A 115,343-nucleotide genomic window follows, 5' to 3' on the forward strand; every position below is an offset into this window, starting at 1 on the left:
GATCACACGAATGCAAAAGAGCCATTATGGGGGTTCATGATGCGATGTACATTTTAGGCGGAAAATGGAAGATATCGATAATGGCCTGCCTGTTTTTTGGCCCCAAGCGTTATTCCGATATACTACGGAATGTAAAGGGTATTTCTGGAAAGATGCTCAGCAGAGAGCTAAAGGAAATGGAGGTTAACCAGCTTATTAAGCGAACGGTAACCAGTAATCAACCCATTACGGTGATCTACGAAATGACGGAGTGCGGAGCGTCCACAAAACCGATCGTTAGCGTTCTTGCCGAATGGGGGGAAACGTACCGGAAACAGATGATAGAAAAAACACCTGCCGACATTTAATTTTTTTTGCCGGATCACAAAGTAACTGTCAGGCTTCCCGGCCGCATAACTCATAAGTATGAACACAACCGATTTGCTACAACAGGTAGCATTTATCAAAGAGATTGATAAATTAAAATACATTCAGCGAAGAACTAAATTATTCAATAGCGACCGGCACGAAAATGATGCTGAACACAGCTGGCATCTGGCTATGATGACGTTGGTGCTGGCAGGACATGCAGATAAGCCGATTGATGTATTGAAGGTTATTAAGATGGTATTAATTCATGACCTGGTGGAGATAGATGCCGGCGATACTTTTCTTTATGATACCTCAAAGAACCATATCAATACAGAAGAAGAACGTTTAGCGGCAAAGCGGATTTTTGGACTATTGCCGGAAGAACAGGCAAAGGAATTTATGGCTATCTGGGAAGAATTTGAAGAAGGAGTTACCGATAATGCCCAATTTGCCAAAGCGATGGATCGATTTGAACCCCTGCTACAAAATACCTCGAATAATGGTGGTACCTGGGCCGAATTTGATGTGCCCTATCAGACCGTGTATAACAAGAAGAAAGCCATTAAAAATGGTTCTGCCACTATTTGGAACTATGCAGAAGTGTTGTTGAATGAAAGTGTTGAAAAAGGCATTCTTCGAAAAGAAACACCAACAGGAACGGCAGAATAATCATTAGATGCTGCTCATTGTTTGTTGTGTTGCGTGGCCCTGTAATTGGTAGGTGTAACATGGTATTTATCATGAAAGCTCTTCGTGAAATTCGCGAGATCGTTAAACCCGCAATCAAAGGCAATATCGGTGATACGATTGTCAGAAACCAAAAGCAGTTCAGCTGCTTTTTCCAGTCTTTGATTTTTTATGTAACTGGCAGGAGAGTCATTGTACAATTTTGTAAACTCTCTTTTGAAAGAAGAAACGCTTAGATTGGTTTTACGTGCCAGCTCTTCTATACCCATCTGCGAAAACAGATTCGCTTCTATGATTTGTTTGAAAGTGTAGGTTGCCGGTGAAAAAAGCTGTGATAGTATTACCTGTATCGCTCCGGCATTCTGCGTTTGCGACAGCAACAGTATGATCTCCTTTATTTTCAGAATCAAAATATCATCGTTGGCCAAAGAAGGGTTTTCCACATAGAAGAGGAGCCCTTCCATATACTTCTGGATCAGAAAATCAGTATTTATTTTTTCGCTGGACTGATTAGATACTATATGCTGTGGCCGTTGAAGTAATGGAGGAAGTTCCCTGTCATATATCTTCTTTAGTATTTCCAGATGAAAAGTAACGATTACAATTTCGCCGTTGCCGCTTGCATTGGAGTGGTGTATTTGTCTTCCTGAGTTGATGCAATTCAGAAACAATGAATAATTTGTAGGAATATTTATCTGCTCATCATCAAACTGATATTGCATCTCCCCCTGATGCATGTATAAAAAACAGGCCTGTTCGGATATGGGAAAAGCAAATTCGAAAGGAGGTTTTAGCACTACTTTCTGAATAAGAGATTTCCCGAACAGATCAATTTTCTTATAGTCGATGATCATAAGTTTCTTTTGGGTGCAAGCATGTATCCCGCCGTGTGAACCAAATTACCAAATAATTGAACCAATCCGCCAAATTCGTTTTCCCTTGCTTTTGCAATTTTGTGAAAGAAAAACAAACGCAGGGTGATACCTGATAAATGCCCCTCAGGCACCATTTATTTATTCCAAATTAAACAAATTGACATTATGGGACTATCAAATTTAGGAATCTTCCACACTATTATTGGCGTAACGGCCATTGTTGCCGCAATTGTATCGTATATAAGATACGGTAAGATTGCTTTATCCGCATTGTCCGGTAAAATATACTTTTATGGTACTATCATCACATCATTAACATCGTTGGGCCTTTCTAAGGCGGGTGGCTTTAACCCGGGACATGTTTTCTCCATCATCATCATTATTTTGGTAGCGGTAGCCTACTTTCTTCATTCGAAAAAGCCGGGGCAGAACCGTAGCCGGTATTTTGAAAACTTTTTGCTGTCATTCAGCTTTTTTCTGTCCTGGCTTCCAACTATCAATGAAACCTTTACCCGTGTTCCTATTGGTCATCCTTTAGCGAAGTCTCCGGGTGATCCGATAATAGGGAAAACGCTGCTTATTATTTTTATATTATTCATTGCAGGTACTGTATATCAATTCAGAAAGCAAAAGAGAATGAATGCAATTGGAATGAGTTGATCAGCGGCTTTGGTTGTTTCCGGCATTTTTTACAAAAATTTCCCCTGAATACCGTTATTTTTAGATGCTAAATGATGCCGCATGGACAGATATGACAGACAGACGAGACTGGATGGTTTTGGTCAGGAGAAACAGGCTTTATTACGACAGGCCAAAGTGCTGGTGATTGGCGCCGGCGGCCTGGGAGTACCCGTACTGCAATACCTGACCGCTATGGGGGTAGGCCGGATCGGTATCGTAGAGCATGATACCGTATCAGTTACCAACCTGCAAAGGCAGGTATTGTATACCACCGCTGATCAGGGGAAATCCAAAGTGGCACAGGCTGTAAGCAGGTTGCAACAACTGAATCCGGAAGTGACACACGTGATACATGATACCTGGCTGACACCTGATAATGCGCTGACGCTTTTCCGTGAATATGATGTAATTGTAGATGGTTCGGATAACTTCGGTACGCGCTATCTTGTAAATGATGCCTGTGTAATGACCGGTAAACCGCTGGTATATGGGGCTATTTATAAGTTTGAAGGACAGCTCAGTGTATTCAACTACCAGGGTGGCGCCACTTACCGCTGCATCTTCCCGGAGCCACCGGAAAGCGGAGAAATGCTCAATTGCAACGACATAGGTGTGCTGGGTGTATTGCCTGGTATTATTGGTTGTTATATGGCCAATGAAACGGTGAAAGTGATTACCGGTATTGGTACACCACTTCGCAATCAATTAATGACAATAGACACTCTTCATAATACCCACCTGACCTTTCAGATAACCCCGGTGCCGGAAAACCTTGCTATTAGTGCCTTGCAGGATAACTACGCGCAATCGGTATGTGAAGTAACCGGTGTGCAGTCACTTTCTGTGCAGCAGTTGCAGCAGTGGCTGCAAGACGATACCCGTTTTATGTTGCTGGATGTACGGGAAGAAGATGAATGGGAGATCTGTCATATTCCGCAATCAGTGCACATCCCAATGGGGCGTGTATTGCAACAGGTGTCTGCTATCCCGGATGATGTGCCTTTGGCGGTGCTTTGTCATCATGGAATGCGTAGCCGCGCGGTAGCACAGCGTTTATCAGAGCTGGGCTTTAACCGGGTGTATAATGTAGAAGGCGGTATTCACGCCTGGGCCAGTGCTATTGATCACCAGATGCAAACTTACTAGCTGTGATTACTGAACTCTGTATCCTCTTTTTTATTGTTGCACTGGCTTATTCTGCTGCTGGTTTCGGTGGTGGTTCCAGCTACCTGGCTATTTTATCTTTACCGCTGTGGGCAGTGGATTTTCAGCTGATGAAATCTACGGCCTTATTGTGTAATGTGGCGGTAGTGACTGGTGGCGTGTATCATTTTTACAAAAGCGGGCATCTGCCCATGAAGAAAGCCTGGCAGTTGTCGCTGGTGAGTGTACCGCTGGCTTTTATAGGCAGTTATCTGCCGATGAAGCAGGCTACTTTTTTCCTGTTGCTCGGTATTGCGCTGACGTTGGCAGCGTTGCTGATGTGTTACCGTTTATTTTTTGAGAAAGATGAACCGGTGATTCCTGCCAGTAAGAGCAATGGTATTGCCTATGGCATAATTGGCGGCGCTATCGGTTTGTTATCCGGTATGACGGGTATTGGCGGAGGTATTTATTTGTCGCCCGTATTGCGTTTGGGCAAGTACGATACGGCTAAGAATATTGCGGGTTTGAGTAGTTTTTTTATCCTGGTAAATTCTATTGCCGGACTGGCCGGACAGGCAGCCAAACATGCGATTGTGTTTGATGTGAAATTTGCGGGGCCTTTGCTGTTGGCGGTTATTGCCGGCGGACAACTGGGTTCGCGGGTGAGTGCGAAGGTATTAAAACCTAAGTGGGTGGCGGGTGCTACGGCAGTGTTGATTTTATATGCGGGAATACAGATGTTGTTGAAATAACTACTATTAATAAAGGGTGTCTTTGAGCTTCCGGCTCATTAATACCTCTACCCTCCTATCACGGACATACTTTCCATGGTTTTTTCTGTGTGATGCGCTTCTGCTTCAAAGCCATTGGCAAAGCGGGCGTGAATGGCTGATTGAATGGCAGGGAGTAACTGCTGTGGTGATCCATCTCTCAGTATCTCCTTTACATTCAACACATCATTGCCGTACAGGCATGTTTTCATGCTACCGGTAGCGGATATACGAAGACGATTGCAGGTGCCACAAAATGTTCTGCTATAGGCCGGAATTACACCTATGTTGCCTTTGTGACCGGGGATATGATAATTGAGCGATGTAGAATGCGGCGGGTCTGCTATTTTTTCCAGCGGATAAGTTTCGGCAATGGAGGCTAATATTTTATGATAGTTCCATTCAATGCCGGAGAACGTATGTCCCTGACCGTTAAAAGGCATTTCTTCTATAAATCTTACGGAGAGTGCGTTGTCGCGGGTGAGTGCGGTGAATGCGGCGAGTTCGTCGGTATTTACCTGGTCCATGACCACGGCGTTTATTTTCACCTGCATGTTGTGTTGCAGCAGGCTTTGCAGGGTATCCATGACGGCGGAAAACCGGTTGCGGCGGGTGATTTGCAGGAAGCGGCCGGCCTGCAGGGTATCAAGACTCAGGTTGATATGTGTGATGCCGAGTTGCCGGAGTGCCGGGATGTAGGATTGTGTTAATACACCGTTGGTAGTGATAGCGATTTCCTTAATGCCTGGAATCGCTTTTATATTTTCCAGCAGCGTCATTAAGCCCGGGCGGAGAAAGGGTTCTCCCCCGGTGATCCTTATTTTGGAAATGCCGGCGGCGGCGAGTGTTTGTAGTAATTGCAGTATTTCGTTGTCGGTGAGTAATGTGTCGCGTTGCACAAAATGCATATTCTCCGGCATACAGTAGGTACAGCGCAGGTTACAGCGATCTGTTACCGACAGGCGGACGTAATCTATTATACGGTGATGTGCATCAGTGAGCATTGCTATCAGCAGTTTTGGCCGGCATTCGGGTTATCAAATGCGTGACTTTCATCTTCATTTCTTTCTGCCAGGCATTTAAAATCTTTTTCTACCAGTATGGTGAGTTCTGTACCGTCTGCATTGGGCAGGATCAGTTCAAAACCTACCTGGTCGGGTGCATACCAGGCTGCCAGTCGCGGCAATGGCAGCAGGAGATGAACGCCATCGTGTTCCATTTTTATCACCGGGTCCGTGATATCTTTTCCCCTGACGCAGAAATGAAGGGTGCCGGTGCCTATATGCGTGATAGATTCCACTTTGCCGGTATTTTCCAGCAGCTCTACATCTGTCTTATCCAGGCGGTACCGGATGCTGTTGCCTCTTATTCTTATTTTCATAAAAAATGATTTTCTGCCGTATTAAAATTACTACATTCCCGGGCTATATTGTAGTTTTAACTAACAATTTAAGGCGTATGGGCATATTATTGTTTGGAGCGGCGAAAGATATTGCAGGTGTGCCGGTGCTGGAGAAGCCGGAACATATCAGGGATGTGGCCACACTCAGGGACTGGCTTTACGAAGCATATCCTTCTTTACGGCAGCTCCGGTCGGTGATGATAGCAGTGAACCGGGCTTATGCAGCCGATTCCCAGGTCATCAGTGCAACTGATGAAATTGCGGTGATACCACCCGTGAGTGGTGGTTGATAATCCTTTTAGTTTTTTAGAATGATGGAGATATTAATAGACATTAAGGATACGATCACAGTGCAGGAAGCACTTGACTTCATACAGGCGCCGGAGTGCGGTGGAGAGGTGATTTTTGCAGGTACGGTGCGTAATCATACCAAACAACGTCCGGTGTTGAAGTTGTTTTATGAATGTTATGAAGCGATGGCGATTTCAGAAATGCAGAAGATTGCTGCGCAGGTAGCAGAGAAATGGGCGGTACAGCGGATTGCCATGCTGCATGCAGTGGGCGATAAGTATCCTGGCGATATCGCCGTGGTGATTGCAGTAGCGTCTACCCACCGGGGAGTGGCTTTTGACGCCTGTGAATTTGCCATCGATATGCTGAAAGAAACGGTGCCTATCTGGAAAAAGGAGTTTTTTGCAGATGGGGAAATTGTTTGATGCGTGTTAAGATGTCAAATCCTTTAATGCCGCCGCTTTTTCTTCCGGTGTATTGGCATTGAACTGTTCTATCTCATAAGGATTATTGAAAGTGGCTATGTCGCTGTTTAGCATCGTTTTACGCGGACAATTCCGTCCGGCTTTTACATTTTCTTCCAGGGCATTTAGCCCGGTAGGCTCCCAGATGGCGATGAGCGGTTCCGGTAAATGATTGACCGGGCTGATAAATGCGCTCGCAGCTTTGCTTACATCGCGTGACTGGATAAGCAGTTCCAGGCTCTGGACGCTCAGCAGGGGTAAATCGCATGCGATAACGAGCCACGCGGTTTCCGGTTGCAGGGCATGTGCGCTCAGCAAGCCCGCCGATGGGCCGCCATAAGGAACGCTGTCGGGTATCAGTAGCGGATAACCAGAGAAATGAGCGGCTTGCTCTGTTCTGCAGGAGATATATACTTCCGGCAGCAATGATTGTAGCAAAGTAACCAGGTATTGCCATTGAGGCATGCCATGGTATTGGATATTGCTTTTGTCTTCCTGCATCCGGGTACTGAACCCACCGCAGAGTACCAGTCCTTTCAGGGGAGCGTTATGGTCGGTTATAGTCATTTTTACCACCTGTTTTGCTGATCAGTTTTGTTTCCCGGATAATCATTTCCTGGGAAAATGCTTTACACATATCGTAAATGGTGAGTGCTGCTACGCTGGCGCCGGTGAGGGCTTCCATCTCCACGCCTGTTTTACCGGTAGTTTTAACCGTGCAGCGGATCACGGCCTCCTCTCCTTCCAGGTGTATTTCCACATCACAGCCATCCAACAGTAAGGTATGACAAAGCGGGATGAGTTCCGGTGTTTTCTTTGCTGCCATGATCCCTGCGATGATAGCGGTTTGAAACACGCCGCCTTTGCGGGTTTGGATATCTTGTCCGTGGAACTGGTCGCGTATGATCTGCGGCAGGTAAACACGACTCCCGGCAACGGCTATACGATAAGTATCCGGTTTGCCGCTTACGTCTACCATGGCTGGCTGGCCGCTTTCATTCAGATGTGAAAAAGCATTACTTGATTCATTGGACATAAAAGCATAAATTTAAACAAGTTCACCTTACACAAAAGTAATTCAAAATGATGTTGACTGTTGCTGCTGCATTTAAGGCTGTAATGCAAACGGTGCGGGATCTGGGCACCGAAACCGTGCCTTTTGAATCCGCTGCCGGCCGCATTTTGCGGGAGCCGGTGCTGGCCGACAGGCCTTTCCCGCCATTTGATCGTATTACGATGGATGGTATTGCTGTTAATTACGACAGCTTTGCCCGGGGGCAGCATATTTTTGGTGTGGAAGATGTGCAGGCTGCAGGTACACCGCAGCTGCAGTTGTCGAATACGGCGAATTGTATTGAAGTGATGACCGGCGCCATTTTGCCGGAAATGACAGATACGGTGATTCCTTATGAACACCTTACACCTTCCGAGCATGAGGGCTTTCGCCGGTTTACTATTCATGGTACAGTGAAGAAAGGGCAAAATATTCACAGAATAGGTTCTGATACCGCCACTGGTGCGGTGCTCATAAAGCCGGGCACACTCATAGGCCCTGCTGAGGCGGGTGTACTGGCCACTGTAGGAAAAACTACTGTAGAGGTTAGCAAACAACCGCGCGTGGTTGTGATTGCTACGGGCAATGAACTGGTACCTGTGCATACCACTCCGGAAACGCACCAGGTGCGTATTTCCAATGTATATAGTTTACTGGCATCTCTCCAGCAACTAGGTATTAATGCCAATTACATACACCTGCTGGATGAAGAGGATGCCATGAAAGACCAGCTGTTACCGCTGATAGCTGATACTGATATCTGGATCAGCTCCGGTGCGGTAAGTGCGGGTAAGTTTGATTATCTGCCCGCAGTATTACAGCAGTTGGGGATGCAACAGATATTCCATAAAGTACAGCAAAGGCCCGGAAAGCCTTTCCTGTTCGGTACTTTCAAGGATGGTCCGGTAGTTTTTGCCTTACCTGGTAACCCGGTATCGGGGTTTATGTGTTTTTACCGGTATATCAAATCCTGGGTGGAAGCCGCTATGGGTAAAGCTTTACCGGATCCTGTGTATGCACAGTTATCGGAGAAAGTTATTTTTGATGCGGCACTGGAATACTATTTGCCGGTGAAACTGCAATCGCAGCAGGATGGTGTACTGGTGGCGATACCGCAACCCTACCAGGGTTCCGGCGATTTGGGCAGCTTATTGAAAGCGGATGCTTTCCTGACGTTGCCATTGGAACACACTGTATTTGAAAAAGGAAGTTGTTACCAGGTGTGGCGGTTCCGCTAAGAAGCCCGACAGAGCCCGTTTTTATAAGCAAACACCTGCCATAGATTAAACCCGGTCCTTATTTGACAGTCTTATCATAAATCAATTGCTTATGGCTGAAGTTGCCCGTAAATTACAGATGCAACATCTTGCCTGGCGCGCTGGCTTTGGAGAAACCCTTCCCATTATCTCCCAGTGGGAAAACAAAAGACGAAAAGAAATTGTGAACAAAGTCCTGATTGGCCCGGCAAAAGCATCGCTTGTATCAGTAAACGTAGTAGCCGAAAGTGACCTTCCTGATTACCGGAAGCAGAAAAGCATGACTCCGGAAGAAAAGAAAAATGTGCAGCAGATGAACAACCAGGGCATTAAAGACCTGAATGTTTCCTGGGTCAATGCCATGGTAAAAAGTGAGCATCCACTTCGGGAGAAAATGAGCCTGTTCTGGCATGGCCATTTTGCCTGTCGCACGCAGAATGTATTATTTAATCAGCAACTACTATCGGTTATACGTGAAAACGCTTTGGGCGATTTTGGCGACCTGTTGAGTGCAGTGTCCAAAAGCCCGGCTATGCTGCAGTTTCTGAATAATCAGCAGAACCGCAAGCAACATCCCAATGAAAATTTCGCCCGCGAAGTGATGGAGTTATTCACTATGGGCAGGGGTAATTATTCAGAACAGGATGTGAAAGAAGCTGCGAGATCCTTTACCGGTTGGGGTTTTGATGAGGCAGGTGTATTTGTGTTCCGCGATAAGCAGCACGATGATGGCATTAAATCATTCCTGGGTAAAGAGGGGAATTTTAATGGAGATGATGTACTGAAAATGCTGCTGGAGCAGCGGCATACGGCCAGGTTTATCACGGCGAAAATCTACCAGTACTTTGTGTCGGACACACCAGACGAAGAACGTATTACGCAGTTGTCCGAAAAGTTTTACCACAGCGGCTATAATATCAAATCGCTGATGCGTGAAATCTTTATGGCCGACTGGTTCTACCGCCCGGATATTATCGGGAATAAAATCAAATCGCCGGTGGAGTTGCTGGCGGGGATCCGGAGAACTATCCCCATGACGTTTGAAAAAGAAGAAGTGATGTTATTGTTTCAGCGGGTACTGGGGCAATTGCTTTTTTATCCGCCGAATGTGGCCGGCTGGCCCGGCGGGCGAAACTGGATAGACAGTTCCAGCCTGATGTTCCGCCTTCGCGTGCCACAAGTGATCCTGTATTCACAGGCATTTAATGTGATGCCGAAGGAGTTGACACCCGAAATGGGAGAAGGCGCCAATTATAAAATGACATTGCAGATCAATGATTTTCTGAAGCGGCAGTTTGCAAAGAAAGTGAATGCCCAGATCGACTGGCTGCCTTATATGGAAGGTTTCAGCGGGGTGCCGAGGGAACAACTGGCAGATGAAATTGCAGGGATCCTGTTGCAGCAGCCGGGCGCAGTAAACCGAACGTTACTGGAGAAATACGCGGATAGCAGCAGCCGGGAAAACTATATCAAAACAGTAACGATTGATGTGATGAGCACACCGGAATATCAATTGTGTTAACCACTTAAAGCTAGTTTGTATGCTGATACTTAACAGGCGCCGTTTTTTACAGGTAGGTTCGCTGGCTTCTGCGGCGGTAATGATGCCCAAATTTCTGAAAGCACTGGAAAGGGGGACGCTCGTTCCCCCCGGCAATAAAATACTGGTGATCATTCAATTGTCCGGCGGCAACGACGGGTTGAATACCATTATCCCTTACCGGAACGATATTTATTATAAAGCGCGGCCGGCATTGGGAATCAAGCGGGAAGCGGCTTTATCGCTGACCGACGACCTGGGTATTCACCCGGCACTGAAGGGGTTAAAGTCGTTGTACGATGATGGATCATTGGGCATATTGAATAATGTAGGGTATCCAAACCCGGATCGTTCGCATTTCCGGTCTATGGATATCTGGCATTCTGCGAGCAAGTCAGATGAATACTGGTCTGATGGCTGGATAGGCCGTTACCTGGATGCACAATGCAAGGGATGCGATAAGCCTACACAGGCGCTTGAGATTGATGATACTTTGAGCCTCGCCTTAAAAGGTGATAGTGATAAAGGACTGGCGCTTACAGATCCGACGCGGCTTTACGGCACCAGCAATGATAAATATTTCAAGGAATTGCTGGACCAGCATGGTAACGGGGATCATTCGCATAGTAATGTAGATTACCTGTACAAGACCATGGGTGAAACGATTTCTTCTGCTTCGTATATCCAGCAGCAGTTTAAAACGTATAAATCTTCTGCGCCGTATCCCAATACGGAGTTAGGGAAGAACCTGCGGACCATTGCGAACCTGGTGATGTCGGATATTAATACCAAGGTATATTATGTATCGCATGGCAGTTTTGATACGCATGTAAACCAGCAGGATCAGCAGGCGAAGTTATTCGGGCAGCTGAGTGATGCGTTGACGGTGTTTACAGACGACCTGAAATCCAATCACCGTTTTGAGGATGTGGTGGTGATGACTTTTTCTGAATTTGGGAGAAGGGTAAGTCAGAATGCCAGCGGTGGTACAGACCATGGGACGGCCAATAATATGTTCCTGGTGGGGGGCGGATTAAAGCAGCCGGGGTTGATCAATGAAGGACCGGATCTGTTTAATCTGCAGGATGGGGACCTGCAATATAAAATTGACTTTAAAAGCGTGTATGCCACCCTGTTATCCGGCTGGTTGGGAGCGGATGATAAAGCGGTGCTGAAGAATACTTATCCGCACCTGTCTTTTATATGATGGGATGATGTGTTGAACGGGGATGTAAAATACCCGCATCTATCGTTTGTTGGAGGTAAAGGGGAAGGTGAAAGCCTTCCCCTTTACTATTTATTTCTGGGTAGTGATGATCGCCCTGAACGCTCCGTCTTTCACGACGCGTGGACCGCCAACGCCGGTTGCATCAGTGAGGGTACCGGAAAAGGTTCCTTCCACATAAGTATTATCCAGGCTGGTGATGGTGATGGCAAAATCAGTGCTTCCTACGGAAGTGAGCGTGGAATAATAGCTGCTGCTCAGCAGTACCACCATGCCATTTCCCTTTTTTGTAGCAGGGTAAACACCAGGTGTAAATGCCAATGGTGCTGCGAGGGTAAAAGTAAGCGCATCCCCGTTGTAGGTGGTAGCAGTGATTTTCATCGTAGGATAATCATTATCCGGATTTTCATCGCTGAGGTTAGGGAGTGTCAGCACGCCCTGGGGATTTTCTGCGAGATACACCCGGTTATCCAGTTTCATTGATACAAATCTGCGGTTACGGCTATCGTTGTTATCCTTATCCTTTCCACAGGATATGCCCAGAAAAACAATGGCGCTGAGCATAGCGGTGACTAATATGCGCATAGGTTATATTATAATCAGTTTTAATTAATCCGCGACTAAATTAAACATTTAAAAATAAAAACGGATGCCGGTAATGGATTGTTACATCCAGCTTACCGGCATCGATATGATCTTTAATAGTTTATGATCTATGCTTTTCGAGCGGTGCGGTAAAGGTACCAGCCCATAAACGCAAAAAAGGCGCATCCTATTATATAATACCCGCTTTGGCCCAGGAGATTTGTGAGCATTGCCTGGTTATTGAGTTTGGCGAGTATTTCGGCGGACCAGTCGAAACCGGCCAGGATAGCGATGATAACGCCAGCTACTGCTCCACCTGCCACGAGGCCTGTGGCAAACAGGTTGCCTTTACCCAGTTCTTCTTCCTCCGGTGTTACTTTTTTATTGCTCTTCTTCTGTTTGTAATCTACTATACCACGGATAGCACCACCGGCGAAGATCGGGAGTGTAGTGGATAAAGGAAGATAAGCTCCTACTGCGAAAGAGAGGGAGTTTACACCACAGAGTTCCATCGTAACAGAGAGGAAAACACCTACCAGCACAAATTGCCAGTCGAGGTTAAACGACAGGATACCTTTGGCCAGTGTAGCCATGAGCGTGCCTTGCGGGGCAGGGTAATACGCGCTTCCGATGGCGTGTTCGGTGACACCGTGCGCAATCATATCTGCCGTAGGCTTATCCAGGAACTTCACTGTTAAGCCGATCACCACTGAAGATACAATGGCGCCGATGAACAATGCGATTTGCTGGTACATGGGGGTGGCGCCCACAATGTAACCCGATTTAAGATCCTGGGAAGTACCGCCTGCATTCGCTGCAGCGATACAGATCATACCACCTACTACCAGTGCCATAGGTTCATATAATTTACCGGTCCAGCCTACGGCGATGAATACCAGGCAGGTACCCATCAGGGTAGCGATGGTCATACCTGAGATCGGGTTGTTGGAAGAGCCGATCAATCCAACGATCCGACTGGAAACGGTAACGAAGAAGGCGCCGAATACGACCACCAGTAAACCTACGAGTAATTTTTTGCCGATGGAATCGCCCGGAAGCTGCGGCAGGAAAGCCATGAGCAGGATCAGTGCAATACTGCCAAAGGCTACTACTTTGAGGCTCAGGTCTTTTTCTGTTCTTGGAACGCTGCCTTTACCGGTTTTATCAGCGCCATCTTTGATAGCCCCGAGGCTTCCTTTGAAGGAGGAGATGATAGTAGGAATGGTTTTGAGCAGGGTGATGAAACCGCCTGCAGCAACGGCGCCTGCGCCTATTTGTCTTACGTAGGCATAATATACCGCAGCTGAATAGTCTGAAAATGTATGTGTCAGCGGGTTCCAGTCGCCCTGACCACCCGGGGTCTGTAAGTTAGCGAGGTAGCCGATCTTCACCAGTTGGGTGGCGATCATATCTGCCGGCAGCAGGGAGGCGAGCAAGGGAATGAGCGCCAGCCATGAGAGCACGCCGCCAGCCACAAGTACACCTGCAATGCGGGGACCTATGATATAACCCACACCCATATACTCTGGTGTGATATCGCCGCTGATTTTAGCGGAGGGAAAGAATTTGCTGGCCTGTTTCGTCATGTATTCCGGTGTTTCGGCAATGACGTGCAGGATCTTTTGCAGGATGGCATAAGCAAAAGCAAAGCCCAGTCCGTAGAAAGCAGTTTTAGCAAAGTCACCTCCTTTCTCTCCCGCTATCAGTACATCGCCACAGGCGGTACCTTCCGGGTAAGGGAGGGTGTTATGTTCTTTTACGATCAATGATTTTCTTAACGGGATCATCATCAGGGTACCGAGGATACCCCCGAAGATGGCAAGGATCAGGATGGTGAAGTAATTAAAGAACTGTGCGCCACCGCCGTCACTTAAGAATAAGAAGCCTGGCAGGGTAAACACTACACCTGCCGCAATAGATTCTCCGGCAGATCCGGTGGTTTGGATGATATTGTTTTCCAGGATGGTGGTGTTGAAGAATTTTCTTCCTAAGGTAATCGCGATAACAGCGATCGGGATAGAGGCAGAAACGGTAAGACCCGCTTTCAGCGCCAGGTATACGGTAGCAGCGCCGAAGATGATGCCGAAGAGACAGCCGAGTAAGATGGATTTGAGGGTGAACTCTTTCATCTGTACGCCGGGTGGTACAAAAGGTTTGAAATTCTTGTCAGACATAAGATTGTTTATGGATTAAACAGGTTGATGTGGTGAAAATACTTTTTAAAAAGGAAAGGAGGAAAGTTATCAGCTTTCCTCCTTTCCTTTTTATATTATGGGCGACTTACCTTACTCCGTGCATCCATTTTTTCAGGAAGCTGGTAGACAGGAACAGCAGTACGGCTGCGGAACCTGGCAGGATTACAAACACCATGAAGAATTCATAGAGGTTGTGAATCGTAAAGCCTGCAAAAGTAGGGTAATGTGTAGCCAGTTTCAGTTCGTGTAATTTATCGAGTTGCTGTGCAGTAGCGGTGATAGTACCGTCCAGTACTGCTTTCAGATCGATGCCATTATCTGTAGCGAGTTTGTATTTATCCAAAGTTGGAGGTAACAACGCGCCCAGGGTACCGGCCAGTGCATAACCGGCGGCATTGGCGAGGAACCATACGCCCATCAGCAGGGAAGAGAAACGGTGAGGCGCCAGTTTAGCCACCAGGGAAAGGCCTATCGGAGATAAGCACAGTTCGCCGAGGGTGTGTAACAGGTACATCAGGATCAGCCAGCTTACGCCCAGTTTTTCGTTGGGTCCGAGGCTTTTCATCTGGATGGCGATGATAAAGAAGCCGAGTGCCAGCAAAGCCAGTCCCAGTGATTGTTTTACCGGGGAGATCGGCTCCATGTTGCGCTGTTGTAATTTCAGCCATAAGAAGCTGAAAGGCAGTGCAAATACGATGATGAAGATAGAGTTGGCATTTTGTACGAAAGAAGGAGGCATATCCCAGCCGAAGAGGCGGCGATCTGTCTGGTAATCAGCTATGAAGGTAAGGGAGGAACCGGCCTGTTCGAAGCAAGCCCAGAAGAAGATCACGAAAAACGCTACAAAGTAGATCACCGTGATCCGCTGTTTTTCAACCTTGGTAATAGATTTATCGGTAAGGATCAGGACAGCCAGACTAATACCGGCAGCATATATAAAAGGATACACCCATGATTTGATGGGATTGGCGTCGATAGAAACGTAATGGATACCGAAGAACAGAACTACCATTAATACCAGTACGCCAACAATTGCGGTGGTGGTGAACTTGGCTTTATCTGCTTCGCCGGTTACGGCAGCAGGTTTATTGAAGTCCGGTTTGGCGCCAATGGCTTCACCGTTTGGTTTTACTACATATTTATCTTTCAGGAAGAAGAAGAGTACAGTACCGAGGAACATGGCGATACCTGCAGCGAGGAAGCCCCATTTGAAAGCGCTTACCATTCTTACGCCATCTACTTTTACATCGCCGAGGATCGGGCAGATGAGCATTCCGAGGAAGGCGCCGGTGTTGATACCCATGTAAAAGATAGTGAAAGCAGAATCCAGGCGGCCGTCGTTTTTAGGATACAGCTGGCCTACCATGGAAGAGATATTTGGTTTGAAGAAACCGTTGCCGATGATAATGACGAACAGGGCCAGCCATACGATCATTTTGGCTGTTTCAACGTTTGTGGCATAGAGAGTGGCGCTCAATACCATGAGCAGTTGTCCTATACCCATTATAAAACCACCTAATATAATACAGTTCCTGTTACCCAGATACCTGTCGGACAGGTAGCCGCCGAGCATGGGAGTAAGGTAGCAAAGGCCAAGAAAGCCGCCGTAGATGATAGAGGAGTCTGCTTCAGAAAAAGCCAGCGCATTTACCATAAAGAGCGTGAGTAACGCCCGCATGCCATAAAAGTTAAACCTTTCCCACATTTCAGTGGCAAATAATACTGAGAGGCCCTTAGGGTGGCCTTTCTCCGAGGCAATAGGGGACTCTTGTGCAACAGCAGTTTGCATCATAAATTGGTTAGTTTTAGCAATAGTTGTTTCAGATTTTGTAAACCTTTAAATGTGGCAAGTTAAATAAAATCGCTAATTCGCGTAAAAAAATGGTATAAATGCTCATTTTTTGCGGTTTTTTGATCTTTCTTTGCACTTTCTTTCGCATCCGCATTTATTAGGCAATTCATATGAACATACTATTACTTGGAAGTGGTGGCCGGGAACACGCACTGGCCCTTAAAATGTCACAAAGCACCCTTTGCGGTCAGCTGTTTATAGCGCCGGGAAATGCCGGTACCGCCCAATGCGGCACGAACGTTAATATGGGCGTGAGTGAATTTGAGAAAATAAAGACTTTTTGCCTGGAGAATGCGATCGACCTTGTATTACCTGGTTCAGAAGAAGCGCTGGTGAATGGAATCTATGATTTCTTTCAGCAGGATGCCGCGATTAAGCATATCCCGGTACTGGGACCTTCGAAAGAAGGCGCTCAGCTGGAAGGCAGTAAGGCGTATGGCAAACTGTTTATGGAAAGGCACCATATCCCGACGGCGGCTTACCGGGAATTTAGTGCGCAGAATTATGAAGAGGGCCTGGCTTATCTTCAGCAGCACTCCTTACCAATTGTATTAAAAGCGGATGGATTGGCCGCTGGTAAAGGGGTAGTGATTGCCGCGACCTATGAGGAAGCAGCGGAAGAATTTGAGCAGATGATTAAGTCGGCCAAGTTCGGTGATGCCAGCAAAACCGTGGTAGTAGAGCAATTCCTGACAGGTATTGAACTGTCGGTGTTTGCTATTACAGATGGCCATACCTATAAGATATTACCTGAAGCAAAGGATTATAAACGTATTGGAGAAGGCGATCTGGGGCTGAATACGGGTGGTATGGGGGCAGTGTCTCCGGTGCCGTTTGCGGATGCTGCTTTTATGCAGAAAGTAGAGGAAGAGGTGATCAAGCCTACGATAGCAGGGCTTTCTAAGGAAGGCATTGTGTATTATGGCTTTGTCTTTTTTGGCCTGATTAATGTAGAAGGTTCGCCTTTTGTGATTGAATATAACTGTCGTATGGGCGATCCGGAAACGGAAGTAGTGATGCCCCGTTTGAAAAATGATGTGTTAGAACTGTTCCAGGCAACGGTTAGCGGCAAGCTCAGTGAACAAACCATTTATGCTGACGAGCGTGCTGCGTCAACAGTGATGCTGGTATCCGGAGGCTATCCGGAAGCATATGAAAAGAATAAAGTAATCAAAGGAATTCCCGCTCCCACCCGCGACCAGATCGTATTTCACGCCGGTACCCGGCAGGAAGGCGACGAGGTGCTGACTAACGGAGGCCGGGTACTGGCCATTACATCACTGGCAGCAGACCTGTCTATGGCATTGGCTCATTCTGTGCAAACAGCGGAGCAGATTGCATTTGACGGCAAGGTATACCGTCGTGATATCGGATACGAATTTATTTAAGCGTCTGTTTGCTGCTGCCGGCCGGAGTGCCGGTAGCGGCAAACAGGCTGCCGGCGAATATCCACAGTAGGGAGGACTGGTACAGGACAATTGAAAAGCGGGACTTGTAAAGGCGTAATTTTAGGCAGTAGGAACAATTAAAACGGGGTTATCCCGTTCATCTGGTCGGAGCGTAAAGAGAGCAGTTACTATGCCGTTTGCACAACAAATAACTTTTTTTAATATTTAGCTGTATTATTGCAAGAATATCCATTTTTTGCATCGTATATTCGTTGGAATTATTCATTTTTGCATTCTAATTTTTGACCGTATCAACAATGGGATTTTTTAATTTTTTAACGCAGGAAATCGCGATTGATCTTGGTACAGCGAACACGCTGATAATTCATAATGACCAGGTGGTAGTGGACGAGCCTTCCATTGTAGCGATAGAACGGGCTAGTGGCAAAATTGTGGCAGTTGGAAAAAAGGCCATGATGATGCACGAAAAAACACACGAATATCTTCGTACTATACGTCCCCTGAAAGATGGCGTGATAGCGGACTTTAATGCCGCTGAAGGAATGATCAGGGAGCTCATAAAAATGATTTACCCCAAAAAGCCTTTGTTTGCTCCAAGCTGGCGGATGGTTATCTGCATTCCTTCCAGTATCACGGAAGTGGAAAAGAGAGCTGTACGTGACTCTGCAGAGCAGGCAGGTGCCAAGGAGGTATATCTGATTCACGAACCTATGGCAGCTGCACTCGGTATTGGTATCGATGTGGAAGAGCCGGTAGGTAACATGATCATTGACATAGGCGGTGGTACCACCGGTATCTCCGTAATTGCACTGGCAGGTATTGTGTGCGACCAGAGTATCCGTATCGCGGGTGATGAATTCACCGCTGATATCATGGAAGCCCTGCGTCGCTATCATAGTTTGCTGATCGGTGAAAGAACGGCAGAACAGATTAAGATCCATATCGGATCGGCCCTGAAAGAACTGGACAACCCACCAGATGATATTCCTGTTAACGGACGAGATCTGGCAACCGGTATCCCCAAACAAATCATGGTATCCTACCAGGAAATTGCGGAAGCCCTTGACAAATCTATCTTTAAGATCGAAGAAGCCATCCTGAAAGCGCTGGAAACAACGCCTCCGGAGCTGGCATCAGATATTTATCGCAGAGGTTTATACCTGACCGGCGGCGGTGCATTGCTGCGCGGACTGGATAAACGTCTTACCCAAAAAATCAAACTGCCGGTGCATGTTGCGGACGATCCGTTACGCGCGGTAGTGAGAGGTACCGGTATTGCCTTAAAGCATGTCGGTAAGTATCCGTTCCTGATGCAATAAAACTATTTGTGATCCGGATATGTTGTTACGCAGAAAGGTGCGCTCATCTTGATAAGTAGCAATATATCCGGATAACCAAATCCTAAAATAGTGCGCGCTTGTGCGAAATCTAATCATTTTCTTTAGGCGATATTTTAACTTCTTCTTATTTCTGCTGCTGGAAGTGATTTGTATGGTATTGGTGTTCCAGCATAACAACTTTCAGCGTGCCGCCTATCTCAGTTCCGCCAACGATGTCAGCGGAAAATTATATGACAAGTATAATAACGTACAGTACTACTTTCACCTGAAGTCGACCAACGACAGCCTGGTGAATGAAAATATGCGCCTGCACAACATGCTGCGTACCAGCTACGACAGCATGCTTACCACCAACGGCATCAAAGTGGATACCGTACGCCAGTACAGCGATGATACCGCACACCGGGTCATTGGTACCCAGATCCGCCGTTATGAGTACTTCTCCGCCAAAGTGATCAATAACTCTATCAATAAGCCTGTTAACTACATTACTATTCACCGTGGCGCCCTGCAGGGGATCCGTCCTAACATGGGTGTGATCAGCAGCAGTGGTGTGGTGGGCGTGGTAAGAAGCGTGAGCGATAACTATGCAGTGGTTCTGTCTATGCTGTCCAAATCCAACTCCGTATCCATCAGTGCCCGCCTGGGACAGGGTAAGGAAATGGGTTCTGTTCACTGGGATGGCGAAGATGCCGGTTTTGCCCTGCTGAAAGATGTGCCCAAAAGCGCCAAGATACATAAGGGAGATACCGTAGTTACCAGTGGTTTCTCGGCCCTGTTCCCTGAAAATATTCCCATTGGTTATGTAGAAAGCATTGCCGTTGGAGATAAAGCCAGCACCTCGTTTACTATCCGGTTGAAATTGGCCACCAATTTCTTTAACCTGCAATATGTGTACGTGATAGAAAACCTGTTGAAAGAAGAACAACAACGATTGGAAGATTCAACGTATAAGTTGATTAAATGAGTATACTGTTAAGAAATATAATCCGCTTTGTGCTCCTGCTGCTGATACAGGTGTTTGTGCTCAATGAAATATTGCTGCACCAGCTCGTGAGCCCCTATCTTTATATGCTGTTTATTCTGGCGCTGCCTTTTAATCTGCCACGCCCGGTGCTGATGCTCATGGGTTTGCTGATGGGGCTTTCACTGGATATGTTTATGAATACACCAGGTATGCACGCTGCGGCCTGCGTATTTATCGCTTATCTGCGTCCGTTTATTATCAATATCCTATCGCCACAGGGAGGTTTTGAAACTACCCAGAAAACGCCCTCGATGACCAGTATGGGTGTGTCCCAATTTCTCATCTATGCCGCTATCCTGGTATTCCTGCACCATGCGCTTTTCTTTACACTGGAAGTATTTGGAATGGGCAATCCGTTATACCTGGGGATGAAGATTATCTTTTCAACACTGGCCAGTCTTTTCCTGATTGTGCTGTATGAATTGCTGTTCTTCTCGAAGAAATAGTTTATGCTTTTTACGTAGGTTTGTAACTTAAAATAATTCCGTCCTTAATAGCATGTCAGTATTCAATCAGCCCAGGAAGAGAGTAATACAGATGATTATACTTGGGATGGTAGTACTGATCATCACCAGGTTATTCTTTCTGCAGATCGTGGAAAAGAAATACGCCAAGCTGGCGGATGCCAATGCCGTGTTACGTAAGGTGATTTACCCGAGTCGCGGGATCATTTACGACCGGCAGAACCGCAGTATTCTTGGTAATGATGTATTGTATGACCTGGTGGTAACGCCTGCCAGCGTTAAAAGTATTGATACTGCCTATCTCTGTAATATCTTAAAAATAGATAAAGAAGAATTTAGAAAACGGATCATCACCGCTATCGTAAAAAATGGACGGGTACGACAATCTGTTTTTGCTCCCCTGCTGGCGCCCGAAGTATTCGGCCAGTTGCAGGAGAGCATGTACCTGTTTCAGCCCGGGTTTGAACTGGTACCCCGGCAGATCCGGTCCTACCCTTACTCGGCAGCAGCAAACATCCTCGGTTATATCGCAGAAATTTCCCCGGCCATGTTGAAGGATACCGGCACTTACGCCTCCTACAACTCTGGCGATTATCTCGGGTTCACCGGTCTTGAAAAGACTTACGAGCCGGTGCTGATGGGGCAAAGAGGGATACAATACCTGATTAAGGATAATCTGAACCGGCCCCAGGGCGCTTACGAAAACGGTGAATTTGACAGCGCCGCAGTAGCCGGAAAAAATCTTCGTTTATCACTCGACATTGAATTACAGGTACTGGGTGAAAAGCTGATGAAAGGAAAATCGGGCAGTATTGTGGCCATTGATCCGCAAACGGGCGGTATCCTGGCGATGGTGAGTGGTCCCAGTTTCGATCCGAACCTGCTGACCGGTCCTTATCGCAGTGCGAACTTCAGTAAGCTATATACAGATACCACCAAACCGCTGTTTAATCGTGCCATCCAGGCAACGTACCCTCCGGGCTCCACATTTAAGCCGATGATTGCACTGGTTGGGCTGGATGAAGGAGTGATTACACCGAGCTTTGGTTACCCCTGCGGTGGCGCCTATTATGGTTGTACACGCCCTATCAAGTGTGAGCACCATGATGCGGGACACGCCGCTAACCTGCGACTGGCCCTATCGCATTCCTGTAACTCCTATTTCTCGCACGTATACCGCCTGAGTGTGGATGCGGGTAAATTTGGCGGTATACGGGTAGGCGGTATGCAGAAGTGGGCCGATTATATGAACAACTTTGGTTTCGGCCATAAAGTAGGGATCGATATTCCGAGCGAAGGCCGTGGGCTGGTGCCGGATAAAAAATATTATGATGCCCGTTACAAGGGTAGCTGGAATTCCTGTACATCGGTGTTTCTGGGGATCGGACAGGGAGAGTTGCTGTTAACTCCGCTGCAAATGGCGAATGCCATGTGTATTGTGGCTAACCGTGGTTCTTACTACATCCCTCACTTCGTAGCAAGCATCGATAATGATAATACCCACCTGCTGGATAAATACAAAGTGAGACACGATGTGGCACATATCTCTGATACAGCCTACAGCGCGGTAATTCACGGTATGACAGATGTGGTGGAAAGTGGTACCGGCCGCGTGGCCCAGATTGAAGGGATTACCATTGGTGGTAAAACCGGTACTGCAGAAAACTATGGTATTGTAAATGGCGTAAGAACCAAACTGAAGAACCACGCGGTGTTTGTGGCCTTTGCGCCTGCAGAAAAAGCACGTATCGCCATTGCCGTGATTGTGGAAAACTCCGGTTTCGGTGCAAAGTATGCAGCACCTATTGCCAGTTTGATGATGGAGAAATACCTGAAAGACAGTATTTCCACGAAGCGTCAGCCACTGTTGAAAACAGTGATGGAAACAGTTACAATAGACGCAGCTATGTTGGCCAAATCGCATCTGGATTCATTGAATAACAATGCGGTGATCAAAAAGAAAAAGCCTTAACCAATCATCGAATAAACCGATTAATCAATAATGAACCGTTCACAAGCCAAACTGACACAAGGGATTGACTGGCCAATAGTTGGCCTGTATATGGCGTTGGTGATCATAGGTATCATGTCTATTTTTGCTGCGGAATACCGGGGTGATGACAACGTGTGGCAGGATATTTTACACCCGAGTAAAAACTATTCAAGACAGTTAATCTGGTTTGGGGTATCCATTGTGCTGGCATCGGTCATATGGCTCACGGATAGTAAGTTCTTCACGGCTACGGCTAACCTGATGTATGCCGGAGGGTTGCTGCTGTTATTATTGGTACTGGGTATTGGTAAAGATGTAAAAGGGTCGCACTCGTGGCTGGTTGTCGGCGGTTTCCAGTTTCAGCCGGCAGAATTAACGAAACTATGCACTAACCTGGCGCTGGCCAAATACCTGTCGTCGCAGGAAACAGATTTTACAAAACTACGATCGAGACTGATTGCAGCTGCATTGGCGCTGATACCTGCGGGTATCATCATTTTGCAGGATGAAACAGGATTGGCACTGGTATATTTTTCCTTCTTCCTGGTCATGTACCGCGAGGGCTTACCCGGCGTACTGCTGGTGATTGCGTTCTCCGGTATTGTGCTGGTATTGTCGGCCCTGTTGGTGGATCGAACGATACTCTTTACGATATTTACGGTCATCACCGCGCTGGTAATTTACTTTATGCGGCGCGAAATCAAACGAAAGCGATCGAAACTCGCACTGATACTGGGGGTGTATGCCTTCTGCGGTCTGTTTGTGATGTTCGTGGTACCGTTTGTATTTACAAAGGTGTTGAAAGACTACCAGGTGCGTCGTATTGAAGTAATGCTGGGTAAGGAAAACGATCCCAAAGCCACATACAATACCCGACAGAGTATGATTGCCATCGGCTCTGGTGGCTTCTGGGGAAAAGGTTACCTGAAAGGCACCCAGACCCGTTATGATTTTGTACCGGAACAGAGTACGGACTTTATCTTTTGTACCGTGGGCGAAGACTTTGGCTTCTTCGGCAGTGTGATCTTCCTTGGCATATATGTGGCCCTGCTCTTCCGGATTATTTTTGTGGCCGAGCGACAGCGATCGACCTTTACGCGAGTCTATGCCTATGGGGTCGCGAGTATCATCTTTTTCCACCTGGCAATTAATATCTCCATGACCATCGGGTTGGCCCCGGTAATCGGGATTCCTTTGCCACTGGTGAGTTACGGCGGATCTTCCCTGATGACGTTTACCATGCTGATATTTATTCTGCTACGACTGGATGCCGACCGGCAGATGGTGTTGAGATAGCTTTCAGCGTATGAATATAACTTTTTATAAAAATGCAGCGGGTAATTCCTGCTGCATTTTTTGCTAAAAGCTAATCCTCAAAAGCAAGTATCTTTGCATAATGGCACCTATTATTCCATTATCAGAAGGGTCATTTACCGTAGACGGGACCAAGAAATTTTATCCATTTAAGCTGGGCACGGATCAGATGCAGGACCGCCCGCATGGTTCGCTGCTGGTTGAGATACAGCCGTTCCTGGTAATTACAGACCGGGACTATATTTTATTTGATACCGGTCTGGGTTTCAGAAACCCGGATGGGGTATTACAGATTCATCAGCACCTGATCGACAATGGTATCAACCCGATGGAGATCACTAAAGTACTGATGAGTCATTTGCATAAAGACCACTCTGGTGGTGTGTCTTCGGAAGATCCGATCACAGGGGTACGCACGCTGAATTTCCCAGGCGCTACCTATTATGTGAACAACGAGGAAATGCTCTATGCGATAGAACATTCCGGTAAATCCTATCTCTCGGAAGATATTATGTTATTACAACAGCGGGATAATGTGGTGTTTACTACCGGTAATGGCACTATCGACGACTATATTCACTATGAGGTAACTGGCGGCCATTGTCCGTATCACCAGGTTTTCCTGGTAGATGACGGAGCAGATAAAGTGTTTTTCGGGGGAGATGTGGCACCGCAGATATCCCAGATGAAGAGCCGGTTTGCCGCCAAGTATGACTATGATGGCAAACGGAGCATGGAGCTGCGTCAGGAATTCCTGGAGCGTGGCAAAAAAGAAGGCTGGACATTCCTCTTCTATCATGATACCAAAGAACCATTTGCGAAGTTCGAGCCATAATACCAGCGCTCATGTATACGCCGTTTAACAGCTTATCTCTTTCGGGGCAACATACCCTTAAAACCTGGGAGCAACAGGGAGCGCGCTGGGCATCGTATAGTCTTTACCGTAACCAGGCGGCGCATGAGCTGTATATCCCTCAAACGATTTTGAACCTGGTGATCCAGGGGGAGAAAAGAATGTATGACGGCAGGCAGGTGCATTGCCTGTGTGCCGGCGATGTGATGGTGATTCCGCCGGGAAGCCTGCTTTGCTCGGAAATATTACAGCCAAAGGAATTATACGGCAGTATCAACCTGGTGATCCCGGATGAGTTGCTCCTGACAGCCCTTAAGCAGCCAGGGCGGCCTGTTTCCGCAACCAGCCGGGTGTTGACCACATTAACACCGGACAAGCGCTGGCAATACTTTACAGCGCAACTCCAGCGTCGCTTTTTGGACGAAACACTTTCCTCTCCTGATTATTACGATATTATCACTGCTGCATTACAGTTAATCTCCACGGAGGAAGCCGTGAGTGCCATGCTGGCCAAAGCGGCTGCTGATCCGTTGTCCGCAGTAATGAAGCAATTGAGCACGGAAATTTCCGGTCTGCGGCTCATGGAGGAAATGGCGGCGATGGGGCATATGAGCACCGCTACGCTGAAACGTCGTTTCCGGGATGTTTATCATAGTTCGCCTATGCATTGGCTCCAGGAAAAAAGGTTGCAGACAGCGGGTTTCCTGTTGCGTACCACAACCGCGCCTATCTCTGAAATAGCTTACAGTATCGGTTTTGAAGACGTGACCCATTTTTACAGGCAGTTTCGCCGTTGTTTCAAAGTAACTCCTTTACAATGGCGCAGGATGTAAACTGATCTTTTTAGCAAATAATGGTGGGAACAGAACGCTTACATTGTAAAAAAAACAGCAATGGACCATCTCTCGCAAATTGGTGAAGCCTGGCTGCAGGCCTGGAATTCCCACAACATAGACGACATCATGTTGCACTACGATGATAATATTCTTTTTTATTCTCCCGTGATCCGGCAGTTGACGAACGATCCGGAGGGTTGTATCCGGGGGAAGGAAGCGTTAAAGGCTTATTTTCTGAAGGGGCTTGCGGCCTATCCCGATCTCCATTTTGAGTTGTATCACATCCTGGAGGGGATCAATTCTTTGGTGTTGTACTACAAGAGTATCAATAATAAGCTGAGTGCGGAGATGATGGTGATCAATGAGAAAGGGCTGGTTACTGAGGTACGTGCGCATTACAAGTGACAACAGGTTATTGCGGGGGCATGATGCTCCCGTTCTATTATTTTATTGTCTTCGTCTTGGGCCGCCTTGTCCCATTCTGTCCATTCTCCTGGTATTGAGGTGATTGATCATCATGGTCCGGAATTCTCTTTCGCTTTTGAATACCATACCGGCTTTTCTGCCGGGGAGAACGCGCTGAAATTCGGTACTGTAGCGGGATTTGATATCAAGCATTCGCTTTTCGTATTTCAGTTCCTTATCCATGTTTTTCCGGGCGGCATCGTCGGCGTTGTCGTTGGCTAATTTTTCCGGATCTTTTTTCTGATGGCGTTCTGCGATCAGTTGTTCTACTTCCTGGGTGTAGTTATTATATACGGGCCAGAATTTTTGAGCTTCATCTGCGGTAAGGTTAAGTTTCTGGGCGAGGTACTGGATCTGGATGGCTTTTATTTTATCGACCGGGTTTTCGGCAGGAGGCTGCTGTGCGCTACTCACACCGGAATGGGTAAGCAGGACAAACATTGCAATCCATATAAAGCTAAAACGTTTCATCATTTCTTTTCAGGTATCACTTCCTTTGACAAATCGGTCTGTTGCAGGTATTTTTCGATGGCATCCAGCGGAACGGCTTCGTTCAGTTGTTTTTGCACCGGGGTTGTTTCCATAGAGGTGGCAAAGAAAGCTTCATTATCAAAGGAATCCGTGTGGGTTTGCAGGTAATTCACAATATCCTGGTCGTTAAGGTCTTCCAGTTGTTTTTCTATATTACTGTGGATATTATTATTGGCGATGAACAGGATAGCGGTGCTACCGACAAAAGCAGTGAGGCAGGCGGCCACGGTCCATTTGATCCATGCTGCGGCCCGTTTGCGGTGCACTACTTTCAATGGGTTGACTGGTTGGGTGACGTTTACCTGGAGGCGTTCAAAGTAGTCGTTGGGTACGGTAAAGGGGACTTCTTTGGGTATAGCAGCCAGGAACGGGGAAATAGACGCCAGTTCTGATTGTACATTTTGTTGGGAGGCATTTTCCGCATGGATCCTTTGCAGGATGGCCAGGGGAAGTTCCTCAAAATAGCCGGGGGGAACAGATTGGGTTTGTTCCGGAGCAGTACGCAGTTGTTCCAGCTGAATCTGCAGCAGGATGGCGGCGGGCAGCTGTTCAAAATAGCCGGCTGGTACCGTTAGAGGTACATCTGCCGGCCAGTTGATGCCTGGCGCTATCTGCATTAATTCATTCGCTATGTCGGTCTGCCTGTTCATACTTGCTTGCTGTTTTTTAGACAGGTAAGGGTATTAATAGTTTAATGTGATTTTAATCTTTTGGTAAAATTCTTTAAAAATTACTTAAAATAAATATTTGTAAAATTTATGCTCAGCCATTCCGGATATACTCTTCAATTTTCTTTACTGCGTGATGGTAGGAGGCTTTGAGCGCTCCTTCTGAGGTATCCAGGACCTTGCTCATTTCTTCATAAGGCATTTCATCGTAGTAGCGCAGGTTGAAAACGATCCGTTGTTTATCGGGTAAACTGAGGATGGCGCGTTGTAGTTTCCATTCCAGTTTATTGGGATCAAACTGAGGGTCAGCCCTGAGTTTGTTGCTCAAGCCGTTTTCGACTTCAGACAGGGAAACGGATGTTTTGCGTTTCTGCTGTTCCAGGAAAGTCAGACTTTCGTTGGTGGCTATTTTATAGAGCCAGGTATATAGTTGTGCATCTTCCCGGAAGTTCTCCAGGTTTTTCCACACTTTTATGAATACATTTTGCAGCACATCATTGGCATCATCGTGATCCATTACCATCCTGCGGATATGCCAGTAAAGCCTTTCCTGATACTTCTGGATAATCAGGGTAAACCCTTTTTCCTTCGTACCAGGTACACGGTATAATGCCAAGAGTGATTTATCGTCCTGTGAAACGGCCATAGGTTAAATGGTTCTTAACAGGTTTTAGTTTATTGAATATAAATAAAAACCCGATCATGAGACGAAGAGATTGCGTTAAAGTTTAATGCCGGGAGGATATTAGCGGAGGTGATCGCCTTTGGCGATTGTCTTTCCCAGGACTATGGGTGCTTACCTGATTTGATTATTGGGGATTTTTAAAAAGATTCGGGGAGATAAAAACGGACATCCGCTTTTATCTCCCCGAAATATTTAACAGCAAAATGAAGGAAAATTATCAAACTTCCTTATGCTTGTTTTTTACGTTGCATGGCTTTTTCTGCTGCTGCTACGATATGATCTGCATCGAGACCATATTTCTTCAGCAGGTCCAGTGGTTTACCGCTTTCGCCGAAAGTATCGTTGGTACCTACATATTCAATAGGCACGGGGATATGACGGGATGCTACCTGTGCGATGCTGTCGCCCAGACCACCGAGTACGTTGTGTTCTTCGGCAGTAACAGCACAACCGGTTTTTTTCAGGGAAGCGATTACAGCAGCTTCGTCCAGTGGCTTGATAGTGTGGATATTGATAATTTCCACGCTGTAGCCTTTTTCTTCCAGTACTTTACCGGCTTCGATGGCGATCCATACGAGGTGGCCGCAGGCGAAGAGGGTAATATCGGTTCCTTCGTGGAGGATCTGTGCTTTACCTACTTCAAATTTCTGATCTTCAGCGGTGAAGTTAGGCCATTTCGGACGGCCGAAACGGAGATATACCGGTCCTTCGTAATCAGCGATAGCGATAGTAGCAGCTTTGGTTTGATTGAAATCGCAGGGAACGATAACAGTCATACCAGGCAGCATTTTCATCATGCCGATATCTTCGAGGATCTGGTGGGTAGCGCCATCTTCACCCAGGGTAAGACCTGCGTGGGAAGCACATATTTTTACATTCTTATTGGAGTAGGCAACAGACTGACGGATCTGGTCATATACCCTGCCTGTAGAAAAGTTAGCAAAAGTGGTGGTATAAGGTATTTTGCCGCCAATGGTTAAGCCGGCAGCGATACCAATCATATTGGCTTCCGCGATACCTACCTGTACAAAGCGATCAGGAAATTCTTTAATAAAGGCGTTCAGTTTCATTGAACCGAGCAAATCTGCTGTCAGTGCTACTACATTGGGGTTTTTACGACCCACTTCCAGTATGCCCTCACCAAACCCGCCACGGGTTTCTTTTTCATTTAGTGGTTGAATATCTTTTACCATTGTGGTCTTTTTAAAATTGAAGCGTAAAAGTAAACATTAAAAAGTGAGGATCCTAGTTACTCAGTACTTTATTACGGAGGCTCACTTCCCATTGCCAGGCGGTGCGCATACTGTCTTCGATACCGATTTTAGGTTCCCAGTTCAGCTTTTCTTTTGCTTTACTATTATTGGCATAAATCGAGATCACATCTCCTTCCCTGCGTGGGCCGGTGGTGTAGTTTAATTTGATGCCGGAGATTTTTTCGAAAGCTTTAATGGCTTCGAGTACGGTTACGCCATTGCCGGTGCCGAGGTTGAATACTTCGCAATTAGTGGCATTGCGGTGTTCAATGAGGTATTGGAGGGCTTTGGTGTGTGCGGCAGCGATATCCATTACATGGATATAGTCGCGTACGCAGGAACCGTCGCGGGTATCGTAATCAACGCCAAATACGGTCATTTTAGGAATTTTTCCGATGGCAGTCTGGGTGATTACGGGTACCAGGTTATCTGGTTTACCCAGTGGGAGTTCACCGATCAGTGCAGAAGGGTGGGCACCTACGGGGTTGAAATAACGTAACAGAATGGAGTTGGTGTCATTTACCCGGCTATAATCTTCGATGATCTGTTCGCCAATCTGTTTGGTGCGGGCATATGGAGACTGTGCTTCGCCGAGTGGTGTTTCTTCTACTACCGGCAGGGCTTTGGTATTGCCATAAACGGAGCAGGAAGAAGAGAAAACGAGATTAGGTATGTTATACTCTTTTACGCATTTGAGCACATTGATCAGCGAGGTGAGGTTATTCTGGAAGTACATCAGTGGTTCGTTCACAGACTCTCCTACTGCTTTCAGGGCTGCGAAGTGAATGACGCCAATGATATCGCGGTTTTCATGAAATACGGCGTTGGTGTCTTCCAGGTTACAAAGATCTACTTTGTAGTTGCGTACCTTTTTTCCGGTAATTTTTTCTATACCATCTAATAATTGGGTGCTGCTCCTGATGTTACTGTCTACAGACACTACATCGAATCCATTATTGATCAGATCTACAATAGTATGTGCGCCGATATAGCCACAACCACCCGTAACAAGAACCTTCATGATATTTCAGATTTACGTTTATTTTATATTTCAGAAACTTTTTTGATTGAGCACTGTTTCCAGATAGGCTCCGTAGCCGCTTTTCAGCAAAGGTTTTGCCAGTTCTTTCAATTGATCGGCAGTAATAAATCCTTTACGGTAGGCGATTTCTTCGATACAGGCGATTTTTATTCCCTGTCTTTGTTCAATCACCTGGACAAACTGGGATGCCTGCATCAGTGAATCGAAGGTGCCGGTATCGAGCCATGCTGTTCCACGGGGTAATATAGAAACTTTTAATTTTCCACGCTGCAAATATTCTTTATTGACATCAGTGATTTCGTATTCACCTCTGGGGCTTGGTTGCAGATTTTTTGCAATTTCCACCACTTCATTGTCGTAGAAATATAGGCCTGGTACAGCGAAATTCGATTTAGGATGTGTTGGTTTTTCTTCGATAGACAATACTTTCATATCGTCGCCAAATTCCACCACGCCATATCTTTCGGGATCAGATACCTGGTAGGCATATACGATACCTCCGTCCGGGTTGGCATTGTGGGCCAGTTGGGTACCCAGACCAGCACCATAGAAGATGTTATCTCCCAGTACCAGCGCTACATTATCTTTCCCGATGAATGATTCTCCTATTACAAAGGCTTGTGCGAGGCCGTTCGGATTAGGCTGTTCCGCATAGCTCAGGTTCAGCCCCAGTTGTTTGCCATCGCCGAAAAGTCGTTGAAAAGCGGGCAGATCATGAGGGGTTGAAATGATCAGAATATCCTTGATACCAGCCAGCATCAGTGTAGACAGCGGGTAATAGATCATGGGTTTATCATATACCGGCATTATCTGTTTGCTGATGGCATACGTTATTGGGTGCAAGCGGGTGCCGGAACCGCCGGCCAGGATAATTCCTTTCATTTGTAAGATCAATTTTTTGATGGTCACTAACTTTGGCTCTTCGTTATCAGAAGAAAACCGCACAAAAATAGCGGCTCTCTTTCAATTGGCGGCTTTTTTTTATAAAAAAAGCTCTCCGTTAGTGGCGGAGAGCTTTTTAGGTATGCGTTGATTCATTGTTTAGATGAACAGATTTACGATAAAATAGGTGAAGGCAGCCAGTAATCCGCTGATAGGAATGGTTAAAACCCATGCCCACAGGAGGGAAACGGTAACGCCCCAACGTACGGCCGACAGCCTTTTAGTAGCACCTACCCCCATAATAGCACCCGTGATAACGTGGGTGGTACTGGCAGGGATACCAAGGTGTTCGGTAAAGAAGAGGGTGATGGCGCCGGAGGTTTCCGCAGCAACCCCTTCCAGTGGTGTTACTTTGGTGATACGTGTACCCATGGTTTTTACGATCTTCCAGCCACCGCTCATGGTACCGAGTGCGATACAGGTAAAGCAGGCCAGTGGCACCCAATCCGGCATTTGCTTGATGCTGCCGATATAACCGGCAGACACCATGGCGGCAGAGATGATACCCATTACTTTCTGGGCATCGTTACTACCGTGGCCAAGGCTCAAAGCGGCAGAAGAGGCCAGCTGTAAGCGTTTAAACCAGCTTTCAGCCCGGTATGGATTTGCCTTGCGGCATACATTGACGATGATGAGGGTAATAATGAAGGCAACCACCATACCTATCAGGGGGGCCAGTACGATGAAATACACCGTAGGCAACACTTTGTGGTAGTTAATCACTTCCAGGCTGCCACCGGAGGCTGTTACAGCCGCACCTATAAAACCACCGATCAGTGTATGTGAGGAGCTGGAGGGAATACCCAGCCACCAGGTGAAAAGGTTCCAGGTGATGGCAGCTACGAGTCCACAGAGAATTACTTTTAAGGTAATGAACTGTTCAAATACGGAGCTGGCCACAGAGTTGGCCACTTTAAACTCACCAATGACGTATTTGGCAATAAAAAAGGCCGCAAAGTTGAAAACTGCAGCCCAAAGTACCGCCTGGAAAGGCGTTAATACCTTGGTCGACACAATTGTGGCGATAGAGTTGGCGGCATCATGGAAACCATTGATATAGTCGAAAATGAATGCCAGTATAATGATAATTACTAGTAAAGTCATGACATCAGGAGAATTAAGCGTTCAGAACTGTATTTCCCTTTATCAGGAGTACTTGATAATAATGGTTTCAATTACATTGGCGCAGTCTTCGCATTTATCTGTAGCGATTTCCAGGGCCTGGTAGATTTCACGCATTTTAATCAGTTCTGCCGCATTTTGTTCTGTGTCAAACAGGTCGGCGATAGCCATGTCATAAATGTCATCAGCGTGGTTTTCCAGGCTGTTGATTTTTACGCAGGCATCTGTAATAACGCGCATATTCTGCATATTGCGCAGTTCAGGGATCGCTTTGGCCAGCTCCAGTACGCCCAGGTGAATCAGTTCAGCCAGTTTACGGATACTGTCGTTGATATAGTGTACTTTATAGAGGTCCATTCTCTTGGCAGAACCGTGGATGTAATCTGCCACATCGTCCAGTGTAGCCGCCAGGTAGTGAATGTCTTCACGGTCAAACGGGGTGATGAAGTTCTGTCCGAGCTCTACGAATATGCGGTGTGTATAATCGTCGTTTTTGTGTTCCAGGCGTTCTATCAGGTGCACTTTATCTTTTCTCACAGCCAGATCTGTAGTAGCTACCAGCTCATTGAGCACGGTTGCCATTTCTACGAGATTGGAAGCCACATCTTCAAACAAAGAATAAAATACCCGGTCTTTCGGCATGAATAGTTTAACAAAAGAATTGAAGCCTCCCATACGTTTGAGTTTATAAAATTTGCCGCAAAAATAGCTTTCAGAATCTATCCCGGCCAGTAAAAAACGGGAATTAATAATTCCTTAACACTGGATTAATATAAAAGTAATATAGCGATTTTTCCTTTGCATAAGAAATTATACTCATAAACAGGCTGCCTACAACCTGTACATACGCACCTATAATGTCAGATAAACGCCCATTAGATATAGCTGTAATCTCAGATGTGCATCTGGGAATTTACGGCTGCCACGCCAAAGAGCTGATTCAGTATCTTGACAGTATCGACCCCCGGATACTGGTACTGAATGGGGATATTATCGATATATGGCAGTTCAGCAAACGCTATTTTCCTAAAGCCCATACCAAGGTTATCCGCAAAATCCTGAAAATGATCGGCAAGGGTACGGAGGTGTATTATCTCACAGGTAACCACGACGAAGCCCTCCGCAAATATGCAGGTTTTGAACTCGGTAACTTTACGATCGACAATAAACTGGTACTGGAAGTGGATGGCAAAAAACATTGGTTCTTCCATGGAGATGTGTATGACGTGACCATGAAAAACTCCAAATGGCTCGCCAAGCTGGGAGGTAAGGGGTACGACCTGCTCATTATCCTGAACCGGCTGGTAAATAATGTGCTGGAAAGTATGGGCCGGGAAAAGATGTCCTTCTCCAAAAAAGTGAAGCAGGGCGTGAAGTCGGCCGTTAAGTTTATTTCAGATTTTGAACAGACCGTAGCAGAAATTGCGGCGGATAAGGATTTTGATGTGGTTTGCTGCGGACATATTCACCAGCCACTGATCAAGGAAATGAAGGTAGGGGACAAAACGATCACCTATCTGAATTCCGGTGACTGGGTAGAAAGTCTTACTTCTCTCGAATATATTCACCAGCAATGGTCGCTGTATCAGCATCCTGTTACCCGGAAAAGCCCTGTGGTAGCAGAAGATGACGATGATTCCCTTGCTGATTGGGATGCTACCCGCATTATTACTTTCCCTGGTTCCTGACTTCATCTGCCGTTATTATCTCCTATTTTTATTATATTTATAAATATGTTATATATTTATATTTCAATATTATTTTCACAAAATCATAACAAGCGCTTAATATTAAATTAAAAGTAGACTCCTAAGTTTGCCAGAGAAATAATTAAGTGTGACGATATTGACACATTTAGATAAGCAGAAAAACAGTTAGATGAAAGTATTGAAGTTGCATCCTTTAATGACTATCTCCCTATTGCAAATGCAGATCCAGCGTTTGCTCTTTTGTAATGTAGCCGTATATGTGCGGAGTTCTCTCGCCAATACTTTTGATACATTGAAAGATGCGGGTTTTGAAGAGGAAATGCTGATAGAATTTCCCATCGATGAAACCCTCAGCTTAAGGGAGTTTGAAGAAGAGGTGGAAGAGCGTTTTAACTTTTCCCTGGAATTGTGCAATAAGGACAACAAGCCCTTTATGAACAAAAGCCAGCACCTGTTCCAGATTGCGTGCCCTGCAGCTGATAGAAAACCTGAACGTAACTACCAGCTCGACATCTCCCTGGATATGCTGATGAACAATAACCGCCAGTCCCCGCAACAGAACATGTGGTAATCTCCCCCCTTCCCTATCTGATATCCTATCACGAAACCTATCTCCATCAATTAACATTCTGGTAATGCTCCCTTAACGATGCGGTAACGTCGCGCCAATACTTTTGCCATCGATATTAAAACGGGATTAAAACCCGCTTAAAATCCGATTAAAAAAATATTGTGAAACGAACCTTTTCTGTACTTATCTGGGCAATCCTGGTATGCTATTCCTTTGCCTCCTATGCAGGAGATCCTGCCAAAATCACCGGCAAGGTGACCGACAAAAAAACAGGCGACGCTATTATTGGTTTAACGGTAGTGGTAACCGGCACCTCGCAAGGAGCTGTAACTGACGTTGATGGCAGGTACCAGCTTTCCGTTCAGCCTGGCACCTACACCCTTGAATTTAAATTCATGGGCTATCAGACAAAATCAGTATCTGAAATCATCGTTATTGCCGGTAAGCCTACTTACCTGGATATTGTGATGGAAGAACGCAGTTCCAAAAGTCTGAAAGAAGTAGTGATCACCGGTACTGCCAAACAGGAAACCATCAACTCACTGCTTACCCTGCAAAAGAATACCAACACCGTAGCACAGGTGGTTTCTGCAGAAGCGATCCGCAAATCGCCCGACAGAAATACCGGTGAAGTACTGAAAAGAGTATCCGGCGCGTCTTTACAGGAAGGTAAATACCTCATCGTACGCGGATTGGCAGATCGTTATAACCAGGCCACTGTAAACGGCGCTTTGTTATCGAGTACAGAACCAGACCGCAAAACATTTTCTTTCGACCTCTTTCCTTCCAATATTGTTGAAAATATTATCATCAATAAAGCCGCTGTACCCGAATTACCCGCAGAATTTGCAGGTGGCCTGGTACAGGTGAATACAAAAGATATTCCATCAGAAAACTTCCTGACAGTATTGGCCGGAAGCGGTTTCAATACTATGTCTGCCGGCAAAGATTTTTACACCTATAAAGGCGGCAACAACGACTGGCTGGGTGTAGACGATGGTACCCGGAAGATGCCTGCCGCTTATCCTTCTTCCAAAACAGGTTATGATCTGCTGTCTACAGAAGATAAAATTGCGGTATCCAAGTCATTCCCCAATATCTGGGACGTGCATACGAAATCTACCCCGCTCAATTCTAATTTTCAACTGGCAGGCGGTATCAATAAAGGGAAAGAAGGCAATCGCTTTGGCGCTGTATTCTCTTTAAGCTACAACCGCAACAATCGTAATTTCGATACCTATCGTACCGATTTTGATAACGACGGTTCCAGGATCTATAATTACTACGATAAGAAATCCACACAGAACGTATTGTGGGGCGGACTGGCGAATTTATCTTACCAGTTTGGCAAGAACAAAATCAGCTTCAAGAATTTATATAGCATTAACTCTACTGTTGCTACTACTGTGAGAAACGGGAATGATATTCCTTCTGAAACGGATGTACGTGCGTATGAGCTGGGTTTTAACAGCAACCGTATTTACACCTCACAGTTATCCGGTGAACATCTCTGGGAAAAAACAAAAGTGAAGATCCGCTGGAATGGTAGCTATACCAATATGAAACAGGATATCCCGGATTTGCGCAGGTTAGGTTACAACAGCATTGCCGGTAAGAACGATTACTATGCAAATATTTCTTCCGGTGGTTCGGCTACGCTGACTGGCTCCGGTCGTTTTTACTCCAAACTGAATGACAATATTTACGGTGGCAACGTGGATCTGAGCCGTTTTGTAAAAATAGGCGGACAGCAACAGCAGATCAAGCTGGGTTACCTGATTCAAAGTAAAGAACGCGGCTTTACGCCACGGGCACTGGGTTATACCCTCTTTGATCCGAGTGATCCTTATGCACATGACCTGGTACGTTTATCTCCCGATAAATTATTTGCACCGGAAAATTTCACGGAGCGTTTACTGCGCATGGATGAAATCACCAATACACCGGATGCATACAATGCCAACGCTTTGCTGAATGCAGGTTACCTGCAATTTGATAATACCATCCGTGAAAAGTGGCGCCTGGTATGGGGTGTAAGGGTGGAGAACTTTGATCAGTCCATTAAGTACACGCAGAATGGACCGCAGAATAACAAAACGACGGCAACGGATATCTTACCGTCCCTGAACCTGACCTATTTACTGAATGCAAAAACAAATCTTCGCCTGAGCGCATCCCAAACGGTGATCCGCCCTGAGTTCCGCGAGCAGGCACCTTTTGCCTTCTATAACTTCGACCTGATGGCTACCGAATCCGGTAACTCTGATCTGAGAAGAAGTAAAGTAACCAATGTGGATCTGCGGTATGAGTTGTATCCACGCTCCGGAGAAGTATTGACTATTGCCGGGTTCTATAAAAATTTCCAGGCGCCGATTGAGCGGTTTTATAACAGTGGTGCGGGCTCTGTAGGGTTAACCTATCTCAATGCACCAAAGGCCAACAGTGCCGGAGCAGAAGTAGAGTTCAGGAAAAATCTTGATTTCCTGAGTCCCGATAATGCTGGGTTCTGGCATTCCTTCACGGTATTTTCCAATGTGGCTTACATCTACAACAAAGTATCTTTTGAAAAAGATAAAGTGCTGAAAGCACGTCCTATGCAGGGACAATCACCTTATGTGATCAACGTAGGCTTACAGTTTGAAAAAGAAACCACCGGTACTGTTGCGAATGTGTTATTTAACCGTATCGGCAGAAGGATCTTTATCGTAGGAAACGATACAGAACCAGATGTGTATGAGGCACCGCGCTCCCTGCTGGATTTCATGGTATCCCAGAAGGTTTTCCGCAAGGGAGAAATTAAACTGACGGTAAGTGATATACTGAACCAGTCCGCCAATTTTTACCAGGATATCAACGACAACGGCAAGTATGATGCGGCTTCAGATTTCCTGAGAATAAGTACCAAAGGCGGCACCAATGTAAACCTATCCTTTTCCTATAAATTCTGATACAAGACATAAATTTTTCAAAACTGCAATTAATTTTCAATCCATCTGACATGAAAAGAATTCTGTTTCCTGTAATGTTCTTAGCTGTGATCATTACATCCTGTGGCAAAGACGATAAAAACGATACACCGCCACCGACGCAGCAGGTTGACATGACCAAGGCTACTATTGAGAGAACTTCCAATAGTACTGAATTTAAAGAAGCGCCAGAAACACTGCCAAAGCAGATCACTACGAATACTGTTTTGAAAACAGGTAAAACTTACCTGCTGACTCAATTCACTTTTGTATTGAATGGTGCTACCATTAAGATTGAGCCAGGTGTAACTATTAAAGGATCTAAATCTCCGGATAAAGGTGCGCTGATCATTACCCGTAACGGTAAGATTGATGCACAGGGTACTGCAGCAGCACCGATTGTATTTACTTCCAGCCAGGCAACGCCAAACAGCGGCGACTGGGGTGGTATCATCCTGTTGGGTAATGCGCAAAATAATGGTGCAAAAGATGGTGTGGCCGGTTTACAGGCGATTGAAGGTGGTGTGAACGAAACCGCTACTGGTTACGGTTTACACGGTGGTACCAAAGCAGATGATAACTCAGGTGTAATGAAATATGTACGTATTGAGTATCCTGGTATTGCATTCGCGGTAAATGATGAAATCAACGGTCTTACTTTTGGTAGCGTTGGTAGCGGTACTACGATTGATTATATCCAGGTAAGCTACTCAGGTGATGATTCCTTTGAGTGGTTTGGCGGTACTGTAAACTGTAAGCACCTGATCGCTTACCGTGGTACAGATGATGATTTCGATACAGACAACGGTTTCTCCGGAAAGATCCAGTTTGGTATTTCTGTTCGTGATGCAGCGATTGCCGATTTCGGTCCGAGCGGTGCTTCCAATGGTTTTGAGTCTGACAACGACGCAGATGGTACTACCAAAACGCCGCAGACATCTGCTATCTTCAGCAACATGACGATGGTAGGGCCTTATGCCAATGCTACGCCTGAAGCTACTGCTGCTCCTTACAAGAGAGGTGCGCATATCAGAAGAAACAGTAAAATTTCCATCTTCAATTCCGTATTTGTAGGCTGGCCTGTAGGTTTATTCCTGGATGGTGCGCTGACAGAAGCAAGTGCTACTTCCAATGCACTGGAATATAAGAATAACACAATTGCGGGTTCTCCGCTGGTAGTTGCTCCGGGTACAGCAGCATTTAATGCGCCTAACTGGTTCAGCACTGCAGGTTTTGCGAATAGCACGCTGGTGGCTATTGCTGATGCAAAACTGACCAATACCGGTTATACTACTTTTGATCCAACACCTGCTGCGGGTTCCCCATTGCTGGCTGGTGCTGATTTCACAAGTGCAAAATTAGGCGGTGGTGCATTTACCACTACTACCTATGTAGGTGCAGCAGCGGCTGGCGACAGCTGGTTCAAAGGCTGGACCAAATTTGCCAACAAATAGTATTTATTAAAATTTCATAAACTGTAGCGCAAGCCGCCCGGGTTTTTACCCAGGCGGCTTCTTTTTGCACCAAAAAAAACGGACCTGCAGTACTTCTGCAGGTCCGTTTTTTTTTGAAGTATTTATATACTTACCAGATAACTACTCTTTCTGCTTCCGGTAATACCATTTTGTTGCCCGGTGTGCAACCCCATGCTGCCTGGAATTCAGCCAGGTGAGGTAATGGTCCGTTTATACGGAATCTTGCCGGAGAGTGAGGATCTGTCTGGATCTGGTTACGCAGTGCGGCGTCGGTGATATTACCGTGCCATACCTGTGCCCAGCCCAGGAAGAAACGTTGCTGCCAGGTGAATCCTTCGATAGGTTTAGGTTCGCCCTTACCTTCAAATGATTTTACGAGGGCATGATAGGCCAGTGTTAAACCACCCAGATCTGCTACGTTTTCACCGATGGTTAATGCACCGTTTACTTTGAAACCTGGCAATGCTTCCAGGGTGCTGAAGTAATCGATATAACGTTTGGTGAGTTTATCAAAGTTTTTGCGGTCTGCTTCTGTCCACCAGTTTTTCAGGTTACCTTCTGCATCGAACTGGGAACCCTGGTCATCGAAGCCATGGGTAAATTCGTGACCGATCACGGCGATGATACCGCCATAGTTGATCGCGTCATCTGCGTTAGGATTGTAGAAAGGAGGTTGCAGGATACCGGCAGGGAATACTACTTCGTTGTTTAACGGGTTGTAGTAAGCATTTACGGTCTGAGGAGTCATACCCCATTCGCTTTTATCTACCGGTTTACCGATTTTATCGATATTTTCTTTGTGCTCGTAAAGGCTGGCTGCTATTACGTTTTCTACCAGTTTACCTTTTTCTATGTTGATGGAAGAGTAATCTTTCCATTTGTCGGGATACCCGATTTTATAGGTAAAGGAAGCCAGTTTTTTGTGTGCCATCTGTTTGGTGGAATCGCCCATCCAGGTCAGCTTATCGATTCTTTCGCCGTATACTTTGCGAACGTTTTCGATCATTTCAGATACTTTCTGTTTGCTGCTTTCAGGGAAATATTTCTTGGCAAACAGTTTACCCAAAGGCATACCCATTTTAGAATCAGTAGAACGGATAGCTCTTTCCGGACGGGTTTTCTGGGCTTTTTTACCAGTCATTACGGTACCGAAGAAATGGAAGTTCTCGTTATCGAAGGTGCCTGGTAAGTAGCTGGCGAACTGGGTGAGCAGTTGCCATTTGGAATAAGTTTTCAGTATTTCCAGTGAAGTGGATTTCACCAAAGCATTGGCTTTAGTGATATAAGGTTTGTTCTGGAGTACGAGGGTATCTGTTTTGATATCCTGTTTACCGGCGAAGTTATCCCAGTCAAAATCCGGCGCCAGTGTTTTCAGTTCGCTGAAAGCGGATCTGTTATAGGTTTTAACCGGGTCGCGCAGTTCAACGTTGCTCAGTTGTATTTTGGCGAGTTGGGTTTCAAAATCGAGAACTGTTTTACCGGCGTTGGCATCAGGGAAGCCTGCCAGTTTAAACATTTTATCTACGTGGCTTACGAATTCGCTGCGTACATTTTTGGTAGCGGAATCCTGTCTTTCGTAGTAGCTTTTTTCGCCGAGGCTCAAACCAGACTGACCCTGGTACAGTACGTTCATTTTACTGTTGCGGGCGTCGGCATCGGCGCCGAAGCCGGTAAAGGAGGAAACGCCGATTTTCTGGAGTTCACCGGTAACGGCAGCCCAATCGGCCAGTGTTTTTACCGCAGCGATCTTATCGAGGTAAGGTTGCAGTGGGGTGATACCGCGTTGTTCGATGGTGGCGGTATCCAGGAAGGAAGAGTAGTAATCAGCGATCTGCTGTTCTTCTGTTCCTTTTTTGAGGTCTTTTTTGGCGGTGATTTCTGCAATGATGCCTTTGAGGCGAACTTCCTTGTTTTCCTTATCGAGGATGTTGAATGCTCCCCAGCGGCTTTCGGTAGATGGAATTGGGTTGTTCTTTTTCCAGTTACCATTCACATAATTGTCGAAATCGTCGCAGGCTTTGTAGGATGAGTCAATGTCAGCCAGGTTAAAGGCGGGCACTTTGGTGGTGTCTGCTCCTGTTCCTGCTGCCTGTTGCGAGGAACTGTTGGAATTGCAGGCTGCAAATGTAACCATGGCAGCCAGCAACGGTAGTTTTACCGCATTGGTTTTATTCATATATTAAACAGGTTTAGTATTTAAAGTTATGGAAAACCACGGAGCTAGCATGACGGGTTTTTATAAACGGCAATCTCCGCCGTTGCCTGCCACGGATCAAATCGGATAATCTCTGAATAATTAGGTAGGTTTGTATTACGTAAAATAAGATTTTAATGGATTTCAGGTTTAAATTGTACAGGGTTACGACGGCTATAGCATTGATGATATCCGGTTTTTTTGCTTTCATGGGTCTTTCCGTGATACTGTTCCAGGGGATGAATATCGCCTTTTTAACAAGCCTGATATTGTGGGGCGCCTGTTTTATTCATAGCGTTTTATCTTTATATCTTCAACGGAGCATCATCTTGCCGGAAGTACCGCTGAAGGAAAATACGCCTGGTGGTATTCAGATCATGGGCGTCATTGCACTGCTGTTTTCTGCCATCATGGTTTTACTGGGATTAGTATTGATCAGCTTACCGGAAAATATTGTGAAGGAAGTGAGGGAAATGATGGTGAATCCTGAAGAGCAAAAGGCCATCACCGCTGCGAGTCTCCGGTTTATAGGCGCATTTTGTCTACTGCCGGGAATTGTACTGATCACTAACGTGGTTTTGTCTTTCCGCTTCCTGCGTCAGTGGCGTCAGCAACAGGCGTCTCCTCATAACGATGAGGAAGAGGAATAAATATAAGAATTATGGAAAAGCGCGAAATAGCCAACCGGACGGATATTGCTTTATTGGTAGATAGCTTTTATGATAAAGTAAAAGCAGATGACCTGATTGGTTATATCTTTAACGATATCGCGAAAGTGGATTGGGCAAAACACCTGCCCACGATGTATGATTTCTGGGAAGGACTGCTGCTGGACGGGGAAAATTACAAAGGCAACGCGATGGCGCCACATTTTAAGTTGAATCAGCTGATACCATTGCAGCCGCAGCATTTCGACCGCTGGCTGCAATTGTTTGAAGCTACTGTAGCGGAGAATTTTACGGGAGATAAAGCCGCATTGGCTGTTACCCGGGCCAGATCCATCAAAGGAGTCATGGCATTGAAAATGGACCGGATCAATCATCCCGGAAAAGATCAGGGTATCCCGCTCGTTAACCCGGGCAATAAACCATAAAACAAAACAAGGAGTGTAGTATGCAACCATTAGCGGAGCGGCTAAGACCGGTAACGTTGGATGAACTGGTGGGGCAGGAACATCTTACCGGCAAGGACAGTATTTTAAGGAAAGCGATTGAGCAGGGAATGATCCCTTCTATGATCCTGTGGGGGCCTCCCGGTGTTGGTAAAACTACGATTGCCAACATTATTGCACATACATTACAGGTACCTTTTTACACGCTCAGCGCTATTTCAGCGGGTGTAAAGGAAGTGCGGGAAGTGATAGAAATGGCCAGGCGGCAGCAACACGCGGTATTGTTTATTGATGAAATCCATCGTTTTAACAAGTCGCAGCAGGATGCGCTGCTGGGGGCAGTAGAAAAGGGTATCATCACCCTGATTGGCGCTACCACAGAGAATCCCTCTTTCGAGGTAAATGCGGCGGTACTATCCCGCAGCCAGGTGTATGTATTGAAACCACTCGGGAAAGACCAACTGATGCAGTTATTGCAGCAGGCCATGGAACGCGATGAGTGGTTACGCAGCAAGCATATTGAATTAAAGGAAACCAGCGCGCTGTTTAATATTTCCGGTGGAGATGCACGTAAGCTGTTGAACCTTTTTGAACTGGTGGTGACTACCTTACAGGAAGATCCGATTGTAATTACAGATCAGAAAGTAATGCACATCGCGCAACAGCGTGTAGCCATTTACGATAAGAGCGGAGAACAGCATTATGATATTATTTCTGCGTTTATAAAATCTATCCGGGGCAGTGATCCCAATGCGGCGTTATACTATCTGGCGAGAATGATCGATGGTGGAGAAGATGTGAAATTTATTGCGCGGAGGCTGGTTATCCTGGCGTCGGAAGATATTGGTAATGCCAATCCGAATGCACAGCTGCTGGCCACCAGTTGTTTCCAGGCCGTGAATATGATCGGTTACCCCGAATCAAGGATTATCCTGTCGCAGTGCGTCACGTACCTGGCTGCTTCTGCGAAAAGCAATGCGGCGGTAACGGCTATCAGTGCAGCACAATCGGTAGTTGCTAAAACCGGTGATCTGCCGGTACCTATGCATATCAGGAACGCCCCTACGAAATTGATGAAGGACATGGATTATGGTAAGGGCTACGCATATGCGCACAATTACGAAAACAATTTTGTGGTGCAGGAATTTCTGCCGGATGCTATCAAAGGAACGAAGTTTTATGACCCGGGTAATAACCCAAGGGAAAATGAACTGCGAAACCACCTGAAGAGCTTGTGGAAGGAAAAATATAATTATTAGAAAAAGGGGAGATGTACACATCTCCCCTTTTTTTTTATTCTCTCTCTTTTGTTAAGATCTCGAATGTTTGTTCAATTCTTTCCCCGTTTTCATCTACCAGTGTGATGGTATGTTTGCCTGGAGGCGGATGCAGGGCCATCTGATGAAACTCTGCGGTGGTACCGATAAAGTTGTTATCGAGGTGCCAGAATATTTTAGTGGCATTGTTGCGGTGCGTAGCAGTAAAGATCGTCTGACCTGCTTTACCATCAATTTCAACGGGAACGAATATACGTGCGCCTGGTCTTGGGTAGATCAGTTCCATGGGCGCTTTGTCTTGTCCCAATGAAGCGAGACAATCCGGTTTATAAGGTGGCAGTTGCTGGTAATAGTTTTTACTACGGTAGTAATATTCCTGCGATGGTGGTAAAACAAACCAGGATTTATGCTGCATCATGGAAGGCGATTCGCAGCTCTCCGTTACGCGCCACTGGCCGGTTCTGTCGAGATGTACCAACTGATGATAAGGACATACGCCGGCCCTGATGCCTGCGGCAGGTACATATACAGAATCAATTTCATCACATAGCTCACCTGCGCGGAAACCGCTTTTTCGGCACACTTCAATCTTTTTCAGTTGTGCATACGGGGTATTGAACCAGCCATTGGTGTGTAGTAACCGGAATACATCAAACAGGATAGGTGCAGCTGTGGATACACCGATCAGACCAGGACGTCCTTCCCCGTCGGCATTCCCTACCCATACACCAACTACGTATTGCGGCGTAACGCCAATGGCCCATCCATCGCGGAAACCGAAGCTGGTACCTGTTTTCCAGGCAATGCGCTGGGAAGAGGAAAACTGTTGCCAGAGTAATTCCTCACCCGGCCGCATTACTTCCGTCATGGCCTGGAATGCGTACCAGATGGAGCCTGCATCAAGAATACCTTCCTTACTTAATCCATACCTGGAGGGGCGTTGAATATTGAGCCGGTAGTTGGGCGGATGGATATCGTCCATATCATATCTGCCTTTGTATTGATCCATGTGGATGAGTGTACGGGCCATACTGGCGTACATACCACACATTTCCCAGAGGGTGGTTTCGCCACCACCGAGAATGAGTGAAAGGCCGTAGTGGTCTGCTGGTTTATTGAGGGTGGTGATCCCCATTTTTTGCAACAGGGAATGAAAGCGTTCGTAGCGGTATTGTTGCAGCATCCGCACAGCGGGGATATTCAATGAGCGGGCGAGTGCGCGTGACGCAGGGACGGCGCCGTCATAGCCCAGGTCGAAGTTTTGCGGCGAATAACCGGCTATCTGTGTGGGGATATCGGGAATGAGTGTATTGGGAAGAATGAGGCCATCATTGAGCATGGCGGCGTATAGTACGGGTTTCAGTGTGCTGCCCGGACTCCTTCTCGCCTGCACAATATCCACGTGGCTTTCCAGTTCGGGATCGCCGGGATGATAGATATTGCCTACATAGGCAAGGGTATTACCGGTTTCCACATCCAGCACCAGCACGGCTGCGTTGTTGATGCCATTGGCTTTGTATGCGCTGTGGTATCTTTCTGCGATTGCTGTGGCATTCCGCTGGAGATCGGCGGCCAGCGTAGTTTTGATGCGGGTAGGTTCATCTGTTTTCTGTTGCTGGTAATCGCGGCGGAAGAGATCGAGCAGGTGCGGGGCTTCCTGAGGCAGTGGCAGTGGCTGATCAGGCAGCGGCTCCATTTTGGCCAGCTGGCAGGTGGTGCTGTCGATGGTATGCTGATGGTACAGTTTGGTGAGCAGCTGGTTACGTTTATTCATCAGCGTTATCCTGTTACGACCTGGATGTACCAGGGCCGGACTGTTGGGTAATACTGCCAAAGCCGCCATTTCCCCCCAGGAGAGCAGGTCTGCTTTTCGGCCGTAATAGCGCCATGCAGCGGCTTCCAGGCCAACTACGTTGCCCCCGAAAGGTGCATTGGCGGCATATAGCGCAATAATCTTCTTTTTAGAGGCTGCAAATTCAAGCCGGGTAGCCAGGATGCCTTCTACCGTTTTTTGCCAGATATTACGGGGCTGGTTGCGCGAGAGGCGTATTACCTGCATGGTGAGCGTACTGCCGCCGCTTACTACTTTCTTGCCCCTTATATTCTGGTTAATGGCCCTGCCAATGGCTACCGGATCGATGCCCCAGTGATAGTAAAACCGTTTGTCTTCATAAGCGATGATACACTTTTCGAATTTCTCAGGTACATGGGCATTATAAGGAAAACGCCATTGTCCGTCGGGTGCAATGCTGGCGTTCAACAGGTCGCCGTTGCTGTCTTCCAGCACAAAAGAAGTGGCGCTTGTGAAAAGTTGTTTAGGTAAACAGCAATAATAGGCAATGAGCAGGATGGTGAGGGCAGTGAGCCACCACTTTTTTCTGATACACCATTGCCGGAGGGTATGTAGCTTCATCAGGGAGTTACGGAATCATTTAATGCGGTCAAAGATAGGTTAAGTTATTGTTTTGAGCTGTTCATATGCAAGTTAATCCGCTCGCTTGCAGGGAACGGGAATGAACAAATGCTGCGTATTATTTCTTTGCAGGTGTTTGTTGTTGCCCGGTTGTTTGTTGTTTGTTTCCGGGAGATGGATTCCGCGTTGTGATGTTTCACTTTTCAGACCAGGCCAAGGCAATAGCCGGCAGAGACAGACATTACCATTTTTAAAATAGAAATGTTACGGCAAAATTGAGTAGTATTATTTCAAAATCAGCCACCGTTAGTGCTTACAGTCCTGTTTAACCGATAATTTAAAAGAATTTAAAAATATATTTTGTACCAATTGGTAAAGTATATACCTTTATGCTATCAAATCAAAAGTATATGACACTCCTTTCTCCTTAGACTTAGTATTCTTTCTCCTAAAGCAAAGACATTTTTTTTCTTCATTATTGTACTATTTGGTACAAAATAAACTGCACTCATGGCAACACATACTACCACCCCCGTTTCCTACAAAACAGTCACTATCGATCATCTTAATATATTTTACCGGGAAGCCGGTCCTGCCGATGCACCGGTAATACTACTGCTACATGGTTTCCCGTCTACCTCTCATATGTACCGCGAACTGATCCATGACCTGGCAGACCGTTATCATGTAATTGCACCGGACTATCCCGGCTTCGGACAAAGCAGCATCCCTTCGCTCAGCGCATTTGAATATACTTTCGACAACCTCGCCCTGGTCATGGAGCAGTTTATTGATACCCTTGGTCTGAAAAAATTCAGCTGGTACCTCCAGGATTACGGCGGCCCTGTTGCTTTCCGGATTATCACGAAAAGACCAGAATTAGTGGAAGCACTGATTATCCAGAATGCGAACGTATACCTGGATGGACTTGGCCCCGATGTGCAGGAAATAGGCGCCCTGCAGCAAGCGGGTGACGAAGCAGCTTTGCTGGCCGCCATCGTGAAAAAACTGCGACTGGAAAGTATTAAAGAAGAGCATCTCTTTGGTACCGCCAATCCCGGAAAAGTAAGTCCGGATAGTTACGAACTCGCCTACGCCTATATGAACAGACCCGGTGTAGAAGCGGTGCAGGTAGCGCTGTTTCAGAACTATGGCACTAACTTCCCGAAATATCCCGAGTGGCAGGAATACCTGCGTAAGCAGCAGCCCCGTTTGCTGGTAGTATGGGGCAAAAATGACCGCATCTTCACATGGCCCGGCGCTGAAGCTTATAAAAGAGATGTAAAAAATGCGGAAGTGCATTTATTTGACGGCAGTCATTTTATGCTGGAAGAATACCATGAAGCAGTGGCTATTCTCATCAAGAATTTTTTACAATAATCATCCCCTTAAAACAATTTGTATGGCTCACACAAAGATTGCTATTAACGGATTTGGAAGAATAGGAAGATTGTTTTTTCGTGAAATATACCAGCAACCGGATATTGAAATCGTGGCGATCAACGATCTCACGAGTCCTGCTGTGCTGGCGCATCTCCTGAAGTACGATACGGCTCAGGGCCGGTTTGATGCCACCGTAACAGCCAGTGAAGATGCCATCTTCATAAATGGTAAAGCTGTAAAGATATACGCTAAAAGAAACCCGGCTGAAATTCCATGGGCACAGCATGAAGTTGATGTAGTGCTGGAAAGCACCGGTTTCTTCACCGATAAAAATACGGCGGCTGCCCACCTGCAGGCAGGTGCCAGAAAAATAGTGATCTCCGCTCCTGCTACCGGCGACCTCAAAACGATTGTATATAACGTTAACCACGCTATACTGGATGGCACGGAAAGTATTATCAGCTGCGCGTCCTGCACCACCAACTGCCTCGCACCCATGGCGCAGGTACTGGACGATACGTTTGGCATTGTGAATGGTCTCATGACTACCATTCACGCCTATACGAATGATCAGAATATCCAGGACGCGCCGCATGCCAAAGGAGATCTGAGGCGTGCCCGTGCAGCAGCACAAAGTATTATTCCCACCAGCACCGGCGCTGCAAAAGCTATCGGTCTGGTACTACCCACCCTGAAAGGTAAACTGGACGGCACCTCGCAAAGGGTGCCTGTGATTGCCGGTTCCCTAACGGAGCTAACCGTTACCCTCCACAAAAAAGTAACTGCGGAAGAAGTGAATGCTGCCATGAAAGCGGCTACCAATGAAAGCTTCGGTTATACTACCGATGAAATCGTGAGCAGCGATGTAATTGGTATGCACTATGGTTCCCTGTTTGATGCTACGCAAACAAAAGTATTGTCGGCAGGTGAACAACAGATCGTAAGAGTGGTGAGCTGGTATGATAACGAAATGAGTTACGTATCCCAGCTGGTGCGTACAGTGGCATATTTCGCCAGGCTGCAGCCATAATTATTACTATAAAAAGAAAAGGCGTTCCGATATTCCGGAACGCCTTTTCTTTTTATAGTTCTTTTTTTACTTCACTACTTCTACCCATTTACCCGGCGTGAAAGCATGTATGGTGTTATCATACATCGCTTCACAGGAGGTGGCCGGCAGATAATAGCGGCCAAGGTATGCAGCGTTCAGCAATACGTTGTAAGTACGTTTCTTGTTTTCTTCGATATTGAAGTAAGTATATACCCTGTCGTCACGTATATCCATATACGTAGCGGGCGATGAATGGAAGGCACTGTCGTTTTCCATTAAGCGGGTATTCAGGATTTCCCATCCGGACGGGAAGATCTGCGACAAAGCCATCTGTTCATAATAACCACGATGCCCCGGGTTATTAATAGTCACGGTAGCCATAAAGTCGCTGCCCTGCCGTAACGTGGCCGGATCAATAGGTTTGCCGTCACGGGTGCTGAAGCTCACCTGCATACCCAGTATATCCGGGTTATTGGTAGCCACCGGTTCCTGACCTGCATCCGGCTGTCCCTGGAGAATAAGCCTTGTATACAATACATTTTGTCCGTTGTTCTGGATGCTGATATTGCCCGAACTGCCATTAAAGGTTACTGGTATCTGCGTTACAAAAGATTGGCCGTTTACGGTGCCTTTAACGCCGTTGATGGTGTAGGCAAAGTTTATCTTGCTGCCACCTTTGTTGTTGCCGCAATATTTGGCAATGGCAATCAGTGCGTAAGCAGTGGTTTGTGTGCTGTACCACTGGTCATTTTGCGATAACTGCGCTGCAATCTGTTTCACCAGTTCGTTGGCTCGGTTCCGTTGTCCGAGTATGGTCAGTGTTTCCAGTATCATGGCTTTATCACGCAGATCGGAACCGAAAGTGCCGCCTAACTGCGTATATGCTTTCACGTCTGTAGTGAGGCCCTGTACCAGTGTATTGGCTACTTCCGGTTGACCAGAGAGTTTGTAAGCCGCTGCCAGCCGCCATTTAGCCGGGGCAGACAGGTACTTGAATTCTTTCAGCCGGTTCATGGCACCGAGTTCAGGCGATTTGGCCAGCGCCAGCAGGTATAAACGGTACGACTGTGTCAGATCGCCACCGTAGAAATTAAGGGTGCTTGGCGCCCAGGTACCGGCTTTGTTGCGCTGGTATTTCTTCCACTGATCCAGTAAACCCGCAGGTAAGGTATAACCCTGTGCCTGTGCTTCAATCAGGAAGTGACCACCATAATTGGTGCCCCATTCATCCGAGTTCCCTTCACCCGGCCAGTAGCTGAAGCCGCCATCAGAGGTCTGGAAACTTTTCAACCGGTTGATACCCGCTTTTACATTCCGGTCTATTTCCGCCAGCTGGCTTTCTTTCACGTCCATTAACTGATTTAATACCAGTTGCGGGAATACACCCGAAGTGGTTTGTTCGATGCAACCATGTGGATATTCTATCAGGAAGCGTAAGCGTTTGCCGAGGTTGAGCGATGGAATAGTAGAAACTTCCAGTACGCCGGAGTTGGTACCAGCCATGCCCACCGGGCTGAAAGCAGTTTGCCAGCTTTTGTTTCCTTCCAGGGTGTTTTCAATAATATTCGTGATCACCGGGTTAGGATTGCGAACATTCAGTTCTACGTTTTCTTCTGCTTTTTCTGCACCGCTGGTGGCTACTACTTTTATTTTAGCGACACCTGTCTGCGGGCGGACTTTTACATCGAAGTAAACGATTTGTTCTCCCGGTTGGCTGAACGTCACCGTTTTGGTTTGTTCGCCCACCACTTCCAGCAGGGAGCTGGTGCTCAGGTTCACACTCACATTGCGGATGTTGGGTTCCAGTCCGAATACGGTAACTGGTACCTGGATGATTTCTGAAGGCCCCAGTACACGTGGTGCAGTGGTGAGCAGCATCAGTGGCTTTTTAACGGCTACGGCTTTTTCTGCAAAGCCATACGCGCCTTCCTGGCCCGCTACTACCATGGCTTTCACAGAACCGATATAAGGCGGCAGTTTGAATTTATGGGTTTGTTTCTGTCCTGTTTTCAGGTAGAAAGGTCCCATGTATTTTACTACCGGTTTAAAGCGGTTGGCTTTTGCATTGCCGGCATTTTTATTTAAGCCTTCATCACCACCTATACTCAGGATACGATCCATATCTGCTCCCCACGCACCAATTACATAGTCGAACAGGTCCCAGGTTTTTACGCCCAGTGCTTCCCTGGCATAGAAGGCGCTGTGCGGATCCGGTGTTTTGAAACGGGTCAGGTCCAGCAGGCCTTCATCTACGATGGCGATGGTGTAGGTCATCGGTTTTCCGTTGCCTTCGCTCACGGTGATGCTGGCTTCTGTTTCCGGTTTCAGCTTGTCTGCCATGGTGATCACCGGTTTCAGGATAGTACCGGGATCTTCTACGGAGATAGGAATGGTGCCATACATACGGATGGGCAAATCGTTGAGCGTTTGTGCATGTGGCTGCAGCAGGCTAACGTTCACGTATATATTAGGCGTCATGTTTTTCTCCGCCTTGAATTTAAAGGTAGTCTGACCCTGTTCTGTAGTAAGCCAGTAGGTTTTTAATACTTTACTGCCGGATTCGATGCTTACCAATCCACGACCGCCTTTGCTGCTTGGGATGGTGAGTACAATATCTTCGCCTGTTTTATATTGTTGTTTATTGGAGGTAAACACAAGCATGGAGGCTTCGGCAGGATTTTCTTTCTGCATTCTTTCTGCCCAGCCCGGCCAGTCGATATACACGGATTTACCAGCAGTATGGCCACTTTGCAGGTCTTTCACGCGGATCAGGTATCTGCCCCAATCAGGTGAGTTCACGCGCAGATCCCATTTGCCTTTACCATTCTGTAAAGTCACGGTTTCTTTACTCAGCAGCTGGTTGTAGCTATCCTGTGTGAAGTTGGAATAATCGTCCTGTTCGCCTTCATCCCACCACCATCTCCATTTTATTTTGTACAGTTCTACCTGTACTTCGCGGCTGCCGGAAGTAAGGTTGCCGTTACCGTCTACATCTACCAGGTCAATGCTGTGTGATTGATCGGTGAGCAGCATACCGGTGGTACGGTCGCCGGTTGGAATGCGAAGGCCTGCGTAGGAAGTGAAAGGATTATAAGGCATGGAGAAATGATCGATACTGAAATCGCCTCCCGGCTCAAATACTTTTACTTCAAAATTGGCTTTCAGCTGACCGGGGGCCACTTTACCCAACTGTATATCCGCATTTACCGGTGCGCTGCCGCTTTCGCTGAGCGGACCTTCGAAAATGGTTTTATTTTCGGCATCGAAATGCGTTACAGGATCATCGAAGGAATAGTCTGCAAACTTAGGGAAGCTGGTGCTTTGCTGTACCAGCGATACATCTACTTTCGCTTTCAGGTGCTGTGCGGTGGCGCCAAACAGCCACATGGCCGACAGGTTACCGGTGGAGCTGCCTTTCGATAGGGAGGTGATGCTGCCAAAATCCATCTTTATTTTAAGACGGTTTGGTTTCACAGTTTCGATACGCACATTCTTCTGGAAAGTGGCGCCGCCTACTTTTACTTTGGCTACCCAGTTACCGGTCGGATCATCGGGAGCAGTAGCGGTAGCAAAGCTGTAGAAACCGTTCAGGCCTTCATGCTGATTGATACGTTTGTATAATTGTCCTTTGGGATTGTATAGTTCCAGGGAAACGGGGTGATCTGCCGGTAACTTCTCTCCTTTATCTTCCAGTATAAACGTGAGATAGAGGGAATCACCGGGGCGCCATACGCCACGCTCACCGTACAGGAAGCCTTTGATACCGTTTTGTACTTCTTCTCCTTTTACGTCGAAGCGGCTTAATGGAAGGGAACTTCCGTCGTCCAGTTTGAGGTAACCTCTTTCATTTTCTTTTTTGGCGATGAGGAGGTAAGGTTTGCGTTTCAGATCAAAAGAAGCCAGACCATCTCCATCACTTTTTGTTTTAAAGATCACCTGGTTCTGGTAGTCGAGCAGTTCCAGCTCTACGCCCGACATGGGTTTGGTATCGCGTATATCCGTTACCGCTACCAGCATGCTATTGTCATTTCCTCTTTTGGCAATGATGCCGATGTTGGAAGAAATGATATTGCGGGAAGCCCATTTATCTTTACTGTAGTAAGAGTTGGAGCAGGCATCGTTGCGGCGGTCCCAGTTATAGCCATATGGATAATAGCTATCGTACCGTTGCCAGAAGGAATCATCGTCATCAATTTTTTCACCGCCGTAGTATTCTTCTTCATCACCTTCTCCTTCACCGGAAACGCTGTCGCCATCTTTGGTGGTGTCTGCGGAGCAGGCGGTCATGGCATATGATTTCCGGAAGCCGATGGTGATGCGGTAAATGGCGCCTGGTTCTGTGCGGAGCATCTTATCCAGGTCGAGGAAGAAGCGGTTTTTCTTATGCAGGTTTACCGATTTGTCGGTATCCAGGCGGATAGTTTTCTCTACTACGGGCTTGCCTACACGACGAAGCTCCTGGCTGCCGTCCAGGTCGTTGCGCTGGAGGTATTGTGGAACGTTGTTTTCGTAGATTTTTATAATGGAGACGTCTACCGCATTAAGGTTTACCGCTTCAAACGGCATCACGAGTTTGTTGCTTTCCGGCAGGATTACGCCTTTGCCGGGGATGCTGACGCTGGGTAATGTATTTTCAAAATTCACATTGGCGCTGAAGGTTTTACCTAAGCGTTTATCCGTGATGTTGATCACGCCTTCATTGACAATCACGTTGTAGTTGCCTTCCAGTCGTACGGGTGCATATACGCTTACTTCACTACCGTCTACGGTATAACGCAGATCGCTCTGACCGCTGATGCCGATGAGCCCTTCGAGTGTCTGGGCCATGCTGATCGGATCGGAGAACTGTACCAGCAGGTGTTGTTCGGGATCAGAAAGGGCTTTTACATCTAATACTTTAAAGTCGCCAACGGCGGGTACTTCAAATGTTTTTTTGCCGGTATTTTCCACTTTCAGCGGGCTGCCGTTCCAGTTGAGTTCCAGGTTGCGGCTGATATTGCCACGGGCAATATTGGCAATCGTGAAGCGGGAGGTGCGTTCAGCAGCATTATGCTGCCAGGTAATGGGTAATCCTTTACCGGCATATTGTGCGGTGATTATTTTTTCGATGGATTGCGGATCTTCCACATCTGCCGTATAAATGGCGCCTGTGTAGGTCATACGATCCAGGGTATTATTGCTGCTGGCTTTCAGGCCGAAATAATCCAAAGAAAAGGATGGCTTGATGATTTTGAATTCGAAATCAAATGATTTCAGTTCTTTCGGCACTTCCAGGATTTTGCCCAGTTTGAAATTGGCTTCATACTTTTTCCCCGGTTGCAGGTTTTCATCGGGTCTGAATTCGATGGTGGTAGCATCGATCCAGTAGGACTTTCCCTTAATGGAAGGCGAAAATTCAAATACTTCTTTTTCCAGTGGCTCGTTCTGGGTATGCGTCACATTGGTTTGTGACGTCAGGTGAACGCGGATAGCACTTTGTTTGGAAATGATCCCGGCAGTATATGCTTCAATATATCTGGCAAATTCGGGGTTCATTTCTTTCTTCGCCGTACGGCAACCGCTGATAACAAACAGGGCGGCCAGGAAGAAAAAAAATGTTGCTACAGCGTAAAGCCGTTTCTTTGGGTGCATCAGGAAAGCGGATTAGGTGATTAACTATTAGCTGCGAATGTCGGGAATTTTATTCAAACGGGCGAGAGGGGTAACAAAGGGGAGATGAGAGCAGATTTTTTGACTCCCATCTCCCGGGAATTATTTATACCATACGGCCTTTATCAAGCCTGATGAACTGATCCACGCAGGCCGGCAGTTCCTCTACGTAATGTGTTACGAAGATGAGGGTAACCGGCATATGTTCACAAAGTTGTTCTATTACTTTTTTGAAGTGTTCCTTTTGCCGGGCGTCGAGTCCCTGGCAAGGCTCGTCGAAGATCAGCAGGGGCGGGTTTTTAACCAGGGCGCGGGCCAGTAAAGTAAGCCGCTGCGCGCTTTCCGGCACCTGTTTAAAAGGTGTTTTTTCGTGTTGGGCGATATTCAGTACGCTCATCCAGTCGCGGGCAATCTGTTGTTGCTCCTGGGTAGCGGGTTTGGTGCTGCCGATGATATCTGAAAAGCCCGAGCATACTACCTGCAAACAGTTGTCGCGGGAGGTAAAATACTGATGTAGTTCGGGTGATACGAAGCCTATTTTCTTTTTGATATCCCAGATGCTTTCCCCGGAACCGCGTTTGCGGTCGAAGAGCCAGAGTTTATTGGCGTAGGCCTGTGGGTTATCTCCATTTACAAGACTCAGCAGGGTGGATTTGCCGGCGCCATTGGGGCCGAGCAGCGCCCATTTATCATTTGGCTTTACGGTCCAGTTGATACCGTCCAGGATGGTATTTTCCCCATATTTGATGTGGATATCTTCCATCCGGATGATGGTGTCGAATGAAGGTGGTGTGCTGTGCTGCACCAGCGCGGCAATTTTATCTGCTTCCATTTCCGGCAGGTCGATGGTGGCAGGAGCGGGTAAGGGCAGCTGGATAAATTCGCTACGTGTATACTTACCAGTTATAGCGCCATTTTCGAGTGTCAGCACATGGGTAATATGTTCCGGAATTTCGTGGGGGGCAGTGGCCAGCAGTACGGTGGCGCCTCCGGCAATAATTTCGTTGATCATATTGCTGAAGTCTTTCCGCGCTTGCACATCCAGGCCGATGTAGGGATTATCCAGCATCAGTAGTTGCGGTTGCTGCATCAGGGCGCGGGCAATCATGACGCGGCGGGTTTCGCCGTTGGATAATTTGATGAGCCGTTTTTCCATCAGGGGCGCAATACGCAGTGGTTGCAGTAAGGCAGGGACTTCCGTGAGTTCCAGGTACTCCATTACAGTGGGGGAATTATCGGCATCCATGCTGTTGAAGCGTTGCTGATAATAGAAATCTGTAGTGGTGTTGGAGAGATTGCGGAAGGTGTGGTGATGCCCTACCAGCGCCACCAGGTTGCGATAGTTGAACCAGGGATCGGTAATGGTATGCTGACGGCAGTATTCTTCATAAAAATGATAATGAATGCTGCCATTGATGATATTGAATTTACCGAGAATGGCATTTAGCAGGGCAGTTTTGCCGGAGCCACTGGGGCCGGTGATGGCCCATTGCTCGCCTTTAAGAATCTCCCAGTTGAGGGTATCAAATAATGTTTTATCGAGGTACCTGACGGTAATATGTTCCAGTGAGAGGAACGGTGTTTGCTTAGCTGTCATAATTTGGACGATTGGGCTAAATATTCATCTGTCGGATATAAAATTAATCCGATTATTGAAAGCTTCCAGTAAATTTATGGCAAAGTTAGATGGTATGATCTGGAAGATAAAGTCATTTGATGCATTAACCACGCAGGAACTCTATGCTATTCTGCGTTTGCGGGCCGAGGTATTTGTAGTTGAACAAAACTGTGCTTATCAGGATCTTGATAACTCGGATCAGAAGGCGTTGCATTTAATGGGTACGGATGAAGAAGGCCGGTTGCTGGCCTATACGCGTATTTTTGAGCCGGGAATTAAGTTTGCGGAGGCGTCTATCGGCAGGGTGGTCACATCGCCGCTGGCCAGGGGAACCGGTGCCGGAAGGGCATTGATGGAGCAGTCTGTTGCGGAATTGCAGCAGCACTTTGGTGTAATTCCGATCCGCATAGGTGCGCAGCAGTATTTACAGCGGTTTTATACTTCCCTGGGATTTGAGCAAACCAGTGATACTTATATGGAAGATGGGATTCCTCACATTGAAATGCTGAGGCCCTGATATAATAACTTTGGGGAGATGAAAGCGATATAACGGCTTCTATCTCCCCAAATTTTATCAGCAAGCGATCTTATCGCTTGGGTATTTTTTTCGTTTTTACTTCTACCGGACGGGCATGTTCTTTAATACGGTAGAAAGGAATCACGTAGGAAACTGTGTACTGTACGTCGAAAACAGCCCTTTTGGCGCCATTGCCAAAGCCTGGTATGACCAATGGGGTCATATTGTCTGTTTTTACATTATTGATCAGGATCCGTTCGCGGATGTTCCAGCCCATGAAAAAGTTCTTCAGCACTTCTACTTTCAGTCCTACGAGGAGTTCTACCCAATGCGCGTTTACATTTGTTTTAGGTACACTGCCGGAAAGGTTATCGCCCCAGTAGCTGTTTTTTATATTATAGGTAGGTACTGCATAATTAAAGTGTGAAAATCCGTATCTGAAGCCACCATAGAATATATTCTTCTCGGTAACATATTGTCTTTTCAGGAAGTTATAATCTACTCCCAGGGTCACAAACATGCCATTGCCTTTATAGGTATAGTTGGTATCGCTATAGGGAGTGTTGGCATAGCCGCCTTCAAAGGCAACATAGAGATTACTGTTGATGCGGGCGTCTGCTACTACGGTAAATTCTTTCCGGTAAGGGTAATAGATTGCAGAGGCGATGCGGCTGAGATCCACGCCAATGCGTAAGCCGCCCGGAATATACCAGGAGCTGTCTTTGTGAACAAGTACCGCTCCGTGGGCCGAATCGATATGGGCCTTGTGCGTGGTATCTGTCAGGATAAGTTTGTGGGTGGTATCTGCTTTAACGTTAGCCGGCTTGTTCTGAGCAGTGGCGGCAACGCTGAGCAGGATACTACTGATTAAAGAAAAACAAAGTAAGATGCGTGTCATTACTGCTAGTTACGGACTTATTATTAATTACCACCCTATTGATGGTGTGCATGGTAGCGATCACGGTATCTATATTAAAATAGGTACCAAAGCCGCAACCCGGTGATATAAAATGTTGCTGCCGCTGATAGCGGATCTTCAGGGTATCGGCCACCAGTGCAGAATCCACTTTCAGGTAAAAGAGGCTGCTGTCGGCTACAGGCGACAACTGGAAGAACAGGTCTTTCAGTGGCTGACTTTTGTAAATGGAATCCCTTCCCAGGGCGAATGCGGTCACCTTTGGCATAATGGTATCCCTTATAATCCCGGCGCTGTCGCGGGAAAAGTGGATATGATAATCATTACGCAGGGTTTGATCGCATACTTTAGTTTCATTTTCACAGGCGGCGATGCCTGCGAAAATGAAGACCGTTAATAATATCTGATAAATGCTTTTCATTACTTGTTTACGGTTGGCAAGATATTAAATTCCCAGCTCCTTTTTGAGGAATCTGGCTGTATGACTGTCTTTACAGGTAACCACCTGTTCAGGAGTACCGGTACAAAGGATAGTACCGCCACCACCGCCGCCTTCCGGGCCGAGATCTACAATATAGTCGGCCATTTTGATCACATCGAGATTATGCTCTATCACCAGTACGGTATTGCCTCTGTCGACCAGTTTATACAGTACTTTCAGCAACAGCTGGATGTCCTGGAAGTGAAGTCCGGTGGTAGGTTCATCAAGAATGTAAATGGTTTTACCGGTATCTTTCTTGGAAAGTTCGGTAGCCAGTTTTACACGTTGTGCTTCTCCTCCGGAAAGGGTTACCGCTGATTGTCCGAGTGTGATGTAGCCGAGGCCTACGTCCTGTAATGTTTTGATTTTGCGGTAAATCCATGGAACCGGTTGGAAGAATTCTACGGCTTCATCAACAGTCATATCCAGAACATCGGAGATAGATTTGCCTTTGTAGCGTATTTCCAGTGTTTCGCGGTTATAACGGCGACCATTACACTTTTCGCAATGCACATATACATCCGGTAGGAAGTTCATTTCTATGACGCGCATTCCGCCGCCTTCACACACATCACAGCGGCCTGTTTTCACGTTGAACGAGAACCGGCCTGCATTGTAGCCCCTGATTTTTGCTTCCGGTACGGAGGCAAACAGGGTTCTGATGTCGGTGAAAAATCCGCAGTAGGTAGCCGGGTTGCTGCGTGGGGTACGGCCTATGGGGGATTGGTCAATTTCAATCACCTTATCAATAAACTCCAGTCCTTTGATGCTTTTGTAGGGCATGGGGACCATTTTGGAGTCGTACGCATGTTTGGAAAGAATGGGGTACAGTGTTTCGTTGATCAGGGTAGATTTACCGCTGCCGGAAACACCGGTCACACAGATGAAAGTGCCCAGGGGCAGTTTCAGGTTTACATTCTTCAGGTTATTGCCGGAGGCGCCTTTCAGTTCCAGGGAATTACCGTTGCCTTTGCGGCGTTCGGCGGGTAGTTCTGAAGAGGTGTTGCCATTGAGATAGCCGGCAGTAGGTGTATTGAGTTTCAGGATCTGTTTGGGCGTGCCTTGTGCGATGATCTGTCCGCCGTGTACACCGGCGCCGGGGCCAATGTCTACGAGGTGATCGGCATGCAGCATGATATCTTTGTCGTGTTCTACCACGATCACGGTATTCCCCATTTCTTTCAGGTTGCGCAGGGCATCGATCAGCTGCATGTTATCGCGCTGATGCAGGCCTATACTTGGCTCATCGAGAATATAGGTAATCCCCATCAGCTGAGATCCGATCTGGGTGGCCAGCCGGATACGTTGTGACTCGCCTCCGCTGAGAGTCCGGGTAGGACGGTTCAGGGTGAGGTAGTTGAGTCCTACGTTAAGCAGGAATCCAAGTCGTTCGCGGATTTCCTTGAGGATATCTTTGGCAATGGCATTCTGTTTTTTCTCAAGACGGTCTTCGATATTTCCAAACCAGGCCAGGAGTTTATCCAGGTCCATATTTCCGAGTTCGGAGATATTTTTCTCATCGATCTTGAAGAACAGGCTTTCCTTTTTGAGGCGGGCGCCGTTGCATTCGGGGCAGGTGCTGAGTTTCATGAAGCCTTCTGCCCAGCTGCGTACATGATCGGAGGAAGTATCGTTAAAATAGCGGCGTACCATGTTTACCACGCCTTCGTATTCGGTGGCGTATTCTGTGCTGCCGTTGCTTTCCCCGAATTCGAGGTCCACTTCGAGCTTCCCGTTTTCATCGCCAAACAACAATACGTTGAGGGCTTTCTGAGGAATGCTGGAAATAGGGGCTGTTAAGGAAAATTTATACTTTTTGGCGAGTTGTTGTACCTGTTTGAAGGTAAACGTATCGCGGGCTTCTCCTAGTGGTTTTAAGCCGCCATCGGTGATAGATATGTTGTAATCCGGGATTACTTCGTCCATATCTATCTGGTAGATGGTGCCGAGGCCTTTACAACGGGGGCAGGCGCCATAGGGAGAGTTAAAGGAGAAGGTGTTTGGACTGGGCTCTTCGTAAGAGAGACCGGTTTCTTCACACATCAGTTGTTTGCTGTACTGGCTCACTTTGTTGGTGTCGTGGTCCATGATAAACAGCAGTCCTTTGCCCATGGTGAGTGCTTTCTGCACGCTCTGACTGATCCGGGCGCGGGCATCTTCCTGCACCTGGATACGGTCTATTACCAGTTCTATGTCGTGGATTTTGTATCGATCCACCTGCATTCTTTCTTTCAGGTCTTGTATTTCACCGTCTACACGTACTTTGAGGTAGCCTTGTTTGCGTACCTGTTCAAACAGTTCCCGGTAGTGGCCTTTACGTCCGCGTACCAGTGGTGCGAGGATGGCCAGTTTTTTATTTTTATAGTGTTTGAAAAGATGGGCCAGTATTTCCTCTTCAGAGAAGCGGGTCATCGGTTTATTGGTGTTGTAGGAATAGGCGGTTCCGGCGCGTGCGTAGAGCAGGCGGAGGAAGTCGTATATTTCCGTGATGGTACCAACCGTAGACCGTGGGTTTTTATTGGTCGTTTTCTGTTCTATAGAAATAACGGGAGAAAGTCCGGTGATTTTATCTACATCGGGCCTTTCCATATCGCCGATAAACTGGCGGGCATAAGCGGAAAAGCTTTCCATATAGCGGCGTTGTCCTTCTGCATAGATGGTATCGAATGCCAGTGATGATTTACCACTGCCACTGATGCCGGTGATGACTACCAGTTTATTTTTGGGCAACTGCAGGTCCAGGTTTTTCAGGTTATGCTCCCGGGCGCCAAAGATGGCTATCTGTTCATCTGCCGGGGCTTGCGCAACGGAAGTAGCGGGTACATTCTCTTTTTTCTTTGCCATAATATTAAACTACTAAGCTACGGCATAATTAGGAATTTTGAGGACTTGTGTTGCTAAGAATTTTAGCTAAAGGGGGGAGGGATTGTGCTGAGTCGGGCTGATTCAGTGAATTACAGGGATTAATTATTTTTTGATCTTAAAAAGATCCGGGGAGATAAAAGCGGATATGTCCGCTTCTATCTCCCCGGTTATTATTTAGAGCTGTTTATCCATCAGCAGATGGAGATCATTAAGCTGTATATTTTTTGAATACTACGATAGCGTTGTGACCACCGAAGCCAAAAGTGTTGCTCATGGCTACGTTTACGGTACGTTGCTGTGCCTTGCCGAGGGTAAGGTTCAGGTTAGTAGGGATTCCTTCACCAAGAATAGAAGTGTTGATGGTGGGAGGAATGATATCTTCCTGGGTAGCTTTGATACAGGCGATGGCTTCAATAGCACCGGCAGCTCCAAGCAGGTGACCTGTCATGGATTTGGTAGCGCTGATATTGAGTTTTTCCACGTGATCGCCGAAGGCAGATACGATGGCTTTCAGCTCGCTGAGATCTCCTACCGGAGTGGAAGTAGTGTGGGAGTTGATGTAATCCACTGCGGTTGGTTCAATACCGGCATCTTCCAGGGCCTGTTCCATACCTAAACGTGCGCCCATTCCTTCCGGATGGGTAGCAGTGAGGTGATAGGCATCGCAGGTCATGGCGCCGCCAATCATTTCGCCGTAGATGGTAGCACCTCTGGCGATGGCGTGCTCGTATTCTTCCAGGATGATGGCGCCGGCGCCTTCACCCATTACAAAACCATCACGTTCTATATCAAACGGGCGGGAAGCATGGGTAGGATCTTCGTTGCGGGTAGACAATGCTTTGAGGGCATTGAAACCTGCAATACCAGCACGGGTTACAGGAGCTTCAGAGCCACCTGCCACAATTGCGTTGGCTTTACCCAGACGGATGTAGTTGAAAGCATCTACCAGTGCACTGGTAGAGGAAGCACAGGCAGAAACCGTGCAGAAGTTGATACCCATGAAACCGTATTTCATCGCTATCTGACCTGCTGCAATGTCACATATTAATTTAGGAATAAAGAACGGGTTGAATTTAGGCACAAAGTTCTGTTGTGTGAATTCAACGATCTGTTCTTCGAACGTAAGCATCCCGCCGTTGCCGGATGCCCAGATCACACCAACTTTAGTTTTGTCGATCCCTTCTTTGTCGAGGCCAGCATTTACTACTGCTTCCTGGGCAGCCGCCATAGCGTACTGTGTGAAACAATCCATTTTGCGGGCTTCCTTCTTTTCCATATACTTTTCCACCTCAAATCCTTTCACTTCACAGGCGAATTTTGTTTTAAACTCTGTGGTGTCGAATTTAGTGATGGGGCCGGCGCCACTAACGCCTGCCTTCATATTGTTCCAAAAAGTATCTACATCATTCCCGATAGGTGTTAATGCTCCCAAGCCGGTAACCACAACCCTTTTCAGTGTAACAGTACGCATATTTTTTACTTTAATAAAAAAAGTTAGAGCGCAAATTTAGTTACTTATTGTTATGATTAAGCATATTCATTAAGATAATATAATATAACTTTTTGGAATTTACGTCGAAACTCAGTGTGGTGGCTTATTTGTAAGCATGCGATCGCAGGAACTGACAGTTCTCTTACCAATTTCATAACATTTTTAATTTAAAAATGCTGAAATGCAAGCGAATTGTAATCCATAAAAGTAAAGCGCTGCCGGATAACCGGTAATATATTATCAGGCTGCAGCAACGACTGCGGGTACCGGTAATACCGTGATTTTGCGGGTACGTTGTTTAAGGAAAGAAATAATTTCCGCATCTGTCTGGAAGCGGTCGCCGATGTTGACGAAGTGTTTTGCCAGCAGATCATAGCGCTTGCCCATAAGATAGGCCCATACATGGAGGAAGTGAATGCCGTCGAATACAATGGCATCATTGGCGATGTATTCATCCAGTGTTTTGGTAAAATATACGGGATGTTCTGTCCAGTGCATGTTAGGTTTTACGTGATGACTGATATGATAGCCATCGTTCCAGCACTTGTGATTATATTTTGTATTGATACAGGTGATACTGTTTTTGTAGGAATTGTCAGGTTCTTCGGAACAGATAAAGGCGTGTTGGGCCCAGTTTCCGACCATCATGATAACACGGGAAATCATAAAGGGCAATATAAATACAACAAATGTAGCCGGGAAATTGATAAAGGATAAACCAACACATGCGCCAATAAAAAGTACTTCTCCTCTTACCAGTTTTACCATCAGCTTACTTCTTTTCCGCTGTAAATGATAGCGGGCCGTATCATAAACACCAAAAGTGATGAAACTTCCCAGGTATGAAAGAAATCCACGGAAAGAGTCGCGTTGATAGATCATGGTACAACTGTCATCATCCGGCATATTATTTTCCGGATGGTGCATCCCGATGTGGTGAGAGTAGTAGCCTTCCGGTGTTTGTCCGAACAGGGGACCAATCGCCCAGGGCAGGTAGTTATTCCAGAACTGGTATTTTTTTTCAAAGAAGGCGCGGTGGCTGGTGCAATGGAGCATCAGGCCAAACGGGCCTTTGAAGGTAAAGTTATTCAGGAACTGGTATGCGATGGCAGCAGCCCACCAAATCCAGTTGTTCATTCCCGGGATATAGAGGATGATTGCCAGTGGCCAGAGCGTAAAAGTAATTTTAAGGGTAAGGTATACAAAGGGCAAGTCACGTTCATCCCTGATCCAGCTTTTAAAAAGACGGTCAAGAGCAGTTTCATGTGTGGGTTTTATGTAAACTGGGTCTGTGAGTTGAGAAAGTTGCTTCATATGCTCATTGTATGTTTTACTACAGTTGTAATAATGTTGGCAGAAAAGGAGCCGGTGAATTATTATAACGTGGCCCCGGGAGAAATATTATTCCACATAGGTTAACTGAAAGGTAACCATTTTTTTCTTCTCTGGCGGTAATTACGGGTATTTTTGTAATTTCCGTTCGAATGTGTATCTGTCAGAGGCGAACATGACCCTGTAATATTATAACTGTCCGGGTATGTGAAAATGTGCAGGTCGTACCATTTTTATATATGCCAAAACCAATCACTATACATGAAGCGATTAACCCTTAAGGATGTTGCAAAAATGGCGGGAGTAGCGCCTTCCACGGTCTCTTTCGTTTTAAACGGAAAGGGGAAACAAATGCGCATCCGGGATGAGGTAGCCACCAGAATCATGCAGGTAGCGGAAAAGTCCGGCTATGAGCCCCATCGTATGGCGGTTAACCTGCGTACAGGCCAGTCCAAAACTTTGGGACTGATCGTAGAAAGCATTTCCGGAAGCTTTTTTGCCAGTCTGGCTAAAACGATCGAAACCGAAGCGGAGCGCCGGGGATACAATGTGGTATACTGTAGTACCGAGAATAACGCCCAGAAAGGCGGAGAACTGATCCGCATGCTGGGTCGGCAAATGGTAGACGGCTACCTGATTACCCCCGCACCCGGAATGGAAAAGGAGATCCAGCACCTGGTGACACAGCACAAACCAGTAGTACTGATGGATAGCTACTTCCCCGCTATCAAAACACCCTATGTACTGATCAATAACTTTGACGGTGTACAGCAGGGCATGAAACACCTGATCAGTAAAGGGTTTACAAAAATAGCCTTCGTAATGGTAGATGTAAAGCTGATCCAGATCGAAGAACGCCTGCGCGGCTATACCACCGCCCTCAAGGAACACAAGATCCCGGTAAAGAAAAAGTATATCCTCCAGCTGCAATATCACCGGCAGCGGGAAGATTCACTGAATGAACTCCAGGAGTTTATTGAGGCCAATCCTGAACTGGACGCCATCTTCTTCTCCACCAATTACCTGGGTATCCTGGGACTGGAAGTAATTGCCCGAATGGGGTTAAAGATGCCGGAAGACCTGTCTGTAGTTTGTTTTGACGACCACGATATCTTCCGTTTGTATCCTCCCGGTATCTCGGTAATAGAGCAGCCGATAGAAGGAATCGCCAAAACCGCCATAGATCTGTTGATGCACCAACTGGATAAAAACAGTGGCCCGATGAAGAAAACAGCCGTGGAATTACCCGGAAAATTTATCCTGAGAGGATCTGCCTGAGCGGGCAACCACTTGTAAAAAAAGCGTTAAATACTTGCAATTGCTGGAAAAATATTTATACTTTTAGAACTGGCTTTTAAAGTTAAAGAGGAAAGGATTCGTAGAATCTTTTTTTTCTATACCTGTGCTAAATCGATTTTGTTGTAATTTCACGGTAACTTTACACATATTAATGTGTTATTAGCGAAAAGGATCATTTTTGTTGTACATAATATCTAATCATGAAAAAAGTTGGACTGTTAGCAGCCGCTTTGTTATGCCTGCATGGCGCTCATAGCCAGACGGTAAATAAAGTAGCTGAGCCGGCGGAATGGGTAAACACCCTGATGGGCTCTGATTCCAAAGTGAGCTTATCAAACGGAAATACCTATCCTGCCATTGCCCTGCCCTGGGGAATGAACTTCTGGATGCCACAAACCAATACCATGGGCAATGGCTGGGCTTATCAATATACCGCTGATAAGATCAGGGGATTTAAGCAAACGCACCAACCTTCACCCTGGATCAACGACTATGGTCAGTTTGCCATTATGCCCGTTACCGGTACCGTGAAGTTTGATCAGAACAAACGCGCCAGCTGGTTTTCTCATAAATCAGAAGTAGCCAAACCATATTATTACAGCGTATACCTCGCAGACCCTGACGTTACCACAGAAATTACACCTACCGAAAGGGCCGCACAGCTGCGTTTCACCTATCCGGCTACCGACAGTGCCTTCATCGTAGTGGATGCATTCGACAAAGGTTCCTATATTAAAATATTACCGGAAGAAAAGAAGATAATCGGATACACTACCAAAAACAGTGGCGGCGTACCTTCCAACTTCAAGAACTACTTTATTATCAAATTTGATAAGGCATTTACCGTTGCCGATATCTGGCACGACTCCGTGCTGGTGAAAGGTAAACTGGAACTGCAGGCCGATCATACCGGCGCCGTAGTAGGATTCAAAACAAAGAAAGGCGAAAAGGTAGGAATCAAAACTGCTTCTTCCTTTATCAGCTTCGAACAGGCTGAATTGAACCTGCAACGCGAAATCGGACAGGAAAGCTTTGATGTGACCTGCAAAAAAGCAAAAGATATCTGGAATAAAGAATTGGGCAGATTGTCTGTAGAAGGCGGTACCAGCGACCAGGTAAGTACTTTCTACTCCTCCCTGTACCGCACCATGCTGTTCCCGCGCAAGTTCTACGAAATCGACGCGAAGAACGCAATTGTACACTACAGCCCGTTCAATGGCCAGGTATTACCCGGCTATATGTTCACCGACAACGGTTTCTGGGATACTTTCCGCGCAGTACATCCTTTCTTCACCCTGATGTATCCTACGCTGAGTTCACACATCATGGAAGGACTGTCTAACGCCTACACCGAAAGCGGCTGGTTACCAGAGTGGGCAAGCCCCGGTCACCGCGATTGCATGGTGGGTTCCAACTCCGCTTCCCTCATTGCTGACGCATACCTGAAAGGTATCCGTGGCTACGATATCAATAACCTCTACAAAGGTATCCTGAAGAACTCCGAGAACGAAGGTCCGCTGAGTTCTGTAGGCCGCCTGGGTGTGAAATATTATAATGACCTGGGTTATGTGCCTTACGATGTAAACGTAAACGAAAATGCCGCACGTACCCTGGAATATGCTTACGACGACTTCACCATTTACCAGCTGGCAAAAGCGCTGAACCGTCCGAAAAGCGAAATAGACCTGTTTGAAAAACGCTCCCAGAATTACCGGAACCTCTTTGATCCGGAAACTAAACTGATGCGTGGTAAGAACAAGGATGGTAAATTCCAGACACCTTTCAATCCGTTCAAATGGGGAGATGCCTTTACAGAAGGAAACAGCTGGCACTATACCTGGTCTGTATTCCATGACGTACAAGGCTTAGCCAAACTGATGGGCGGCCGCGATATGTTTGTCAATATGCTGGATTCAGTTTTCAACATGCCACCGGTATTTGATGAAAGCTACTACGGTACTGTCATCCACGAGATCCGCGAAATGCAGATCATGAATATGGGCCAGTATGCTCACGGCAACCAGCCTATTCAACACATGATCTATTTATATAACTATGCAGGCCAGCCATGGAAAACACAATACTGGATCCGCCAGGTAATGAGCCGTTTGTACAAAGCCACTCCGGATGGATACTGTGGTGACGAAGACAACGGTCAAACCAGCGCCTGGTACGTGTTCTCCGCTATGGGCTTCTACCCTGTTTGTCCGGGTACACAACAGTATGTACTGGGTACTCCACTGTTCTCCAAACTGACCATGACTTTGGAAGATGGTAAGAAAATGGTGATCAACGCACCGGGCAACAGCGACACCAACCTGTATGTTCAGAAAGCTACTTTAAACGGACAGACCTATACGAAAAACTGGATCAGCCACCAGGACCTGCAGAAAGGCGGTACCCTGGAATTCAAAATGGGCGCCACTCCTGAGAAATCAAGAGGAACCGATCCGGCTGCTTTCCCGTATTCGTATTCTCCTACAGCGAACAAGTAGTATTGCTGTCCGTGAACTATTTTCATTGTTCACTGAAATACTTCGTCCCGACTCTTCGGGATGTACAATTTTAAACTTTCAGCCCTTAGTCATCTGTTGTGTTTTGCTACCACAGGTGACTAATTGCTGATCGCTAAAGGTATACAGCCACAATCTACCACCATGAGAAAAATTCTTCTACCGCTTTTATTCTTTTCCTCCCTGTCGGTATTTGCACAGGAAAACGTCATTCAATATGTGAAGCCGATCACCGGCACACAAAGGATGGGACATACCTACCCCGGCGCTACCGTGCCTTTCGGGATGGTACAACTCAGTCCTGAAACGGATACCATTCCTTACGAAATGAATGGTAAGTATAATCCGGACGTGTATAAGTATTGCGCCGGTTATCAGTATGAAGACAAAACCATCGTAGGTTTCAGTCATACTCACTTCAGCGGCACCGGCCATTCCGATCTGGGCGATTTCCTGATTATGCCCACCGTAGGAACCCTGCAACTGAATCCCGGTACGGCTGATCATCCTGAAAGTGGCTACCGCTCTGCTTTTTCGCATAGCACAGAAGTAGCGGAACCCGCTTATTATAAAGTGAAACTGGAAGATGATAATATACTTGCGGAACTCACTGCCAGCAATCGCGTCGGATTCCATCAGTACACTTTCCCCGGTACCGATCAGGCACATATCATCCTCGATATGATGTCCGGTATCTATAACTACGACAATAAAAACGTGTGGACTTTCATCCGGGTGGAAAACGATACCCTGGTGACCGGCTTCCGCCAGACTAACGGTTGGGCACGTACGAGAATAGAGTATTTTGCGATGACCTTCTCCAAACCATTTGTAGCATACGGACAGCAAAACAATGCCAAAGATGTGTATAAAGGCTTCTGGAGAAAGTTTGACCAGACAAAGAACTTCCCCGAAATGGCCGGCAGACAGGTACGCGCCTATTTCGATTTCAAGACAGCACCCGGTGAAAAGATCAAAATAAAAATGGCCCTGTCTCCGGTGAGTACCGAAGGCGCCCTGAAAAATCTGCGTGCAGAAATTCCAGGATGGGACTTTGACCAGGTAAAACGCGATGGACAGGCATTGTGGACCAAAGAACTGAATAAAATTCATATCGAATCCGGCAGCCGCGAAGAGAAAGAGAATTTCTATACCGCCATGTATCATGCGTTCATCAATCCTACTACTTATATGGATGTAGATGGACAATATCGCGGACTGGATATGAATATCCATACCGCCAACGGATACACGAACTATACTACTTTCTCCCTGTGGGATACCTATCGCGCACTGCACCCGCTGTTTAACGTGATTCAGCCGAAACGCAATGCTGATATGATCCAGTCGATGCTGAACCATTATGACCAGAGTGCGCAACACATGCTGCCTATCTGGTCGCATTATGCCAATGAAAACTGGTGCATGATCGGCTACCACAGCGTATCCGTAATTGCGGATGCCATCATGAAAGGCAACGCTCCTTTCGATGTGAATAAAGCACTGGACGCCTGTGTTACCACCGCCCGCCACCGTACTTACGATGGTCTTAGCTATTACATCGACAGAGGTTATATCCCGGAAGATAAGAATGGATCTTCTGTTTCAAAGACGCTGGAATATGCGTATGACGACTGGTGTATTGCACAGGTGGCAAAGAAATTGGGCAGAACAGATCTCTACGATGAGTTCATTAAACGTTCGCAGAATTATAAGAACGTATACGATAGCAATACCGGCTTCATGCGTCCTAAACTGGATGATGGCACCTTCAAAGCGAACTTTGATGCTTTGCAAACCCATGACCAGGGCTTTATTGAAGGGAATGCCTGGAACTACAGTCTGTATGTACCACATTACCCTGACGAAATGATCGCCATGATGGGGGGGAAGAAACAGTTTACCACGCACCTGGATTCCCTGTTTACGATGGAGCTGCCTGATAAATATTTCGCTGAAACGGAAGATATTACCCGCGATGGCATCATCGGTAATTACGTTCATGGCAATGAGCCTTCCCATCATGTAGCCTATCTCTATAACTGGACCGGCTATCCGTGGAAAACACAGGAACGCGTTCGCATGATCCTGAAGAAGATGTATCATCCCGGACCGGATGGCCTGGGCGGTAACGACGACTGCGGACAAATGAGCGCCTGGTATATCTTTACTACGCTTGGCTTCTACCCTGTATGCCCGGGTTCAGACCAGTATTCACTCGGTAGCCCGGCTATTGATAAGGCTACTTTGCAGCTGGAGAACGGAAAGATTTTTGTAGTGGATGTGAAGAATCAAAGTGATAAAAACGTATATGTACAGAAGGTATTACTCAATGGTACACCGTTGAACCGCTTGTACATTACACACGCAGATATTATGAATGGTGGCAGCATTACGTTTTATATGGGTGCCAAACCGAAGAAATAGTAAGTATTCCAATAAACAGAAAGGGAGTCTCCGGTTATGGAGACTCCCTTTTTGTTTATAAAAGTATTGTTATTATGAACGGAGGTTGAATGACAATATACCTAACTGTACTTTCTGCGCCGCATCAGTGGCTTTGAAACGGAAATACAGGTTATGTTTTTTGCCATCAGCTACCGGGGTAAAGTTGAAGTTTGCCTTGTTCTGCGTTTTAGGTTGTGCACCTGGTCCGATGGTCACTTCACCCAGACGGGTTCCGTTGGCATCATCCAGGAATGCTTCTACTACATAGCCGGCCTGTTGAGGTTCCTGTACCATGTATACCAATTCAATACCGTTGATGTCTGTCAGGTCCAGTTTGTTGTAAACTGCCCAACCTTCTGCATTGGAAGGGATGAGGAATTTCATACCATCTGCAGAGAATACAGCAGCGCCATCGGCTTTGCTGAAATCAGCTGCAATCAGTTTAGGACTGATCAGTTCTGCAGTAGCAGTACCGGTAATTGGTTTGATACCAGGACCACCTTTATCTGTGTAGCTGGCCAGCAGGTACAATACGCCATTGTCTTTGGCTTCACCACCCAGGGTTGGGTTGATGCTGCCGGTAGCTGGCAGGGAAGCAACTTTAGGAGCAGCACCACCAATAGAATAGATGTATTCTATCAGTTGTTTGGCTTCGCCCATGGAGATGCCCGGATGCGCTGACATGGCTGTTTCGCCCCAAACACCGCCACCACCGTTGATGATCTTTTTAGCCAGCATTTCAGGAGCAGCAGGATCGTTTTTATATTTTTCTGCTACCTGTTTGAAAGAAGGTCCAATAGATTTTTCATCTGGCTTGTGACAGGTTTTACAGTCAGATACTTCCATGATGTTTTTACCTGCAATAGCACCGGTAATGATCTGGTGGCCCTGTGGCTGTGCTGCCTTATCGCGTCCCTGGATATAATCTGCCTTTACGAAGATGTTGTTGGCATCCAGTTTACCGTCGGCAGAATTACCATCTTCCTTGTCACTGATGTTCACGGTGTATTTCACTGGTTTACCAGGGAAGTAGAACATCTTGTTTCCGGTGATATCAATCTTCACGTCAGGTGTTTCGTTACCTGCATACAGTTCGATGGATTTACTCTTTGTTTTAGCGCCTTTATCGTCGGCTACTTCTACAAATACCTGGTATTCACCTGCAGTGCTGTAGCTGTATTCAACGGTAGGCTCCTTGGTTTCTTTCTTGGTACCGTTACCGAAATTCCAGAGGTAAGTGAGTTTATCGCCATCGGGATCTTTAGATCCGTCAGCAGTTAAAGTTACCTTGAATGGTAAGCCGCCGGTGGTGCGGTTAGCCTGGATATTGGCTACCGGTGCACGGTTGCCGCCATTGAAATCGATACGGGAAAGACCTGCATCTGCATTTTTACTGAACCATCCGTTACCATATTCCAGGATATACAGACGGCCATCAGGACCCATTTCCATGTCGATCGGCGCATTCAGTTTAGTACCTGGAATGAACTTTTCCATTTTGGAGAAGTCGCCGTTTTTGTCCATCGTAACAGCCATGATCCATCCGCGTATCCAGTCGTAGATAAACAGTTTATCATTGTAGTAATCCGGGAAACGGGTTTCTTTCGGATAGAACTCGCTGTGGTAAACTGGTCCGGCTTCCGCGTTACGGCCGCCGCTACCTACCAGCGGGAATTCGTCTGATTTCGCATAAGGATACCAGATGAAAGCAGAAGTTGCCGGTGGCAGTTCTTTCAGACCGGTATTGTTACGGGAATGATTGATTGGTTTTAACGGATCGTAGTAAGGGCCGCTTTCACCTGTTTCGTAGTTGTATTTACGATAAGGTTTGTTATTGGCAATAAACATCGGATAACCGAAGTTACCTGGCTTTTTGGCCTGGTTAATTTCATCGTATCCTCTTGGTCCGCGCAGGGAGTCGTCGTTATTGGCGTCTGGTCCTACTTCTCCCCAGTATACGTAGCCGGTTTTCTGGTCTACCGACATACGGTAAGGGTTACGGGTACCCATCGCATAAATTTCAGGACGGGTATCTTTTGTGCCCTTAGGGAACAGGTTACCGTCAGGAATAGTGTAAGAACCGTCCGCTTCCACTTTGATACGCAGGATCTTTCCGCGCAGATCGTTGGTGTTGGCAGAACCGCGCAGGTCATCATACTGCAGGTGACCCGGACGGTCATCTGAAGGACCAAAACCTTTGCTTACATATTTCTGTCCTGGTTCATCAAATGGCGTGGTATTATCTCCGGTAGACAAATACAGCAGTCCGCCTGGTCCGAATGCAATAGAACCGCCGGTGTGGCAGCAGATATTACGTTGGGAGTAGAACTGCAGGATTACTTTTTCAGAAGCCATATCCAGTTTGTTGTTTTCAAATTTGAAACGTGACAAACGGTTTACGGACGTATCTGCAGGAGAATACATCGCGTAGATGAAGTGGTTATTTTTAAAGTCGGGATCCGCAGCGAGGCCGAGGAAACCTTCTTCCGCATTTACATTTGGCGTATCGGTATGATGGTATACTTTCAGGAAACCTGCCTGGGAGAGTTTCTTTTCTGCTGCATTGTAAAGCATCAGTTCTCCACGGCGCTGGGCCACCAGGATGTCGAGGTTAGGGAGTATAGCCATTTCCGTTGGTTCGAAGAACTCACCGGATACCAGTACGTTTTTGGTGAAACGGTCTTCTTCCGGAACACGCAGTGTTTTAGCCAGGCTGTAATCCAGTACCTGGTTTTTACCGATAGCATATTTGATACCACCGGCGAGGTGTTTCAGGAAAAGACTGTCTGTGTAAGACTCTTCTGTGTGACCGAGGCCGGTATAGAAAGCGCGGCCGCCGTCATAGTCGTGGTACCAGCTGATCGGGTGATTACCTTTCATGGTACCGCCTTCATAAGATTTCTCGTCTAATTTCAGCAGCACGGTAGTGGTGGTATCCACATCTTTATAATTATACCACTCATCGGTATGTTCCCATTTTTCGGGAAGACCTTCGGTAGCGGGAAAAGATTTTTCAACGACATCAACTATAGCTTTGTGAACGCCCGGAGGATGGTTCTGGAACCATGCGCCGGCGAGGTGGTTATACCAGCCCCATTCGTATTCGGTATCAGCAGCGGCGTGTACACCTACGTAACCACCACCTGCCTGGATATATCTTTCGAAATCGGCTTCCTGGTAGTTATTGAGTACATCACCGGTGGTGTTCAGGAAGATAACAGCGGAATATTGCGCCAGTGTATCTTCATTGAATTTAGCGGCATTTTCTGTAGTGTCTACATCAAATCCGTTTTCCTGTCCCAGTTTCTGTATGGCTTTGATACCATTTGGGATGGAGCTGTGGCGGAAACCGCTGGTTTTACTGAATACCAGTATTTTCGGTTTACCGGGTCGTGATTTTTTACAGGCTGCCAGGCCAACAACAACAAGGGCCAGCAGCAAAAAGATTCTTAGCGTACGTTTCATTATAACAGATTAGTTTTTGGGTTTCCAATTGCCGATGGCGTATTCGATGCCACCCAGCAAATGTTTCAGGTATACGGGATCCTGGTAAGCTTCTTTCACGTGTCCCATTTCAGTGTAGAAAGACCGGCCTCCCTCAAAATCATGATACCAGCACATAGGGTGGTTATCACCGTTTTTACCGCCGGTGTACGAGGTTTCATCAATTTTGATGAGTACATGTACATCGGGGTTCAGATTTTTGAAGTTGTACCATTCGTCTTTACGGATCCACTCATCTGGTAAATCTTTGGTAGCCGGATGGTTATGATCTATCACTTTAAGGGTAGCAGTTTGCTGGTTTGGATGGCTCAGGAACCATGCGCCGGCCAGTTTGTTATACCATGGCCAGTCGTATTCCGTATCCGTAGCTGCGTGGATTCCCATCCAGGCACCGCCTTTGTGGATATAGTTTTCGAAAGCTACCTGTTGGGCGCTATCGAGTACATCGCCGGTGGTGCAACTGAAAATAACGGCAGCGTATTTTTTCAGATTAGAAGAAGTAAAGGCGCTGGCATCTTCCGTAGTGTCTACTTCAAAGCCATTTTCCTTGCCCAGTTGCATGATCGCTAATTTAGAAGCGGGAATGCAATCGTGGCGGAAGCCTTTTGTTTTTGAGAACACGAGAACTCTTTTAGCCTTGTGTTTGTGCTTTGCCTGTACGGATACCGTACCGGCGAGGAGCAAGAGTGCAATAAACGCGGTGAGTGCTTTCATCTTGTTTTACGTGGGAATTGAAATGAATAATTACTGAATAAGTAAAAAGCAAAAAGCTACTGAAGTATCGAGATATGCAAGCGCCCATCTCCGCTTCAGTAGCTTTTGCCTAATGCTGTTAGCTTTATCCGGAAATTAAAGAACTCTTATTTTGATATTGCGGTACCATACGTCATCGCCATGATCCTGCAGGGCGATGTGACCTTTTGCATGTTTACCAAATTCTTTCCAGTCGTGGAATTTGCTTTTTGCTACCAGTGCATCCCATTCAGGAGTGCCCATAGTAGTTTCGGCAGTTTTCACGCCATTGAGCCAGAGGGTCAGGTGACCATCTTTCTTGGATAATTTGGCGCTGTTCCATTCGCCAACAGGTTTTGCTGGTCTGGAAGGTGCTTTGATCAGGTCGTACAGTTCACCTGCATTGTGTTTTGGATTCTTACCATCCGGGTGGCCGGCGTCGTCGATCACCTGCATTTCAGGACCGGACAGGTAAGTCTGGCTTAAGGAAGGATCTTCGTGCACGCTGAAAATCAGACCGCTGTTACCACCTGGAGAAATTTTCCATTCGTAGGTCAGCTCATAGTTTTCGTATTCTGCGTCGGTAACGAGATCACCGCCTGGTGCGCCATTCTTTTTGGCTTCCTGGTTCAGGCCAATTGCGCCATCTGCTACACCCCATGCAGGGCTGGCAGTGGATTTCAGGTAAGTATGCCAGCCTTTGGTAGAAGTACCGTCGAATAACAGTACCCAACCTTGTTTCTTTTCTTTAGCTGACAGGGTATTTAATTTCTGGGCTTTTACAGCAGTAGTACCGAGAACGGCAGCTACCATCAGTGCACCCATGATTAATTTTTTCATTCAGGATGATTGAGTGATGAAAGAATTACTTTTTGCCGATGGATAAGATATACTTAACCATTTCTTTGGCGTCGTCTTTAGAAATCTGTGGGTGAGGCAGCATGGCTACTTCGCCCCAGTTACCGGAACCACCTTTGATGATTTTATCGGCCAGTTTCTCCTCATTTTCAGGAGTGTCAGCGTATTTACCTGCGATGTCTTTCAGGGCAGGTCCTACTACTTTCATTTCTTCTTTATGGCATGTTTTACAGTCACTTTCCGCCATCAGCTTTTCGCCTTTACTTACTGGTTTATCAGCGCTGGGTGATACCATGGAATTATCTGCTGCTGGGCTTTCATGAGTGCTAACGCTGTCAGCATTTTCTGCCTTTTTTTCACCACCTCCGCAAGCTGCAAAGAATAATACACTTAATACGAGCGGCGCCAGATATCTCTTTCTCATTTGTTGATTAGTTTTTATTTGGTTATTGTTTACTACGATCGGTGGATATACGGCAATTATATGCCTAAAATTCTCTTATTGAAAGCATCATCTGTTCCGCCTCCGGCAAAGTCATCAAATGCTTTTTCGGTAACACGGATAATATGATCCTGTATGAAAGGGGCACCTTCTTTAGCGCCATCTTCCGGATGTTTAATACAGCATTCCCACTCCATAACGGCCCAGCCGGCAAAATCGTATTGCGCCATTTTACTGAAGATGGATTTAAAGTCAACCTGTCCGTCGCCCAGAGAGCGGAAACGTCCCGGACGATCGATCCACGACTGGAATCCGCCATATACTCCGGAACGGCCGGTGGCATTGAATTCCGCGTCTTTTACGTGGAAGGCTTTGATTTTTTCGTGGTAAATATCGATATATTCCAGGTAATCCAGGCATTGCAGGAGCAAATGACTTGGATCATACAGCAAATTAGCACGGGTATGATTACCGGTTGCTTCCAGGAAGCGTTCGAAAGTAATACCATCGTGGAGGTCTTCACCCGGGTGAATTTCATAGCAAACGTCTACGCCGTTGGCATCAAATTCATTCAGGATGGGTAGCCAGCGTTTAGCCAGTTCTGCGAAGCCGGTTTCCACCAGTCCTGCAGGGCGTTGCGGCCATGGATACATAGCAGGTGCCCAGAGCAGCGCGCCGCTGAAAGTAGCGTGGGCGTTGAGGCCCAGGTTACGGCTGGCTTTCGCAGCGTATTTCAGCTGGTTCACGGCCCATTCTGTGCGGGCCTGGATATTACCATGATATTGTGCAGGTGCAAATCCGTCGAACATTTCCGTGAAAGCAGGATTTACTGCTACCAGTTGTCCCTGCAGGTGTGTACTCAGTTCGGTGATTTCCAGTCCGGCTGCATTCACGATGCCTTTGATTTCATCTGCATAGGTTTTGCTTTCGGCAGCCTTTTGCAGGTCTATCAGGCGTGTTTCCCAGGTGGGGATCTGTACTCCTTTGAAGCCAATGGAGGCAGCCCACTCACAGATGGATTTCAGATTATTAAAAGGCGCTTCATCTCCCATGAACTGCGCCAGAAAAATACCAGGTCCTTTTATCGTTTTCATACGCTCTTCCGGTTGTTAATACTAGATCTCGAAATTAGTCCATTTAGCATCGCTCTGAGAAGAACGAACTACGTTGTCGATGAACGCCATACCACGTACGCCTTCTTCGGTACCCGGGAAGTCCAGGGATTCCGGAGATGGTTGTACGCCATCAATTTTCGCAGATAAAGTTTGTGCGAAGTTGCGGTACAGGTTACCGAATGCTTCCAGGTATCCTTCCGGATGTCCGCCCGGAGTACGGGTGTTATGGGTCATGTAGGAAGACTGGAAGCTGTATCCGCCGCCTGCGCGATAGATTTCAGTAGGTTTATCCAGCCATTTTACGAGGAGGGTATTAGGTTCGTGCTGTGCCCATTCGAGACCGCCTTTTTCGCCGTATACACGGATTTTCAGGGCGTTTTCTTCACCGGCAGCTACCTGTGAGGCCATCAGTACGCCTGCAGCGCCGTTGTCGAAACGGAGCAGTACAGCGCCATCGTCGTCGAGTGCGCGGCCTGGTACCATGATGTTGAGGTCAGCGCATAACTTTTCAATTTTCGCGCCGCTGATATATTCTGCCAGGTTTGCTGCGTGGGTACCGATGTCGCCCATACAGCCGCTTTTACCGGATTTTTTAGGATCTGTTCTCCAGGCAGCCTGTGCGTTGCCTTCTCTTTCACTGAGTTTGCTCAGCCAGCCTTGTGGGTATTCTACCCATACTTTGCGGATCTTGCCCAGTGCACCGTCTTTCACCATCTGCCTGGCTTGTTTTACCATTGGATAGCCGGTGTAGGTATGTGTGAGCAACAGGGTTAAGCCGGTTGCTTCTACTTTTGCTTTTAATTGTTTTGCTTCGTCCAGGGAAAACGTGATCGGTTTTTCGATAACTACGTTGAAGCCCAGATCCAGTGCCATCATGGCCGGTTCAAAGTGAGCGAAGTTGGGCGTTACGATGGTCACGAAGTCCAGCCTTTTATCAGCAGGCATGGCAGCTTCTTTTTCCAGCATTGTTTTGAAATCGAGGTAAGTACGTTCCGGATCGAGGAACAGCATTTTACCTGATTCCACAGCGATATCGTTATTGATGCTGAGTGCGCCTGCAGTCAGCTCAATCAGTCCGTCCATATTGGCTGCAATCCGGTGAATTGCACCAATGAAGGCGTCCTTACCGCCTCCGATCATTCCCATTCTAAGTTTCCGTGTCATATTTACAATTATCGTTTTATAATTTTATACTATCTGAACCTGTGCTTTTACTACTTTTTTGCGGCTGCGCATATAAAAGAAAAGTCCTGTAAAGGCCACTATCAGTACTACTGGTATTACCAGGGTGGCGTTAATGATTTCCGGACCGGCAACTGCGGTGGCCTGGCTGAAAGCAGTAGCTTCAGCAGAGCCGGGAGCTGCGGAGCGGTAAGCATCCAGGGATGCGCCGGCAGGTAAGTTTTTTACGATGATACTGTCGTAGAAACCACCCATAAAATACATGTAAACAGATACGGCAAACATACCGGCACCGCCCATCAGGTTCATGCCTAAGGCGCCTGATTCAGGGATGTTTTCGGAGATAAATCCGAGCATGGTTGGCCAGAAATAAGTTACGCCCATTCCAAAGATGAAGGCGGCCACAAATACCATGTTGCCTGATACATGGGAAAGTAAATATAAGCCCAAAGCTGATAAAATCGCAGAAATAAGCAAAACGCCGGTAGGAGATATTTTATGAACAACCGGTCCGGCAATGCCTCGGCCCAATACTTGTACACCAGCGGTTAAAGCCAGGATGAGGATGGAGTTTTCGGTCACATTCTTTAATAATACTTCAATCCACTGCCCGGTGAAAAGCTCTGTGATGGCGGTGCCAAACATCAGGATAAACATCACGATGAACAGGGGGCTTAAGATAGATTTGTACATCTGTGCGGAAGAAACACCGGCTGCCACCCTTTCTGTAACGGGGAAGTCGAGTTTCAGAAAAAGATAACCATAGATCAGGGTAGGGATCACCATGGTGGCTACCTGCAGCTGCCAGCTGAGGCCCATTTTGGTGAGCAGGAATACCAGCAGTGTACCTACTACGATACCGCCGGGGAACCACAGGTGAAAGTGATTCAGTTTGGTTGTTTTGTTGTCCGGGAAAATGGTGGCCACCAGTGGATTACACGCTGCTTCCACGGTACCGTTGGCCATACCGATAAACAGGGTGGAAATAAACAGCGACCAGAAACCGTTGGCAAACACCGTCAGCACAATACCCACCAGATGGAGGATAAACGCTGCGAGCAGCAAACGTTTCATGCCTATAGCATCTACAATGAAACCGCCTATGACTACTGCCAGCGGGAATCCCCAGAAAGCAGTACCTGCAATGATGCTTAATTGTTTGGTATCCAGGTGGAACTCAACGCCCAGTCGGCTTAAGATTCCGGCACGGATGCCAAAGGATAATGATGTTACCAGTAGCGCCATACAGCTGGCTACGAACAGTTTTTGCGGCTGAATTGCATTTGCCATAAACGTGGATATTTGTGTAAAAAGTTAAAACGGCTATTAAACCTTTAAATTTATAAAAAGTATTTTCATATTTCCATCTTTTTATATGGACGAAAGGCATTTTTTTTGAAAATTCTCTTTTTCGCCGGGAACGGGCGATCCAGCCGGGAAACGACACTGTTTCGGACGGCTGTCCATGCGGTCATATTTCAGGATAAACGGTTTTGACAGGCCGGGGGCGGAAACGGGGAAATGCATGTTCTCCGGGTATTCTGTCCTGCAATAGTAATCCTGAAACCGGTTTACAGTTCATCCGGATAAAGCCCATCTAAAAGGCTTTTAGCCTGACAACAGGATGCAAACAGCGGAACTTTGCTGCCGGGCGGGAGGCCTGACTACCGGTGAAGCATCAACGAAATACCCGGAAATGAAATTGTAAACCGGTAAAACTTGCCGGTATCCGCCGGTTGGGTGCGGTCCGGGAACGAAATTACCGGTTACGCGAAAATGTCCGGGTATAACCTGACAAAGAAGTGAGTGTACTCAAAAAAATCACTACAGCAACCTGACAGCAGTGCAGGTTCTTTTTTGTGCTCCGACGCCTGGCCGCAGTGAAATGATTTCTTTCCAGAAGGCCTACAACAGTAACTTTCGCGGCAAATATCAACAATATGTTAATTGATTTCTGCAAATTGGAAAATCCCCCCAAAATCCCTCTTGAATCACCGAATTTATTCCTACTTTTACAGGCCTTGCCGGGCAGCTGTAAAACTGACACCTTGACAGTTGGCCTTTAACAAGCACAATATTTGAGTAATCTGGATGCCGTCTATCCAACTGACTAAGCCCGCAGCCTTAGTGCCACAGGCTGGTAAAGCAGGAATTTATCAACTGATATACTCAGCCTGGATGGGGTCAGGTTACAATAAATAGAAATCGTAATTCGTAATTAAACATTTAACATGTTAGGTTTTTTATCAAAGCTATTTGGAGGGAATAAATCAGAAAGGGATATTAAATCCATCTCTCCGGTGGTGCAGCAGATTAATGAGGAGTACGAAAAACTGCAATCCCTGCCTATTGATGAGCTGCGTCGTAAAACGCAGGACTTCCGCGCACGCATCGCTGCACATCTCGCCACTATTGATAAAGAAATAGCGGAGAAACAGACCACAGCAGATGCCGAAGAAGATGTCACTTCAAAAGACACCATATACCAGGAAATAGACCTTCTTAAAAAAGACCGTGATAAACAACTGGAAGTAGTATTGAAAGAAATACTTCCGGAAGCGTTTGCGGTAGTGAAAGAAGCAGCCCGTCGTTTTACCAACAATGTTACCCAGACTGTTACCGCAACAGACCTGGACCGTCAGCTGGCAGTAAGAAAGGATTACGTAACGATCGAAGGCGACAAAGCAATCTGGAAAAACAGCTGGAACGCTGCCGGCAGCATGGTTACCTGGAACATGGTACACTATGACGTGCAGCTGATCGGTGGTACCGTATTACACCAGGGTAAAATTGCCGAAATGGCAACGGGTGAAGGTAAAACCCTCGTATCTACCCTGCCTGCTTACCTCAATGCACTGGCTGGTCAAGGTGTACACATCGTAACGGTGAATGACTACCTGGCCCGTCGTGACTCCGAGTGGAATGGTCCTCTCTTCGAATTCCTCGATATTACAGTAGACTGTATCGATAAACATCAACCCAATACACCTGAACGCCGTAACGCTTACCTGGCGGATATTACCTACGGTACCAACAATGAATTCGGTTTCGACTACCTCCGTGATAACATGGTACACAACCCGGATGAAATGGTACAACGTAAACACCATTACGCCATGGTGGATGAGGTGGATAGTGTACTGGTGGATGATGCCCGTACCCCGCTGATCATTTCCGGTCCTATCCCACGCGGAGAAGAGCAGGAATTCCATGCACTGAAACCACGTATCGAATACCTGGTGGAAATGCAGAAAAAAGCAGCCAACCAATACCTGCAGGAAGCCAAGAAACTGATCGGAGAAGGAAAAGATGATCCAAAAACCGGTGGACTGGCCCTGATGCGCGCCTGGAGAGGCTTGCCAAAGAGCAGTGCGCTGATCAAATATCTCAGCGAACCTGGTAACAGGGTGTTATTACAGAAAGCAGAAAACTACTACCTGGCAGATCAGCAACGCGAAATGCCAAAAGTAGACGAAGGACTGCTGTTTGTAATCGAAGAAAAACAAAACAGTGTAGATCTCACCGATAAAGGTATTCACCTGATCACACAAGGCGGAGAAGATGCGAACTTCTTTATCCTGCCGGATGTGGGTTCAGAACTGGCAGAAATTGAAAAACTGTCAGTGACACCTGAAGAGAAACTGCAGCGCAAAGACGCATTATTGCAGGACTTTGCCGCAAAGTCAGATCGTATCCATTCCGTTCAGCAATTACTGAAAGCCTACACTTTATTTGATAAAGATGTGGAGTATGTGGTAATGGACGGTAAAGTGAAGATTGTAGATGAGCAAACCGGTCGTATCCTCGATGGACGCCGTTACTCTGATGGTTTACACCAGGCTATTGAAGCGAAGGAAAATGTGAAAGTGGAAGCAGCCACCCAGACCTTTGCTACCATCACCCTGCAGAACTTCTTCCGTATGTATCACAAGCTGGCTGGTATGACTGGTACGGCTTCTACTGAAGCAGGTGAACTCTGGGAAATCTACAAACTGGATGTGGTGACTATTCCTACCAACCTTCCGATCTCCCGTGTAGATGCAGAAGACCTGGTATACAAAACAAAGAGAGATAAATACAAAGCTGTTATCGACGAAATCAAGCAATTGCAGGCAAAAGGCCGTCCCGTACTGGTAGGTACTACCTCCGTGGAAGTGTCTGAATTACTGAGCAAGATGCTGACCTTCGATAAAGTTCCTCATAACGTACTGAATGCGAAACAGCACGCCCGTGAAGCACAGATCGTAGCAGAAGCCGGTTTACCCGGTGCTGTGACCATCGCTACCAATATGGCGGGTCGTGGTACGGATATCAAGCTCGGACCCGGCGTGAAAGAAGCAGGTGGTCTGGCTATCATCGGTACAGAAAGACATGAAAGTCGTCGTGTGGATCGCCAGCTGCGCGGTCGTGCCGGTCGTCAGGGTGATCCGGGAACTTCCCAGTTCTTCGTTTCCCTGGAAGATGACCTGATGCGTATGTTCGGTTCAGAACGTATTGCCGGCCTCATGGACCGTATGGGTTATAAAGAAGGAGAAGTGATCCAGCACAGCATGATCACCCGTTCTATCGAAAGAGCACAGAAGAAAGTAGAAGAAAATAACTTTGGTATCCGTAAGCGTTTGCTGGAGTATGATGATGTGATGAACAAGCAGCGTACCGTGATCTACGCAAAACGTAACCACGCCCTGTTTGGCGAACGTCTGGCTATAGATATCGATAACGCCTTCTATGATGTGGCAGAGAACATGGTATCTACCCATAAAGCCAGCGGTGATTATGAAGCATTCAAAATGGATGCTATCATGAACTTCTCTATTGATACAAAGATCACCCGTGAAGAACTGGCGAAGACAGATATTCCAAACCTGGCTTCCAAACTGTATTACGAAGGGAAAGATAATTACACCCGCAAAGTAAATGACCTGATCAGCAATACACTGCCGGTAATTGAGCGCATCCACCAGGAACAGGGACACCAGATCGAAAATATCTCCATACCATTTACTGATGGTAAAAAAGGTATCAACGTACTGGCCAACCTGCAGAAAGTAGTGGAAACCAAGGGGCATGAAACTATGAACGCCCTGGAACGCAGCATCACCCTGGCTTTGATCGATGAATCATGGAAAGAGCACCTGCGTGCCATGGACGACCTGAAACAATCTGTACAGAGTGCCGTATACGAACAGAAAGATCCGTTGCTGATCTACAAGTTCGAAGCGTTCAACCTGTTCAAGGAAATGGATGGTGAAACCAGCCGTGATATCGTTTCCTTCCTGACCAAATGCGGTATCCCCGTAAACAACCAGGAACAGGAAGCTGCACCGGAAATCCGCGAAGGCCGCGAAGAAAAAACCGATATGAGCCGCATGCGTGCTTCTCATGAGGAACTGGCCGAGAACGGTAGTCACCAGAACGGCGCACCGGAATTTCAAACCGCAGAAGAAGTAAAAACAGAACCCGTACGCCACCAGGGCCCACAGATAGGTCGTAATGATCTTTGCCCTTGCGGTAGCGGTAAAAAATACAAACAATGCCACGGTAAGAACGCATAAGCAGAACTACCCGGAAAAATTAATGCAAAACGGATTACGGCAACGTAATCCGTTTTGCATTAATTTCGCTTTGTAATCCAATAAAAGACATGACGATGGAGATTAACCGCTATATAGACCATACCGTATTGAAACCCACCACCACACTGGAAGACATCAAACAGTTGTGTATGCAATGTGTGGAGTACGATTTTGCGGCAGCCTGTGTGCCCCCGTTATATGTGAAACTGGCAAAACAATTCCTGGGAGCTACCAATACCAAAGTGGCTACCGTAATAGGCTTTCCGTTCGGGTATTCCGCTATAGAGGCCAAAGTAGCTGAAACCGTACTGGCCATTGTAGATGGGGCAGATGAGCTGGATGTGGTGATTAATATCTCGGCGATCAAGAACAAAGACTGGGAATACCTGGAAAAGGAAATTGCCAATATCATGTACCTGGTGCGTGAAAAGAAGAAAGTGATCAAGATCATCATCGAAAGTGGCATATTATTGGAAGAAGAGATCGTGCAGTGCTGCCAGTTGTATGCGAAATATGGCGTGGATTTCATGAAAACGTCTACCGGTTATGCAGAAAGAGGCGCTACCGTGGAAGCCGTAAAACTGATGCGTGCAAATTTACCTGCTAACATACAAATAAAAGCTTCCGGCGGGATTCGTACCTTTACCTTTGCGAAAGAGTTGATCGAGGCAGGGGCTACCCGGATCGGCGCCAGTGCCAGCATCAATATTGTGAAGGAGAGCAAAGAAGCACAATAGTAATTATTCATAGTTAATTATACCTTATTCATGCAAAAGTTATTCATCCTGGTATGCTGTCTGTTGGGGAGTAGTTGGGCCATGGCACAGGACAATGCCACCGCTTCCAATGGAAATGTGAGAGTGGTGAAAGATAGTCGTGTGGATGTGCTGATTAAAAAACAGATCTACATTAATACCCTTGCTATCCGCAACCAGTCTGGTTTCCGGGTACAGGTGATCTCCACCAACAAACGGGGCGACGCGAATGAAGCAAAAGCGAAAGTAATGCAGCTCTTCGGCGATTACCGCACCTATCTCGATTACCAGGCACCCTATTTTAAAGTGCGCGTAGGCGATTTCAAATCCCGTGAGGAAGCCGCTGAATTACGGGACAAATTATCCGACCTGTTTTCAGGAGGTGTATTTGTAGTACCCGCTATCATTAACGTGTCACTGGATAAAGAACTATCGAATGAAGAACCGTATTAAAGAGCTGGCGAAAGCGTATGCTCCTGAGTTTACTGCTATCCGGCGGCATTTGCATTCCCATCCGGAATTATCCTTTCAGGAATTTGAAACCACTGCGTTTATACAGCAGCAATTAACTTCCTTTGGTGTTCCCTTCAAGGCAGGTATTGCCGGCACCGGCATTATTGCGCTCATAGAAGGAAAAAATCCCGCTTCCAAAACCATTGCATTGCGTGCAGATATGGACGCATTGCCTATTACAGAAGCCAACGATGTACCCTATAAATCAGTCAACACCGGCGTTATGCACGCCTGTGGACATGATGTACACACTTCCTGTGTATTGGGGGCCACGAAAATATTACACGAGTTAAGAGGAGAATTTGAAGGCACGATCAAGATCCTGTTTCAACCGGGCGAAGAAAAGCACCCGGGTGGAGCAAGCATCATGATAGAAGAAGGCGCCCTCGAAAATCCACGTCCGGACGCTATCCTGGGGCTGCATGTGCATCCTTCCCTGGAAGTGGGCAAGATTGGATTTCACGCCGGTAAATACATGGCCAGCGCCGATGAAATTTATATTACCGTAAAAGGTAAAGGCGGCCATGCCGCGCAACCTCATCTTACAGTAGATACCATCCTGGTAGCGTCTCAACTGGTAGTGAGCTTACAGCAGATCATCTCCCGTAACAACAATCCTTTTTCTCCTTCGGTATTATCTATCTGTGCTTTCAATGGCGGTTTTACTACCAATGTAATCCCAAGCGAAGTGAAGCTGATGGGTACTTTCAGGGCAATGGATGAAACCTGGCGTTTTAAGGCGCATGAACTGATCCGCAAACAGGCAGTAGGTATTGCAGAAGCAATGGGCGCTGAAATAGACATTGAAATATTGGTAGGCTATCCTACTTTGTATAACAACGAGATCATTACTACGAAAGCACGCAGCTTTGCTACAGACTTCCTCGGTGAAGAAGCTGTGGGTGATACGGAGATCCGGATGGGGGCAGAAGATTTTGCCTTTTATTCACAGGTGGTACCGGCTTGTTTTTTCCGGCTGGGTACCGGCAATGTGGCCAGGGGTATTACTTCCGGTGTACACACCCCTACTTTTGACGTAGATGAACACGCCATAGAAATTGGAATGGGCACGATGGCCTACCTGGCTACGCAGTTCTAAAAAGATATAATAACAGAAACGTCCCGATGAAAATCGGGACGTTTTTTTTAACACAAAAATTTGTTTTTTATAAAGCTTGTAAACCGGCTGGACAACCAGTTTGTGTATTGATAGAAATTATTGCTAATTGAATTGTTTTAAGCTCTGGATAGACCTTTCGGCCAGGTTCAACTCTTTCAGGCTATCCACTTTAAACTCCCCGGATTTGTAGGGCGCATAAAAGAACAACGACCCGTTTTTACCCATTTTGATCCGCACAGAATCCAGTTTATTCTCGTCACTTACTTCCAGTTTATTGTTATTTCCACCGGTGTAGGAGAAGGAGTTAATCTCTGTTTTGTAGATGAACGTGCCAACGTCTGACCCTACATTAATTTGCAGCACAGGCGCCTTGGTATCATTCAGATCCAGGCTGTAATTGCTGGTATTGCCGATGTAGCTGATCGTCGGGCAAAACAACACCACATCGCGGGGTTTGCTGACTTCCACATAGAGCGTATCGCCTGATACGTGAAAAGTGGCGTTCTTGTAGAATTCAAAGGCGTAGTCATTCGATTCGCGTATACGGAAAGATGCGCCCTGATCAGCAGGTTGCGGGGAGGTATTGCGTAATACCAGTGCCTTGAAAGCCGGCAGGGTGGTTTTGGTATAATCCGGGTCTACCTGTGGCTGTTGTCTTTCGATATTGGTGATCCCTTTATTGTAGTCTGCTTTCAGGATGATAACAGAGAATAGCATGAATAACACCAGTACACCTGCAAAGCCTAAGAGTAATTTATTGCTGGTTGTCATGTTAATTGAAATTTGATTTTTTGAATTTCTCAAAATGAGGTTTCAGTTCATCGAGATCAAGATCCAGCAGGTACATGCTGCGGAAGAAGCTGGGCAATTCATTGCTGATAAAAGTATCTTTCTTGAATTGTTTTATTTTCTTCATGGCATCTGCGCTGATAAAATAGCCGATCCCTCTTTTATTGTAAATGATTTCCTGTTGTTGCAGGAGCTCGCAGGTGCGCATCACTGTATTGGGATTTACTTCCAGCGAAACCGCCAGTTCCCTTACAGATGGAATACGTTCTTCCGGCTGCCATTTGGTGAGCAATATCTGTTCGCAGATGTAATCGGCGATCTGTATGTATATTGCTTGTGTATCTTTAAATTCCATCTCACAAAGATTTTAAATTTCTTGGTCTTTCAACCGGAAATAGGCTATAGTCCAAAGAATAGGGGCAATCAGGAACTTGAGGGCAAAGTCATAAAAGTGCCGCAACCATTCCGGAATAAGATACACGGTGGTATGCCAGGAAATCGGGCCGCCTTCCAGTTTGTTGACCATAAAGAAGGGAACAGATCTTTTCCAGAATTCATGTTGAAATCCGAAGATACAGGTGACCAGGAATGCATTGACACACCATACTAAGAATGCAAACACGAATACAGAAAGGATCGTTTTAATAAAGCTATACTTATGATAGTAAGTAGCGCCTAATAGAAATGCCGCCTGTAATACAACATAGACATAGTAGAAGTACACTTTCTCTTTTGGATTGTCGAAAAAGTCGTAGTTCATTTCTATTTTTCTATCCAGTGCAGCGAGTTGTACCGATTGTATGATTTTGAAGCTCACATAGCAGCTAAGGTTATAGAATGCAAGAAATCCGATGGTGCTGACCAGGAACAGGGTGACGAATTTTTCAAACTGGGATGCGGGCAGCATAATAAAATCAACTCCTTTTTCTTTACTCCCCAGTTCATTAAAAGACCGGCTGGTAAACAACATGCCGCCGAAAAACAGGCCGATAAAATAAAAGGGAACAAGATCACTTAAACGGTTGAACGGATCGCGGGCCAGTAGAATCATTAACACCCCGAGCACTGTCATGATGCCAAATATAGCGAGCATGCTCATGCTATAGAAGCGGTAGTGATCCGTGATGTGTTTCTGCAGGTAGAACTGCATGCGACGAAGGTTAAATACATTATTTGGTTGCATGGGAAGTATCAGTTGAAGATTTCCTGGATGGGTTTATGATTGGTAAGAATGGCGTTGAACAACAATTCCATATCTATTTTGCTTTGTTCGTTGCCGGCGTTGCGGGTAATGATCGTATGTCCGCGCAGGTTACTGTCTGCAAAGAGGATATCAGTAGATTCTTCTATCCGGCTAACAGTTTTGAAACTTAGTTTATCCGTTACCGTTTGCACATCTTCCCGGAAAATAATTTTATGCCCGTCGATGATCACAATACTATCTATCAGGTTGTCGAGGTCGCGTACCTGGTGGGTAGAGATCACGATACATTTCTCTTCACTCACAGCGGCTGCAATCACTTTCCGGAACTGGCTTTTGGAGGGAATATCGAGCCCATTCGTGGGTTCATCCATGATCAGTACTTTGGTGTTGGTGGCCAGTGCAAAGCTGATGAGTACTTTCTTTTTTTGTCCGTACGACATCTCTGTGAGCTGCTGGTCTTTGGGAATTTCAAATTCTTTGAGGTACTTATAAAAAGCGCCCTCGTCGAAGTTGGGATAAAACGGTGCGTACGTCCCCACATATCTTTTCACGCTTACTTTCGGCAGGTAGAATTCTTCCGGCACCAGGAATATTTCGCGGAGGAAGGCGGGTTGTCGTTTGGCGGAAGGATAGCCCATTACCTCGCAGGTGCCGCTATCCGGGAAAAGCAGGCCTGCCATCTGTTTGAGCAGGGTTGATTTTCCCGCGCCGTTTTTTCCCAGCAAACCATAGATATGTCCTGCTTCCAGGCGCAGCTGTAAGTTTTCGAACAGGGGTTTGTTTTTGCGATAGCTGAATGTCAGGGATTGGATGTTAATCATATCGTGTGATTTAGTGTACTACTTAACTAGTACACTGTAAAGATAGGGGAGTTTTTTGTATTTCAAAATAAAAGGCAAAAAAAAAGCGCAAACCTCAGGTTTGCGCTTTTATATAACTAAATATATGATTACAGCTCAGGATACAGGGAGAACTGCTGCATAAACGTATTTACTTCACCTCTTACTTTGAGGATCAGTCCTTCGTTATCAGCATCCATCAGCAGTGCATCGATCCAGTCAACGATCTGGCCCATATGACTTTCGTTCATGCCACGGGTAGTGATGGCGGGAACACCGATACGGATACCGGAGGTAACGAAAGCAGATTTATCATCGAAAGGCACCATGTTTTTGTTAACAGTGATATCAGCCTTCACCAGTGTTTGTTCGGCTTTTTTACCGGAGATGTTTTTATTACGGAGGTCAATCAGCATCAGGTGATTGTCGGTACCACCGGAAATGATTTCATATCCTTTGCCTACAAAGCTTTTCGCCATTGACTGGGCATTTTTCAGGATCTGGTTGGCGTATACGGTATAGTCGTCAGACAGGATCTCGAAGAAGGAAACGGCTTTAGCAGCAATCACGTGTTCCAGCGGACCACCCTGGATACCAGGGAATACGGCGGTGTCAATGAGAGAGCTCATCAGGCGGGTTTCGCCTTTTGGTGTTTTCAGGCCGAATGGATTTTCGAAATCTGCGCCCATCATGATCATACCGCCACGTGGACCACGGAGGGTTTTGTGGGTGGTAGTAGTTACGAAATGGCAATGTGCAAACGGAGAGTTCAGTAAGCCTTTGGCAATCAGACCTGCCGGGTGTGCAATATCAGCCAGTACAAAAGCACCTACCTGGTCAGCTATTTCGCGGATACGTTTGTAATCCCAGTCACGGCTGTAGGCAGAAGCACCGCAAACAATCAGTTTGGGTTTTTCGCGGTTGGCAATTTCTTCCATTTTATCGTATTCTACCAGGCCTGTTTCTTTGTTAACACCGTAGAAATGAGGTTGATAGAGTTTTCCGGAGTAGTTTACGGAAGAACCATGGGTGAGGTGACCGCCCATGCTCAGATCCAGTCCCAGGATTTTATCGCCTGGCTGGAGAATAGCCAGCATAACAGCTGCATTGGCCTGCGCGCCGGAGTGAGGCTGAACGTTTACATAAGCTGCACCAAATATCTGTTTAGCTCTGTCGATGGCCAGTTGTTCGCTCTGATCCACAATTTCACAGCCTGCATAATATCTTCTGCCAGGATAGCCTTCGGCATATTTATTCGTCATCACGTGTCCCATCGCCTGCATTACCTGTAAGCTGGTAAAGTTTTCAGATGCGATCAACTCAATGCCATGGCGCTGACGCTCCAATTCCTGGCCGATTAAATCAAATATTTGCTGGTCTCTTTGCATGTTGCCTTAAATTTGGTGCAAAAATAAATGAAAGCCAGATCAATTGCAAGCGTAATGCCTTCTGCTTTATGCTTTCCGCTTTTTATGTTAATTTCGCCGCATTCGAGCAGCAATAGCTAATCCTAACTACAACACTAAATGAAGGCAATAATACCCGTGGCAGGGGCCGGCACCAAGCTTCGTCCACATACATATACACAGCCAAAAGCATTAATACCTTTAGCCGGCAGAACCATTCTCAGTATCATTATTGATCAGCTGGTGGACGCAGGTATCACAGAATTCGTTTTTGTGGTGGGTTATCTTGGCGAAAAGATCCAGCATTACGTAGAAAAGAAATATCCGCAACTGACCTGTCACTTTGTTCAGCAGAACAGCCGCGAAGGTACGGGGCATGCGTTATCACTTACCCGCGATGTAGTAGGCAACGACGAAGTATTGATTGTACTGGGAGATACCATCTGCGAATGTGATTTTAAAGAAGTGATTGCCGCGCCCTACTCTATGCTGGGCCTGAAGAAGGTAGACGATCCGCGTAACTTTGGGGTGGCCGAACTGGATGAAACGGGCAGAATTACCCGCGTAGTGGAAAAACCACAGATTCCTAAGTCGAACCTCGCGCTGGTAGGACTTTACAAGATCAAAGAAACGCAGCAGCTGTATGAATGCCTGCAAAGCAATATCGACAACCGTATCAAGTCGCACGATGAGTTCCAGCTGACCGATGCGCTGGAGTGTATGATTGAGCATGGGGTACAGTTCAACGGCTTTAAAGTATCCAATTGGTTCGATTGCGGCCGGAAAGATACCCTGCTGGAAACCAATGCGATCCTGCTGAAGAAATATAAACTGGCCAGCAATCCCGTTTTACCATATGAAAATACGATTATCATCCCACCGGTGAGTATAGGGGAAGGCTGTAATATTAAAAACGCTATCATCGGCCCTAATGTGGCCATTGGTGATAATACGGTGATCAACTACTCTATTGTAAAGGATTCTATCATTGGTTCTTTCAGTAATCTGTATGAAGTGGTGCTGAAGGCTTCCCTGATCGGCAGTGATGCCAATATCCGGGGATTGAGCCAGAGCCTGAACATCGGTGACAACACGGAAATAGACCTGGGATAGCTATATTCGCTTTTATCAAAAAGCTTTGTACATGCAGCGCATTACTTCTCTGTTCAATATTCAGTATCCTGTTATCCAGGCCGGTATGATCTGGGCCAGCGGATGGCGTTTAGCCAGTGCAGTTAGTAATGCCGGCGGATTGGGCCTGATAGGCGCAGGAAGTATGTATCCCGATGTGCTACGGGAACATATTCAGAAATGCAAACAAGCTACTGATAAGCCTTTTGGCGTAAATGTGCCTTTATTATATCCTGATATTGATCAGCTGATAAATATTATCCTGGAAGAAGGAGTACAAATTGTATTTACTTCTGCCGGCAATCCCAAAACCTGGACACCGGTACTGAAAGCTGCCGGTATAAAGGTAGTGCATGTGGTATCCAGTGCTGCATTTGCCCTGAAAAGCGAAGCAGCCGGTGTAGATGCCGTGGTAGCAGAGGGATTCGAAGCAGGCGGCCATAACGGACGGGAAGAAACCACCACCCTGGTGCTGATTCCGGCAGTATGTGAACAGGTAAAAATCCCGGTGATTGCAGCCGGTGGAATAGGCTCCGGTAAGGCCATGGCAGCAGCTTTTGCGCTGGGTGCATCCGGTGTACAGATCGGTAGCCGTTTTGTGGCTACCCCGGAAGCATCTTCCCATATCAACTTTAAAAACGCAGTGGTGAATGCCAAAGAGGGCGATACCATGCTTAGTTTAAAGAAGCTGGCGCCGGTACGGCTCATCAAAAATAATTTCTATCAGGCTGTGCGTGAAGCGGAAGATAACGGTGCAGATGTAACGGCCCTGAAAACATTGCTCGGGCGTGCCCGCGCTAAAGCCGGCATGTTTGAAGGTAACCTCGAAGAAGGGGAACTGGAAATAGGCCAGGTAAGTGCCCTGATCCATGACATAAAGCCTGCAGCGCAGGTGCTGGAGGAAATCTGGACCGAATTTAAAGCGACGATCCGGCAGTTGAACAACCCCGATAGCTGATTGCTTTTAACGGCTGGTTACCGGGATTGGCATCTCCGGTAACCAGGGTACAAAATATTATGGTTTTCTTACCACCCACTTCATTGCCTCTTTCAGCGTAATTTTCTTTCCATACATCAGGATACCGGTGCGGTATATTCTGCCGGCTACCCAGGTAGTACCCATAAAGCCACCAATCAAACATACAAACGACAGGATCAGTTGCCAGTAAGGTACAGTTCCCGGAACGCCGTATGGCAGCCGGGCCATCATTACCATGGGAGATGTGAACGGAATAATACTGCCCCATACCGCCAACGGGCTGCCAGGGTCCTGTACGGCCTTCATCATGATCATAATGCCAATGATAATAGGCACGGTTACCGGAATGGTCAGTTGTTGTATATCGGAGGCGTCTTCATTGGCCAGGCTACCGATAGCGGCATATAAGGACGAGTAGAATAAATAGCCACCAAGGAAATACAGGAGGAAACAAGGCACCAGCAAGGCCCAGTTGATGCTGCCTACTACATCCCTCATCCGGTGAATGATTTCTGCGGTTTGCTGCGGGTCTGCCTGTGTGGTAGCCGCTGCCTGCATACTTTCCGGAGAGAAGAACAATGGCACCAGCATATAGATGCCCGTAACGAGAATACCCCAGATAAAGAACTGCAACAGTCCTACTGCCGCGATGCCGATGATTTTTCCCATCATCAGCTGGAAAGGTTTAACACTCGAGATCATTACTTCTGCAATGCGGCTTACCTTTTCCTCCATCACGCCTCTCATCACAGAGGTACCAAACAGCAACAGGATAAAATAAATGATAAACCCGCTGCCATAGCCTACGCCATAAGCGACCCAGGAATTTCCTTTCTTTTCATCTTTCCCGTTTTTAAAGATCACTTCCACATCAGAACGGATCTCGTCCATTTTCGACTGATCGATGCCCCGCATTTCCATGCGTTTCTTTTCGATGACGCTGTTGATATCCTTGTTGATACTGCTTTCTATGTTGACGCTGGCCTGTCCGCTGCTGTAAAACTCGAAGCCGGAAGGGCGGTTAATATCAAATTCAGGTAAATAGAGTACGCCTTCATAGCCCAGTTCACTATAATGCAGTTTGAGGCTGTCGATATTCTGATGTTGCAGGTATTTGAAATAAACACCTTTGGAATCGGGGATCTTGTTTTCGAACAAGCCGCTTTTATCCACTACCGCAATACGTTTATGTTCCGTGCTGGTGGTAGACAGGATAATGGGGACAATAATCATTGCTGCAAAAGCGAGCGGCACCAGCAGTGTGGTGATGAGGAACGACTTTTTGCGGACACGTGTAAAGAATTCCCGTTTTATAATGAGCCAGATTTTCTCCATAAGTTGCAGGTTGATCAGGCCAGCGGTAAAGCAGCTACGTTGGCGTTGCTGTTTTCAGTTTGCTGTACCTGGGTGATAAATACTTCGTTAATAGACGGCAGGATTTCTTCAAAATAAGTAACAGGAATGTCCTGGCGGATGAAATGAAGAAGAATATCGTTAGTGGTGCTGTCTTCATTCATTTTTACGGTAAACGCCTTATCATGTGTTTGCACAATATTAAAGTGATAAGTAGCCATTTGTGCAGGATTGGGCATGGTACCTAATCCTACTTTGAAGAGACCCTGTTTAAAGTCCTGCTGGATCTGTGCCACGCTGCCATCGAGTATCTTATGGCCTTTGTTGAGCAACATGATATGATCGCATATTTCTTCCACCTGTTCCATGCGGTGGGTAGAGAAGATAATGGTGGTACCCTGCTGACTGAGATTAAATATTTCCTGCTTGATGAGATTGGAGTTGATGGGATCCAATCCGGAGAAAGGTTCATCGAGGATCAGCAGTTTTGGTTGGTGAATAATGGTGGAGATGAACTGTACTTTCTGTTGCATGCCTTTGCTGAGTTCATCTACCCGTTTATTGTACCAGGAATTGATGTCAAATTTATCGAACCAGAATTTGATTTTCTGTACCGCATCTTTCCTGCTGAGTCCTTTGAGTTGGGCGAGGTAGAGGGTTTGTTCTCCTACCATCATTTTTTTATAGAGGCCTCTTTCTTCGGGCATATACCCGATGTGTTGCACATCATTTTCCGGGTCAAATTTTTGTCCGTTGAAGAGGATCTGGCCTTCATCGGGATAGAAGATACCGGTGATCATGCGGAGCAGGGTGGTTTTTCCGGCGCCGTTGGGTCCCAGTAAGCCGAAGATGCTGCCCTGTTCTATACCAAAGCTCACGTCGTCCACTGCTTTGTGGGTTTCGTAGTGTTTTTTCAGGTGTTTGACTTCGAGGAGGTTCATGGTGAAAAATTAGTGATTAATCTGCAATAATTAATCATAATGTCTCCCGATGCGAACTTATTGTAACCTGGCTGCGATCATGGTTGCCACGCGTTCTCCGTCCATTGCAGCGGACACGATACCGCCGGCGTATCCGGCGCCTTCAGCGCAGGGATAGAGCCCGGCCACCTGTGGGTGTTCAAGCGTATCGTTATTGCGGGGAATACGTACGGGTGATGAGGTACGTGATTCGGTAGCTACCAGTACCGCATTTTCTGTATAGTATCCTTTCATTTTGCGGCCAAAGGCTTTGAAAGCGCCTGCGAGGCGCTGGTGTACTACTTTCGGAAGAACGCTGCGCAGATCGGTGCTGTTAAGGCCAGGCACATAAGAGCATTCCGGCAGGGAGGCAGATACTTTTTTATGGACGAAGTCGGTCATTCTCTGTGCAGGTGCCACGAAGTTGCCGCCGCCGGCCTGATAGGCCTGTTTTTCCACTGCCTGTTGAAAATACATGGCTGCGAGTGGGCCATGATGGGCGAATGGTGCAAAGTCGGATTCGTCTACTGTTACCACCATTCCTGAATTGGCGAATGGGTTATTCCGTTTGGAGGGCGACCAGCCGTTGACCACCAGTTCGCCGGGATCGGTAGCCGCAGGAGCAATGATACCACCGGGGCACATACAGAAGGAGAATACGCCGCGACCTTCTACCTGTTCTACGAGGCTATAGCTGGCAGGTGGCAGGTATTCGCCACGTACTTCGCAGTGGTACTGTGCGTTGTCGATCAGTTCCTGTGGATGTTCTACACGAACACCGAGAGCGAAAGGTTTTGCTTCCAGCAAAATGTTTTGCCGGTGGAGCATGATAAATATGTCGCGGGCAGAATGGCCGGTAGCGAGAATGAGTTGTTTGCCATCGAAGATTTCCCCGGTGGCAGTTTGTACGCCGGTCACCGCGCCGTTGCTGATCAGGATATTACTGACTTTTTGTTCAAAGTGTACTTCACCGCCGCTGTTGATGATCTGTTCGCGCATGGCGGTGATGATATGCGGTAGTTTGTTGGTACCGATATGTGGGTGAGCATCGATCATTATTTTATCTTCTGCGCCGAAATGCACGAAGATGTTGAGGATGCGGTTAATATCCCCGCGTTTATTGGAGCGGGTATATAATTTACCATCAGAGTAGGTACCAGCGCCGCCTTCGCCGAAGCAGTAGTTGGAGTCGGGGTTGACGATACCTGTTTTATTGAGTGCGGCCAGATCGCGGCGTCTTGCGCGCACATCTTTTCCGCGTTCGAGTATAATGGGTTTGATACCTGCTTCTATGAGCCGTAGTGCGGCGAAGAGTCCTGCTGGTCCTGCTCCTGCAATCAGTACCCTGGGGGCATTGGCTGGCAGGGAGGGATATACCGGATGGGTATGTTGTTTTTCAGCGAAGGGTTCATTTATGAAAACCTGGATGGTGAGTACAAAGAACACCTGCCTGGAACGTGCGTCAATAGAGCGTTTGAGCAGATTGAATCCGGTGATGTCGGAAGGTTTTACACTGAGTGCAGCAGCGGCGTGCTGTATGATATGTGTATGAGATGCGGCGTCGGCCGGTAGTAATTTGAGAGATATTTGTTGTATCATGTTAGCGGTTAGGTGTTTATCCTAAAACTGCGGCAAAGATAGGGAATACGGGGGAAATGTATAAAACGAGTAAAGCGAAGAGACAGGCGGTTGTACCGCTTTTCTCTTCGCTTTACTGCAATAGCTTTTATACTTTCAGCTTAGAAAGGCAGGTCATCGCCGCCATCTCCACCGCCAGCTGGCATCTGAGGAGTATTGTAGTTAGGCTGGGGATCTGTGCCCGGAGCAGCAGCTGCCATTACAGATTCCATGCGCCATGCATCCAGGTTGGTAATGTAGTTTACTTTACCATCTTTTTCCCATCTGGTGCCTTTGATATTGAAATAAACTTTAACGTTTTCACCTTCATTGAACCGGTCTACAATACCAGTGCGGTCTTGCACCGACTGGAACTTAATATAGTTGTTGATAACACGGCCATTGATGTCGTCGGACTTCTCGATAACGAACTCTCTTGTCTTAAAAGTTTCGCTACGTTGTACCGTGTTGTACTTCACAATCAGCTTTCCGGTAATTTCAAAACTCATAGAAAAATTATTTTAAATTCAGAAGGGTCAAAGATAAGGTATTCGACTTAGTGCGGGCAAATATTTTTTATTAATCCGGTGCGCGCGGATATAAATAAATACTTTCACAATTACTACCCCTGAATACATTTTTTTAAATGGAGATACTAACATAGTTTTGCACCCTCTCCGGGAAAAGTGTGAATATCTCATGTTTTATAAGTGAACGATTTTTTTTGAGAGAGCCGATACAATATTATTTTATCAGTTATATATCCATATTGATGATAAAAAGGAGAATGAGTCAGATAAAAGTGCTGTTAATCAATGGGGTTTATAGTAGTGAAAACCTTGTCACGTCTGGGCTGTAAAGCCACAGCAGTAGTGGAAAAAGGGGTTTTAGTACTCTGTAATCAGGAGAATATAAACAAGGGTAGATAAATTTTTTTTTTCAACATTTTCTACAGATATTCGTCATCCTGTCTGAAAATTTTTCAACATCCTGCGTTGAGGAATTTCGAATTCGAGAACTAAGCATCCTTAATTAAGAAACAACTAATTTTTTTTATCTCAATGAATAAAACTTGCGAACAAGTTTGGGAAAAGTGTCTTAATATAATTAGGGATATAGTAGAATGGCAGCCGTTTAAGACATGGTTTGAACCTATTAAACCCATTAAACTTGAAAACAATGTTTTAACCATCCAGGTCCCCAGCCAATTCTTTTATGAATACCTTGAGGAGCACTATGTGGGATTGTTAGGAAAAACCATCAAAAGAGAATTAGGTAAAGAAGCCAGGCTGGAGTATCGCATTGTAGTAGAGAACGGTACGCCACATCAGCATCCCAGAACAGTAAACATGCCCACGCAGTTTACCAAACCTCAGAAAGACAATGAAGTAGATTTTCCTTTAACGATCCACAACCCGGTTAAGAATCCCTTTGTTATTCCGGGTATCAAAAGGGTACAGATTGACTCGCAGCTCAATCCCAACTATACGTTTGACGCATATGTAGAGGGTGACAGTAACCGTGTGGCAAGACGTGCAGGTAAAACAGTGGCTGAAAAGCCCGGTGGTACCTCCTTTAATCCATTAGTGATATATGGAGGTGTAGGATTGGGGAAAACGCATCTTGCGCAGGCAGTAGGCAATGATGTGAAACGCATACATCCCAACAAAGCAGTGTTGTATGTAAGTGCAGAGAAATTTATCAATCAGTTTATAGATCACTCCAAGAATAATATCATCAACGACTTTATCCACTTTTACCAGTTGATAGATGTGTTGATTGTAGATGATATCCAATTCTTTGCCCGCGCAGAGAAAACACAGGATGCCTTCTTCGCTATCTTTAACCACCTGCACCAATCCGGTAAACAACTGATCCTGACGTCTGATAAGGCGCCTAAAGATCTGGATGGTGTACAGGAAAGATTGCTGAGCCGCTTCCGCTGGGGTCTGAGTGCCGATATTCAGATTCCTGATTTCGAAACCAGGATGGAAATCCTGGAAATGAAAATGCGGAACGATGGATTGGAAATGCCTAAAGAAGTAGTGAAATATGTAGCTTATAATATCCAGACCAACGTACGTGAACTGGAAGGTGCATTAATCTCATTGCTGGCACAATCCTCCTTAAACCGCAAGGAAATAGACCTGGAACTGGCGAAGCGTGTATTGAAATCTTTCGTAAAAACATCTTCCAAAGAAATTACGATTGAGAGCATACAAAAAATGGTATGCGAATATTTTGATGTGCCTTATGATAAATTGCTGCAGAAAACACGTAAACGTGAAATTGTGCAGGCCAGGCAGATCACCATGTATCTCGCAAAATCATTTACCAAGAATTCTTTGAAAACGATCGGTGAACATTTCGGAGGACGGGATCATACAACCGTTATCCATAGCTGTCAGACGGTGAAAGATCTGATGGATACAGACAATAACTTCCGCGACAGCGTAATTGAATTGCAACAGAAAGTACAACTGGCGGCCATGTAAGGCCTGTCATACCCCGATAACCTATTTTAAAAGCCGTGCAAAACCAGCACGGCTTTTTCATTGAAATCCTTTACTGTATTGCGTTCTGGTGGATTCTTATCCATGATGTTTCAAATTTTTTATAAAAAAATTGAAAATGCTTTTGGAGAATATAAAAGATTTCCTATTTTTGCAACCCCTTCAGGGAAATAACGATGGAGAGATGCCTGAGTGGCCGAAAGGAACGGTTTGCTAAACCGTCATACGGGTTAAACTGTATCGAGGGTTCGAATCCCTCTCTCTCCGCAGCATACAAAAAGCCTTCAGATATATCTGAAGGCTTTTTTATTTGGTGTATGATTAGCTTTTGAGAGTTGTTGCGTTATGTGATTCGCAGACGTGCAATCGGAAAGTCTAAAGGGAAGTCATTATCCCAACCATCAGAATTCAGTATCCAATCTTCCACTGGGCATGCCTTTCATACAGCCCGGATAATCCCGCCTTTTATCCCCGATAATCTCTAACTTTAAGATAAAAAATGGAAAACCGAGGGCTGCTTTTTATTCCGGATATCAGTGGCTTTACCCGTTTTGTAAATGAAATCGAGATTGAACACAGCCGGCATATTATCCAGCAATTACTTGAATTATTGATCAACGCCAATGAATCGGAGCTGGAAATCTCCGAGATAGAAGGCGATGCTATCCTGTTTTATAAGTTTGGGCCTCCTCCGGATATAGCGCAAATGTACCAACAGGTAGAAAAGATGTTCTGTGCATTCCATCGCTATCTCATGGCGTATGATCACCGGAAAATCTGCCAGTGTAAAGCTTGTATAACCGCTGTTGATCTTACCTTGAAAGTAATTACCCATTATGGTGAATTCACTACTTACCAGGTAAAGAATTTTAGTAAGCTAATAGGGAAAGATGTGATTGTGGCACATCAGCTACTAAAAAACGATATCCCGCAACATGAGTACTGGCTGGTGACAGACCACCTGTTTCCCGGTGAAGCGCTGTCTGCGCCCGAATGGATCACCTGGGACAGCAGCATTAAACAAACCGAATCCGGTGATGTTCCTTTCCATTACGCCCAGTTGGGAACCCTGAAAGATAATCTTATTCCTGAGCCTGATCCGCAGCTTGAATTGGCAGATAAGGTGAAAGTGCTGTCTGTTTCCCGGGCTTATCAGGTGGATATCAAAACACTGACCTTTACCGTAGTACATTTCGAATTCCGTCACCTGTGGCAGCCGTCTATCCGCAACGTGGAGGAAGTCGAACATTTTCTGCCGGGTGTGGGCAGCCGTCACCGGCATGTATATACGAACGGAACTTCCTCGCTGATGTATACCAGTAGCTTTTCCTATGATCCGGATCGGGTGGTGAGTTTCAGTGAAACAGATCAGAAGAGAAACTGTTCTTATTATTATATCATAGAAAAAACAGGCGAACACAGTGCCAGGTTAACCATAGATTTCTATCTTCATAAAAACTTTTTACAACAATGGCTTTTCAGATGGCGGCAGAAAAAGAAGATGGAGCATGACTTACAAACCGCGCTGGCAAAGCTGGAACCATTGGTGATGAATATTACGTTGCCGCTCGATTTTTAAAAGAAACCTATATCCGTTGTCGTATTTGCTGGTGGCAAAGCCGCTATGGTATACTAACATGCATTATTAAATACTTATCACATTCCATGAAGAACATCGGAGAGCTTTCCGCAGATGGGTATGGATTTGCCATTATATCCACGGATGTATTAACCCAATATTTAAGCGATAAAAAAGTAAAGGCGAAGAAGTTGATTTCTTATCTCGACAAAAATAAACCGATCTTTTATCAAATGATCAAAGACGGAAAGATGGCGCCATTTTATCGTATCTCAGCTTTTGAATATGCAATATTCACCACCCTGAATGAAGATAATTCCCCGCTCCCGGCCGGGTATAAGGAGATATTCCGTTATCCAGGTTTTTATCTTGAAGTGGGTGACCTGGGCCGCATATGTTTTGCCAGCTTTGATTACCTGGAATATCAGCTGGCAGATATTAAAGCAAATATTACGGACAAAATGGATGAAATTCCATCCGGTGCAGCAGGTACACTTGAAAAATATTATCCTGCAATAGGAATGGATCTTCCACGGGGAACCTATTTATTTGACCTGGTGGGATTAAAGAGAGAACAGGAACTGGAACGGGAAAGTAAAAATTATGCCTACCAGCTCTGTTTCAGGGAGGTGGCCAATGCGCACAATGACAATTTTGAAAAGTGCGATAACGATAAGTATTCGTTTGATATTGATGGATATGAAGAATAAAAAAGGATGCTCATTCATGAGCATCCTTTTTTAGTTACCTGCACAGATAATGCACCCATCCATACAACACACTTAACCCGATTACATACAGCATATTCATTTTAAACCGCAATATCAGCACAAGGGAAATAATGATCCATACCAGTGCCAGTATGTCCGGTTGCGTGAAAGGAGCATCTCCCGGAAATAACACATCTTTCCCTAAATACAGGGTAAGATGAAGGATAACGCCTACTACGGCAGCGGTAATTAGTCCGAGAATATTTTCGATGATATGGATGCCGTGTGTTTTCTCAATAATAGGGGCTCCTGCAAAAATCATCAGGAAACAGGGTAAAAACGTAAAGTAAGTGGTAGCGACTAGTCCGGCTGTACCCATCCATAAAGAGCCGTTAAAATGGTTGTATCCGGCCATAAAGCCCACAAAAGATAATACGATGATCAACGGACCGGGAGTTGTTTCTGCCAGCGCAAAGCCGTCGATCATCTGCAGTTTGGTGAGCCAGTTCAGTTTGGTGACACTGAACTGCGCTACATAAGGAAGCACGGTGTAAGAGCCACCCACGGTAACAAAGGCGGTTTGTGTAAAGAACAGGCCCAGGTTTTTCCAAAACGAAAAGTCCCGGAAAAACAGGAAGAATAAGGCGAAGGGAACGAGCCAGAGCAGAAAGGCAATTCCGAGCAATCTGAATAAACGCGCCATGCGAAAGCCGCCGCCTGGCGCTACCGTGTTTCTATGGAGAACATAAGTATGTTCTTCTTCCTCCGCTATATTTCGTTGTTGTTTCCCTGGCAGGGCGTTTGGGTATACCAGTCGCACGAGCATACCAAGAATAACGGTACCTCCGATAATTGCCAGCAGGGAAGTCTTGAAGAAAAAGATACAGATAAATGCCATTGCAGCCACTGCATAATGCAGCGGACCATGCAGGGCTTTCTGCCCGATCCGGACCATGGCAATGAAGATCAGCGCAATGACCGCAGGTTTCAAACCTGCAAACAGGGCCGTTACCCAGGGGATGCTGCCAAATAAAACATAAATGATACTGAGTCCGAGTAAAATGAACATGGAGGGTAATACGAACAGAATGCCTGCCGCAAGCCCTCCTTTTTTACCGTGTAACAGCCATCCGATATAAATGGCCAGTTGCTGTGCTTCCGGGCCGGGTAAGATCATACAATGATTAAGGGCATGCAGGAATTTGCTGTTGCTGATCCATTTTTTGTGATCCACTAAACTATCGTGCATGATGGCAATATGGCCGGCGGTGCCGCCAAAACTGATCCATCCGAGTTTAAACCAGAATTGAAGTGCTTCTTTGAAATCGGGTCGTTGTATTTGTGTTTGTGCTTCCATGCGATTGTTAATGTTCCTCTCCCCTGCTTAGTGGCAATAGTTCTTCTTTCCGTAACGTAAAAGCTACGGGCAAAAAGCAGTGACAGACCACCGGCGTCAAAACCGGTCGAATGATTAAAAAGGCAATTGTTTCAGCGTGAAAAAAGACTCTTCTGATGGCTTCCGGAAAGCTGCACGAAGATACGTTAAATGTGCCTTCTGTGCAAGGTTTTGGGCTTTATTTTAGCGGCTAAATAAGGCTCATTTGGGGCGATAAAACAGTTTGTCCGGGATCGTGTTCGAGAGGATGGTGGCAGGGGCTTAAAAGGCATTAAAACGGCGTTTTGCAAAACGCCGTTTTAATGCCTTTTTTTAAGAGGTTATACGCCAAACTGTGTTAAATGATGGTCGAGATGTTTGTAGAACATATTGTTCCACTCCTCATGCGTCAGTTTACCAAATGAATGCGATTCCTTCTGGTTAAAATGAGCGGCACCCAGCTGACTGGTTTTAAGAATATACCGGATCAGCCGTTCCTTTTCTATATCGAATTTGCGTTGGTCTTTGATCAGGAAAGACGAAGCAGTGGGAATGTTTCGCTTATAGGGCGTTTCACTGGTAACCGCCTTCTTTATAAAATTCTTCAGGATCATTTTCATGAAGAAGCCTGGTTGGGGATGTATGTTTTCGTATACCATTTCATAGGTAACATTACAATGCGCCAGCATAGCAGCTACATTCATCTTGCCCCATTGCGGCTGTGAATCGGGTGTCAGTTGTTCTATTCTCCGGATAACGGCTGTTGCCACCGGTTCGGTAAAAATATCAGGTAAGGCCATATTACAGGTATTTTATCAGTTGTAGTGTATGTGATGCCGGTATCACCGTGCTTTAAAAACGCACATTTTATGTATTAATACCGGACATATCTGATTTATTTAGAAATGTAATTTATTAATTTTAAGCCAATAAATTACTGGCATTTTCTTGGTCATGCCGTTAACGTATTAATACCACCCCGTATGTTCAAGAGCTATCTGAAAACAGCATTCCGGCAACTTTTCAGGAACAAGCTGTTTTCAAGTCTCAATATCTTAGGACTGGCTACAGGCATGACCTGCAGCATTCTTATTTTCCTGTGGGTACAGGATGAGCGCAGCTATGATACCTTTAATACCCATGCAAACAACATTTACCGCCTCACCGCCCGTGTAGGGGATATTGAAGCGGCAGTGGTGCCTGTACCGGTAGCCATGGCCATCAGGGAGGCTGTGCCCGGGGTGAAGAATGTAACACGGTTGTCGGCGCTGCAATGCATGGTATCAGTAGGCAGTCAGAAATACGAAGAGAAGAATATCTATTATGCAGATAGTAATTTCCTCCGCATTTTCAGTTACCCGCTTTTACTCGGTGATGCCACGCATCTGCTGGCAGAGCCAAATGGCGCGGTATTAACCGAGAGCGGGGCAAAGAAATACTTCGGCAGCCCCGAAAATGCCATGGGCAAAACCCTGCATATCGACAATGATTACAATGGCAACGATGTACTGATAACAGGTGTGTTAAAGGATCTCCCGACGAACTCACATCTGCAGTTTGATCTGCTGCTCCCTATACAGCTTTACTCAAAAACCATCAACCTGGAGCAGGCATGGGGAAATTTTGATGTATACACGTACGTGCAGATGGAAGATCGCTTCAGTGCAACGCCGGCAGCATTGGCATCTTTGGAACAACAGATCATGGCAGTTTACCGTCGCCTTGATATTTCGAAAACACAGGGCTTTCTTTACGTACAACCGCTGACCGCCGTGCATCTGCATTCCCGCCTGATGCTGGATGTACCCGGTCAGGGGAGTTATCAGCAGGTGAATATCTTTTCCCTCATCGCTATTTTCATCCTGTTGATTGCCGGTATTAACTTCATGAATTTATCTACCGCTTTATCCAGTCAGCGGGCAAAGGAAGTGGGTTTAAGGAAAACGGTGGGTGCGTTCCGGTCACAACTGGTCATACAATTTTTGAGTGAAGCACTGGTGTTGTCTTTTATTTCACTAATTCTGGGCCTCGCCCTGGCGTGGCTATTAATGCCTTTATTCAATGACCTGGCAGGCAAGTCGATCTCCATTAATTTCCTGAGTATAAAATTAATACTAAGCCTGGTGGGTATTGCAGTGGCAGTAGGACTGCTATCCGGTAGTTATCCCGCTTTGTTCCTCTCTTCTTTTAACCCGGTGAAGGTGTTGAAAGGCGTTAAGATGCTGCATGGCCGCAAAACATTTTTCAGAAACAGCCTGATAGTGGTGCAATTTTCCATTGCCGTGATCCTGATGACAGGCACTATCGTAGTGTATAAGCAATTGCAGTTTATCCGTACCATGGATATTGGTTACAATAAACAAAACCTGTTGTACGTGCCGATTCCCCGTTTGGGCGATCTTATACAAAACCAGCAATCATTGAGAAATGTGATGGGGCAGTACCCGGAAATGGATAACTATACTTTTATCAGTCACCTGCCTACGAATATGCCTACAGGTACGAAGTCGGTGAACTGGGAAGGGAAAGATCCAACCTATGAGCCCATATTCCCGCAAATGTGGGTGGATGATCATTTTGTAAACACCTTTGGTATGCAACTGAAGAGTGGGCGGTTTTTTACCCGTGACTTTAAGGAAGATGAGCATAATTATGTGGTCAATGAAACCGCGCTGAAAGTCATGAAGCTGAATCCGGAAAATGCCGTTGGTACTAAAATGAGTATGGATCAACGCAACGGCGTTATTGTGGGAGTAGTGAAGGATTTCAACTTTAAGCCGGTGCAGCAGCCAATACAGCCGCTGATCATCCGGCATGCCAGCAACGGCGATTTCAATGGTAACACAGGATATATTGTACTGCGCACACCTCCTGCCAACGTACAGCGGAGCATTGCAACTATGAAAAAAGTATTCCAGCAGGTATATACCGATTTTCCTTTTTCCTTTGGGTTTGTAAATGATGACCTGTCAAACATGTACGTCACAGAGCAGCGCATGGGCAAGCTGTTCAATATTTTCTCGGTACTTTCAGTGATCGTATCCTGTCTCGGGCTTTTCGGCCTCACTACTTTTGCCACACAGAAACGCATCAAGGAAATTGGTGTAAGAAAAGTGTTAGGCGCCAGTGTGGGAGGTATTGTAGGGATGTTGTCGAAAGACTTTGTAAAGCTGGTGGTATTTGCCTTGCTTATCGCATTCCCGGTTGCATGGTGGGTCATGAACAAATGGTTACAGAACTTCGCTTATCATATCAGCATCCGTTGGTGGTTTTTTGCATTGGCCGGGATGGCGGCGCTTATTATTTCCTTTATCACGGTCAGTTATCAATCCATGAAAGCAGCGCGGACGAACCCGGTGAAGAGCCTGCGATCAGAATAAACGGCTACATTTTTAGAAAAAGGGTAAGCGCTGAAAGTGTTTACAGTAAGGACTTTTGACTTATTTTTCTGAAATTTGTTAAAAAAATTTGTTTTTATGTGAAACAATTTCCTACATTTGCACTCCGCAATTGAAGCAAAGGTATCGCCACAAGGGCAGCCGTTAAAGCAACAAACGCGGACTAAGAAGGGATTTCGGGGCGTAGCGTAGCCCGGTATCGCGCCTGCTTTGGGAGCAGGAGGTCGCAGGTTCGAATCCTGCCGCCCCGACTTAGAAAAAAAGGATAGCATTTATGCTATCCTTTTTTTATTTGCACCAACAGTGCAGATAATAATTTCCTCAGCAATCTTCTTCTGCCACCCCATCATAGTAATCTTCAACAATTGAATGTATTTTAGCGGTTAGTTGTTATGTAACCAGATAAAAAAATGAAAAGAACCCCGGTCTCCATCTTCCTGATAAGTACTTGTTGCATATTTCTATTGGCGTGTAATCCTTTCCCAAAAAAGGATAGACATCCCGAAGTTCCTTTCCTGGCGGATCTTTTAAAAGACACTACGAAATTCATAAAGGTATTTGGTACAGAACAGCTCTCCGAAGTAGCTTTCTTAAAGGACGAAAGGATCTTGTTAAAGCCAGACAACAGCAAGCTGCCATTTAAGATTATCGACATTCGCGGAACAGTGATCATGGAGCATACTTTTGACTGGGAACTACCATTTTATATCGACAAGCAGGGAAATTTGTACTTCAACAGGGAGAAATACGATTATCCTGACTATCAAAAGCAGGAAGCTTTTAAAACAGTTGTTTTTAAAGACAGCATCAATAAAAAGTATGCAGCATTGGATGCCGGGCTGGCAGACAGTGTAAAGTTTAAGCTGATAGATGACTATGAAATCAAACTATTAGAGGCTTACGGCCTGAAGCCATGTGAATACCAGACGGTAAACAGGGAAAAATGTGATGTTTTTGAAGTAAAGAATAACGTATTGCTCGTAAGACAGGACGAGCTGTATAAAAATGACTTTGCTAAATTACCGGTAGCGCCGGAAACCTTCGATGACAAAGTATTGATCCGTTGGCAGAATGGGAAACTTCCTTCTCCGGTTTACCTGGCATATTACCAGGTGACTGGGCATAAGTTTAAGTGTAGTGACATGACACTGCCCGTAGTAATCCGGCTAAAAGGTCAAAATTATTTATTCACCTATTCCTTTGGCCTTTTTTTAATTAAATAGTAGCCGGGAAACCAGTTATTACCACATTCCAAAGTGTCGCTGTGTTAACACTTTGAAGATTTGAAGGAAAGCACCAGACACTTTCCCCTATTTTTAGTACATTCGAATTATTAATAATGTATTAGAATGCCTATCGCCTCTACCTCTTTTCTGAAAGCCCGGATTCCCGGCGCTTCCGTTGCACAACTGCTGAAATTATATGAGCGTGAAATCCTTACCCAGGGAGCAGGACAAACTGCTATCCGCGACAACATGGTGGCCTTTTCCGGCAGCAGTCAGCCGGTAAACCGTCAGGCAAAAAAGTTTGCTGATTATACAGACGGGCGGCTGATTGTGACAGAAACCGACAGCACTTTTGAAGTATGCCTGGAAGCTGAATATCCCGGATGGAAGTTTCTGTTCGATGTATACTTCACGAAGCTCAGGGATGACCTGGAAAAAGAGTTGCAATTAAAGGTAAGCCAGTAGCATCTTTCAGAGGATTGCAAGTCAGGAGGGAACAATCTATTCCCACAAGTGTTATATTGATAAGGAATTACGCTTGATCTCTTTCACTAAAAAAGTACGTAAGATGACAAACCTTATCATCGCTTCTTTCTCAGAAGAAGCGCAGGCAATGAATACTGCAAAGAAATTAACGGAACTGGAAGCCATCGGCGACATTACCATTTATGAAAGTGTGATGATCAGGAAAGATGAAAAAGGAGAAGTAACGGTATTGGAACAGGATACCGCCGAAGGTTCCCGTACCTTAACAGGTATGGCCATTGGTGGTTTGATAGGCGTACTTGGCGGTCCGGTAGGGATGATGGCTGGTATGTTGGTGGGTACGATTACGGGCGCCGCCTGGGAATCTGATCATTACAGCTTCTCACGGGATTTTGCCGGCAAAGTGGCCGATGAATTGCAACCCGGTATGGTAGCTATTATTGCAGAAGTAGACGAAGATAATAAAGTGTTCCTGGATACTTACGTGAATGATGCCTGGGGAAAACTGGTCAGAACAGATGTGGAATATGAGTATGACAAAATCTCCAATGAGCAGTTAGAGGCCATCGACGAAGAGATTGCAGCAGACAGGAACGCGCTGCGGTTGGCATCTCAGGAAGAAAAAGAAAAAATACAGCAAACGATAACTACCCTGAAAGAAAAAAGAAAGGAAAAAATTGCCGCCTTTAAAGCCGCAGCAGATACAACGCTGGCCGAAGAAAAAGGACTGGTAAAAGAAACAAGGGCCGAATTTATTCACAACCGCATTGCCAGGTATCGGGAAAAACTGGCCGCCCTGGAAGAAGAATTGAAAAATATGACGAAGTAAAAATACGGCAGGAACGGAACTCCCGTTCCTGCTGAATAATCTTACTCTCCCAGGGAAGCCTTGCCACTGCCCAATCCCCAGTTAATACCAAAGAGAGAAACAATGCTGTGTTTATCTCCGAAATTTTTTCCAAACGCACCGTTGATATACAAACCATCCCTGATTTTATAACTGATTACACCTACATTCCTGTATTGTTCATCTATTTCATCGAGGAAATAATGGCGGTACATAAATTCATACCCGATAGAAAACTGGTTAAACTCAAAAGCCACCTTTCCGCCTACATCTATATTATTGGATTTTACGAGTCCGCTCTTGGGCGATAGTGCATAACCATCATACATGTAACGGGCATTTACAAGTACATCGAGATAGTTGGTAGTGGGCTTTTTATCACTTGGATTCAAGGGAATGTAACTGGCTACAGTAGTCCATACGCCTGCCCTGCCCGTTTTCCAGGTGCTGTCTCCCACGCCGTAGGTAGCATAGGCGCCTGCAATATCCCAGGAGATGAGGGGTTTTTCTGTCATCAGGTCGGCGATGTTGGCGGCCAGTTGATCAGGGTTTTCCTCCCAGTATTTTGTGATGGCCTGTTTCAGTTCATCGCCGGTTTTGCCGGCGGTGGCTAACACCAGTTTTGCAGGTGGCGGCTGACTGGCCCAATCATTCACCGCTTTATTAAGGCGATCAAAATGTTTGGCCCGGTACCAACGGATGATATTCGCTCTCACACCGGCGGAAAACACTTTTTGCGTAGTGCTGGCGGTATCGGGCAGCATATCTTTGGATGTAAAGGACGCAGACACGGAAGCGAATTTTAATCCGGAGAAAATATCCTGTCCCGTTACCTTTAATGCGCCGGATGGAAGTTTGGTGGTTTTCAGGCCCAGGTATTTATAGGCATTATGATCACCGGATTTTACCCACCAGTACGGGGAGGTTTCCATCGAATAACTTTGCGGCCACCCGGTGCTGCCATCAAATGTTTGCAGGATACCGAGTACCAGCGCTTTCGGCGTGGTAGGGGCTTCAATGTTGGTGGGGGAAAGATCGATCAACTGAAAACCTGGTGACCTGGGTGCGGCAAGATCTTTCGGTTGCACAGGCCCGGCGCTGTTCTGCGCAGCAACTGCCACCGGCAGGGTTAACAATAAAAAAAGAAGCAGGCGTTTCATCGTCAGGGAATTAAAAGGATTTGTTTGGTGACAATCACTTTGGTGTAGTCTTCATTTGGGACCACCTGGTCGGGAAAGAATTTTGTAAATCCCAGTGGCCCACCTTCGAGGTAGTAAAGTGCGGTAAGCCGCTCTGATTCTGTTTTACGTTGGTTCTGATCCGTAAAAATGGCGAGACTTATTTCCGTCAGTACCAGTAATTGCTTACCGGGTAAAGTAGTGGCATCTGTGATGGGCGCCCTGGTAATATCCCCGGATGCATCTGTAGATACTTCTGTCCAGTAAATAGTGGTTCTGCCTTCATCTGTGACCAGCGCACGGGAACGGGCCAGTCCGAAGGTGTTCACATCACACGCAAATTTAACGAGGTCTAAACCTGCCCCAACCTGATAGGAGTCCATATTGATTATAGTTAATGATGATCATAAAAAAGCGCGGGATATAGGGTCAGCGCTACTTTCAGCTTCACAGGAACGATGATGCACAAGATAAAACGAGCTGACAATAAAAACAAATTACGTTGTCCTATTCTTCCCAGTTTGTTAAATACCGCGCGGTGAAATTTACGCCATTGGTATACATGAATTTTTCAATCACAGTGTCCAGATATCCCACATCAAGAGAGCCGTCTGAAGGATTGTAGCGGAGAGAACGGGTATTATTTCCATCTCCTGTATTCAGGTATTTATCAGCAACAGGCAGGTATTTTTTTAACCCGGCTGCGAGAGAAGATAATTCCACAATATTATCCAGGCGGTTGATCGGATTGATGAGTCCATCGAAATCAGAGCCGATGCTCAGGTGATCCCAGGGAGAAGTATCCGGTTGCCAGGCCAGGCCGGTATTACCCACGCGTACCGCATATACGAGATGCAGACACAACAGCATCAGGTGGCGTTCCGCCCTGGAAGGAAGGCTCAGGAAATCAAACAGTCCTTCTGCACCGGGCAGTTGTCCGTCTCTGAACAATTTCTCCCACTCTTCTTTCGCAATGTATTCCGGATCAAAATATTGCGGCCGGCTGCTGTCGATCATCTTTTCCGCTCCAAGGATACGTTGGTCGAGGCTAACGCCGATCAATCCTTTGGAGCCCATGATCTCTATAATTTCTTCATCGAATAGATTGATGGTCCAGGGGTTGCCATAGAGGCCACTGTTGATGGCATCGTTGGTTTTACCGATCTTCCTGTTTTCGGATTCCACTATGCATACAAATGTGCCGTTTTCCATACCGGTGTTGGACCTGAATTGTTTTTTTGCGAGATAATTACTCAACGAGGTAAACGTAAAACCGGTATGAGAAGTGATGATGGGTAACCTGCTCACAGTCGGTATTTCATTGATGAGCGATTCACGGTAGCGGTAGTAATGAAAGCGCGTATACACACTCATATGTTTAATGTCGATGAGAACTGGCCGTGTAGCATGTGTTAAAGCCTGGCGGATTACTTTTTTGCCCAGCTGTGTTAGTCCCAGCCCTGCTTTGGGCATAAAGTCTTCGCTGCTGAAGGCAATCTGTGCCTGTTTGTTCAGTCCCTGTGCAAATCCTCCCAGTGATTGTTCCGGAATATAACTCAGGTGACAAAGGTTGATGCTGATATAATCCAGTTCGCTATTGTCCTGGATCTCTTTCAGGTTAAGTTCCGGTGTTCTGGAAAGTGCAGCGCCACGGATGGGCACATCGGATAAATTATGTCCGCCTTCTATCGAAAAAATGAGGTAACGTGTTTCGTTATCATTTTTCAGGGTATCAATAATTTGCTGGCGGCTTTGATTCAGCCAGTCTTTCCGGCCGGTATACCTGATATGATAGGGTGCGGCAGCCAGGAAATTTTTATTGTCGAGATATAGTTTTACCTGTTGCTTAAACTCCGCATAGTAGTTGGTCTGGCCATCGCGGGTTTTATTGACAATATCCTGGTTCAGCGGCAGTATTCCGGAGAAATCGATGCCCAGTACATGCAGGATGCGGCGGGCAAAAGCATGTTCGAGACTGATAATGGAAGTGACGCCGAGAAACAGCTGACTGTCTTTTACCTGGTTGGGCGATGCCTGGCTGTTAAACGGGCCGCCAAAGAGATCGTTCAGTAAACTGGCCACGCCGCTTGTTTTTATCTGTTCATTGATAGGTGTACCATTGCTGAGATAATGTTTGAACAGCAGGTGAAAATGGAAATCGAAGATCTTGTTTGCCATGGGGTCAATTATTTTGCAGCATTTTCGATGATAGACTGGACGGTATTAAATCGTTGGAGCAGATCCGGGTAAGTGGTGGTGGTGGCGCTTTCATAGGCGCTTACACTCGTTCCGAAAGTGGCGCTTTCCAGTGCGCGTGCGCTGTCCGATAATTGCGTAGCCGGCGCTGCGAGCGATTCCTGGTTGCCTCTTTTGGTGCCGAAGATGGCGTCATGTAATTTGTTCCAGTATGTTTTTACGATTTCGGCATATCCTTGCAGGGAGTTTAAAAAAGCGCTCTCATTCCACCCGTCGTAGGGGTTCTTTAATTTGTTGGCTGCTTTGGGCGGGGTATTTAATAATTTTTCTGCATTGAGAATACCGCTGCCAAATCCTTTCCGGGGTAGCTGATCGCTTTTGCGTGCGGAGTCTTTCAGTGCTTGTCTGAATGCTTCTACTCTTTTCCAGCCGGCATATTCCGGGGCTTTGAGGATGTCCTGGTATTTGGCCAGCCAATAGGCGGCTGCAGCGGCCACGTGTGGGGTGGCATAGCTGGTACCATCGCCATAGGCAAATCCTTCGGGGTGGTCGCTGGTTTCCTGCCAGATGGGGACCAGTACGTCTTCACCGGGAGCGGTAATATCTACGGTATCGCCACGGGAGGAACCGGTCCATTCACGGTCGAGCGGATTAGAGGCTGCTACGGCAATAGTGCCCGGAAATACGGCGGGAGCAACAACGGCCTGCACGCTGTTGCCGGCGGCGCAACACCAGATCACACCGCTTTCATAGGCTTGTCTGGCGAGTTTGGCGGTAGTTAAGGTGGGCGGAATACCCATGCTCATGGTAATGATATCAAAGCCCTGGGCAATCGCCGCATCCAGTGCGGCTGCCAATTGTTGCTGGCGGTTGATGATCACCACCGTTTCGGCTATACGAAACGGAACCAGTTTATAATTGTCGGGTGTGAGTAGTCCACAATTGCCATTACCGGCTGCCGGGGAATACTGATGGCCAATAAGGAGGCTACCCGTGCGGGTGCCGTGACCGGGTTGCTTGCCAAAGGCAACCGTACGGAGGTCGATGGCTACGTCGGTATTGTCGAGGAAGTTGTAGTCATTGTCGGTATCAAAAGAGTCAATGACTTTGGAGTGATCGGTGAAGCCGGTATCGAACTGCACTACGCGGATTCCTTTTTCATGGGGAGATACGGGGGCTTTTTCCGGCGTCAGTATTTTATCAAAGCCGGTGGCCAGCCAGTTCCAGCGGCGGTATTCTTCTTCTTTTTTGCCGGATACAAATTTGCTGATGGCGTTTACAGTATAATTTTTCAGGAAGAGATCTTCATTCGGAGTACCATATCCATCATCAAACAGGAACCCGGATTCCGTAGGCCCGCCGCCTTTCCTGAGCACATTGGCCGTGTCTGCATTGAGATACAAAGGCAGGTCGGCTTCTGCATAAAAAATGCCTGGTATTTTGGCCAGTTCCCGTGCTTCTTCGTGGGCATTGCCACTGAAGTTGACGGTAAAGGTAAAGAGCGCTTCTTTATCGGGTGTTGCGGTGGCCGGCGTGAGTAGCGATAGCTTTACACCCGGTGGATATTTCAGGGACAATACGGCCTCTATCTGCGCTACTGTAGCCGGTTTATTCATGGCTGCAATAATAAAGGGTGTGAGGCTGCTGATCGCATTTGTAGCAGGAGTATCCATGGTGTTTTCTTTGGGAGATGAAGGAATAATGGGCAGGTTCACCGCATCATTTTTATTGGCGGCTGTTACTACCTGGTTAATGCCTTGCCGGATCACGGTTTGATCCGCCAGCGCCTGTTGCAGTTGTGGTGCAATGATATCTGTATCTCTGAGTAGGGCGCTACGGCCATTTTCCATTTCGGCCGACAGAGAGGCTTCGCGTATGGCGCTCACTATTACACTTACTTTAATGCCTTCGTTACCGATCCAGTCGATCTGATCATCCGGTGTATCGGGAGTTGCCAGTTGTCCGTCTCTTGTGAGCACACGGTTTTGGTCGTCTGTACGGGAAAGACCGCTATGATGCAGGGCGATCACTTCACAGGTGCCGAGACCGAAAACCGGGGAGCCGCTGCTGCCGGGCAGTGTATCCGATTCATACACCAGCCGGGTACCAGTTTCAGAGAAGAAATGAATATCTTTCATCACTACTTTTTTGGGTAACCCATTCGGGTGTTGTACAATCACGCAGGCTTCTCCCTTGATGATTTTACCCAGGTTGCCATCCAGCCGGATCGGGGGAAACTGGGATAGCGCTTCTCCGAAATTGCCGGTGGTATTGACACCTATCAGGGTAAAGTCCAGACCTGTATTCAGCGCGGTTTTACTGACTTCCAGGCTGGATGTAAGAAAGAACTTACGGGCGTCCAGCTTAAAGGCAGCGCTTCTTTTCAAGGCTTTGGTGTTGGGATCGACTTCATAATTGAACTCCGCCATCATATCTTCCGCGTCAGCGGCAGATTCAATAACATGGTGATTGGTGAGCAGGATATCCGGGGTAACGAGGAAGCCGGTGCCGATTGGCGCCCCTCCTTTCAGGATACGGCATACTGCCCTCGACATCTCCGAGAGCCGGTCGAGTACGTATTTATCCTGGAAATCGGCAGTGCCGGTAATGCGCTCCAGCGCAGTGGCTACTACGGGTGTGTTTTCACGTGCTACGCGGTATTGCACGCGGGTGGCGTTATCTTCCAGTTGTACTAAAGGTTGATTGGCATTCCGTAAGGCATTCAACTTTCTTTCAGCTGCTTCAAAGTCGGACCGGCGGTTACCAAAACGATTAGCTACTTCCTGGATTACTTTCCAATGAGGTATCATTTCGAGGTTAATTATCTGGGGTAATTGGGGTACTATCTTCTGTAAAGAAAATTAGGAAAAAAAAAGGAGATTTGAAATATTTATATTTAGTACATGTTTAAGAGTAGTCTTTGGCTTATGCCGCTTTTGTTGCTGATATTATGCTGCAGGGAGCCCTTGCGTACTCCTGTTGCTGAACAATCCCCATCAGCAGACAAGTTTGCTGTCAGTATTTCCGGAAAGGCAGCCCCCATTGATATAATTCCCCTGATTAAATTGTTGGGTAAATCAGATACAAGCAGTTTCGTAAAAGATTCTTTTCAGTTGGATAATATCTGTGTTGTCTCCTTAACAGGAAATAATAACCTGAGTTATGTTTTTATACACGAGCAGAGATGGCAACTATTGGATAGTGTGGATGACTGGCTGGATTTCCGGCTGGAAGATGCCAATGGAGATCATATACCGGATGTCATGGCGAGTGGACATCCTGACATACACGGCATGGGGAGTAGTTATATCTATCTGCATCATGCAGATAGTTTTGTGCGTGTATCTATGCCAGGGCGTGTTTGTGCGGCTAAGTATGATAGCGCCAGTCAGGTATTACGCAGCTATTATGTATCCGGTGCGCGTGGTGTTCACAATAAGGAAGAATATCGCTGGAAAGATGATCATTTATTTTTGTTCAGAGGTGTTGAAATGGATATGACGAGAGAAACGGAGATTATTACTACATGGTATCATGCCGTAGGGAATACCATTGTAAATGACAGGAGGCGAAGAGATGGTGAATCATACGATACTGCTTTCTGGCCACTATACAATCCTTAGTCAGCCCCCTCTCACTGTAATTTTTCCCATGCCCCTGATGCACCAGCATCAGCGTCACGCAATTGACGTAATTCATGGTGAAAAAATAATAAATGAATTACAGTTGTATTTCAAATAAACTGGAAGTGCCTCCTTTGTAGTGAGCGGGCAGATCTTCGCTATCAACGGTAGCTACCACACCCAGGTAATTAAAGCCGCAACTGATGTAGTAATTATTCAGTTTATCATTACCACTGCCGGTATCCATCCTGATATATGCTTTACCGTTAGCGGCTGCATATTCCTTTGCCCAGCGCACTATATCATTTACGTAACCTTTACCGCGAAAGTTAGGGTGCGTTGAAATCCGGTGGATGTAAATGGCAGGATCATTGTCTTTTTCTTTCCAGATAAAAGGGTCCTGGAAAGTGATAGAAAATACACAGGCCATCTGGTCATCTTCCATTATTTTCCAGCATCTTTTTTCCCGGATGTCGGTAGCAATCAGTTCCCGGTCAAAGCCCTGCCAGTGCTTTTTAGCTACTATCTTTTGAAGTTCGG

The 115,343-nt window shown here is 46.4% G+C and carries 94 protein-coding genes and 2 tRNA genes (1 of these 96 only partly in view); 48 read left to right on the top strand and 48 right to left on the bottom strand.

Going from position 1 to position 115,343, the window contains the following annotated elements:
- Window positions 1-26: 26 nt before the first annotated feature.
- Window positions 27-347 carry a winged helix-turn-helix transcriptional regulator gene (locus tag BMW79_RS06230; RefSeq protein ID WP_089891978.1) on the top strand — a complete coding sequence of 107 codons (321 nt, stop codon included), beginning with the start codon at window positions 27-29 and terminating at the stop codon, window positions 345-347.
- A gap of 58 nt (window positions 348-405) precedes the next feature.
- Entirely contained in the window at window positions 406-1,020 is a 615-nt protein-coding gene (locus BMW79_RS06235) for an HD domain-containing protein (protein WP_089891982.1), read from the top strand.
- 14 nt (window positions 1,021-1,034) lie between these two features.
- Here the strand turns inward: BMW79_RS06235 and BMW79_RS06240 are convergent, their stop codons facing one another.
- On the bottom strand, window positions 1,035-1,892 hold the full coding sequence (locus tag BMW79_RS06240) for a helix-turn-helix domain-containing protein (RefSeq protein ID WP_089891986.1): 858 nt from the start codon (window positions 1,890-1,892) through the stop codon (window positions 1,035-1,037).
- A 123-nt stretch (window positions 1,893-2,015) separates the two neighbouring features.
- On the opposite strand from BMW79_RS06240, the gene BMW79_RS06245 reads away from it, so the two are divergent.
- The 3 genes from BMW79_RS06245 (at window position 2,016) to BMW79_RS06255 (ending at window position 4,492) form a co-directional block, all read left to right on the top strand.
- Window positions 2,016-2,573, top strand: a complete 558-nt coding sequence (locus BMW79_RS06245) for a hypothetical protein (protein WP_245752396.1) — start codon at window positions 2,016-2,018, stop codon at window positions 2,571-2,573.
- Between the two features lie 81 nt (window positions 2,574-2,654).
- Window positions 2,655-3,740, top strand: coding sequence for a HesA/MoeB/ThiF family protein (locus tag BMW79_RS06250; RefSeq protein ID WP_089891993.1), 1,086 nt, complete (start codon window positions 2,655-2,657; stop codon window positions 3,738-3,740).
- Window positions 3,741-3,742: 2 nt separating this feature from the next.
- Window positions 3,743-4,492 carry a sulfite exporter TauE/SafE family protein gene (locus tag BMW79_RS06255; protein ID WP_089891996.1) on the top strand — a complete coding sequence of 250 codons (750 nt, stop codon included), beginning with the start codon at window positions 3,743-3,745 and terminating at the stop codon, window positions 4,490-4,492.
- Window positions 4,493-4,539: 47 nt separating this feature from the next.
- On the opposite strand, the gene moaA is transcribed toward BMW79_RS06255, so the two are convergent.
- Together moaA and BMW79_RS06265 are read right to left on the bottom strand one after the other, a co-directional pair.
- Window positions 4,540-5,514, bottom strand: coding sequence for a GTP 3',8-cyclase MoaA (moaA, locus tag BMW79_RS06260; RefSeq protein ID WP_089891999.1), 975 nt, complete (start codon window positions 5,512-5,514; stop codon window positions 4,540-4,542).
- A gap of 5 nt (window positions 5,515-5,519) precedes the next feature.
- Window positions 5,520-5,891, bottom strand: a complete 372-nt coding sequence (locus BMW79_RS06265) for a DUF7009 family protein (protein WP_089892002.1) — start codon at window positions 5,889-5,891, stop codon at window positions 5,520-5,522.
- 77 nt (window positions 5,892-5,968) lie between these two features.
- On the opposite strand from BMW79_RS06265, the gene BMW79_RS06270 reads away from it, so the two are divergent.
- Window positions 5,969-6,202: a MoaD/ThiS family protein gene (locus BMW79_RS06270; protein ID WP_089896798.1), complete on the top strand. Its 234-nt coding sequence runs from the start codon at window positions 5,969-5,971 to the stop codon at window positions 6,200-6,202.
- Between the two features lie 21 nt (window positions 6,203-6,223).
- Window positions 6,224-6,628, top strand: a complete 405-nt coding sequence (locus tag BMW79_RS06275; protein ID WP_245752397.1) for a molybdenum cofactor biosynthesis protein MoaE — start codon at window positions 6,224-6,226, stop codon at window positions 6,626-6,628.
- Between the two features lie 6 nt (window positions 6,629-6,634).
- On the opposite strand, the gene mobA is transcribed toward BMW79_RS06275, so the two are convergent.
- Window positions 6,635-7,234 carry a molybdenum cofactor guanylyltransferase gene (mobA, locus tag BMW79_RS06280; RefSeq protein WP_089892005.1) on the bottom strand — a complete coding sequence of 200 codons (600 nt, stop codon included), beginning with the start codon at window positions 7,232-7,234 and terminating at the stop codon, window positions 6,635-6,637.
- Window positions 7,215-7,703: a cyclic pyranopterin monophosphate synthase MoaC gene (moaC, locus tag BMW79_RS06285; RefSeq protein WP_089892008.1), complete on the bottom strand. Its 489-nt coding sequence runs from the start codon at window positions 7,701-7,703 to the stop codon at window positions 7,215-7,217. Before moaC ends, mobA begins: the two co-directional genes overlap by 20 nt.
- A 47-nt stretch (window positions 7,704-7,750) precedes the next feature.
- On the opposite strand from moaC, the gene BMW79_RS06290 reads away from it, so the two are divergent.
- From BMW79_RS06290 to BMW79_RS06300, 3 genes are all read left to right on the top strand, one after another.
- A complete protein-coding gene (locus BMW79_RS06290; protein ID WP_089892011.1) occupies window positions 7,751-8,959 on the top strand; it encodes a molybdopterin molybdotransferase MoeA in 1,209 nt (402 codons plus the stop codon).
- A 91-nt stretch (window positions 8,960-9,050) separates the two neighbouring features.
- The gene (locus tag BMW79_RS06295) at window positions 9,051-10,499 is read left to right on the top strand and encodes a DUF1800 domain-containing protein (RefSeq protein WP_245752398.1); all 1,449 of its coding nucleotides are present in this window, start codon (window positions 9,051-9,053) and stop codon (window positions 10,497-10,499) included.
- 19 nt (window positions 10,500-10,518) lie between these two features.
- A complete protein-coding gene (locus BMW79_RS06300) occupies window positions 10,519-11,724 on the top strand; it encodes a DUF1501 domain-containing protein (RefSeq protein WP_089892015.1) in 1,206 nt (401 codons plus the stop codon).
- Window positions 11,725-11,814: 90 nt separating this feature from the next.
- On the opposite strand, the gene BMW79_RS06305 is transcribed toward BMW79_RS06300, so the two are convergent.
- The 3 genes from BMW79_RS06305 to BMW79_RS06315 all read right to left on the bottom strand — a co-directional run bounded on the left by BMW79_RS06305 (window position 11,815) and on the right by BMW79_RS06315 (window position 16,314).
- Window positions 11,815-12,327 (bottom strand): hypothetical protein, encoded by a 513-nt coding sequence (locus BMW79_RS06305; protein WP_089892018.1) that lies wholly within the window; start codon window positions 12,325-12,327, stop codon window positions 11,815-11,817.
- A 128-nt stretch (window positions 12,328-12,455) separates the two neighbouring features.
- A complete protein-coding gene (locus tag BMW79_RS06310) occupies window positions 12,456-14,501 on the bottom strand; it encodes an OPT family oligopeptide transporter (RefSeq protein ID WP_089892021.1) in 2,046 nt (681 codons plus the stop codon).
- Window positions 14,502-14,607: 106 nt separating this feature from the next.
- Window positions 14,608-16,314, bottom strand: coding sequence for a peptide MFS transporter (locus BMW79_RS06315; protein WP_218150284.1), 1,707 nt, complete (start codon window positions 16,312-16,314; stop codon window positions 14,608-14,610).
- Window positions 16,315-16,484: 170 nt separating this feature from the next.
- Between BMW79_RS06315 and purD the strand changes: the two genes are divergently transcribed.
- The 9 genes from purD to BMW79_RS06360 all read left to right on the top strand — a co-directional run bounded on the left by purD (window position 16,485) and on the right by BMW79_RS06360 (window position 26,015).
- Window positions 16,485-17,762, top strand: a complete 1,278-nt coding sequence (gene purD / locus BMW79_RS06320) for a phosphoribosylamine--glycine ligase (protein ID WP_089892024.1) — start codon at window positions 16,485-16,487, stop codon at window positions 17,760-17,762.
- A 317-nt stretch (window positions 17,763-18,079) separates the two neighbouring features.
- The gene (locus tag BMW79_RS06325) at window positions 18,080-19,102 is read left to right on the top strand and encodes a rod shape-determining protein (protein ID WP_089892027.1); all 1,023 of its coding nucleotides are present in this window, start codon (window positions 18,080-18,082) and stop codon (window positions 19,100-19,102) included.
- A gap of 100 nt (window positions 19,103-19,202) precedes the next feature.
- Window positions 19,203-20,090, top strand: a complete 888-nt coding sequence (mreC, locus tag BMW79_RS06330; protein WP_089892030.1) for a rod shape-determining protein MreC — start codon at window positions 19,203-19,205, stop codon at window positions 20,088-20,090.
- On the top strand, window positions 20,087-20,596 hold the full coding sequence (mreD, locus tag BMW79_RS06335; RefSeq protein WP_089892033.1) for a rod shape-determining protein MreD: 510 nt from the start codon (window positions 20,087-20,089) through the stop codon (window positions 20,594-20,596). Before mreC ends, mreD begins: the two co-directional genes overlap by 4 nt.
- A gap of 52 nt (window positions 20,597-20,648) precedes the next feature.
- Window positions 20,649-22,586, top strand: a complete 1,938-nt coding sequence (mrdA, locus tag BMW79_RS06340) for a penicillin-binding protein 2 (protein WP_089892036.1) — start codon at window positions 20,649-20,651, stop codon at window positions 22,584-22,586.
- A 30-nt stretch (window positions 22,587-22,616) separates the two neighbouring features.
- Window positions 22,617-23,903: a rod shape-determining protein RodA gene (gene rodA, locus BMW79_RS06345; RefSeq protein WP_089892039.1), complete on the top strand. Its 1,287-nt coding sequence runs from the start codon at window positions 22,617-22,619 to the stop codon at window positions 23,901-23,903.
- A 100-nt stretch (window positions 23,904-24,003) separates the two neighbouring features.
- Window positions 24,004-24,756, top strand: coding sequence for an MBL fold metallo-hydrolase (locus BMW79_RS06350; protein WP_245752399.1), 753 nt, complete (start codon window positions 24,004-24,006; stop codon window positions 24,754-24,756).
- A gap of 11 nt (window positions 24,757-24,767) precedes the next feature.
- Window positions 24,768-25,607, top strand: a complete 840-nt coding sequence (locus BMW79_RS06355) for a helix-turn-helix domain-containing protein (RefSeq protein WP_089892042.1) — start codon at window positions 24,768-24,770, stop codon at window positions 25,605-25,607.
- Between the two features lie 60 nt (window positions 25,608-25,667).
- Window positions 25,668-26,015: a nuclear transport factor 2 family protein gene (locus BMW79_RS06360; protein WP_089892045.1), complete on the top strand. Its 348-nt coding sequence runs from the start codon at window positions 25,668-25,670 to the stop codon at window positions 26,013-26,015.
- Between the two features lie 42 nt (window positions 26,016-26,057).
- Here BMW79_RS06360 and BMW79_RS06365 read toward each other — a convergent pair whose 3' ends face one another.
- The 8 genes from BMW79_RS06365 to BMW79_RS06400 form a co-directional block, all read right to left on the bottom strand.
- Window positions 26,058-26,516: a hypothetical protein gene (locus BMW79_RS06365; protein ID WP_143059090.1), complete on the bottom strand. Its 459-nt coding sequence runs from the start codon at window positions 26,514-26,516 to the stop codon at window positions 26,058-26,060.
- 29 nt (window positions 26,517-26,545) lie between these two features.
- Complete coding sequence (locus BMW79_RS06370) at window positions 26,546-27,256, bottom strand: hypothetical protein (RefSeq protein ID WP_089892050.1); 711 nt, start codon at window positions 27,254-27,256, stop codon at window positions 26,546-26,548.
- 112 nt (window positions 27,257-27,368) lie between these two features.
- The gene (locus tag BMW79_RS06375; protein WP_089892052.1) at window positions 27,369-27,920 is read right to left on the bottom strand and encodes an RNA polymerase sigma factor; all 552 of its coding nucleotides are present in this window, start codon (window positions 27,918-27,920) and stop codon (window positions 27,369-27,371) included.
- A 266-nt stretch (window positions 27,921-28,186) separates the two neighbouring features.
- Window positions 28,187-29,152: a transketolase family protein gene (locus tag BMW79_RS06380; RefSeq protein ID WP_089892055.1), complete on the bottom strand. Its 966-nt coding sequence runs from the start codon at window positions 29,150-29,152 to the stop codon at window positions 28,187-28,189.
- 52 nt (window positions 29,153-29,204) lie between these two features.
- A complete protein-coding gene (gene galE, locus BMW79_RS06385; RefSeq protein ID WP_089892058.1) occupies window positions 29,205-30,233 on the bottom strand; it encodes a UDP-glucose 4-epimerase GalE in 1,029 nt (342 codons plus the stop codon).
- A 30-nt stretch (window positions 30,234-30,263) separates the two neighbouring features.
- Entirely contained in the window at window positions 30,264-31,136 is an 873-nt protein-coding gene (gene rfbA, locus BMW79_RS06390) for a glucose-1-phosphate thymidylyltransferase RfbA (RefSeq protein ID WP_089896803.1), read from the bottom strand.
- Between the two features lie 159 nt (window positions 31,137-31,295).
- Window positions 31,296-32,300, bottom strand: coding sequence for an inorganic phosphate transporter (locus BMW79_RS06395; protein ID WP_089892061.1), 1,005 nt, complete (start codon window positions 32,298-32,300; stop codon window positions 31,296-31,298).
- Between the two features lie 42 nt (window positions 32,301-32,342).
- Entirely contained in the window at window positions 32,343-32,993 is a 651-nt protein-coding gene (locus BMW79_RS06400) for a DUF47 domain-containing protein (RefSeq protein WP_089892063.1), read from the bottom strand.
- A 182-nt stretch (window positions 32,994-33,175) separates the two neighbouring features.
- Here BMW79_RS06400 and BMW79_RS06405 point away from each other — a divergent pair, with 182 nt between their 5' ends.
- From BMW79_RS06405 to BMW79_RS06420, 4 genes are all read left to right on the top strand, one after another.
- The gene (locus tag BMW79_RS06405) at window positions 33,176-34,006 is read left to right on the top strand and encodes a UDP-2,3-diacylglucosamine diphosphatase (RefSeq protein WP_089892065.1); all 831 of its coding nucleotides are present in this window, start codon (window positions 33,176-33,178) and stop codon (window positions 34,004-34,006) included.
- Between the two features lie 190 nt (window positions 34,007-34,196).
- Window positions 34,197-34,598: a hypothetical protein gene (locus BMW79_RS06410; protein WP_089892067.1), complete on the top strand. Its 402-nt coding sequence runs from the start codon at window positions 34,197-34,199 to the stop codon at window positions 34,596-34,598.
- A 161-nt stretch (window positions 34,599-34,759) separates the two neighbouring features.
- Complete coding sequence (locus BMW79_RS06415; RefSeq protein ID WP_089892070.1) at window positions 34,760-37,546, top strand: TonB-dependent receptor domain-containing protein; 2,787 nt, start codon at window positions 34,760-34,762, stop codon at window positions 37,544-37,546.
- A gap of 50 nt (window positions 37,547-37,596) precedes the next feature.
- The gene (locus BMW79_RS06420) at window positions 37,597-39,018 is read left to right on the top strand and encodes a hypothetical protein (protein ID WP_089892073.1); all 1,422 of its coding nucleotides are present in this window, start codon (window positions 37,597-37,599) and stop codon (window positions 39,016-39,018) included.
- A 130-nt stretch (window positions 39,019-39,148) separates the two neighbouring features.
- Here the strand turns inward: BMW79_RS06420 and BMW79_RS06425 are convergent, their stop codons facing one another.
- Window positions 39,149-41,215 (bottom strand): M13 family metallopeptidase, encoded by a 2,067-nt coding sequence (locus tag BMW79_RS06425; protein ID WP_089892075.1) that lies wholly within the window; start codon window positions 41,213-41,215, stop codon window positions 39,149-39,151.
- Window positions 41,216-41,370: 155 nt separating this feature from the next.
- Between BMW79_RS06425 and BMW79_RS06435 the strand changes: the two genes are divergently transcribed.
- Genes BMW79_RS06435 through BMW79_RS06445 form a run of 3 tightly spaced genes read left to right on the top strand, consistent with a single transcriptional unit; the run spans window position 41,371 to window position 43,603 of the window.
- Window positions 41,371-41,883 carry a hypothetical protein gene (locus BMW79_RS06435; RefSeq protein ID WP_143059091.1) on the top strand — a complete coding sequence of 171 codons (513 nt, stop codon included), beginning with the start codon at window positions 41,371-41,373 and terminating at the stop codon, window positions 41,881-41,883.
- Window positions 41,884-41,894: 11 nt separating this feature from the next.
- On the top strand, window positions 41,895-42,326 hold the full coding sequence (locus tag BMW79_RS06440; protein ID WP_143059092.1) for a group III truncated hemoglobin: 432 nt from the start codon (window positions 41,895-41,897) through the stop codon (window positions 42,324-42,326).
- Between the two features lie 20 nt (window positions 42,327-42,346).
- Window positions 42,347-43,603 (top strand): replication-associated recombination protein A, encoded by a 1,257-nt coding sequence (locus BMW79_RS06445; RefSeq protein WP_089892084.1) that lies wholly within the window; start codon window positions 42,347-42,349, stop codon window positions 43,601-43,603.
- A 34-nt stretch (window positions 43,604-43,637) separates the two neighbouring features.
- On the opposite strand, the gene pbpC is transcribed toward BMW79_RS06445, so the two are convergent.
- Entirely contained in the window at window positions 43,638-46,034 is a 2,397-nt protein-coding gene (gene pbpC / locus BMW79_RS06450; protein ID WP_089892087.1) for a penicillin-binding protein 1C, read from the bottom strand.
- Window positions 46,035-46,544: 510 nt separating this feature from the next.
- Between pbpC and BMW79_RS06455 the strand changes: the two genes are divergently transcribed.
- Together BMW79_RS06455 and gap are read left to right on the top strand one after the other, a co-directional pair.
- Complete coding sequence (locus BMW79_RS06455) at window positions 46,545-47,414, top strand: alpha/beta fold hydrolase (protein ID WP_089892090.1); 870 nt, start codon at window positions 46,545-46,547, stop codon at window positions 47,412-47,414.
- Between the two features lie 22 nt (window positions 47,415-47,436).
- Window positions 47,437-48,447 carry a type I glyceraldehyde-3-phosphate dehydrogenase gene (gene gap, locus BMW79_RS06460; RefSeq protein ID WP_089892093.1) on the top strand — a complete coding sequence of 337 codons (1,011 nt, stop codon included), beginning with the start codon at window positions 47,437-47,439 and terminating at the stop codon, window positions 48,445-48,447.
- Window positions 48,448-48,513: 66 nt separating this feature from the next.
- Here the strand turns inward: gap and BMW79_RS06465 are convergent, their stop codons facing one another.
- A complete protein-coding gene (locus tag BMW79_RS06465) occupies window positions 48,514-54,099 on the bottom strand; it encodes an alpha-2-macroglobulin family protein (protein WP_089892096.1) in 5,586 nt (1,861 codons plus the stop codon).
- A gap of 124 nt (window positions 54,100-54,223) precedes the next feature.
- Window positions 54,224-55,714, bottom strand: a complete 1,491-nt coding sequence (locus tag BMW79_RS06470) for an ATP-binding cassette domain-containing protein (RefSeq protein ID WP_089892099.1) — start codon at window positions 55,712-55,714, stop codon at window positions 54,224-54,226.
- A gap of 76 nt (window positions 55,715-55,790) precedes the next feature.
- Here BMW79_RS06470 and BMW79_RS06475 point away from each other — a divergent pair, with 76 nt between their 5' ends.
- Window positions 55,791-56,252, top strand: coding sequence for a GNAT family N-acetyltransferase (locus tag BMW79_RS06475; RefSeq protein ID WP_245752400.1), 462 nt, complete (start codon window positions 55,791-55,793; stop codon window positions 56,250-56,252).
- Window positions 56,253-56,322: 70 nt separating this feature from the next.
- Here the strand turns inward: BMW79_RS06475 and BMW79_RS06480 are convergent, their stop codons facing one another.
- The 5 genes from BMW79_RS06480 to BMW79_RS06500 form a co-directional block, all read right to left on the bottom strand.
- Entirely contained in the window at window positions 56,323-57,150 is an 828-nt protein-coding gene (locus BMW79_RS06480) for a DUF6048 family protein (protein ID WP_089892101.1), read from the bottom strand.
- Window positions 57,113-57,589, bottom strand: coding sequence for a DUF6452 family protein (locus BMW79_RS06485; RefSeq protein WP_089892104.1), 477 nt, complete (start codon window positions 57,587-57,589; stop codon window positions 57,113-57,115). Before BMW79_RS06485 ends, BMW79_RS06480 begins: the two co-directional genes overlap by 38 nt.
- Window positions 57,590-57,613: 24 nt before the next feature.
- Window positions 57,614-60,493, bottom strand: a complete 2,880-nt coding sequence (gene uvrA / locus BMW79_RS06490; RefSeq protein WP_089892107.1) for an excinuclease ABC subunit UvrA — start codon at window positions 60,491-60,493, stop codon at window positions 57,614-57,616.
- Window positions 60,494-60,722: 229 nt separating this feature from the next.
- Window positions 60,723-61,985 carry a beta-ketoacyl-ACP synthase II gene (gene fabF, locus BMW79_RS06495; protein WP_089892110.1) on the bottom strand — a complete coding sequence of 421 codons (1,263 nt, stop codon included), beginning with the start codon at window positions 61,983-61,985 and terminating at the stop codon, window positions 60,723-60,725.
- Window positions 61,986-62,246: 261 nt separating this feature from the next.
- Window positions 62,247-63,320: a fatty acid desaturase family protein gene (locus BMW79_RS06500; protein WP_089892114.1), complete on the bottom strand. Its 1,074-nt coding sequence runs from the start codon at window positions 63,318-63,320 to the stop codon at window positions 62,247-62,249.
- Window positions 63,321-63,599: 279 nt separating this feature from the next.
- Between BMW79_RS06500 and BMW79_RS06505 the strand changes: the two genes are divergently transcribed.
- The 3 genes from BMW79_RS06505 (at window position 63,600) to BMW79_RS06515 (ending at window position 69,577) form a co-directional block, all read left to right on the top strand.
- Window positions 63,600-64,616 carry a LacI family DNA-binding transcriptional regulator gene (locus tag BMW79_RS06505; RefSeq protein ID WP_089892117.1) on the top strand — a complete coding sequence of 339 codons (1,017 nt, stop codon included), beginning with the start codon at window positions 63,600-63,602 and terminating at the stop codon, window positions 64,614-64,616.
- A gap of 221 nt (window positions 64,617-64,837) precedes the next feature.
- Window positions 64,838-67,132, top strand: coding sequence for a GH92 family glycosyl hydrolase (locus tag BMW79_RS06510; protein WP_089892120.1), 2,295 nt, complete (start codon window positions 64,838-64,840; stop codon window positions 67,130-67,132).
- A gap of 162 nt (window positions 67,133-67,294) precedes the next feature.
- Window positions 67,295-69,577 carry a GH92 family glycosyl hydrolase gene (locus BMW79_RS06515; protein WP_089896805.1) on the top strand — a complete coding sequence of 761 codons (2,283 nt, stop codon included), beginning with the start codon at window positions 67,295-67,297 and terminating at the stop codon, window positions 69,575-69,577.
- 72 nt (window positions 69,578-69,649) lie between these two features.
- On the opposite strand, the gene BMW79_RS06520 is transcribed toward BMW79_RS06515, so the two are convergent.
- The 7 genes from BMW79_RS06520 to BMW79_RS06550 all read right to left on the bottom strand — a co-directional run bounded on the left by BMW79_RS06520 (window position 69,650) and on the right by BMW79_RS06550 (window position 78,721).
- Window positions 69,650-73,063: a ThuA domain-containing protein gene (locus BMW79_RS06520; RefSeq protein WP_089892123.1), complete on the bottom strand. Its 3,414-nt coding sequence runs from the start codon at window positions 73,061-73,063 to the stop codon at window positions 69,650-69,652.
- Window positions 73,064-73,072: 9 nt separating this feature from the next.
- Entirely contained in the window at window positions 73,073-73,816 is a 744-nt protein-coding gene (locus BMW79_RS06525; RefSeq protein WP_089892125.1) for a ThuA domain-containing protein, read from the bottom strand.
- Between the two features lie 135 nt (window positions 73,817-73,951).
- Window positions 73,952-74,674: a 3-keto-disaccharide hydrolase gene (locus BMW79_RS06530; RefSeq protein WP_089892128.1), complete on the bottom strand. Its 723-nt coding sequence runs from the start codon at window positions 74,672-74,674 to the stop codon at window positions 73,952-73,954.
- A 25-nt stretch (window positions 74,675-74,699) separates the two neighbouring features.
- Window positions 74,700-75,116 (bottom strand): c-type cytochrome, encoded by a 417-nt coding sequence (locus BMW79_RS06535; RefSeq protein ID WP_089892132.1) that lies wholly within the window; start codon window positions 75,114-75,116, stop codon window positions 74,700-74,702.
- A 56-nt stretch (window positions 75,117-75,172) separates the two neighbouring features.
- Window positions 75,173-76,228 carry a sugar phosphate isomerase/epimerase family protein gene (locus BMW79_RS06540; protein WP_089892136.1) on the bottom strand — a complete coding sequence of 352 codons (1,056 nt, stop codon included), beginning with the start codon at window positions 76,226-76,228 and terminating at the stop codon, window positions 75,173-75,175.
- A gap of 21 nt (window positions 76,229-76,249) precedes the next feature.
- Window positions 76,250-77,413, bottom strand: a complete 1,164-nt coding sequence (locus tag BMW79_RS06545) for a Gfo/Idh/MocA family protein (protein ID WP_089892138.1) — start codon at window positions 77,411-77,413, stop codon at window positions 76,250-76,252.
- Window positions 77,414-77,437: 24 nt separating this feature from the next.
- Window positions 77,438-78,721: an MFS transporter gene (locus BMW79_RS06550; protein ID WP_089892141.1), complete on the bottom strand. Its 1,284-nt coding sequence runs from the start codon at window positions 78,719-78,721 to the stop codon at window positions 77,438-77,440.
- A gap of 941 nt (window positions 78,722-79,662) precedes the next feature.
- On the opposite strand from BMW79_RS06550, the gene secA reads away from it, so the two are divergent.
- From secA to BMW79_RS06570, 4 genes are all read left to right on the top strand, one after another.
- Window positions 79,663-82,986 (top strand): preprotein translocase subunit SecA, encoded by a 3,324-nt coding sequence (gene secA / locus BMW79_RS06555; protein ID WP_089892144.1) that lies wholly within the window; start codon window positions 79,663-79,665, stop codon window positions 82,984-82,986.
- Window positions 82,987-83,075: 89 nt separating this feature from the next.
- Complete coding sequence (deoC, locus tag BMW79_RS06560) at window positions 83,076-83,744, top strand: deoxyribose-phosphate aldolase (protein ID WP_245752401.1); 669 nt, start codon at window positions 83,076-83,078, stop codon at window positions 83,742-83,744.
- Window positions 83,745-83,774: 30 nt separating this feature from the next.
- The gene (locus BMW79_RS06565) at window positions 83,775-84,215 is read left to right on the top strand and encodes an SPOR domain-containing protein (RefSeq protein WP_089892150.1); all 441 of its coding nucleotides are present in this window, start codon (window positions 83,775-83,777) and stop codon (window positions 84,213-84,215) included.
- Window positions 84,199-85,374: a M20 metallopeptidase family protein gene (locus BMW79_RS06570; protein ID WP_089892153.1), complete on the top strand. Its 1,176-nt coding sequence runs from the start codon at window positions 84,199-84,201 to the stop codon at window positions 85,372-85,374. Before BMW79_RS06565 ends, BMW79_RS06570 begins: the two co-directional genes overlap by 17 nt.
- A 123-nt stretch (window positions 85,375-85,497) precedes the next feature.
- Here the strand turns inward: BMW79_RS06570 and BMW79_RS06575 are convergent, their stop codons facing one another.
- The 5 genes from BMW79_RS06575 to BMW79_RS06595 all read right to left on the bottom strand — a co-directional run bounded on the left by BMW79_RS06575 (window position 85,498) and on the right by BMW79_RS06595 (window position 89,615).
- Complete coding sequence (locus tag BMW79_RS06575) at window positions 85,498-86,166, bottom strand: hypothetical protein (RefSeq protein ID WP_089892156.1); 669 nt, start codon at window positions 86,164-86,166, stop codon at window positions 85,498-85,500.
- 1 nt (window position 86,167) lies between these two features.
- Window positions 86,168-86,539, bottom strand: a complete 372-nt coding sequence (locus tag BMW79_RS06580; RefSeq protein WP_089892159.1) for a GntR family transcriptional regulator — start codon at window positions 86,537-86,539, stop codon at window positions 86,168-86,170.
- 12 nt (window positions 86,540-86,551) lie between these two features.
- Window positions 86,552-87,367 (bottom strand): hypothetical protein, encoded by an 816-nt coding sequence (locus BMW79_RS06585; protein WP_143059093.1) that lies wholly within the window; start codon window positions 87,365-87,367, stop codon window positions 86,552-86,554.
- A gap of 8 nt (window positions 87,368-87,375) precedes the next feature.
- Window positions 87,376-88,209, bottom strand: coding sequence for an ABC transporter ATP-binding protein (locus BMW79_RS06590; protein ID WP_089892165.1), 834 nt, complete (start codon window positions 88,207-88,209; stop codon window positions 87,376-87,378).
- Window positions 88,210-88,337: 128 nt separating this feature from the next.
- Window positions 88,338-89,615, bottom strand: a complete 1,278-nt coding sequence (locus BMW79_RS06595) for a serine hydroxymethyltransferase (RefSeq protein ID WP_089892168.1) — start codon at window positions 89,613-89,615, stop codon at window positions 88,338-88,340.
- A 138-nt stretch (window positions 89,616-89,753) separates the two neighbouring features.
- On the opposite strand from BMW79_RS06595, the gene BMW79_RS06600 reads away from it, so the two are divergent.
- Complete coding sequence (locus tag BMW79_RS06600; protein WP_089892171.1) at window positions 89,754-90,746, top strand: sugar phosphate nucleotidyltransferase; 993 nt, start codon at window positions 89,754-89,756, stop codon at window positions 90,744-90,746.
- Window positions 90,747-90,777: 31 nt separating this feature from the next.
- Window positions 90,778-91,722, top strand: a complete 945-nt coding sequence (locus BMW79_RS06605) for an NAD(P)H-dependent flavin oxidoreductase (RefSeq protein WP_089892174.1) — start codon at window positions 90,778-90,780, stop codon at window positions 91,720-91,722.
- A 57-nt stretch (window positions 91,723-91,779) separates the two neighbouring features.
- Here the strand turns inward: BMW79_RS06605 and BMW79_RS06610 are convergent, their stop codons facing one another.
- The 4 genes from BMW79_RS06610 to BMW79_RS06625 all read right to left on the bottom strand — a co-directional run bounded on the left by BMW79_RS06610 (window position 91,780) and on the right by BMW79_RS06625 (window position 96,181).
- Entirely contained in the window at window positions 91,780-93,078 is a 1,299-nt protein-coding gene (locus tag BMW79_RS06610) for an ABC transporter permease (protein WP_089892177.1), read from the bottom strand.
- Between the two features lie 14 nt (window positions 93,079-93,092).
- The gene (locus tag BMW79_RS06615) at window positions 93,093-94,037 is read right to left on the bottom strand and encodes an ABC transporter ATP-binding protein (RefSeq protein ID WP_089892181.1); all 945 of its coding nucleotides are present in this window, start codon (window positions 94,035-94,037) and stop codon (window positions 93,093-93,095) included.
- Window positions 94,038-94,094: 57 nt separating this feature from the next.
- Window positions 94,095-95,654: an NAD(P)/FAD-dependent oxidoreductase gene (locus tag BMW79_RS06620; RefSeq protein ID WP_089892184.1), complete on the bottom strand. Its 1,560-nt coding sequence runs from the start codon at window positions 95,652-95,654 to the stop codon at window positions 94,095-94,097.
- A gap of 140 nt (window positions 95,655-95,794) precedes the next feature.
- Window positions 95,795-96,181, bottom strand: coding sequence for a DUF3127 domain-containing protein (locus BMW79_RS06625; RefSeq protein ID WP_089892186.1), 387 nt, complete (start codon window positions 96,179-96,181; stop codon window positions 95,795-95,797).
- Between the two features lie 552 nt (window positions 96,182-96,733).
- Here BMW79_RS06625 and dnaA point away from each other — a divergent pair.
- From dnaA to BMW79_RS06645, 4 genes are all read left to right on the top strand, one after another.
- On the top strand, window positions 96,734-98,167 hold the full coding sequence (dnaA, locus tag BMW79_RS06630; RefSeq protein ID WP_079469646.1) for a chromosomal replication initiator protein DnaA: 1,434 nt from the start codon (window positions 96,734-96,736) through the stop codon (window positions 98,165-98,167).
- Between the two features lie 196 nt (window positions 98,168-98,363).
- Window positions 98,364-98,452, top strand: a tRNA-Ser gene (locus BMW79_RS06635).
- A 232-nt stretch (window positions 98,453-98,684) separates the two neighbouring features.
- Entirely contained in the window at window positions 98,685-99,764 is a 1,080-nt protein-coding gene (locus tag BMW79_RS06640; RefSeq protein ID WP_089892189.1) for a DUF2652 domain-containing protein, read from the top strand.
- Between the two features lie 86 nt (window positions 99,765-99,850).
- Complete coding sequence (locus tag BMW79_RS06645; RefSeq protein WP_089892191.1) at window positions 99,851-100,474, top strand: hypothetical protein; 624 nt, start codon at window positions 99,851-99,853, stop codon at window positions 100,472-100,474.
- Between the two features lie 34 nt (window positions 100,475-100,508).
- Here BMW79_RS06645 and chrA read toward each other — a convergent pair whose 3' ends face one another.
- Both chrA and BMW79_RS06655 read right to left on the bottom strand, forming a co-directional pair.
- Window positions 100,509-101,831, bottom strand: a complete 1,323-nt coding sequence (gene chrA / locus BMW79_RS06650; RefSeq protein ID WP_089892195.1) for a chromate efflux transporter — start codon at window positions 101,829-101,831, stop codon at window positions 100,509-100,511.
- 359 nt (window positions 101,832-102,190) lie between these two features.
- Window positions 102,191-102,649: a DUF1569 domain-containing protein gene (locus BMW79_RS06655; RefSeq protein WP_089892198.1), complete on the bottom strand. Its 459-nt coding sequence runs from the start codon at window positions 102,647-102,649 to the stop codon at window positions 102,191-102,193.
- Between the two features lie 183 nt (window positions 102,650-102,832).
- Between BMW79_RS06655 and BMW79_RS06660 the strand changes: the two genes are divergently transcribed.
- The 5 genes from BMW79_RS06660 to BMW79_RS06680 all read left to right on the top strand — a co-directional run bounded on the left by BMW79_RS06660 (window position 102,833) and on the right by BMW79_RS06680 (window position 107,788).
- A complete protein-coding gene (locus tag BMW79_RS06660; protein WP_089892201.1) occupies window positions 102,833-105,229 on the top strand; it encodes an ABC transporter permease in 2,397 nt (798 codons plus the stop codon).
- A gap of 195 nt (window positions 105,230-105,424) precedes the next feature.
- Window positions 105,425-105,498 (top strand) — tRNA-Pro (locus BMW79_RS06665).
- A gap of 357 nt (window positions 105,499-105,855) precedes the next feature.
- Window positions 105,856-106,470, top strand: a complete 615-nt coding sequence (locus tag BMW79_RS06670; protein ID WP_143059094.1) for a hypothetical protein — start codon at window positions 105,856-105,858, stop codon at window positions 106,468-106,470.
- A gap of 126 nt (window positions 106,471-106,596) precedes the next feature.
- Window positions 106,597-106,938 (top strand): hypothetical protein, encoded by a 342-nt coding sequence (locus BMW79_RS06675; protein WP_089892207.1) that lies wholly within the window; start codon window positions 106,597-106,599, stop codon window positions 106,936-106,938.
- Between the two features lie 103 nt (window positions 106,939-107,041).
- Complete coding sequence (locus tag BMW79_RS06680) at window positions 107,042-107,788, top strand: DUF1269 domain-containing protein (protein ID WP_089892210.1); 747 nt, start codon at window positions 107,042-107,044, stop codon at window positions 107,786-107,788.
- A gap of 41 nt (window positions 107,789-107,829) precedes the next feature.
- Here BMW79_RS06680 and BMW79_RS06685 read toward each other — a convergent pair whose 3' ends face one another.
- The 4 genes from BMW79_RS06685 to BMW79_RS06700 all read right to left on the bottom strand — a co-directional run bounded on the left by BMW79_RS06685 (window position 107,830) and on the right by BMW79_RS06700 (window position 113,990).
- Window positions 107,830-108,966 carry a hypothetical protein gene (locus BMW79_RS06685; RefSeq protein WP_089892214.1) on the bottom strand — a complete coding sequence of 379 codons (1,137 nt, stop codon included), beginning with the start codon at window positions 108,964-108,966 and terminating at the stop codon, window positions 107,830-107,832.
- A 2-nt stretch (window positions 108,967-108,968) separates the two neighbouring features.
- Window positions 108,969-109,367 (bottom strand): hypothetical protein, encoded by a 399-nt coding sequence (locus BMW79_RS06690; RefSeq protein ID WP_089892217.1) that lies wholly within the window; start codon window positions 109,365-109,367, stop codon window positions 108,969-108,971.
- 124 nt (window positions 109,368-109,491) lie between these two features.
- The gene (locus BMW79_RS06695; protein WP_089892220.1) at window positions 109,492-111,162 is read right to left on the bottom strand and encodes an amidohydrolase family protein; all 1,671 of its coding nucleotides are present in this window, start codon (window positions 111,160-111,162) and stop codon (window positions 109,492-109,494) included.
- An 8-nt stretch (window positions 111,163-111,170) separates the two neighbouring features.
- Entirely contained in the window at window positions 111,171-113,990 is a 2,820-nt protein-coding gene (locus BMW79_RS06700) for a S8 family serine peptidase (RefSeq protein ID WP_089892222.1), read from the bottom strand.
- A gap of 303 nt (window positions 113,991-114,293) precedes the next feature.
- Between BMW79_RS06700 and BMW79_RS06705 the strand changes: the two genes are divergently transcribed.
- Entirely contained in the window at window positions 114,294-114,803 is a 510-nt protein-coding gene (locus tag BMW79_RS06705) for a hypothetical protein (RefSeq protein WP_143059095.1), read from the top strand.
- A gap of 97 nt (window positions 114,804-114,900) precedes the next feature.
- On the opposite strand, the gene BMW79_RS06710 is transcribed toward BMW79_RS06705, so the two are convergent.
- Window positions 114,901-115,343, bottom strand: the 3' portion of a protein-coding gene (locus BMW79_RS06710) for a GNAT family N-acetyltransferase (protein WP_089892228.1). 67 nt of this gene lie beyond the right edge of the window; the window shows 443 of its 510 coding nt (coding positions 68-510); its start codon lies beyond the right edge, outside the window — the gene reads right to left on this strand; the stop codon is at window positions 114,901-114,903.

The sequence above is a fragment of the Chitinophaga arvensicola genome (genome assembly GCF_900110835.1).
In the GTDB taxonomy this organism is placed as follows: Bacteria; Bacteroidota; Bacteroidia; order Chitinophagales; family Chitinophagaceae; genus Chitinophaga; species Chitinophaga arvensicola.

Coding starts and splice junctions, on each gene's coding strand:
- BMW79_RS06230 (WP_089891978.1), top strand. CDS start 27: ATGGGGGTTCATGATGCGATGTACATTTTAGGCGGAAAATGGAAGATA.
- BMW79_RS06235 (WP_089891982.1), top strand. CDS start 406: ATGAACACAACCGATTTGCTACAACAGGTAGCATTTATCAAAGAGATT.
- BMW79_RS06240 (WP_089891986.1), bottom strand. CDS start 1,892: ATGATCATCGACTATAAGAAAATTGATCTGTTCGGGAAATCTCTTATT.
- BMW79_RS06250 (WP_089891993.1), top strand. CDS start 2,655: ATGGACAGATATGACAGACAGACGAGACTGGATGGTTTTGGTCAGGAG.
- moaA (WP_089891999.1), bottom strand. CDS start 5,514: ATGCTCACTGATGCACATCACCGTATAATAGATTACGTCCGCCTGTCG.
- BMW79_RS06265 (WP_089892002.1), bottom strand. CDS start 5,891: ATGAAAATAAGAATAAGAGGCAACAGCATCCGGTACCGCCTGGATAAG.
- BMW79_RS06270 (WP_089896798.1), top strand. CDS start 5,969: ATGGGCATATTATTGTTTGGAGCGGCGAAAGATATTGCAGGTGTGCCG.
- BMW79_RS06275 (WP_245752397.1), top strand. CDS start 6,224: ATGATGGAGATATTAATAGACATTAAGGATACGATCACAGTGCAGGAA.
- mobA (WP_089892005.1), bottom strand. CDS start 7,234: ATGACTATAACCGACCATAACGCTCCCCTGAAAGGACTGGTACTCTGC.
- moaC (WP_089892008.1), bottom strand. CDS start 7,703: ATGTCCAATGAATCAAGTAATGCTTTTTCACATCTGAATGAAAGCGGC.
- BMW79_RS06290 (WP_089892011.1), top strand. CDS start 7,751: ATGATGTTGACTGTTGCTGCTGCATTTAAGGCTGTAATGCAAACGGTG.
- BMW79_RS06295 (WP_245752398.1), top strand. CDS start 9,051: ATGGCTGAAGTTGCCCGTAAATTACAGATGCAACATCTTGCCTGGCGC.
- BMW79_RS06300 (WP_089892015.1), top strand. CDS start 10,519: ATGCTGATACTTAACAGGCGCCGTTTTTTACAGGTAGGTTCGCTGGCT.
- BMW79_RS06305 (WP_089892018.1), bottom strand. CDS start 12,327: ATGCGCATATTAGTCACCGCTATGCTCAGCGCCATTGTTTTTCTGGGC.
- BMW79_RS06310 (WP_089892021.1), bottom strand. CDS start 14,501: ATGTCTGACAAGAATTTCAAACCTTTTGTACCACCCGGCGTACAGATG.
- BMW79_RS06315 (WP_218150284.1), bottom strand. CDS start 16,314: ATGATGCAAACTGCTGTTGCACAAGAGTCCCCTATTGCCTCGGAGAAA.
- purD (WP_089892024.1), top strand. CDS start 16,485: ATGAACATACTATTACTTGGAAGTGGTGGCCGGGAACACGCACTGGCC.
- BMW79_RS06325 (WP_089892027.1), top strand. CDS start 18,080: ATGGGATTTTTTAATTTTTTAACGCAGGAAATCGCGATTGATCTTGGT.
- mreD (WP_089892033.1), top strand. CDS start 20,087: ATGAGTATACTGTTAAGAAATATAATCCGCTTTGTGCTCCTGCTGCTG.
- mrdA (WP_089892036.1), top strand. CDS start 20,649: ATGTCAGTATTCAATCAGCCCAGGAAGAGAGTAATACAGATGATTATA.
- rodA (WP_089892039.1), top strand. CDS start 22,617: ATGAACCGTTCACAAGCCAAACTGACACAAGGGATTGACTGGCCAATA.
- BMW79_RS06350 (WP_245752399.1), top strand. CDS start 24,004: ATGGCACCTATTATTCCATTATCAGAAGGGTCATTTACCGTAGACGGG.
- BMW79_RS06355 (WP_089892042.1), top strand. CDS start 24,768: ATGTATACGCCGTTTAACAGCTTATCTCTTTCGGGGCAACATACCCTT.
- BMW79_RS06360 (WP_089892045.1), top strand. CDS start 25,668: ATGGACCATCTCTCGCAAATTGGTGAAGCCTGGCTGCAGGCCTGGAAT.
- BMW79_RS06365 (WP_143059090.1), bottom strand. CDS start 26,516: ATGTTTGTCCTGCTTACCCATTCCGGTGTGAGTAGCGCACAGCAGCCT.
- BMW79_RS06370 (WP_089892050.1), bottom strand. CDS start 27,256: ATGAACAGGCAGACCGACATAGCGAATGAATTAATGCAGATAGCGCCA.
- BMW79_RS06375 (WP_089892052.1), bottom strand. CDS start 27,920: ATGGCCGTTTCACAGGACGATAAATCACTCTTGGCATTATACCGTGTA.
- BMW79_RS06380 (WP_089892055.1), bottom strand. CDS start 29,152: ATGGTAAAAGATATTCAACCACTAAATGAAAAAGAAACCCGTGGCGGG.
- galE (WP_089892058.1), bottom strand. CDS start 30,233: ATGAAGGTTCTTGTTACGGGTGGTTGTGGCTATATCGGCGCACATACT.
- rfbA (WP_089896803.1), bottom strand. CDS start 31,136: ATGAAAGGAATTATCCTGGCCGGCGGTTCCGGCACCCGCTTGCACCCA.
- BMW79_RS06395 (WP_089892061.1), bottom strand. CDS start 32,300: ATGACTTTACTAGTAATTATCATTATACTGGCATTCATTTTCGACTAT.
- BMW79_RS06400 (WP_089892063.1), bottom strand. CDS start 32,993: ATGGGAGGCTTCAATTCTTTTGTTAAACTATTCATGCCGAAAGACCGG.
- BMW79_RS06405 (WP_089892065.1), top strand. CDS start 33,176: ATGTCAGATAAACGCCCATTAGATATAGCTGTAATCTCAGATGTGCAT.
- BMW79_RS06410 (WP_089892067.1), top strand. CDS start 34,197: ATGAAAGTATTGAAGTTGCATCCTTTAATGACTATCTCCCTATTGCAA.
- BMW79_RS06420 (WP_089892073.1), top strand. CDS start 37,597: ATGAAAAGAATTCTGTTTCCTGTAATGTTCTTAGCTGTGATCATTACA.
- BMW79_RS06425 (WP_089892075.1), bottom strand. CDS start 41,215: ATGAATAAAACCAATGCGGTAAAACTACCGTTGCTGGCTGCCATGGTT.
- BMW79_RS06435 (WP_143059091.1), top strand. CDS start 41,371: ATGGATTTCAGGTTTAAATTGTACAGGGTTACGACGGCTATAGCATTG.
- BMW79_RS06440 (WP_143059092.1), top strand. CDS start 41,895: ATGGAAAAGCGCGAAATAGCCAACCGGACGGATATTGCTTTATTGGTA.
- BMW79_RS06445 (WP_089892084.1), top strand. CDS start 42,347: ATGCAACCATTAGCGGAGCGGCTAAGACCGGTAACGTTGGATGAACTG.
- pbpC (WP_089892087.1), bottom strand. CDS start 46,034: ATGAAGCTACATACCCTCCGGCAATGGTGTATCAGAAAAAAGTGGTGG.
- BMW79_RS06455 (WP_089892090.1), top strand. CDS start 46,545: ATGGCAACACATACTACCACCCCCGTTTCCTACAAAACAGTCACTATC.
- gap (WP_089892093.1), top strand. CDS start 47,437: ATGGCTCACACAAAGATTGCTATTAACGGATTTGGAAGAATAGGAAGA.
- BMW79_RS06465 (WP_089892096.1), bottom strand. CDS start 54,099: ATGCACCCAAAGAAACGGCTTTACGCTGTAGCAACATTTTTTTTCTTC.
- BMW79_RS06470 (WP_089892099.1), bottom strand. CDS start 55,714: ATGACAGCTAAGCAAACACCGTTCCTCTCACTGGAACATATTACCGTC.
- BMW79_RS06475 (WP_245752400.1), top strand. CDS start 55,791: ATGGCAAAGTTAGATGGTATGATCTGGAAGATAAAGTCATTTGATGCA.
- BMW79_RS06480 (WP_089892101.1), bottom strand. CDS start 57,150: ATGACACGCATCTTACTTTGTTTTTCTTTAATCAGTAGTATCCTGCTC.
- BMW79_RS06485 (WP_089892104.1), bottom strand. CDS start 57,589: ATGAAAAGCATTTATCAGATATTATTAACGGTCTTCATTTTCGCAGGC.
- uvrA (WP_089892107.1), bottom strand. CDS start 60,493: ATGGCAAAGAAAAAAGAGAATGTACCCGCTACTTCCGTTGCGCAAGCC.
- fabF (WP_089892110.1), bottom strand. CDS start 61,985: ATGCGTACTGTTACACTGAAAAGGGTTGTGGTTACCGGCTTGGGAGCA.
- BMW79_RS06500 (WP_089892114.1), bottom strand. CDS start 63,320: ATGAAGCAACTTTCTCAACTCACAGACCCAGTTTACATAAAACCCACA.
- BMW79_RS06505 (WP_089892117.1), top strand. CDS start 63,600: ATGAAGCGATTAACCCTTAAGGATGTTGCAAAAATGGCGGGAGTAGCG.
- BMW79_RS06510 (WP_089892120.1), top strand. CDS start 64,838: ATGAAAAAAGTTGGACTGTTAGCAGCCGCTTTGTTATGCCTGCATGGC.
- BMW79_RS06515 (WP_089896805.1), top strand. CDS start 67,295: ATGAGAAAAATTCTTCTACCGCTTTTATTCTTTTCCTCCCTGTCGGTA.
- BMW79_RS06520 (WP_089892123.1), bottom strand. CDS start 73,063: ATGAAACGTACGCTAAGAATCTTTTTGCTGCTGGCCCTTGTTGTTGTT.
- BMW79_RS06525 (WP_089892125.1), bottom strand. CDS start 73,816: ATGAAAGCACTCACCGCGTTTATTGCACTCTTGCTCCTCGCCGGTACG.
- BMW79_RS06530 (WP_089892128.1), bottom strand. CDS start 74,674: ATGAAAAAATTAATCATGGGTGCACTGATGGTAGCTGCCGTTCTCGGT.
- BMW79_RS06535 (WP_089892132.1), bottom strand. CDS start 75,116: ATGAGAAAGAGATATCTGGCGCCGCTCGTATTAAGTGTATTATTCTTT.
- BMW79_RS06540 (WP_089892136.1), bottom strand. CDS start 76,228: ATGAAAACGATAAAAGGACCTGGTATTTTTCTGGCGCAGTTCATGGGA.
- BMW79_RS06545 (WP_089892138.1), bottom strand. CDS start 77,413: ATGACACGGAAACTTAGAATGGGAATGATCGGAGGCGGTAAGGACGCC.
- BMW79_RS06550 (WP_089892141.1), bottom strand. CDS start 78,721: ATGGCAAATGCAATTCAGCCGCAAAAACTGTTCGTAGCCAGCTGTATG.
- secA (WP_089892144.1), top strand. CDS start 79,663: ATGTTAGGTTTTTTATCAAAGCTATTTGGAGGGAATAAATCAGAAAGG.
- deoC (WP_245752401.1), top strand. CDS start 83,076: ATGACGATGGAGATTAACCGCTATATAGACCATACCGTATTGAAACCC.
- BMW79_RS06565 (WP_089892150.1), top strand. CDS start 83,775: ATGCAAAAGTTATTCATCCTGGTATGCTGTCTGTTGGGGAGTAGTTGG.
- BMW79_RS06570 (WP_089892153.1), top strand. CDS start 84,199: ATGAAGAACCGTATTAAAGAGCTGGCGAAAGCGTATGCTCCTGAGTTT.
- BMW79_RS06575 (WP_089892156.1), bottom strand. CDS start 86,166: ATGACAACCAGCAATAAATTACTCTTAGGCTTTGCAGGTGTACTGGTG.
- BMW79_RS06580 (WP_089892159.1), bottom strand. CDS start 86,539: ATGGAATTTAAAGATACACAAGCAATATACATACAGATCGCCGATTAC.
- BMW79_RS06585 (WP_143059093.1), bottom strand. CDS start 87,367: ATGCAACCAAATAATGTATTTAACCTTCGTCGCATGCAGTTCTACCTG.
- BMW79_RS06590 (WP_089892165.1), bottom strand. CDS start 88,209: ATGATTAACATCCAATCCCTGACATTCAGCTATCGCAAAAACAAACCC.
- BMW79_RS06595 (WP_089892168.1), bottom strand. CDS start 89,615: ATGCAAAGAGACCAGCAAATATTTGATTTAATCGGCCAGGAATTGGAG.
- BMW79_RS06600 (WP_089892171.1), top strand. CDS start 89,754: ATGAAGGCAATAATACCCGTGGCAGGGGCCGGCACCAAGCTTCGTCCA.
- BMW79_RS06605 (WP_089892174.1), top strand. CDS start 90,778: ATGCAGCGCATTACTTCTCTGTTCAATATTCAGTATCCTGTTATCCAG.
- BMW79_RS06610 (WP_089892177.1), bottom strand. CDS start 93,078: ATGGAGAAAATCTGGCTCATTATAAAACGGGAATTCTTTACACGTGTC.
- BMW79_RS06615 (WP_089892181.1), bottom strand. CDS start 94,037: ATGAACCTCCTCGAAGTCAAACACCTGAAAAAACACTACGAAACCCAC.
- BMW79_RS06620 (WP_089892184.1), bottom strand. CDS start 95,654: ATGATACAACAAATATCTCTCAAATTACTACCGGCCGACGCCGCATCT.
- BMW79_RS06625 (WP_089892186.1), bottom strand. CDS start 96,181: ATGAGTTTTGAAATTACCGGAAAGCTGATTGTGAAGTACAACACGGTA.
- dnaA (WP_079469646.1), top strand. CDS start 96,734: ATGAATAAAACTTGCGAACAAGTTTGGGAAAAGTGTCTTAATATAATT.
- BMW79_RS06640 (WP_089892189.1), top strand. CDS start 98,685: ATGGAAAACCGAGGGCTGCTTTTTATTCCGGATATCAGTGGCTTTACC.
- BMW79_RS06645 (WP_089892191.1), top strand. CDS start 99,851: ATGAAGAACATCGGAGAGCTTTCCGCAGATGGGTATGGATTTGCCATT.
- chrA (WP_089892195.1), bottom strand. CDS start 101,831: ATGGAAGCACAAACACAAATACAACGACCCGATTTCAAAGAAGCACTT.
- BMW79_RS06655 (WP_089892198.1), bottom strand. CDS start 102,649: ATGGCCTTACCTGATATTTTTACCGAACCGGTGGCAACAGCCGTTATC.
- BMW79_RS06660 (WP_089892201.1), top strand. CDS start 102,833: ATGTTCAAGAGCTATCTGAAAACAGCATTCCGGCAACTTTTCAGGAAC.
- BMW79_RS06675 (WP_089892207.1), top strand. CDS start 106,597: ATGCCTATCGCCTCTACCTCTTTTCTGAAAGCCCGGATTCCCGGCGCT.
- BMW79_RS06680 (WP_089892210.1), top strand. CDS start 107,042: ATGACAAACCTTATCATCGCTTCTTTCTCAGAAGAAGCGCAGGCAATG.
- BMW79_RS06685 (WP_089892214.1), bottom strand. CDS start 108,966: ATGAAACGCCTGCTTCTTTTTTTATTGTTAACCCTGCCGGTGGCAGTT.
- BMW79_RS06690 (WP_089892217.1), bottom strand. CDS start 109,367: ATGGACTCCTATCAGGTTGGGGCAGGTTTAGACCTCGTTAAATTTGCG.
- BMW79_RS06695 (WP_089892220.1), bottom strand. CDS start 111,162: ATGGCAAACAAGATCTTCGATTTCCATTTTCACCTGCTGTTCAAACAT.
- BMW79_RS06700 (WP_089892222.1), bottom strand. CDS start 113,990: ATGATACCTCATTGGAAAGTAATCCAGGAAGTAGCTAATCGTTTTGGT.